This window comes from Dysgonomonas sp. GY75, assembly GCF_015234155.1.
Lineage (GTDB): Bacteria > Bacteroidota > Bacteroidia > Bacteroidales > Dysgonomonadaceae > Dysgonomonas > Dysgonomonas gadei.
Window position 1 is genome coordinate 1 of sequence record NZ_JADCLQ010000044.1, and the last position, 115,343, is coordinate 115,343.

Annotated in this window: 85 protein-coding genes, 2 tRNA genes, 1 rRNA gene and 1 pseudogene (1 of these 89 running past the window's edge); 20 read left to right on the top strand and 69 right to left on the bottom strand. The window is 39.9% G+C overall.

Features of this window, described 5'->3' with window-relative positions:
* Position 1: 1 nt before the first annotated feature.
* The 32 genes and pseudogenes from IR083_RS16645 to mutY form a co-directional block, all read right to left on the bottom strand.
* Positions 2 to 75: transfer RNA gene (locus tag IR083_RS16645), tRNA-Ile, on the bottom strand.
* Between the two features lie 200 nt (positions 76 to 275).
* A 16S ribosomal RNA gene (locus IR083_RS16650) occupies positions 276 to 1,802 on the bottom strand.
* Positions 1,803 to 2,157: 355 nt separating this feature from the next.
* Entirely contained in the window at positions 2,158 to 3,099 is a 942-nt protein-coding gene (locus IR083_RS16655; RefSeq protein WP_006801628.1) for a phospholipase A, read from the bottom strand.
* A 12-nt stretch (positions 3,100 to 3,111) separates the two neighbouring features.
* Positions 3,112 to 3,591 carry a YkgJ family cysteine cluster protein gene (locus IR083_RS16660; RefSeq protein WP_044216926.1) on the bottom strand — a complete coding sequence of 160 codons (480 nt, stop codon included), beginning with the start codon at positions 3,589 to 3,591 and terminating at the stop codon, positions 3,112 to 3,114.
* Positions 3,578 to 4,642, bottom strand: coding sequence for an asparaginase (locus tag IR083_RS16665; protein ID WP_006801630.1), 1,065 nt, complete (start codon positions 4,640 to 4,642; stop codon positions 3,578 to 3,580). Before IR083_RS16665 ends, IR083_RS16660 begins: the two co-directional genes overlap by 14 nt.
* Positions 4,643 to 4,708: 66 nt before the next feature.
* Positions 4,709 to 5,359, bottom strand: coding sequence for a TatD family hydrolase (locus IR083_RS16670; RefSeq protein WP_006801631.1), 651 nt, complete (start codon positions 5,357 to 5,359; stop codon positions 4,709 to 4,711).
* 80 nt (positions 5,360 to 5,439) lie between these two features.
* The gene (gene folE, locus IR083_RS16675) at positions 5,440 to 6,003 is read right to left on the bottom strand and encodes a GTP cyclohydrolase I FolE (RefSeq protein WP_006801632.1); all 564 of its coding nucleotides are present in this window, start codon (positions 6,001 to 6,003) and stop codon (positions 5,440 to 5,442) included.
* A gap of 36 nt (positions 6,004 to 6,039) precedes the next feature.
* Positions 6,040 to 6,543 (bottom strand): SPOR domain-containing protein, encoded by a 504-nt coding sequence (locus tag IR083_RS16680; RefSeq protein WP_006801633.1) that lies wholly within the window; start codon positions 6,541 to 6,543, stop codon positions 6,040 to 6,042.
* A 131-nt stretch (positions 6,544 to 6,674) separates the two neighbouring features.
* Positions 6,675 to 7,421 (bottom strand): triose-phosphate isomerase, encoded by a 747-nt coding sequence (gene tpiA / locus IR083_RS16685; protein ID WP_194225180.1) that lies wholly within the window; start codon positions 7,419 to 7,421, stop codon positions 6,675 to 6,677.
* A gap of 35 nt (positions 7,422 to 7,456) precedes the next feature.
* Positions 7,457 to 8,785: a BT_3928 family protein gene (locus IR083_RS16690; protein ID WP_194225181.1), complete on the bottom strand. Its 1,329-nt coding sequence runs from the start codon at positions 8,783 to 8,785 to the stop codon at positions 7,457 to 7,459.
* 6 nt (positions 8,786 to 8,791) lie between these two features.
* Entirely contained in the window at positions 8,792 to 9,343 is a 552-nt protein-coding gene (locus tag IR083_RS16695; protein WP_044216929.1) for a DUF1599 domain-containing protein, read from the bottom strand.
* 296 nt (positions 9,344 to 9,639) lie between these two features.
* On the bottom strand, positions 9,640 to 11,157 hold the full coding sequence (locus tag IR083_RS16700; RefSeq protein ID WP_242052463.1) for a glycosyltransferase family 39 protein: 1,518 nt from the start codon (positions 11,155 to 11,157) through the stop codon (positions 9,640 to 9,642).
* Entirely contained in the window at positions 11,130 to 11,714 is a 585-nt protein-coding gene (locus tag IR083_RS16705) for a hypothetical protein (RefSeq protein WP_006801638.1), read from the bottom strand. Before IR083_RS16705 ends, IR083_RS16700 begins: the two co-directional genes overlap by 28 nt.
* Before the next feature lie 124 nt (positions 11,715 to 11,838).
* Complete coding sequence (locus tag IR083_RS16710) at positions 11,839 to 12,297, bottom strand: single-stranded DNA-binding protein (RefSeq protein ID WP_006801639.1); 459 nt, start codon at positions 12,295 to 12,297, stop codon at positions 11,839 to 11,841.
* Positions 12,298 to 12,369: 72 nt separating this feature from the next.
* Positions 12,370 to 12,897, bottom strand: coding sequence for a mechanosensitive ion channel domain-containing protein (locus IR083_RS16715; RefSeq protein WP_044216938.1), 528 nt, complete (start codon positions 12,895 to 12,897; stop codon positions 12,370 to 12,372).
* A gap of 65 nt (positions 12,898 to 12,962) precedes the next feature.
* Positions 12,963 to 13,778, bottom strand: a complete 816-nt coding sequence (locus IR083_RS16720) for a hypothetical protein (protein ID WP_006801641.1) — start codon at positions 13,776 to 13,778, stop codon at positions 12,963 to 12,965.
* 27 nt (positions 13,779 to 13,805) lie between these two features.
* A complete protein-coding gene (locus IR083_RS16725) occupies positions 13,806 to 15,071 on the bottom strand; it encodes a hypothetical protein (protein WP_194225183.1) in 1,266 nt (421 codons plus the stop codon).
* A 4-nt stretch (positions 15,072 to 15,075) separates the two neighbouring features.
* Positions 15,076 to 15,624, bottom strand: coding sequence for an RNA polymerase sigma factor (locus tag IR083_RS16730; RefSeq protein ID WP_006801643.1), 549 nt, complete (start codon positions 15,622 to 15,624; stop codon positions 15,076 to 15,078).
* Positions 15,625 to 15,754: 130 nt separating this feature from the next.
* Positions 15,755 to 16,174, bottom strand: coding sequence for an ExbD/TolR family protein (locus tag IR083_RS16735; RefSeq protein ID WP_006801644.1), 420 nt, complete (start codon positions 16,172 to 16,174; stop codon positions 15,755 to 15,757).
* 35 nt (positions 16,175 to 16,209) lie between these two features.
* On the bottom strand, positions 16,210 to 16,917 hold the full coding sequence (locus IR083_RS16740; RefSeq protein ID WP_006801645.1) for a MotA/TolQ/ExbB proton channel family protein: 708 nt from the start codon (positions 16,915 to 16,917) through the stop codon (positions 16,210 to 16,212).
* 184 nt (positions 16,918 to 17,101) lie between these two features.
* Positions 17,102 to 18,526 (bottom strand): NADH-quinone oxidoreductase subunit N, encoded by a 1,425-nt coding sequence (locus IR083_RS16745; protein ID WP_194225184.1) that lies wholly within the window; start codon positions 18,524 to 18,526, stop codon positions 17,102 to 17,104.
* 42 nt (positions 18,527 to 18,568) lie between these two features.
* Entirely contained in the window at positions 18,569 to 20,053 is a 1,485-nt protein-coding gene (locus tag IR083_RS16750) for a NuoM family protein (protein WP_194225185.1), read from the bottom strand.
* A 23-nt stretch (positions 20,054 to 20,076) separates the two neighbouring features.
* Positions 20,077 to 22,020, bottom strand: coding sequence for an NADH-quinone oxidoreductase subunit L (gene nuoL / locus IR083_RS16755; protein ID WP_194225186.1), 1,944 nt, complete (start codon positions 22,018 to 22,020; stop codon positions 20,077 to 20,079).
* 112 nt (positions 22,021 to 22,132) lie between these two features.
* On the bottom strand, positions 22,133 to 22,477 hold the full coding sequence (gene nuoK, locus IR083_RS16760) for an NADH-quinone oxidoreductase subunit NuoK (RefSeq protein WP_006801649.1): 345 nt from the start codon (positions 22,475 to 22,477) through the stop codon (positions 22,133 to 22,135).
* 9 nt (positions 22,478 to 22,486) lie between these two features.
* On the bottom strand, positions 22,487 to 22,990 hold the full coding sequence (locus tag IR083_RS16765; protein WP_194225187.1) for an NADH-quinone oxidoreductase subunit J: 504 nt from the start codon (positions 22,988 to 22,990) through the stop codon (positions 22,487 to 22,489).
* A 261-nt stretch (positions 22,991 to 23,251) separates the two neighbouring features.
* Positions 23,252 to 23,725, bottom strand: a pseudogene (locus IR083_RS16770) (4Fe-4S binding protein); the annotation flags it as partial.
* Between the two features lie 81 nt (positions 23,726 to 23,806).
* Positions 23,807 to 24,907, bottom strand: coding sequence for an NADH-quinone oxidoreductase subunit NuoH (nuoH, locus tag IR083_RS16775; RefSeq protein WP_194225189.1), 1,101 nt, complete (start codon positions 24,905 to 24,907; stop codon positions 23,807 to 23,809).
* A 122-nt stretch (positions 24,908 to 25,029) separates the two neighbouring features.
* Entirely contained in the window at positions 25,030 to 26,658 is a 1,629-nt protein-coding gene (locus tag IR083_RS16780; RefSeq protein WP_194225190.1) for an NADH-quinone oxidoreductase subunit D, read from the bottom strand.
* A 75-nt stretch (positions 26,659 to 26,733) separates the two neighbouring features.
* Entirely contained in the window at positions 26,734 to 27,306 is a 573-nt protein-coding gene (locus IR083_RS16785) for an NADH-quinone oxidoreductase subunit B (RefSeq protein WP_044216933.1), read from the bottom strand.
* Positions 27,297 to 27,650: an NADH-quinone oxidoreductase subunit A gene (locus tag IR083_RS16790; protein WP_006801655.1), complete on the bottom strand. Its 354-nt coding sequence runs from the start codon at positions 27,648 to 27,650 to the stop codon at positions 27,297 to 27,299. The genes IR083_RS16785 and IR083_RS16790 overlap by 10 nt, the downstream gene beginning before the upstream one ends.
* A gap of 202 nt (positions 27,651 to 27,852) precedes the next feature.
* Positions 27,853 to 28,779 (bottom strand): glycosyltransferase family 2 protein, encoded by a 927-nt coding sequence (locus IR083_RS16795; protein WP_006801656.1) that lies wholly within the window; start codon positions 28,777 to 28,779, stop codon positions 27,853 to 27,855.
* Positions 28,780 to 28,852: 73 nt separating this feature from the next.
* Positions 28,853 to 29,914, bottom strand: coding sequence for an A/G-specific adenine glycosylase (gene mutY / locus IR083_RS16800; protein ID WP_006801657.1), 1,062 nt, complete (start codon positions 29,912 to 29,914; stop codon positions 28,853 to 28,855).
* 128 nt (positions 29,915 to 30,042) lie between these two features.
* On the opposite strand from mutY, the gene IR083_RS16805 reads away from it, so the two are divergent.
* From IR083_RS16805 to IR083_RS16820, 4 genes are all read left to right on the top strand, one after another.
* The gene (locus IR083_RS16805) at positions 30,043 to 30,348 is read left to right on the top strand and encodes an HU family DNA-binding protein (protein WP_317174757.1); all 306 of its coding nucleotides are present in this window, start codon (positions 30,043 to 30,045) and stop codon (positions 30,346 to 30,348) included.
* Positions 30,349 to 30,660: 312 nt separating this feature from the next.
* Entirely contained in the window at positions 30,661 to 32,235 is a 1,575-nt protein-coding gene (locus IR083_RS16810) for a ribonuclease E/G (protein ID WP_006801659.1), read from the top strand.
* Positions 32,236 to 32,430: 195 nt separating this feature from the next.
* Positions 32,431 to 33,255, top strand: a complete 825-nt coding sequence (locus tag IR083_RS16815) for a patatin-like phospholipase family protein (protein ID WP_006801660.1) — start codon at positions 32,431 to 32,433, stop codon at positions 33,253 to 33,255.
* Between the two features lie 94 nt (positions 33,256 to 33,349).
* Complete coding sequence (locus IR083_RS16820; protein ID WP_194225192.1) at positions 33,350 to 34,738, top strand: Gfo/Idh/MocA family protein; 1,389 nt, start codon at positions 33,350 to 33,352, stop codon at positions 34,736 to 34,738.
* 138 nt (positions 34,739 to 34,876) lie between these two features.
* On the opposite strand, the gene IR083_RS16825 is transcribed toward IR083_RS16820, so the two are convergent.
* Positions 34,877 to 36,100, bottom strand: coding sequence for an isocitrate dehydrogenase (NADP(+)) (locus tag IR083_RS16825; RefSeq protein ID WP_194225193.1), 1,224 nt, complete (start codon positions 36,098 to 36,100; stop codon positions 34,877 to 34,879).
* A 27-nt stretch (positions 36,101 to 36,127) separates the two neighbouring features.
* Positions 36,128 to 37,012, bottom strand: coding sequence for an alpha/beta hydrolase (locus IR083_RS16830; protein WP_006801663.1), 885 nt, complete (start codon positions 37,010 to 37,012; stop codon positions 36,128 to 36,130).
* Between the two features lie 975 nt (positions 37,013 to 37,987).
* On the opposite strand from IR083_RS16830, the gene IR083_RS16835 reads away from it, so the two are divergent.
* Positions 37,988 to 38,671: a response regulator transcription factor gene (locus tag IR083_RS16835; protein ID WP_194225194.1), complete on the top strand. Its 684-nt coding sequence runs from the start codon at positions 37,988 to 37,990 to the stop codon at positions 38,669 to 38,671.
* Positions 38,672 to 38,680: 9 nt separating this feature from the next.
* Entirely contained in the window at positions 38,681 to 40,024 is a 1,344-nt protein-coding gene (locus IR083_RS16840) for a sensor histidine kinase (protein WP_194225195.1), read from the top strand.
* Between the two features lie 192 nt (positions 40,025 to 40,216).
* Here the strand turns inward: IR083_RS16840 and IR083_RS16845 are convergent, their stop codons facing one another.
* Positions 40,217 to 42,052, bottom strand: a complete 1,836-nt coding sequence (locus IR083_RS16845; protein WP_006801005.1) for a DEAD/DEAH box helicase — start codon at positions 42,050 to 42,052, stop codon at positions 40,217 to 40,219.
* Positions 42,053 to 42,311: 259 nt separating this feature from the next.
* Here IR083_RS16845 and IR083_RS24675 point away from each other — a divergent pair, with 259 nt between their 5' ends.
* Entirely contained in the window at positions 42,312 to 43,334 is a 1,023-nt protein-coding gene (locus IR083_RS24675) for an FKBP-type peptidyl-prolyl cis-trans isomerase (protein ID WP_194225196.1), read from the top strand.
* An 89-nt stretch (positions 43,335 to 43,423) separates the two neighbouring features.
* On the opposite strand, the gene IR083_RS16855 is transcribed toward IR083_RS24675, so the two are convergent.
* Complete coding sequence (locus IR083_RS16855; RefSeq protein ID WP_194225197.1) at positions 43,424 to 45,919, bottom strand: sugar-binding domain-containing protein; 2,496 nt, start codon at positions 45,917 to 45,919, stop codon at positions 43,424 to 43,426.
* Positions 45,920 to 46,549: 630 nt separating this feature from the next.
* Positions 46,550 to 50,608, bottom strand: a complete 4,059-nt coding sequence (locus IR083_RS16860) for a two-component regulator propeller domain-containing protein (protein ID WP_194225198.1) — start codon at positions 50,606 to 50,608, stop codon at positions 46,550 to 46,552.
* A gap of 340 nt (positions 50,609 to 50,948) precedes the next feature.
* On the opposite strand from IR083_RS16860, the gene IR083_RS16865 reads away from it, so the two are divergent.
* The 4 genes from IR083_RS16865 (at position 50,949) to IR083_RS16880 (ending at position 58,789) form a co-directional block, all read left to right on the top strand.
* Positions 50,949 to 52,415: a hypothetical protein gene (locus IR083_RS16865; RefSeq protein ID WP_194225199.1), complete on the top strand. Its 1,467-nt coding sequence runs from the start codon at positions 50,949 to 50,951 to the stop codon at positions 52,413 to 52,415.
* 35 nt (positions 52,416 to 52,450) lie between these two features.
* Positions 52,451 to 55,489: a SusC/RagA family TonB-linked outer membrane protein gene (locus tag IR083_RS16870; protein WP_194225200.1), complete on the top strand. Its 3,039-nt coding sequence runs from the start codon at positions 52,451 to 52,453 to the stop codon at positions 55,487 to 55,489.
* Between the two features lie 13 nt (positions 55,490 to 55,502).
* The gene (locus tag IR083_RS16875) at positions 55,503 to 57,080 is read left to right on the top strand and encodes a RagB/SusD family nutrient uptake outer membrane protein (protein WP_194225201.1); all 1,578 of its coding nucleotides are present in this window, start codon (positions 55,503 to 55,505) and stop codon (positions 57,078 to 57,080) included.
* Between the two features lie 95 nt (positions 57,081 to 57,175).
* Positions 57,176 to 58,789, top strand: coding sequence for a glycoside hydrolase (locus IR083_RS16880; RefSeq protein ID WP_194225202.1), 1,614 nt, complete (start codon positions 57,176 to 57,178; stop codon positions 58,787 to 58,789).
* A gap of 110 nt (positions 58,790 to 58,899) precedes the next feature.
* Here IR083_RS16880 and IR083_RS16885 read toward each other — a convergent pair whose 3' ends face one another.
* The 10 genes from IR083_RS16885 to dxs all read right to left on the bottom strand — a co-directional run bounded on the left by IR083_RS16885 (position 58,900) and on the right by dxs (position 70,894).
* Positions 58,900 to 59,205, bottom strand: coding sequence for a hypothetical protein (locus IR083_RS16885; protein WP_006800997.1), 306 nt, complete (start codon positions 59,203 to 59,205; stop codon positions 58,900 to 58,902).
* Positions 59,206 to 59,532: 327 nt separating this feature from the next.
* Positions 59,533 to 59,606: transfer RNA gene (locus IR083_RS16890), tRNA-Ile, on the bottom strand.
* 115 nt (positions 59,607 to 59,721) lie between these two features.
* Complete coding sequence (locus tag IR083_RS16895) at positions 59,722 to 60,429, bottom strand: CDP-alcohol phosphatidyltransferase family protein (RefSeq protein ID WP_006800996.1); 708 nt, start codon at positions 60,427 to 60,429, stop codon at positions 59,722 to 59,724.
* Between the two features lie 4 nt (positions 60,430 to 60,433).
* Complete coding sequence (locus tag IR083_RS16900) at positions 60,434 to 61,096, bottom strand: phosphatidylserine decarboxylase family protein (protein ID WP_006800995.1); 663 nt, start codon at positions 61,094 to 61,096, stop codon at positions 60,434 to 60,436.
* Between the two features lie 153 nt (positions 61,097 to 61,249).
* Positions 61,250 to 62,188 (bottom strand): ribose-phosphate pyrophosphokinase, encoded by a 939-nt coding sequence (locus IR083_RS16905; RefSeq protein WP_006800994.1) that lies wholly within the window; start codon positions 62,186 to 62,188, stop codon positions 61,250 to 61,252.
* A gap of 264 nt (positions 62,189 to 62,452) precedes the next feature.
* Positions 62,453 to 64,147, bottom strand: coding sequence for an alpha-amylase family glycosyl hydrolase (locus IR083_RS16910; protein ID WP_194225203.1), 1,695 nt, complete (start codon positions 64,145 to 64,147; stop codon positions 62,453 to 62,455).
* A 770-nt stretch (positions 64,148 to 64,917) separates the two neighbouring features.
* Complete coding sequence (locus tag IR083_RS16915; protein ID WP_194225204.1) at positions 64,918 to 66,000, bottom strand: CapA family protein; 1,083 nt, start codon at positions 65,998 to 66,000, stop codon at positions 64,918 to 64,920.
* Between the two features lie 17 nt (positions 66,001 to 66,017).
* Positions 66,018 to 67,475 (bottom strand): TrkH family potassium uptake protein, encoded by a 1,458-nt coding sequence (locus IR083_RS16920; protein ID WP_006800991.1) that lies wholly within the window; start codon positions 67,473 to 67,475, stop codon positions 66,018 to 66,020.
* A gap of 10 nt (positions 67,476 to 67,485) precedes the next feature.
* Positions 67,486 to 68,823 (bottom strand): Trk system potassium transporter TrkA, encoded by a 1,338-nt coding sequence (gene trkA, locus IR083_RS16925; protein WP_006800990.1) that lies wholly within the window; start codon positions 68,821 to 68,823, stop codon positions 67,486 to 67,488.
* A gap of 127 nt (positions 68,824 to 68,950) precedes the next feature.
* Positions 68,951 to 70,894 carry a 1-deoxy-D-xylulose-5-phosphate synthase gene (gene dxs / locus IR083_RS16930; RefSeq protein ID WP_006800989.1) on the bottom strand — a complete coding sequence of 648 codons (1,944 nt, stop codon included), beginning with the start codon at positions 70,892 to 70,894 and terminating at the stop codon, positions 68,951 to 68,953.
* A gap of 399 nt (positions 70,895 to 71,293) precedes the next feature.
* Between dxs and IR083_RS16935 the strand changes: the two genes are divergently transcribed.
* From IR083_RS16935 to IR083_RS16960, 6 genes are all read left to right on the top strand, one after another.
* On the top strand, positions 71,294 to 73,702 hold the full coding sequence (locus tag IR083_RS16935; RefSeq protein ID WP_199343244.1) for a TonB-dependent receptor: 2,409 nt from the start codon (positions 71,294 to 71,296) through the stop codon (positions 73,700 to 73,702).
* A 228-nt stretch (positions 73,703 to 73,930) separates the two neighbouring features.
* Positions 73,931 to 75,049 carry a PepSY-associated TM helix domain-containing protein gene (locus IR083_RS16940; RefSeq protein ID WP_194225205.1) on the top strand — a complete coding sequence of 373 codons (1,119 nt, stop codon included), beginning with the start codon at positions 73,931 to 73,933 and terminating at the stop codon, positions 75,047 to 75,049.
* Positions 75,050 to 75,131: 82 nt separating this feature from the next.
* The gene (locus IR083_RS16945) at positions 75,132 to 77,990 is read left to right on the top strand and encodes a glycoside hydrolase family 2 protein (protein ID WP_194225206.1); all 2,859 of its coding nucleotides are present in this window, start codon (positions 75,132 to 75,134) and stop codon (positions 77,988 to 77,990) included.
* 507 nt (positions 77,991 to 78,497) lie between these two features.
* Complete coding sequence (locus IR083_RS16950; protein ID WP_194225207.1) at positions 78,498 to 80,810, top strand: TonB-dependent receptor; 2,313 nt, start codon at positions 78,498 to 78,500, stop codon at positions 80,808 to 80,810.
* A 5-nt stretch (positions 80,811 to 80,815) separates the two neighbouring features.
* Positions 80,816 to 81,637, top strand: coding sequence for a DUF4249 domain-containing protein (locus IR083_RS16955; RefSeq protein ID WP_194225208.1), 822 nt, complete (start codon positions 80,816 to 80,818; stop codon positions 81,635 to 81,637).
* Between the two features lie 134 nt (positions 81,638 to 81,771).
* The gene (locus IR083_RS16960) at positions 81,772 to 82,005 is read left to right on the top strand and encodes a DUF4834 family protein (protein ID WP_006800983.1); all 234 of its coding nucleotides are present in this window, start codon (positions 81,772 to 81,774) and stop codon (positions 82,003 to 82,005) included.
* 3 nt (positions 82,006 to 82,008) lie between these two features.
* On the opposite strand, the gene IR083_RS16965 is transcribed toward IR083_RS16960, so the two are convergent.
* The 17 genes from IR083_RS16965 to IR083_RS17045 form a co-directional block, all read right to left on the bottom strand.
* Positions 82,009 to 82,794 (bottom strand): polysaccharide deacetylase family protein, encoded by a 786-nt coding sequence (locus tag IR083_RS16965; RefSeq protein ID WP_194225209.1) that lies wholly within the window; start codon positions 82,792 to 82,794, stop codon positions 82,009 to 82,011.
* On the bottom strand, positions 82,791 to 83,729 hold the full coding sequence (locus tag IR083_RS16970; protein ID WP_194225210.1) for a glycosyltransferase family 2 protein: 939 nt from the start codon (positions 83,727 to 83,729) through the stop codon (positions 82,791 to 82,793). Before IR083_RS16970 ends, IR083_RS16965 begins: the two co-directional genes overlap by 4 nt.
* A gap of 156 nt (positions 83,730 to 83,885) precedes the next feature.
* Entirely contained in the window at positions 83,886 to 85,238 is a 1,353-nt protein-coding gene (locus IR083_RS16975) for a DUF4026 domain-containing protein (RefSeq protein ID WP_006800980.1), read from the bottom strand.
* A gap of 170 nt (positions 85,239 to 85,408) precedes the next feature.
* Positions 85,409 to 86,398 (bottom strand): tryptophan--tRNA ligase, encoded by a 990-nt coding sequence (trpS, locus tag IR083_RS16980; protein ID WP_194225211.1) that lies wholly within the window; start codon positions 86,396 to 86,398, stop codon positions 85,409 to 85,411.
* 551 nt (positions 86,399 to 86,949) lie between these two features.
* On the bottom strand, positions 86,950 to 90,048 hold the full coding sequence (locus IR083_RS16985) for an efflux RND transporter permease subunit (RefSeq protein WP_194225212.1): 3,099 nt from the start codon (positions 90,046 to 90,048) through the stop codon (positions 86,950 to 86,952).
* Between the two features lie 3 nt (positions 90,049 to 90,051).
* Positions 90,052 to 91,140 carry an efflux RND transporter periplasmic adaptor subunit gene (locus tag IR083_RS16990; protein WP_194225213.1) on the bottom strand — a complete coding sequence of 363 codons (1,089 nt, stop codon included), beginning with the start codon at positions 91,138 to 91,140 and terminating at the stop codon, positions 90,052 to 90,054.
* Positions 91,141 to 91,144: 4 nt separating this feature from the next.
* On the bottom strand, positions 91,145 to 92,437 hold the full coding sequence (locus IR083_RS16995) for a TolC family protein (RefSeq protein ID WP_242052464.1): 1,293 nt from the start codon (positions 92,435 to 92,437) through the stop codon (positions 91,145 to 91,147).
* Positions 92,438 to 92,550: 113 nt separating this feature from the next.
* Positions 92,551 to 93,240 (bottom strand): ComF family protein, encoded by a 690-nt coding sequence (locus IR083_RS17000; protein ID WP_006800975.1) that lies wholly within the window; start codon positions 93,238 to 93,240, stop codon positions 92,551 to 92,553.
* Positions 93,221 to 93,706 carry a regulatory protein RecX gene (locus IR083_RS17005; RefSeq protein WP_006800974.1) on the bottom strand — a complete coding sequence of 162 codons (486 nt, stop codon included), beginning with the start codon at positions 93,704 to 93,706 and terminating at the stop codon, positions 93,221 to 93,223. The genes IR083_RS17000 and IR083_RS17005 overlap by 20 nt, the downstream gene beginning before the upstream one ends.
* An 8-nt stretch (positions 93,707 to 93,714) precedes the next feature.
* Positions 93,715 to 94,569, bottom strand: a complete 855-nt coding sequence (prmC, locus tag IR083_RS17010) for a peptide chain release factor N(5)-glutamine methyltransferase (RefSeq protein WP_242052465.1) — start codon at positions 94,567 to 94,569, stop codon at positions 93,715 to 93,717.
* Positions 94,544 to 95,770, bottom strand: coding sequence for a GTPase HflX (hflX, locus tag IR083_RS17015; RefSeq protein ID WP_006800972.1), 1,227 nt, complete (start codon positions 95,768 to 95,770; stop codon positions 94,544 to 94,546). Before hflX ends, prmC begins: the two co-directional genes overlap by 26 nt.
* 23 nt (positions 95,771 to 95,793) lie before the next feature.
* Complete coding sequence (locus tag IR083_RS17020; protein ID WP_194225215.1) at positions 95,794 to 97,821, bottom strand: glycoside hydrolase domain-containing protein; 2,028 nt, start codon at positions 97,819 to 97,821, stop codon at positions 95,794 to 95,796.
* 185 nt (positions 97,822 to 98,006) lie between these two features.
* Positions 98,007 to 98,366, bottom strand: coding sequence for a 50S ribosomal protein L19 (gene rplS, locus IR083_RS17025; protein ID WP_006800970.1), 360 nt, complete (start codon positions 98,364 to 98,366; stop codon positions 98,007 to 98,009).
* Between the two features lie 157 nt (positions 98,367 to 98,523).
* Positions 98,524 to 99,240, bottom strand: coding sequence for a hypothetical protein (locus IR083_RS17030; protein ID WP_194225216.1), 717 nt, complete (start codon positions 99,238 to 99,240; stop codon positions 98,524 to 98,526).
* Positions 99,241 to 99,245: 5 nt separating this feature from the next.
* The gene (locus tag IR083_RS17035; RefSeq protein ID WP_242052466.1) at positions 99,246 to 99,923 is read right to left on the bottom strand and encodes a M15 family metallopeptidase; all 678 of its coding nucleotides are present in this window, start codon (positions 99,921 to 99,923) and stop codon (positions 99,246 to 99,248) included.
* Positions 99,913 to 100,767, bottom strand: a complete 855-nt coding sequence (locus IR083_RS17040; protein WP_194225218.1) for a hypothetical protein — start codon at positions 100,765 to 100,767, stop codon at positions 99,913 to 99,915. Before IR083_RS17040 ends, IR083_RS17035 begins: the two co-directional genes overlap by 11 nt.
* Positions 100,739 to 103,813 (bottom strand): glycoside hydrolase family 3 N-terminal domain-containing protein, encoded by a 3,075-nt coding sequence (locus tag IR083_RS17045; RefSeq protein ID WP_194225219.1) that lies wholly within the window; start codon positions 103,811 to 103,813, stop codon positions 100,739 to 100,741. Before IR083_RS17045 ends, IR083_RS17040 begins: the two co-directional genes overlap by 29 nt.
* Before the next feature lie 704 nt (positions 103,814 to 104,517).
* Here IR083_RS17045 and hisS point away from each other — a divergent pair.
* From hisS to IR083_RS17060, 3 genes are all read left to right on the top strand, one after another.
* Complete coding sequence (gene hisS, locus IR083_RS17050) at positions 104,518 to 105,882, top strand: histidine--tRNA ligase (RefSeq protein WP_044216633.1); 1,365 nt, start codon at positions 104,518 to 104,520, stop codon at positions 105,880 to 105,882.
* Positions 105,883 to 106,198: 316 nt separating this feature from the next.
* Entirely contained in the window at positions 106,199 to 107,062 is an 864-nt protein-coding gene (locus IR083_RS17055; protein WP_006800963.1) for a helix-turn-helix domain-containing protein, read from the top strand.
* Positions 107,063 to 107,332: 270 nt separating this feature from the next.
* A complete protein-coding gene (locus tag IR083_RS17060; RefSeq protein ID WP_194225220.1) occupies positions 107,333 to 108,469 on the top strand; it encodes a fimbrial protein in 1,137 nt (378 codons plus the stop codon).
* Between the two features lie 107 nt (positions 108,470 to 108,576).
* Here the strand turns inward: IR083_RS17060 and IR083_RS17065 are convergent, their stop codons facing one another.
* The 5 genes from IR083_RS17065 to IR083_RS17085 all read right to left on the bottom strand — a co-directional run.
* Positions 108,577 to 109,881, bottom strand: a complete 1,305-nt coding sequence (locus IR083_RS17065) for an APC family permease (protein WP_194225221.1) — start codon at positions 109,879 to 109,881, stop codon at positions 108,577 to 108,579.
* A 19-nt stretch (positions 109,882 to 109,900) separates the two neighbouring features.
* Positions 109,901 to 110,758, bottom strand: coding sequence for a hypothetical protein (locus tag IR083_RS17070; RefSeq protein WP_194225222.1), 858 nt, complete (start codon positions 110,756 to 110,758; stop codon positions 109,901 to 109,903).
* A 2-nt stretch (positions 110,759 to 110,760) separates the two neighbouring features.
* Positions 110,761 to 112,965, bottom strand: a complete 2,205-nt coding sequence (locus IR083_RS17075) for a HEAT repeat domain-containing protein (RefSeq protein ID WP_194225223.1) — start codon at positions 112,963 to 112,965, stop codon at positions 110,761 to 110,763.
* Between the two features lie 78 nt (positions 112,966 to 113,043).
* Positions 113,044 to 114,597, bottom strand: a complete 1,554-nt coding sequence (locus IR083_RS17080) for a DUF6850 family outer membrane beta-barrel protein (RefSeq protein ID WP_006800958.1) — start codon at positions 114,595 to 114,597, stop codon at positions 113,044 to 113,046.
* A 25-nt stretch (positions 114,598 to 114,622) separates the two neighbouring features.
* Positions 114,623 to 115,343: the 3' portion of a DUF4876 domain-containing protein gene (locus IR083_RS17085; protein ID WP_194225224.1), read on the bottom strand. Its footprint extends 530 nt past the window's final position; only the last 721 of its 1,251 coding nucleotides appear in the window; its start codon lies off the right edge, out of view; the stop codon is at positions 114,623 to 114,625.

A 115,343-nucleotide genomic window follows, 5' to 3' on the forward strand; every position in this document is an offset into this window, starting at 1 on the left:
GTAGTCCCAGGCAGAGTTGAACTGCCGACCTCTACATTATCAGTGTAGCGCTCTAACCAACTGAGCTATAGGACTGGCAAATTGCCTGAAACTGATTATACAGCTTCTTGGTTTCTCTTGGTCAGTGAACAGTGAGCAGGTAACAGTTAACAGTATATTTCAACTCTAACCCTGTACGTACTCCCGTAAACTGAGTATATCTTAAAACAACAACATCATTTAAGAGTGTAGTACCTTTCTTAAAAAGGACTACCTTGCTCGAACAGCATCTCCAGAAAGGAGGTGTTCCAGCCGCACCTTCCGGTACGGCTACCTTGTTACGACTTAGCCCCAGTCACCGGTTTTACCCTAGGACGCTCCTTGCGGTTACGCACTTCAGATACCCCCAGCTTCCATGGCTTGACGGGCGGTGTGTACAAGGCCCGGGAACGTATTCACCGCGCCATGGCTGATGCGCGATTACTAGCGAATCCAGCTTCACGGAGTCGAGTTGCAGACTCCGATCCGAACTGGGAGTGGCTTTGGAGATTAGCATCTTGTCACCAAGTAGCTGCCCTTTGTACCACCCATTGTAACACGTGTGTCGCCCCGGACGTAAGGGCCGTGCTGATTTGACGTCATCCACACCTTCCTCGCATCTTACGACGGCAGTCTTGTTAGAGTCCTCAGCTTGACCTGTTAGTAACTAACAATGTGGGTTGCGCTCGTTATGGCACTTAAGCCGACACCTCACGGCACGAGCTGACGACAACCATGCAGCACCTACACAGAAGCCATTGCTGGCTAACATCTTTCAACGTTATTCTTCTGCATTTCAAGCCCGGGTAAGGTTCCTCGCGTATCATCGAATTAAACCACATGTTCCTCCGCTTGTGCGGGCCCCCGTCAATTCCTTTGAGTTTCACCGTTGCCGGCGTACTCCCCAGGTGGATTACTTATCGCTTTCGCTTAGTCACATACGGTATATCGCATACAACTAGTAATCATCGTTTACGGCGTGGACTACCAGGGTATCTAATCCTGTTTGATCCCCACGCTTTCGTGCTTGAGCGTCAGTTATAGCTTAGTAAGCTGCCTACGCAATCGGAGTTCCTCGTTATATCTAAGCATGTCACCGCTACACAACGAATTCCGCCTACTTCATCTATACTCAAGAAACCCAGTTTCAACGGCAGTTTCGACGTTAAGCGTCGAGATTTCACCGCTGACTTAAGTTCCCGCCTGCGCACCCTTTAAACCCAATAAATCCGGATAACGCTCGCATCCTCCGTATTACCGCGGCTGCTGGCACGGAGTTAGCCGATGCTTATTCATACAGTACATGCAATAAGTTACACGTAACTCTTTTTATTCCTGTATAAAAGAAGTTTACAACCCATAAGGCAGTCTTCCTTCACGCGATTTGGCTGGTTCAGGCTCTCGCCCATTGACCAATATTCCTCACTGCTGCCTCCCGTAGGAGTCTGGTCCGTGTCTCAGTTCCAGTGTGGGGGACAAACCTCTCAGTTCCCCTATCCATCGTTGCTTTGGTGAGCCGTTACCTCACCAACTGGCTAATGGAACGCATGCCCATCTATAACCGATAAATCTTTAACAAATATCTCCATGCGGAGCCCCTGTTTTATGCGGTATTAGTCCGAATTTCTCCGGGTTATTCCCCTGTTATAGGTAGGTTGCATACGCGTTACTCACCCGTGCGCCGGTCGCCATCAAAGTATTGCTACCCTATGCTGCCCCTCGACTTGCATGTGTTAGGCCTATCGCTAGCGTTCATCCTGAGCCAGGATCAAACTCTTCTTTGTATATTCTTTTTTTAAACCTTTTGATCCTGTTCAAGCTTTCTTTTTTACTATTGGGTAATAGTAATTGACGGTAGCACCTTTTTTAACTATCTCTAGCTTTTTTCCGGATCTCTAATTTAATAAAAACCCAAATTGTGTACTACACTCTATAATGTTGTTATTTCAGTTCCTTCAAAGATCGCTCTTCCGCCCTACGCAAACACCCTTCTTTAAACGTGCCCTTTAGTGGTAAAGCGGGTGCAAAGATATGTAAAGTTTTAGTATCATTCCAAATATTTTGGCAATAAATTTTTAATAAAAAACAAACAAAAACACAATATGCTATTAATTAATATGTTGCAAAACATATTTTTTTTCAATACATCGTAATAAAAGTCGGTTTAATAACAAATCCCAATCTTATGCGTTGCCTATGATGATTGTAATCCAACATAGATTCACCATAACCATTATAGTATTGAAGGAAGAGATATTGATTATCATCACTAAATAAACGTATCGAAAAATTCAGTTCTATATTCGCATTCAGATTTACTCCCCCTCTTTTTGTCACAACACATCCTATGTTGTATTTTTTCTTAGGGCTTGAATATTCCATGGCCATGAGTCCCCAGCCTGAGTACTTTACAATATCCTTATTATTCGTTCCATCAACAATCGGTATCCAGGCTTTTGTCTGTAAAGTTAAGTGGTCATCTAACGTAAAATAAGTTCCAAAGGATACTTTATTCCAACTACGGGAATCTTCTCCATCCTTCCCGTTCGATTCATGTTCGAACTGAAAAGTCAGCGTTCCTAAAAACCTATTATCGCGCACCAAGGCTTTCCCCACCCCCAATGTCGGATTATAATTCAGATCCCGAAAAGGAAACGAATCCTGAAAAACATCCCAAAAGGCTTTCTGAGTGTAGGTCAGAAAAGCATATGTTTTGAACGGCAAAGTACTATTGGTAATCCTATGCATAACACTTATTTGAAATTTTGCATCCGAATTGTATTTCGTTGGCTTACTAAGCATCTGAGTTCCCACTATAAAATAGTTGTCTTTGTATATTCCAAAAGATGGGTTTGCATCAAACCTATTTATTATACTATCTGCATTACTCAATTGTTTTGATGGCCCAAATACTGAACCTATAATGGCGTCTGTCTGGTGAGAAATAAATGTACCAACACTTGTTGTACTATCTTTCTTATGCTTTGCAACCTTAATAGTATCCTGTAATAAAGTTTCCTGGGAAAAAAGTGATGTCTGCGCCAAAAGCGAGAACATAAATAAGAGACACAAACTCTTCATAAAATGTATTTATTATTTATTAATAAGCCGGCACAGCACTTCATATGCTATCGGACAAGTAGCTGAATTTTTAACAGTTAGCTTGTATATTTGTTCAAATCTCTTCCTGTCTGTATGTGGATATTCTCTACAGGCCTTAGGACGAGCTTCGTATATTGAACAATAATTGTCCGACAAAAGAAATGGACAAGGCATAGACCGGAAGACATAATCTCCATCTTCATCCATTTTCAGGTACTTAGATACGACTTCGGCCGGTTTTATCCGCAAGGCTTTGGCCATACGTTCTATATCCTTATCATAGATAGCAGGCCCTAGAGTCCTGCAACAGTTGGCACATGACAGACAATCTATTTCAGCAGATACATCTTCATGCAATTGCTGAACAATTGTGTCCATCTTCATTAAACGTTTCTTATTCTTCTTATAATATAGTAGAAATGAGGATTCTGCCTTCTCTGCTAATAACTGCAGATTTTCATATTGTTTCATTCATTCTATCTTCAACACGCGTTATCTCTCCAATCAATGGTACCCTCATCCTGATCTGAATATCTTCTTTTACATATTTGTGTCCAACCAGAAACATGAGTTTTGCTATAGCGGTTTCGAATGTAGCATCAAATCCACTTACTACTCCGGCTTTAAGCAATTCTCGTCCTGTTTCGTAGCGATGCATATCAACCATACCTGTATTACATTGAGTGATGTTTACTATTACAACGCCTTTTTTTACAGTTTCGCGTACGAGACGGATAAACCACGGAGATAAAGGGGCATTTCCCGAACCGTAAGTTTCGAGAATAATGGCTTTAATATTTTTCAAACCCAATATTGTCTCTACTGTTTGCCTGTTAATCCCCGGAAACAACTTTAAGGTTGCAATACGAGTATCCAGCTGATAATGAAATATTGTCTTCTTATCATAATCAGGCTGATGGATAACCTTTTTGTCATACCGGATCTGTATTCCCGACTTTCCAAGATTCGGATAATTGTAGGATTTGAATGCATTGAAATTATCTGCATTTACCTTGGTAGTCCGGTTGCCTCTCAACAGATCATTTTGGAAAAAGATACACACTTCGGGAACGATAGGGTTACCCAGAACATCTTTGTCTGCCGCTATCTCAAGAGCTGTAATAAGATTTTCTTTAGCATCAGTCCTCAGCTTGCCAATTGGTAGCTGCGCGCCTGTGAGAACCACGGGCTTTTGCAGGTTTTCAATCATAAAACTCAACGCAGATGCTGTATAAGCCATAGTGTCGGTGCCATGCAAGATTACGAAACCATCATATTTATGATAATTATACTCAATCGTTCGCACTATTTTCTTCCAATGCTCCGGTGTGATTTCCGATGAATCGATAACCGGATCGAATACTATATGGTCTACATGAAAACGGAAACGCTGCAATTCGGGTAAATGACTATTTAAATGAGCAAAATCGAATGGTTCAAGAGAACCTGTAACCGGATTTTCGACCATCCCGATTGTTCCTCCGGTATAAATCAATAGAATATGAGCATTTACGTCTATCATCTCAATCTGTAATCTTTGAATCTGTAAAAATAATGAATTTAATAATACACAATATAATTTTGTCAATTATTTAGAGATAATACTCATATTATCCGCAACAATTTCAACAAATTGATTAAATAAAAGCCCCAAAACCAACGAAATACTCTCATACACCTTACAAATAGAAATTTCGGAAATATCCGTTTCACAAAAAAGAGAATCGATCGGAATATGTCGTATTGCATCTTCGTTAAAGAACTCTCCCACAGAGAATTTAAAACCAAATCGAACAAGCTGTTTCGTTTGATCTGCATTACCTCTATACCCATGAATTATCCAAGGAATATCTGACTTATATTCTTTGTGCAAAGCCATCAATAGATCCCAGGCTTTTACACAGTGAATTATCAATGGCTTATTTACGCTCATCGCTAGCTCGATTTGCTGCCTGAACACATTCTCCTGGATTTTCATATCAGGTCCTTTCAATTTATCCAGCCCAGCTTCTCCAATAGCAAGAATCGACTTATTCCGTACAACTTCATTTAATCGTGTCAATTGTCCCCCGGCATTCTCTGCATCCCAGGGATGTACACCGCATGAGAACCGGATATTATCAGGCGCCAAAATCCCATCTTCAAAATCTCCGGGTGAAGTGTTCAGTATATACTGTACCTTATATCCGTTCATCTCTTCCGGACCTGCTTTATGTGTATGAATATTGTATAGGTACATATCTTTATCTCTAAATTAAAAACGAGGTTACTCCTTTTACCGGAAAACCTCGTATTGATTTATCTTTTGTTCATCTGATTTTATCGGATAAGATTGATAAACTCTTCGCGGGTCTTTGCCTGATTAAATACTCCGGTGAAGTCGGAAGTTGTGGTTGTCGAATTCTGCTTCTCCACGCCCCGCATTTGCATACACATATGCTGAGCCTCTATCACCACCATGACCCCGAGCGGGTTAAGCGTTTTCTGAATACACTCCTTTATCTGGAGAGTCATGCGTTCCTGCACTTGCAAGCGTCGGGCAAAGACATCCACGACACGGGCAATTTTGCTCAGTCCCGTGATATAGCCATTCGGAATATAAGCTACATGCGCTTTTCCCCAAAAGGGCAACATATGATGTTCGCACATGGAATAAAAGTCTATATCTTTAACTATTACCATTTGCCTGTAGTCCTCTTTAAAGAAGGCTTTTCTCAAGATTTCTTCAGGGTCTTCGTGATAACCCTTAGTCAAAAACTGCATGGCCTTTGCAACTCTTACCGGGGTACTTAGCAGCCCCTCTCTATCGGCATTTTCACCCAACAGGCTTATGATTTCTTTGTAATGCTTTGCCAGCAGTTCTATATTTTGTTCTTCTTGCATTGTGAAGATTTTTATCGTCTGATTTAAATTTATAATTTATTGTACCGGCTTTTTCACAACATCGGGTACAACATACATCTCCCGCCCGAAGGCCGGGAATGTTTTTTTCATCTCTTTAAGCACACCATCAGCATCTGCCCTGCTTGTAAAATTACCGACGCGCAAACGCCAGAATGGAGACTGAAAGCTTACGACTGTCTCCAGCTCAGGGAAAGCAGATTTAACTTGTGCTTGTTTCGATTCGGCTTCTCTTTTCGAACGTTGTTGATTATTGCCCGAAAAAACCTGAATCTTAAAGCCCCTTACTTTTGTGAAATTGGCCGTAGGGTCGATGACACCCACTGTTTTTGTAGTATCTATAACAGCAATCTGGCGAACCCCCAGTATATTCTGTACAGCTTCGTCCTGCATCACTTTGATATTTCCTTGTCCCCATTTAGATGAATTCAGTTCATCTATAATCGTTTTATTATCATCCTGTGCTAACGCAAAACCTGAAAACAGGCACAGAACAAGAAAGATATAAATACTTTTTTTCATACTGATTTATTTGAGGTCATTGACCTGTTTACCGTTCGTCCAAGTATAATAATTATATTCGGCTACGGAAGTCCTTTTATTTAAAAGCAATTGCAGGAACTGTCTCCAGCCCTGCAATTTATAGTGCCGGATTAGAATCCTTCAATAACAGGGATAAATTTCTCTACATCGAGAGAAGCACCACCGATAAGTCCGCCGTCGATATCCGGACATGCAAATAATTCTTTTGCATTTCCTCCATTGGCACTACCTCCATAAAGGATAGAAGTGTTATCGGCTACTTCTTTACCATACTTATCTGCGATAATCTGACGGATGTAAGCATGCATTTCCTGAGCCTGAGCTGATGTAGCTGTAAGGCCTGTACCAATAGCCCAAACCGGTTCGTAAGCTATAACGATTTTAGAGAAATCTGCGGCTGAAAGTTCGAATAACGCATCTACAGTTTGTTTTTTAACTACATCGAAATGTACATTTTTCTCTCTTTCATCTTTAGTTTCACCTATACAGAAAATAGGGCTAAGTCCGTTTGCCAAAGCAAGTAGCACTTTTTCTTTCAGGATAGCATCTGTTTCTCCGTAATATGTACGACGTTCAGAGTGTCCAAGAATAACATATTTGGCACCTGTAGACGCTACCATGGCAGCCGATACTTCTCCGGTATAAGCACCTGAGGCCTTATCAGCACAGTTTTGTGCAGCAACTCCCAATTTAGTAGATGATGCAACACTAGCAAGATGAATAAACGGTGTTCCTATAATTACATCACATTTCAATGTCTTACCTGCCAACGCAGCTTCCAGGTCTTTAGCAAAAGCTACTCCTTCCTGTAGGTTCTTATTCATTTTCCAGTTTCCTGCAACAATGTTCTTTCTCATAATTAAAGCGTTTTATTTATATTATTATACTGAATTTATTCTTCGGGTTCCTCCTGAGCTTCCTCCTTTTTCTTTCTCCGCCTGAAAAACAGGAAATCCAGTCCTTTAAGACCAAGCAAAGGCAATGCGAAAGCTACACTTATGCAAAAAAGGTTTTTTTTATCCTGTCTTTCCGTATCTATCAACTGACCATAAGGCAATTCTTCCAGAGGCTTTACCAAATCCTCTTCTGCGGGGACTTCTACATTTGCCCATTTATTGATCACTACTCCGTCTTTCAATAATATCATTCCCGGATTGGAACGCACAATGGTTTTTATCGCCCGTTCGTCCATCGTACAGAATCTGAAGTTTATAACGTTTTCTTTCGACCAGCGCAGTATTTCATCAGTAGTGGACGATGTTACGCAATAGAACTTGTATCCTCCGTAATCTGCATAATTGTTCACATCCTCAAAATTGCTGAGATACCATGTACTCATATCTTCAAGAGACGGCGACAACATCAGGAATACATAGCCGCTGTCGGACAATATATCAGCCGTAATATCATTCTGGGCTATAACTTCAGACTTCTTTGCATCAAAGGAGAGTTCAGTTATCACGAAGTCCTTTATCTTCGATGTCACACCTTCTTTCAGCACTTTGGTTTCCATCCTAACAAAGACCCAGGTACTGTCTTCCCATGGATAATTCTCCTCTGTGAATTCTTTTTCCACTCCGTCTTTGGCATAGACCAGCATAGATACCTCTTCACGGCCCTTACCTTCTTCCACCCCCATCTGTCCGGGTATGGATGCCCCTATTTTGTATGGGCGGAAATCAAATAACGGCTCATATATATAATTACGGAATGTGAATAAACTAATAAAAATAAGTATATACAGAAATGCCAGCCAATAAGTTTTACCTGTAAAGAAATTACTAATCCGTTCACAATATCTGAATACAATAATGGAACATATCAGCAATACTATATTCTTATAAAACGTTTGCCAGTTGGTAATAACCAGTGCGTCTCCGAAACAACCGCAATCTTCCACAGGGTCGGCAATGGCCAGATAAAGCGTAAGGATGGTCATAAAAACCATAACCACTAATGTAAGCCGGGAGTTCCAACGGCGGTAAAGCCCAAACAACATACAAGCTCCCATTGCAAATTCGACTATACTCTGTAAGGCCGAAAGAGGAAAGGAAAAGAAAGTAAGAGAGGTAAGATTAAACGCTGCAAAATAGTCGTCTATCTTATATGCCGTTCCATAGGGATCTACAGCTTTTACAAATCCGGAAAAAATAAAGGTTACACCAAGAATAACTCTGGAAACCTCTGTTAATATCTTTATCCCAATATCCTTCTTACTCATTAGCAGTTAGTTTTCGTTATCGGGAAATTCAAGTTTAATAAGCCCGAACAACGAATAATTAATCATATCCATATAGTTGGCATCGACACCTTCCGATACAATTGTCTGACCTTTATTCTCTTCTATTTGCTTTGTCCTGTATATTTTAGTCAGAATAAGATCTGTGTAAGAACTGATGCGCATAGCCCGCCAGGCCTCGTCATAATCATGGTTCTTTGCATACATCAACTCTTTGGTCTGCGTCATATGCTTATCATATAACGCCAGAACCTGTTCTTCGTTCAAATCCACACTGTCTGAGAATCCGAGTTCGAGTTGAATAAGCCCTATAATACCATAGTTTACAATACCAATAAACTCAGGAGCGATACCTTCATCTATAAGGCTTACACCTTTTTCTTCAATGCTCCTTATACGTTTCGCCTTGATAAGAATCTGGTCTGTAACCGACTGAGGGCGAAGGATTCGCCACGATGCTCCATAATCTTTCAGCTTTTTAGCAAAAAGGTTGCGACATATCGCAATCACCTGCTCAAACTGCGCCTTGGTATCTGCCATGTTAATATCTCTATTTTTCAGGGGACAAAGGTATGAAAAAATGTTTAATCTATGCTTTGCTTCATTTGCCATTTAATTTTTATGAATATCTACGATATAAAAAGTAACATTTTTTCAGTTAATAGTCAACAAATATCAGTTAATAACTCGTATCTTGTGTCTTGTCTACTCGTATCTTATATAACTTTCAACTTAATACTTAAAACTTACTACTTATCCCAACACTTCAAAGAACTATCAGCTAAAGGCTATTGGCTCTAATTACATAGATAAATGTTTCCCAACATTATGGCATTCTATGGTGTTACCTTTTTCATATGATACAAGCGGATATCTGTAGCATGCAAACTGTCAATAACGGCATAACGATTATCTAACGATTGTCTGTATTGCCTGAAATCGTCCTGTATGGCTTCTCTATCCTGATGCACAAGAATAAATTCTTCTGTAACAAAGTCTTCCGGTCTTATTTTTTGAAAGCGGAATGGATGAAAATCCTCTTTCCCCTCACCTGTCAATAAGACAAAACATTCATTATCCGGAGCTATCATCTGCAATCGGGGCATAACATGATAGGAAAAATCATTAACAACAAGAGATTTTTTTTCCTGACCGCCATCCTTTACAAATTGTCGGATTTCCTGATACGCCGATTCGGTACGGTTATAATAATCCACACCGGAATAGAGCCTTACTCCCCCGGTAAAAAACAGAAGAAGTAGGAAAACAGATGAGAGTCGCTTGCATACAGGAAACTCCATAGCCTTTGCCAAGACAAAAGCAAGACTTAAAACGAAAAGGCCAAATGAACAGGTCATATAACGTGTCACCAATATGGGCAGGTATGCAACGGAGATAATAAATCCTATCGCTATAGGTATAAGAAATGTAATAAAGGAGAAGATAGTGAGCAATGACATTCTATCTTTCTTCGTATTACCGGACAGTAACACTTTGATTGTTAAGATCAACTGTATCGCCATCAGAATTATTAATCCGGTCATCATTTGCCCTTTTGTAAAATTAGTAAATGGCAGCCAGATTTCCTTTGGTGAATAGAAATAGTAAATATGCAGGAATATATCGTTCAGGGTCAGCGGCTTTATCCAGTAATCAGATGAAACATTATCAACTTGTTCCCACAACTGAATAAGCCAAGGAAGATAGGCTATAAAAAAGGCTACTCCACAAAGAATCAGATAAGTCAATTTCTTTTTTGTCCGTATCAGGAAGAAGAAAAACAGTATATATATGCCAAAAACGCTTAATAGTCCATAGTTGTGGAGATATGCTGCGCAAAGGCCTGTTACAAGAAACAGCGTCCAATACTTCTTCTCCCCTTTGTCGAAAGCGTGATAAGCAGATAATGCACAAGCCAAGACAAAAAACATTGTCCACGAATACATCCTTATTTCCGTTGCCAGATACTGGGTAACCGGAAATATAATAATCAGCAGCATAAAGAAAATAGCCGTTTTATCCCCGAATAAACGCCGTATAGGAAAACAGCCTAAGAGAAGAACCGCAATAATGCCTAGTGTAGAGAATACTCTGAAAGAGAAGAGAGAATCTCCGAAAAAAGAAGTGAAAAATTTTAAACACCAGTAATATAACGGAGGGTGTACATCTGATGCCGTTATATTTATAATATCAGTATATGATGCCTTCACCATGAAAATGGAATATACATCGTCGTACAAAAGGCTTGTATTCTCAATGTCGAGGTATATAAATAAAGAAACCCCGAGAGTAAGCAGACATGTATATATCAGCACTTGGGGAATCTTCATGGTGTTACTCTTGTGTTCTTCCATTCGAGAGATTCTATCAGGGCGACAATATCTTCCCGCAGAAATCCTACTACCGGAGCAATAGAGTCGGCATTGACCTGTTGATTGAAATATAATGAGCCTCTCAGAAAATTAGAGGCATTATCAGTCAGATAAAATTGGATCGGACTTGCTACCGAGCCTTTTACATCATAAATTATTCCCGATGTATGGTGCAATGAGTCTGTAAAGAGGGATTGTTGTATACCATTCGCCTTCAATGCCTGGCTATATGCCAACTGATAGCTATCCTCCAATGCACCGGAAAGTTTTCTCTTATCGACCGGAAAATATGTACAGTATAGAATCGCATCATATTCAGGATAAGAGATATTAAACCAAAAGCCGGATTCATCGTTTTTTCTCACTTCTTCTATACGGGCATTTGCCGGATACCGGAAAGAGAATGCAGCATGTTCGAATCTCACCACTCCGGACTCCACCTTATCTATTCGCGGATACCCCACAGGCTTCGGCGTATATTCGTTGCAAGAAATGAATATACAACAGATGATTAAGAATAACGTTGCTTGCTTCCCCATATATGCGCTATGTAAAAATAGTCTTTGCCCTAAAATAAAAACAGATTAAAGCAAACAGTCTCCTATTTGTATTAACCTGTCTAATATATTCGATAAATCTCATTCTATGAGATCATGATCTTCTCTAAAATGGCAAATCATCCTCCTCTGATATATTATTCGTAGAATTATATGAATTCGGTGATTGATAAGATTCGTTTGCAGGCTGGGAATACGGCATATTTTCAGTACCCTCTCCTCCTTCTCTCCTACGGCTGCCCAGTAGCTCGAGATTATCTGCATATATCTCATTTACATACCGTTTCATTCCATTGGCATCGTCATATGTGCGTGATCGTATTTTACCTTCAACATACACCTGAGTCCCTTTTTTCACAAACTGTTCTGCTACTTTAGCCAAACCTCTCCAACAAACTATATTATGCCATTCGGTACGGTCGGGGATCTGCGTCCCGTTAGCAGCAGTATATCCTCTCTCGGTAGTGGCCAATGTAAAATTAGCAACTACGCTCCCATTATCAAAATATTTCACATCAGGATCTTTCCCTACATTCCCTATCAATATTACTTTGTTCACTGACATATCCAACTATCTATTTCGTTTATAATATCACAAATATAGGAAAAAAATCCACTTAACATATTCTGCTACATTTTATCTTTCCATTTTTCCGACAGAAACTATTTTTTGCAAAAAGAGTGAGTTTGGTATGATTATAAGCTCATTATCTTTAGTCCTGAGGTGGGTATGAAATGTCAGAATATTCTCTATTATGGCATCTATAGGAGTATCTTTATCCAGAATATGGATCTCGTCCCCAATCTTGAATGGCGTAGTAAAAAATATTATAATTCCGGCTGTGATATTACTTAGGATAGACCATTGAGCAAACATGGCAACACCTATCACTGCAAATATAGAGGACAGGGCCACGAGCATATTCTGTGGCTGTACACCCCAGATAATAGCAAGAGTAACCAAACAAGTGAAGTTGATAAGTATATTTATTACTTGTATAATATGCAATGTCCGGGGTTCTGACTTCAAAGTAAGAGAACCGTATTTTCTTATTATTTTACCTACTATATATTTTGAAGAAGGAGTTAATAAAATTATAATCGCCGAAGCTATTATCTGCGGCAAATGATCTGTTATTATGGTTAAGATATCTTTTTCCAACATTTCTTTATACATAAAAGAGACGTAGTCCACGGGCTACGTCTCTTATTGCTATTCTTGATTATATATTATTTTTTGAACTGAATGTAGTATGCATTACTACCCGATAACTGCCAGTTACCAATATAAACCACTTCTGCCGGTTGCCCCGAAGAAGTATACTTCTGGTATCTGAATTTTACCGGTACATTTACATAGTCGGTAGTCACACCGCTAAAGTTTGGTGAAAAGCTACTTCTGAGGTAAGACAAATTCCCTATGGCAGAAAAAGAATCGGTTATATTATTATCACCTGTTCCTTTATCTGTTATACCGAATCTTACGTCAATAATAATTTTATTATCTTTAGTCGGATCAATTTCACCTTCCGAATCTTTCTGGTTAGTTGCATCATAATAAAAGAAAGCTTTAACTTCATCTCTTTCTTTCTTAGTCAGGCTGTAGCCGATCAGCCAGTTATCTCCAATGGTATTTGCCGGAGACCATGCTGCAATACTTACACTTGTAGGAACAATGGTATCGTTTCTGCTAACTAAGTTACTATTTTCATACGGTTTATTTAATCTCAAAGATTCCTGAGCTATAGCATTTCCATTATTCAGTATATTCACATACTCTGCATCATAATATCCTTGTGCCGAAGAAGATGATATCTTATAACCTATAAAATAGCATTTATTTACTTCAGTTAAATTAGTAATATTATCATGCATTATATATCCGTTTGATGTAACGGCAAATTTCCGTCCATAATCGTCCTTCGTAATATAAGCGAAATCCTTCTCAATAGTAAATGAACTGTCCCCATCTCCCAAGCATGATGACATCAGCAACACCACGGAGAACACACTACAAAAAATTTTCAGTAAAGATGTTTTTTTCATGTTTATTTTTTAATTGTATTATTTTTTTTAAAAATCAAATTTAATTCCCAGATTCAGGTCTAACTGGGTCTTTCTGTCAGAATATATAGTTCTGTACTTATTTCTGGCATCGAAGTAATATGCCCCTCCTATCGTCCCATAAAGATACATTTTTTTATACAAAGGGTAGGAAATACCCAGAGATGATCTTACCGAGAACTGAGGATTTGATTGTTTCACAGACTCTCTTATATAATATGGCTCAGAATAAAAGACATGTCCTGCTAGGTCTTTATCTTCAATATCCAGCATGGAGAAGCCCATATTGCTTACATATCTTCCATTTATATCTTTCTGTACCATTCCACCCAGTGCAAAATAGAATTTAGTCTTACCTAATTCAAAGAACGTATAATTCAGAGATAATGGTATACCCAGATAGTTAAAATACTGCGATTCACTTATATTGAACACGCTACTTGATTTTATCTTCGATGACAAGTGTGTATAAACCAACCCCGTTTCGAATGATAATTTTGGTGCTATCTGTTTGCTGATTGTTACTCCAAACGAAATAGGCTGCTTATGTTCAAGTTCAAACTCACTATTTTCCTTATTCAGAGCTGACCTGAAAGTCGAAGATCTTACCTTACGAGAGAACAGGATATCCCCGCCTCTTTCATTTACATTGTCAGCAAACAACCCTGCATCAACAGTAATTCCAAGAGAGAGTCCTTTCGACGGTGATTCCGCTTCCGGCAATATAACTCTCGTTTGTGCCAACATTGGCGCAGCTTTTACTTCTTTTTTCTCTTCCTTAACTTCTTCTTTCACTAAAGGTTCAGATACCACTTCTGGTTCTGGTTCAGGTTCCGTTGTTGCTACAGCTTCTACCGGTTCAACTATAGCCCGTGCCTTGGCCAGTAGTGGCGGCACAACTTTTGGAACCTCAATCACAGTATCCACATCCTGCGTTTCAACAGGAGTCTTAACTCCTTCTGTTACAACAACATTAGTATCTTCCATTATTGGTTTATCATCTGTTGGAATAGATAATATACCAATTGCAATTGCTGCTGCTACACCTACAGCAATAGCGACGGTCTTTATAGTAGATGCTTTTGAGGTCGAAGAAGCTGCATTGGCTGTCGAAGAATTTGCAGATGAAGATGAAGATGATGCATCAGGCGCTTGTACAGGCTGATTAGACAAAAGCTGATCCAGCCCACCCCAAATGGATGCAGGCACTTCCGGCTCAAAGTTTCCTAACTTTGAGGAGAATAGATCCTTTATTTTGTCTTTATCTTCTATCATCTTGTTATGATCTCTCTTTAATATATTGTTTCACCCTCTCCTGTAAGATATTTCGGGCTCTTACATATTGAGAACGTGAAGTACCTTCACTAATACCCATCATTTCTGCTATTTCCTTGTGTGAATAATCTTCTATCGCATACAAGTTGAAAACTGTAGAATAACCACGCGGCAGGTCTTGTACCATTTTCAGTAATTCACCCTCCGATATTTTATACATTTGCTCGTCTTCAGTAGAATCGTCCACTACATCGGGAAGATTCTGAACATCATCGGAAGTCTGAATTATTGATTTTTTCTTTCTTAAGTTTTCTAAAGCAAGGTTTATAAATATGCGCTTGAGCCAACCTTCGAAAGAGCCTCTATCTTGAAATGAATCAATATTGGCAAATACTTTCATGAATCCGTCCTGCAATAAATCCTGAGCAGCGTCTTGATCAGAACTATAGCGTAAGCAAATACTATACATCTTACGGGCATACACCTCGTATAGCATTTTTTGAGCTTCACGCTTTTGTTCCTTACAGCCTGCTATAATTTGCAGTTCATTCATATTGGTCAAGCTTCATTTTAGAGATGCATTTTTTGTAGAAATGTTGCATCATCTAGTATAAATTTCATCTATTATTATCTTTTTTTAGTAATAGTGAAACTTATGATTTTGTCTTTTTTTTAGAAATTAATTATTCAGGTTTTTGGGTAAACAGCACCATTTTCACTTGCAATTTATTCCCGATATCAATCACATCAACAACGTTCTGCAGACTCAATGACTTATCTGCTTGTAATAGAACATTTACTTCGACATTATTGTTCTTTTCTTTTTCCTTTGTAATAGCTGCCATCAAGGCCGGCTCAATCTCCTCTTTCGTAACTTCCTTATCATTAACATAATATCTCAAATCCTGAGTTATTATCAAGTTAATATTCTTCTTGGTTACAACCTGCTCCGAAGTTGCGGCATTCGGCAAAAGCACTCTGATAGCCGCCGGAGTAACCATAGTGGATATTATAAGAAAAAACAACAACAGGAAGAACATTATATCGTTCAACGAAGAGGTATAAACCTCCGCAGCCCTTGATTTTCTCCGTTCTATTTTCATGTTTTCTCTCTTTTTTAAGAATAAGCTTTATAAAATCAGGCCTCAACACTACCTCTTTTATAAGCTCTGATTGCCTTCAATACTTCGTTAGATTCTTTATCGATGTTGACTACCACTTTGTCGATACGTCCGTTCAGTACATAATAACCCGCATATGCTATAATCCCTACGAGCAACCCGGCTCCGGAACATATCATTTTCTGATAAAGTCCCGTAGAAATCGTATCTATAGCGAGATCGTTTGTCTTTGCTATATCATAGAAGATCTTTATAACCCCGAAAATTGTACCCAGAAACCCGAGCATAGGTGCAATAGAAGCTGTGATTCCAAGCCAGTTCATCTGGTTTTCCAATATACTTATTTGCTGGCGGGCTTCGACTTCCATCGACTCTTGTATTTCTTTATCATCACGATCAAAGTCTTTAAGTCCGGCGGCAATCACTTTAGCTGAAGCATAAGGACGTTCTACGCAAAATTTCAAAGCTTTATCGACTTTTCCTTCGTGTATCAACTCCACAACCCGGGATAGCCAGACCGAATCTTTTTTACCAAGACGATTTACTACCAGCCACTTATTTATAATGACATATATAGCTAAAAGCGACAAAAGAAAGATGGGCAATAGTATCCATCCACCTTTCATCACAAGGCTTAAATAACTCTCTTCGGGAGCAACCTGGGCTGTTTGCTCCGCCATTTCTACAACGGGGGTAGCCGCCTGAAGTAAAACAAATAAATTCATAAATGATATTTGTTGTAAGGTCTCAGACCTATTTATTATTTCGTTAACTTAAAATACGACAATCAGTTAGACTGAATATCATATCATTAAACACTCTCTTTCTTATATGTTTTTATTGTACAAAATTCGACAGAAGCCCAAAGATACAGTCTTCTGTCGAATTTTATTTATAAATTAATAATATTTAATATATGCCAAAACTAACTTTATCTATATATTGATAGAAACAGCTTACCATACCGATTACAAATATTCCGGCCATCGATACGACCAATGATATCTTTAAATATCCGTCTGTATTAACAGCCTCAATAGGAGAATTGTTCTTATTGATAAACATTGCTTTTACTACCAGTAAATAGTAATATAGCGATATAACTGTATTCAGGAATGCAAGGAAAACAAGTAACACATGTCCCTGCTGCATAGCTGTCATAAATACGAACAACTTACTGAAGAAACCGGCTGTCGGAGGAATACCTCCCAACGAGAACATGGCAATCATCATAGCCAACGCCAGTTTTGGATTGGTATAATATAATCCGTTGTAGTCATTCATACTCACTTTACCTGTCTTATCCTCTATCGCAGAAATAACTCCGAAAGCTGCCAGATTGGAGAATACATACACAAAGATGTAGAACATTGTTGCAGCCATACCTTCGGCTGTTCCCGTAAATACACTTAACATAATATAACCGGCCTGCGATATGGAAGAGAATGCAAGGAAGCGTTTCATATTCTTCTGACGAAGAGCAAACAGGTTACCAATTGTAATAGTAAGCAGGATTATGATCCATATTATGTTTTGCCAAACGTCTGCAAGTACTGGAAACACTTTGAACAGGATAGTCATCAGAGCAAACACTGCGGCCCCCTTCGATATGGTAGATAAATAAAGGGTCACATTGGTAGGCGCGCCCTGATATGTGTCCGGTGCCCAAAGATGGAACGGAACAAGAGATATTTTAAAGAATATTCCAGCCAGAATAAATACCATTGCCATTATTACCATCGGCGTAGAATATATATTTGTTGCGATATCTGCATAATATAGCGTTCCGCAGGCTCCATATAAGAATGATAACCCGAAAACCATCATACCTGATGAGAAGATAGCATTAAATATATATTTGGCTCCGGCTTCTGCCGATTCTTGTCTGTATTTATCAAACGCAACCAAAGCCGCGATAGGCAAGGATGCTGTTTCGAGGCCAATATAGAACAACAGGAAGTTTCCGGAAGAAATCATGAGATTCATACCGATCAGGGTAAGTATAGTCAGCATGAAGAATTCTCCACGCTTGATTATCGAATCAGGTCTGTTGAGCCATGAATTTGCTTGTAAGAAAATGAGGAATACACCTATATTCAGTATATTCTTTATTGTAAGATAAGCCGGACCGGTAACATACATGCCTGCAAAGGATGCTCCACTATCTTTAAAAAAGAAACATAGGACGGTATGTGCCAGAAACAAAGTACAGGCCACGGGGAAGAAATATTTCTTTGCGTTGTCCGAAGCAAACAAATCATAAATAATAAGTAAGAGAAATACCACAACAAGTGATAGCTCGTGCTTCATCAACAAATAATTACTCAAATCCATTTTTATATCTTATAATTTCAATGTTTACAATCTATTTCTTACTTATTTTATATATCCCAGACTTGAAGTAATCAAATCGGAAATCCATCCCGGGAACAATCCCATACCTGCAACACAGATTATCAATCCTACTGTTGCTATTTTTTCATGCCATACAGCATCAGTCAATTCTAAATGATGCGGATCCTGAACCGGACCATATAATATTTTACCAACCACTTTCAGAATATAAACAGCTGTTACCACAATTGAAGATATTGCTGCAATGGTAAAGATTCGATGGAACAAATCGTTGTGCTCAAATGCACCTACAAAAATTGTCATCTCAGCAACGAAACCACTCAATCCCGGTAGTCCCAAAGATGCCAAACCGGCAATCACATAACATACGCTCAGGAATGGCATAATCTTCATCAGCCCTCCCATCTGGCGTATATCGCGAGTATGTGTACGTCCGTATATCATACCAATCAGGGCAAAGAAAAGAGCTGTCATCAGACCATGTGAAAGCATCTGCATCACAGCACCCGTCATGGCGGTCTGGTTCATCATCAATATAGCAAACAATACCAATCCACAGTGGCTCACTGAAGAATAAGCATTGATATATTTCAAGTCTGTTTGAGCAATAGCTCCTAATGCTCCGTAGATAACACTGATACCTGTAAGTATAATGAATATCCAGGATAGTTCGTCAGCAGCTTCCGGCATCAGACGCATAGCGATACGGAAACAACCGTATCCTCCCAGCTTCATCAATACTCCTGCATGAAGCATAGATACAGCTGTCGGTGCAGATGCATGACCATCAGGCGACCACGTATGGAATGGAAACAAAGCTCCAAGAACTCCAAAACCTAAGAATGTAAGAGGGAATGCCCAGTATTGGACTGAAACAGGAATCGAATTATTTGCAGCTATTTCCAGTATATTGAATGTATAATCTCCTGTAACGGAAGAATGGAAGTATATACCAAGAATACCTACGAAGAGGAATGCCGAACCTCCCATCAACATGAGGGTAAGTTTCATTGCCGAATATTCTTTACGCCCCGTACCCCAAAGCCCGATCAACAAGTACATCGGTATCAGGGCTATCTCGTAAAAGAAGAACATGGTAAACATATCCAAAGAGATGAAGAAGCCATATACACCGATAGACAAGAGAGTCAGCCACATAAAGAAGTCTTTTGGCAACGGGTTCATATTCCATGAAGCAAAAGTCCCTGTAAATATAATGACAGCGGTAAGCAGTATCATCAGCACAGAAATACCATCAACCCCGATAGCGTAATGTATATTCATGCTTGCTGCCTGAAACCAAACTGCATCGAATGTGAACAGCATTTCCGCTGCATTTCCTGCTGCACGTTCCTGATAGAACATAAACAGGAGAACCAAAGCTAAAATAACTTCTATAACTGCACCTACTACTCCCACGGTGCGTACTTGTTTGATGTTGCGGCAAGGTATAAACGCAAGCAACATCACAACAGGAACCAGAACAAATAATGAAAGAATATTCATATTCTTATATTTTTAACTATATCTTATTTACAAATAAAAGCAATTAACCATCCGCCAAAACCGACTACAAGTATCAACGCTCCCAGCAGATACGCAAATGCATATTGTTGGATATATCCCGACTGGAAGTCTTTGATTGTGCTGGACGCTGCCTGTGTTACATAAGCCAGTGAATCCATAAAGCCGTCTACAAACTTCTTATCGAACCATGCTATCGTTGCAGAGATACGTTTGAAAATAATATTACGCGTTACATATAGCCACAATTCGTCGAAATAGAACTTATTGTACGCCCATTTGTAGAATGTGCTGATACTTGCTGTAATTCTATCAGGTATATCATTTTTCTTATAATACATCCGCACCGCAATACCCATTCCAATAAATGAGATAATGATACTTGTTATCGCTACCTGCCAATCGATATGAATATCATATGATGCACCGTCAGACGTAACAAAATGTCCGAATGGAATATACCCTGCACCAAATGCAAATATGGCTAATATAATAAGAGGTATAAACATCATAGGGCCTGCTTCGTGAGGCTTGTGATGATAGTGCTTATCACTTTCGTAGAAGAAGATGCGTAGGAAAAGACGTGTCATGTAGAATGCCGTCAATCCCGCAGCAAAACTCAATATAAAGTATATTGCTTTGTTATGTTCGAAAGCCGAAGCCAGTATTTCATCCTTACTATAGAATCCGGAGAAGAACGGTACGCCGGCAATTGCAAACAATGCGATTGCAAATGTAATACACGTAATCGGCATATATTTTTTCAGACCGCCCATATCTCCCATCTCATTACTGTGTACCGCATGGATAATAGCTCCTGCTCCAAGGAACAACAGAGCTTTGAAGAATGCATGAGTAAACAAATGGAACATACCAGCCATATAACCCAGTCCTTCATGTTCTCCAAATTTGGAAACCCCTAAAGAGGTAAGCATGAATGCAATCTGAGATATAGTTGAGAATGCCAGTACACGTTTAATATCGGTTTGGGTACATGCCACTACCGCAGCAAACAATGCCGTGATCGCTCCTACCCACGCTATAACAGTCAAAATTTCAGGCGCTCCGAAGTGATATATAGGGAATAAGCGCGCTACAAGGAATACTCCGGCTACCACCATCGTTGCCGCATGGATAAGCGCAGACGCAGGGGTCGGGCCTTCCATCGCATCGGGCAACCAAATGTGAAACGGCATCATCGCCGATTTTCCGGCACCTCCCATGAATATAAGAAGCATTGCCCACGATAGAACAGACATGCCAAGGAATGACATCCCGGCTGTAGACGACACACAGATATCTGCATTCGATGCTGTCAATGTAGCAAAGTCGAATGTACCTGTGAAATATGATAGTAACAGAATACCTACAAGGAAGAAGAAGTCGGCAAAACGAGTAACAATAAATGCTTTCTTTGAAGCAGCTACTGCCGACGGTTTTACATAATAGAAACTGATGAGCAGGAATGAAGATACCCCCACTAGTTCCCAGAAGATATACATCTGGAATATATTGGTTGCCACAACAAGCCCGAGCATTGCGAAACTAAACAGGGATAGAAAAGCGTAATAACGTTGAAATCCTTTTTCACCCTTCATATAGCCTAAGCTATAAACATGTACCATCAGAGATACGGTAGTAATCACTACGAGCATCATCACCGAAATAGGATCGAGGTACATTCCTAAGTCGATATGCAATGTATCCGTAAATCTTAACCACTGGAAGTGGAATACATTTATAGCCTGATAAACGCCATCGGCACCTTTTCCAACTTCGAAGAAATACTGATAGGCTGTAGTATAAGCCAACACTGCCATTACAGCAAGGGAAAGGCTCCCCAGTGTTCCGGCAATTACAGGCTTCATATATTTTCCGCCCAGCCCCAAAATGAGGAACATTACGACAGGAAGTACAAGTATCAGTATAGAATAATTAAATGCGTCCATATCTTATAAGTAAAAGAAAGTATTTAATGCAATATTATTTAATTGTAACCGACTATTGTTGTTATAGATATAAAAAGTTACAAATAGGTCTGAGACCTTATCTTTTCCTTGCTTAGTTTTTCATTTTAGTAATATTCTCATCTATATATATACTCTTCACATGGCGGTATATATTAATAATGATGGCGATGGCTATCGCTGTTTCGGCGGCGGCTATTCCTATTGCAAACAGGGTAAAGAAAAACCCTTCGAGCTGTCCCGGATACAGATAACGGTTGAATACCACAAAATTCAGGTCGGCGGCATTGAGCATCAACTCTACAGAAACCAGAACCATCAACATGTTTTTACGCGAAAGGAAACCATATACTCCGGCAAAGAACATAATCGTACTTACCGCCAGATATGCCTCGATAGGCACCGGTCCTGATAGAAAACTTGTTATAAAATCACCCATAATGTCTATTTATCTTTTTCTGGCAATCATTATACCACCAATAATACAAGCTAACAATAACACGCTTATAGCCTCGAACGGCAATAAGTATTGGTATTTATCCGTACCCATCATCGCCATACCTATATCCTGCATCTGCAATTCGCTCTGCGTAACATAAGTATAGAATTTATTCACATTGTAGAATATAATGTGACCACAAATACCAAGTCCGGCCAAAGCCGTAACAGCTGCGACAAACATCCTGCCCGGTTTTTCGAATTTTACATCCACACCCGGTTCATGGGTGAGCAGGATAGCAAAGATAAATAGTACCATCACCCCTCCTGCATAGACTGCAATCTGTACTGCCATCAGGAAATGGTAATCGAGAAGTAAATACAAACCTGCTGTTCCTAAAAGGACAAATAACAGGAATGTCGCCGAGCGGATAATCTTTTGTGTCGTAACCGCCATGATGGTGGAAAACACAATGATTGTCGCTATAATGTAAAATATAATCTGTTCTGCCATAATCTGTTGATTATCGTATATTATTTATTCTTTATCTTCTTTTGGCTCAATATCTCCATCTGTTTTCGATGCAGGTACTGTCTTGGTTGTCACATCCTTTTTCACATCCAGTTCGGGATGGCTTCCATCGGTCGTTTTTATATCCTGTGCAGGTATAGGCTCAAGCGGTGTTTGAGGAACATTTTCCGGTGCAGTACTCTTTCCATGCACAGCTTCTTCAGCTTTAGCTACAGGAGCTGAGACTACAGCAGGAGCCGGTTTTTCCTTTTTCTTTTCACGAAGCTTAGACCCCTCATGGTTTAATTGCTGTATAAGCTTGCTACGAGTGAAAAGCGAATTTTCAAACGTATTCGCAAAAACAATTGCATCCGACGGACAAGTTATCACGCACAGATTACAGAATGTACACATTCCTAAATCATAGATGTAACGATCTATGATTTTTTTCTTTTTCCCGTCTTCTGTTTCTATACTCTTCGATATAACCTGTATTGTTCCGTTCGGACAATTCATCTGACAGATACCACAAGCGGTACAGGCATGTTCGTTGTTTTCATCGTGCGGCATAATCAGCTCGCCACGGAAACGGTCAGGGATTACTAGGGTTGCACGGTTTTCAGGGTATTGCTCTGTGATCTTTTTTGTCCACAGCTCACCCCACGTCACTCTCATCCCCGTGAGCAATGACTTGATACCTCCAAATAAACCTGAAAAATATTCTGATACTGAACTCATTGTCGTATTTTCTATAAATTAAGGCCTCAGACCTTTTTATTATTTTTATATCTGCAACAGTATATAAATACTATCTTTTACTCATTTAAAAGTCCAACCCAATAAAACCATAGCTACCATCAATAATATGTTTACCATATTGATCGGTAATAAATATTTCCATTCCAGATTCAATAGCTGGTCGATACGCAAACGCGGGAATGTCCATCTTACCCACAAACTAAGGAAAACAAGGAATCCTGCTTTCATAAAGAACCACACGAATGAAGGAATATAGTTCATTATCTGGTTAAAGTCATCCCAACCTTCAATTTGTACAGGCATCCATCCTCCTAAGAATACTGTAGCGGCGATACCAGCAACGATAAACATATTCAGATACTCTGCCAGATAGAAAAACCCGAATTGCAATCCTGAATATTCCGTATGATAACCTGCCGTTAACTCCGATTCGGCTTCCGGTAAGTCGAAAGGTCCACGGTTAGTCTCGGCATGTCCTGAAATCAGATAGATAATAAATGCAATAAATGCGGGCACGTGTCCTGCTATTATATTCCATTGGTGAAGATATGTCTGTCCCTGTATTATCTGGGAAAAACTCATTGTACCCGAAAGTACAACCATTGTCATCAAAGCAAATCCTGCTGAAAGCTCGTAGCTAATAAATTGCGCACCGCTTCGCATGGCTCCAATCATCGAATATTTGTTGTTACTGGACCATCCTGCCAATAGTACACCGATGATACCCAATGATGAAACGGCAATTACATAGAATGCTCCGATATTGAAATCCACGATTTGAAGTCCCTGCCCAAATGGTAATGCACCGAATGTAAGCATGGAAGCCACAATCATAAAGAAAGGCGCTGTAAAAAACAGGAACCTGTCAGATTGCTTAACATGAATAATTTCTTTCAGCAATATCTTAACCATGTCGGCCACACTCTGAACGAGTCCGTACTTACCTACACGGTTGGGACCTAAACGAGCCTGAAAAAATGCCGTAATTTTACGTTCTACATAGATTAATATCAAGGCCAGTACTGCATAAAGAGTAAGTAAGACAACACCTATCAGTACAAATTCTATTGTCAGAGCTGCCCATGTAGGCAAATTGGCGTGTAGCCATGTATCAAGCCATGTGGTCAATTGAGAGGGCTCTAACGAAAATTTTAACAGCATATGTTTTTATATTGATAAAATGAATAAGCAAAAAAGCATTTAATGCAACATTATTTAATCGCAACCTACTATTGCTGTTGCAAATACAAAAGCAACAAATAGGCCTGAGACCTTAATCTGTATTAACGGTCGATATCAGGAATCACATAGTCCATAGAACCACCGATACCGATAAAGTCTGAAATTTTTTCATCTTCACAAATCAAAGGCATCACCGACACGGCAGCCATCGACGGAGAACGGAACTTCAGACGGTATGGAACCTTATCACCACGGCTTTCGATGAATACACCGAATTCTCCACGGCCGGCTTCCACTCTCTGGTAAAATTCTCCTTCAGGCAATTTGATGATAGCTTTTGTTTTAGCTAAGAATTCGCCATCAGGTATATTGTCTACCAATTGTTCTATAATTTTCAGAGACTCTTCTATTTCATCCAGACGGTTCAGGTATCTGGCGAAAGCGTCTCCTTCTTCGCGTATAATTTCTGTAAATTCTACTTTGTCGTAAAGCGCATAAGGTACATGCTTACGGATGTCAGAAGCAAAACCCGATCCACGTCCGGCAGGCCCTGTAACCGCATAAGAGATAGCATCTTCTTTGGAAAGAAGGCCAATTCCTTTCATACGTCCCAGTGCAATAACATTTCCTGTAAACAATCGGTCGTATTCTTTCAGGCGCTTACGCATAAGCGGAATAAACGCTTTTACATCTTTCTGGAATTCAGGGTATATATCGAACATAACACCACCGATAACGTTGTAATTGATAATCAAACGCCCACCTGATGTTTGTTCAAATATTTTAAGAATTTCCTCGCGTTCGCGCATACCATATATAAAGGCAGTGGTAGAACCTAAGTCCATACACATGGTCGCCCATGCTACAAGATGAGAATCTATACGATTCAACTCATCCATAATGGTACGGATATATTGCGCTCTTTCCGGAACTTCTATTCCTGCGGCTTTCTCCACGCACATACATAGGCCGTGACGGTTGATATTTGCGGAAAGATAGTCCAGACGGTCTGTCAGGTGCAGTATTTGCGGATAAGTCATGTTCTCACACATCTTTTCTATCCCGCGATGAATGTATCCGCTATGAACGTCTATCTTCTTCACCATCTCACCTTCCAATGCAACACGGAAGTGCATTACCCCATGAGTAGAAGGGTGTTGTGGTCCTATATTTATTATATAATCGGTCTCTTCGAATACCCTTACAGTTTCCTCCTTCAATCCATTCGGAGTTTCCATAATCCGGGGAGCGACATCAACGATATCTTTACTCTCTACCGAAACTGGATTCAATACTGGGTTTGCATCATAATCTTTTTTCAATGGAAAACCATTCCAATCGGAATTGAGAAAGAAACGGCGCATATCCGGATTATTGATAAAACGGATACCGAACATTGCATATACCTCACGTTCGTTATAATGGGCAGTTTCCCATATATCTGTAACAGTATAAAGCAAAGGATTTTCTCTATCGGCTGTACCTGTTTTCATTACAACCTCTTTGGATAAATCTTTTGATGAAGCCAAAAGATAGTTTACTCCGAGCTTTTCTCCCCAGTCCATTCCGGTCAGCATAGCCAGATAGTCGAAAGGATACTCTGCATGATAACGAAGAGCTTTTGCCAAATGGCGTAATTTGTCCGGTTCCACAGTAACCGTAAGCCTTCCGGCTTCTTCGATCACCGCTTCGGGTACGGCTTCCAATATTACTTTCCTGATGTTTTCCATCGATATATTATAGTTGCGAATTACATGTTCGTTTTATATGGGGAATAACCATCCCCTGGTGTAACCAGAAAGGGGTTACTTATTCTTTTTATCCACTTTGAACAAAAAGCGTTCTACCTTTATTTTACGTTGCAGCTGCATCAAGCCATAGAATAGCGCTTCCGGACGAGGAGGACATCCCGGCACATATACATCTACCGGCATTATTTCATCTATCCCTTTCACTACATGGTATGAATCTACAAACGGACCGCCGGAAATAGCACAACTACCCATGGCCACAACATATTTCGGTTCTGCCATCTGATCGTATACACGCTTCAGTAGCGGAGCCATTTTATGCACAATTGTGCCTGCTACTACCATCGTATCGGCCTGACGGGGACTATTACGTGTAACCTCCATCCCAAAACGGGCAAGGTCGTAACGGGCAGCAGCCGAAGCCATAAACTCAATACCACAACAACTGGTAGCAAATGCCAGAGGCCAGACAGAATTGGAGCGTCCCCAGTTAATAAGATCGTCCAACTTTCCAACAACAACGGGAACTCCGTTTTCATTCAGTTCCTTTATATAATCTTCAAGATACTCATTATCCTTAAACTCATCGTTAGGAATACCTTTTATATATATTTTCTTTATTTCCATTGCAATGCTCCTTTCCTCCATGCATAGGCCAGTCCAAGGCCTAAGATTAATACGAAAAACAATATGCTATATAATCCGGGCAGCCCTAAATTCCGTACAACAGTCGCCCACGGAAATAAGAAGATCGCCTCCACATCGAACATCAGATACAGGATCGCATAAAGGTAATACCCTACCTTAAACTGCATCCATGAAGTACCGTGAGTAGGAACCCCACATTCATATGGTTCTCCTTTTTGTGCGTTAAATGATTTCGGTGATAACAACAATGCCATGCCGAGCCCGGCACACACAAGCATAATTCCTGTTAAAAGAACAACTAAAAAAAGAGCAGAAGAACTCATATTTTCATTTTAAGATTAAAACTTTTCTATCAATTGTCAATCACTTCCGATGGTATTCGTGACACTTTGCTAAAAGCGCAAAAAGCGCACCAAATGAGAGTCTGCGGACAATCGGCGCAAAATTACAGTTTTATTTTTTAAACACAAAAATTTATATGCCAAATTATTCAAATTTGACAACCAAAGATTGCAAAATAACCTTTTATGCTTTTTCCTTTACTATGTAAATAGGTCGTTTTTTGGTTTCCAGATAAGTTTTGGAAAGATACTGCCCCAAAATTCCAAGGCAAAACAATTGAATACCTCCGATAAAGAAGATCACACACATAGTGGACGGGTAACCCTGCACATCATCCCCAAACACCAGCGTTTTGAAAATAATAACACAGATCATCACAAATGCGATGAGACAAAACAAGATACCAAAGAGGGAAGCGATAAGCAAAGGCCGGGTAGAGAAAGCAATTATCCCTTCCAGCGAATACAGAAACAACCCGATAAACGACCATTTGGTTTCACCGGCAACACGCTCTATGTTTTCAAAAGCTATCCATTTGGTTTTGAATCCGACCCAACCAAATATACCTTTCGAAAAACGGTTATACTCACTCATCTCCAGAATGGCGTCTACCATCTGCCGTGTCATCAGACGGAAATCACGCGCACCGTCAACAACTTCCGTATCTGAGATTTTATTTATCAGTTTGTAAAACTGTTTGGCAAAAAATGAGCGCATGACAGGCTCACCCTTTCTGTCGACACGCCTTGTCGCCACACAGTCGAATTCTTCCGTTTTAAGACTCTCATACATCTCCTTCAAAAGAGATGGCGGATCTTGCAAGTCAGCATCTATCAATGAAATATAGTTACCTGTAGCCGCTTTCAGTCCGGCATATATACCGGCCTCTTTTCCGAAGTTACGGGAGAAAGATACAAAATGTACCCTATCATCTGACTCCTTCAATTCTTTTACCAACTCCAATGTCTTGTCCCTAGAACCATCATTGATGAAAATAAATTCAAATTCCTGTTCCGGCATTTCGTCTGTCAGTTTCACTAATTCTTTATATAGGAAAGGGAGTGCTTGTTCTTCATTATAGCAAGGAACAATTAAAGATATCTTATCCATGTTTCGATATTTGTTTATGTTTCGTACAAAGTTAGAGCGTTTTGCGGCTTATGCAAATACCAGACCCGAATAGTTACATTTTTTCTAAATATTTATGAACCAGGCGAGACACAGGATATTCGTCCACATCACTAGCTCTCACCTCTATATATCCATCTACAGCTGACACCTTTCGAACCTCCACCTGATAAAATACTGCATGTATAGCCTGATGAGAAAGAATGTGCTTCATTTGCGTTATATATTTAATATGAAGCCCATCTCCATTTTCGAATATACGCCTGAAACTATCTGTCCTGTGCAACTCCTCTATAGACATAGCTTCTGCGGTTTCTATCAATGGCAATTCATACAAGCCCTGCCAGATATCTTTGGCCGTACGTTTATGCAAAAGCATATATCCATCGCCGTACCTGACATCAAAATAATTGAAAAAACGGGCGCGCACTTTTTGCTTCCCGGCTTTAACCGGATATACATTCACCTTGTCCTGAGCATAGGCAAGACACATTACCGAAGCCGGACAACTGTTACAATCAGGCGACACAGGCACACACTGCAATGCTCCAAATTCCATGATAGCCTGATTGTGCAAACCCGCCCTTTTATCATCTAGAAGTTCCTGAGCAAGCTGAGAAAACAACTTCTTACCCTTTGTGCTATCTATAGGCTCTTCTACTGCAAATATACGCGACAGCACCCTGAATACATTACCGTCAACTACAGCATGCGGCTGATCATAGGCAAAAGATACGATTGCGGCAGCCGTATACTCTCCCACCCCTTTCATACTCAAAACATCAGTATAGTCTTGTGGAAAAACTCCCTGATATTTCTCCAAAACTATTTTTGCGGCCGCATGAAGATTACGCGCACGGCTATAGTATCCCAAGCCCTGCCAAAGTTTCAAAACCTCATCCTCTTCGGCCTGTGCCAATAAATCTACAGAAGGAAATCTTTTTACAAACCGGGTGAAATACGCATACCCCTGATCTACACGAGTTTGCTGCAATATGATTTCTGAAATCCAAATAATATAAGGGTCTGTGGTATCACGCCAGGGCAGGTCTCGCTTATTCCGATTATACCACCTTATTAATATAGAACTCAATCTTAAATCTTTTTCTTTACTCATTTACAATTATTTACCATAAGCAAAAATCATCTGTCGCCGAAAGTTAATTTCTGCATTATTTAGAAAAAATGGTTATTATTTGTTTCAAAGGTAAATAAAAAGCTATATATTTGCAGTCCAAAAAATTAATTGTTTTGAATCTAAAAAAAAATAAGAAAATGACAAAAGCTGACATCGTTAACGAGATTGCGAAAAATACAGGCATAGACAAAGCGACTGTATTGAAAACAGTTGAATCATTCATGGACGTAGTCAAAGACTCCCTGAGCAAGAATGAAAATGTTTATTTAAGAGGTTTCGGTAGTTTCATCGTGAAGACAAGAGCTCAAAAAACAGCTCGTAACATTTCTAAAAACACGACTATCATTATACCAGCACATTCAATTCCGGCATTCAAACCGGCTAAAACTTTCGTAATCCAGGTAAGAAAGTAATTGAGACGCACATAATTATTAATTACTAAATATATAAATAACATGCCAAGCGGAAAGAAAAGAAAAAGACATAAAATGTCTACGCATAAGCGCAAAAAAAGACTGAGAAAGAATAGGCACAAAAAGAAAAAATAAGCCTTAGTTCTTTCTTTAACAGAAATATACAGGAACAAACTTACAAATTGTTGAATTTTAAGTTTGTTCTTTGTGTATTATATGAAACCCGCTTCTCGGATATAAAGAAGCAACCCTATTTTCAGGTTTAAATACTGAATATATTTAAATCTAATTTTCAACTTCTAAATTATAGTTATGAATAGCGAACTAGTAGTCGATGTTCAGCCCAATGAGGTCTCGATAGCAGTACTTGAAGACAAAAAGCTTGTCGAACTGCAAAAAGAAGGAAGAGACGCTTCATACGCGGTAGGGAACATCTATGCCGGCAAAGTGAAAAAGCTTATGCCCGGACTAAACGCTGCTTTTGTAGACATTGGATACAAAAAGGACGCTTTTCTTCACTATTTAGATCTTGGTGCTCAATTCAAATCTGTTGATAAGTTCTACAAACAGGCACTAGTTGATAAGAAAAAATTCCCGAACATCTCCAAAATGAAACTGGAGAATGATATCGACAAGGATGGCTCTATCAGCGACATACTGAAACCCGGACAGGAAATCCTGGTACAAATAGCCAAAGAACCTATATCGACAAAAGGCCCCCGCCTTACATCGGAATTGTCCCTGGCCGGACGTTTCCTTGTTGTTATACCTTTCAACGATAAAGTCTCCGTATCGCAAAAAATAAAGTCGAAGGAAGAACGAGCCCGACTACGCCAGCTGATACAGAGTATAAAGCCTAAAAACTTCGGCGTAATAGTAAGAACTGTAGCCGAAGGCAAAAAAGTAGCCGACCTGGATACTGAACTGAAAACACTGGTCAAGCGATGGGATGACAATCTTCCCAAAATACAAAAAAGCAAATTGCCGACCCTCGTCTTTGAAGAAACAGGACGTATCGTTGCACTTTTGCGCGACGTATTTAATTCGAGCTTTCAGGAAATTCATGTAAATGATCCCGACACATGTAATCAGATAAAAGATTATATTTCATTCATTGCGCCTGAGAAGAAGAACATTGTAAAACAGTACGATGGTGATCTCACCATATTCGATAACTTCGGCGTTACAAAACAAATAAAAGCTCTTTTCGGAAAAACAGTAACGTTCCGCAATGGAGCATATCTGATTATAGAACACACGGAAGCATTACACGTAATAGACGTAAACAGCGGTAACAGGTCTAAGAATCCGGAAGCCGGACAAGAAAATAACGCCTGGGAAGTGAATTCCGCGGCAGCAGAAGAAATAACCAGACAGCTAAGATTGCGAGACATGGGGGGCATAATCGTAATCGACTTTATAGATATGACTGAAGGCGAGCACCGCAGTCAACTGATAACAAGAATGCAGGAATTAATGGCAAACGACCGCGCCAAGCACAATATTTTGCCTTTGAGCAAATTTGGATTGATGCAAATCACAAGGCAGCGCGTTCGTCCTGAAATGGAAATCACCACAACCGAGATTTGTCCCAACTGTTTCGGAAAAGGAGAGATAAGGCCATCCATATTATTCACAGACACCTTGCGTATGAAAATCAGTTATCTTGTGAAAGATCTGAAAGTGAAGAAATTTACCTTGCACGTACATCCATACGTTGCAGCGTTTATCAATCAAGGTCTTGTTTCCCTCAAATGGCAGTGGAAATGGAGATACAGTAGGGGAATAAACATATTACCAAACCAGAATCTGGCTCTTCTCGAATATCATTTTTATGATGAAAACAAGGAAGAAATAGATATGAAACAAGAGTTTGAAGTAAAATAATTATTACCTAAAATACATAAGCCCCGCTTTGATACATCAAAGCAGGGGCTTTTTTATTATATAAGAACCTTAAGCCGGATTGAACGGTCTTATTATTAAGATCACCTTCACTTTTCAATTTATTGCTCCAACAGTTTCATAAGTAAAAGGATTATAACTAAATTTGCTCTGAACTAAATCTGTGTCACACAATAAATGAGCTCCGAAAAGAATATATATAAGCTGGGAATAGCTCTGAGTGGAGGAGGTGCAAAAGGTTTTGCCCATCTTGGTGTACTACAGGCACTCAATGAAAGAGGACTTTATCCTGAAATTATATCGGGTACCAGCGCAGGGGCTTTTGCCGGAGTACTATATGCTGACGGACATACACCCGAAGAGATAATATCTTTCTTTAAGAAAAAGGTTTTTCGCGAGTTTGCGGAATTTGCAATACCTCACGGAGGTTTTTTCAAAAGTCAGGGCTTCCAGTCTTTTCTGAAAAAACATTTAAAATCAAAAAACTTCGAAGATCTGAAAATCCCCTTGCATGTGGTGGCTACAGACATAGAGCATGGTGAAAGTATGGTGTTTACCTCCGGCCCGTTAATACCGGCAGTAATAGCCTCATGCTCCGTCCCTATTATATTCAGGCCCGTGGAGATCAACAAACATTATTATGTAGACGGAGGGCTATTCAAGAACTTCCCGGTTTCGACAATACGCCGCGAATGCACAAAGATAATAGGGGTAAATGTAAGTCCGATTACCAAGTCCGAATTCCGCAGCTCGATAAAGTACATTGCAGAGCGCTCGTTCCATTACATGTCCGGTTCGAATACGCTGCTCGATCGTAATCTATGCGATTATCTGATAGAATCGGTGGCACTCTCCCGCTATTCAATGTTCGACCTCGACCATGTGGAAGAAATATATCAGGCCGGTTATGAATTGACTATGGCATTCTTTAAAGATAATGAAGATGCACTACTAAAGGATTTTCCCTACCTTTCGGTACAACCGACAGAAAGATATCTATAATATTAAGATACTAAATACTTTTTTTGTAACAACCGTCTATCCATAAGACACAGGTACTTTAAGACACTATATTGACCTATAAATATTCTATCCCATGAAAAAAAATCTTTCATTATTTTTACTTTGTCTCGTGTTTATCAGTTGCGGACAGCAAAAAGTGACTGAACGGTCATCTTTCATAAAAACAGAAGTACCTACCCGTCCTGCCGGACAAAGCGATGTCCTGGAATTGAAAACTGATCCGTTACCGACTGTCCGCATCGCGTTCATCGGTCTGGGAATGCGCGGCCCGGGAGCTGTAGACCGTATGACACACATAAAGGGTGTGGAAATTATCGCTCTCTGCGATGTGGAACAAAAAAATACGGAAAAAGTGAATAAGATGCTCGTGGAAAAGGGATTACCGAAAGCGCAGGAATTCTACGGCGACACCTCCATCTGGCGCAAGGTTACAGCTTTGCCGAATGTAGATCTAATATATATCGCTACTGATTGGAAATCGCATGCGACCATAGGTGTACAGGGTATGAAAGATGGAAAACATGTGGCCATAGAAGTACCTGCAGCTATGACAATGGATGAAATATGGGCATTAATAAATACTTCGGAACAAACCCGGAAACATTGTATGCAACTTGAGAATTGTGTATACGACTTCTTCGAATTGACTACTCTCAACATGGTTCAGCAAGGACTACTAGGAGAGATTGTCCATGGCGAAGGAGCATATATACACGGGTTACAGCCATTCTGGGACCAATATTGGGAAAACTGGCGTATGGACTATAACAGAAAACACAGAGGCGACCTATACCCTACTCACGGGCTAGGTCCGGTATGTCAGGCGATGAATATACATCGTGGCGACAAGATGAATTATCTTGTGTCTGTAGATGCCAAACAAATATCGAGTATTAATTATATAAAAGAGAAAACCGGCGAAGATGTAAAAGATTTTCGCAACGGGGAGCATACTTCTACCCTTATCTCTACCGAAAAAGGTAAATCTATCCTTATCGAGCACAATGTGAATTCGCCACGTCCTTACAGCCGTATGTACCAGCTTACAGGGACAAAGGGTTTTGCCAATAAATATCCGGCACAAGGTTATGCACTCGACGGAGGAGCAATAGACCCTGCTGTGGCTGCCAACCATGAAAACCTCAATGCACACAGTTTTGTACCGGATGATGTACGTAAAGCTCTGATGGAGAGATACAAACATCCTATAGTTAAAGATATAGAAGCCAAAGCCAAAGAAGTAGGCGGACATGGAGGAATGGATTTCGTAATGGATTACCGCCTGATATATTGCCTGCAAAAGGGATTGCCTCTGGACATGGATGTGTATGACCTTGCCGAGTGGTGCAGTCTGATACCTTTGACCGAAATATCTCTTGATAATAGTTCGGCCCCGGTCGAAATACCAGACTTTACACGGGGAAGCTGGAATAAGTTGCAGGCACTTAAATTCGCGGAATAAGAAAGAGTATGATAGGCTGATATCATTTATCCTTTAGCAAAAAGGTTATTATCCTGTCCGACAGATCTTTTCTATCAAATAAAAAAACCACTTGCAGAACTGATTGCAAGTGGTTTTATTCTCTATTTTATCGAATGATTACGCCAGCTTGATCTGTAATTCCCGGCTGATTGCATCCAGAAAATCTTCTGTATTCAGATAATTTGAACGCTCCATTTTATCTCCATATACAAGCAAAGCCAGGTCTTTTGTCATTTTACCCTGTTCTACTACCTCTACACAGGTTTCTTCCAATTTATTGGAAAAGTCTATCAATGGTTGATTTCCATCCAGTTTACCGCGATGTGCCAAACCTCTTGTCCATGCAAAGATAGAAGCTATTGGATTCGTCGATGTCTCTTTACCTTGCTGATGCTGACGATAGTGGCGTGTTACCGTTCCATGAGCAGCTTCCGCTTCCATTATCTGCCCGTCAGGGGTAAGCAGCACTGAAGTCATCAGGCCAAGAGAACCGAAGCCCTGCGCCACTGTATCAGACTGTACATCACCATCATAGTTCTTACAAGCCCAGACAAAACCTCCGTTCCATTTCAGGGCAGAAGCCACCATATCGTCAATCAGGCGATGTTCGTAAGTAATACCGACTTTCACATATTCAGCCTTATATTCGTTATCATAGACTTCCTGAAATATATCTTTGAAGCGACCGTCATAAGCCTTCAATATTGTATTTTTTGTGGATAGGTACAACGGATATTTCTTCTGTAAAGCCAGCCTGAAACAAGAGTGGGCAAACCCGTATATAGACTCATCCGTATTGTACATACCCATAGCCACTCCATCACCACTGTAGTTATAGACAGTGTATGACTGGGGTTCACCCTCCTCAGGGGTAAAGGTAAGGGTTAATGTACCTTTTCCTTTTGTAACAAAATCGGTGGCTTTATATTGATCGGCATTTGCGTGACGTCCGATAATAATCGGTTGTGTCCATGTATTCACTAAACGCGGGATATTGCTGATAATAATCGGTTCGCGGAAAACTGTACCCCCTATTATATTGCGGATAGTACCATTGGGAGATTTCCACATTTTTTTCAGATCAAATTCTTCTACACGTGCCTCATCCGGAGTAATAGTGGCACATTTTACGGCCACTTTGTATTTTTTTGTGGCCTCGGCACTGTCTATTGTTACCTGATCGTCTGTTGCATCACGGTTCTGAATACTCAGGTCATAATATTTCAGGTCTATTTCTACATAAGGGAGAATTAGTTTATCCTTAATATATTGCCAGATGATACGGGTCATTTCATCGCCGTCCATCTCTACAATGGGATTCGCTACTTTTATTTTTTGCATCTTATTTATACTGGTTTTTATTAAATATTATTGTTTGTTTTGTATATCTTTCAGCCACATAGCCAACAAGTCGAGCATTTGTGTATGATATTTGAAATTCTCTCTCATACCCCAGCCATGCCCGCCTTCGGGGAATATATACATTGTTGCCGGCACATCATTATGTTTCAGAGCGTCGTAATATAATATGCTATTAGCCGGCGGGACCGCCTTGTCGTCATCACTCAATAACAATATTGCAGGCGGAGTGTTCACATTTACCTGCTTTTCGTTCGAAAAAGTATGCACATCGGTAACAGAAGGCTTATCTCCTAACAGATTTAACTTGGAACCTCCATGCGTAGCCACTTCCATTGTGATAACGGGATAGAAAAGGATTGAAAAGTCAGGCCTTGTGCTTGTACCCTCTATCGCATAATGGGTGGAGGCTGTCGCAGCCAGATGTCCGCCTGCAGAAAAACCCGCAATACCTATTTTATTGACACCGATACCAAGTTCACCAGCATGTTCACGCATATAACGGATTGCCTGTTGTGCATCATCCAGTGGTATTTCTTTATGTTTATTTGGCATTCGGTATTTTAATATAGCGGCAGTTATTCCCTGACCGCTCAACCATTGCGCAAACTGCACACCCTCATGCTCAATAGCCAGTCCGGCATATCCTCCTCCGGGACATATCACAACAGCTAATCCTGCGCTTTTTTCTTTGTCGGGCTGGTAGATCGAAAGTTCAGGAGAAGATACATTTATAACCCAGCCTCCATCTCTCTCATATTTCTCTGCTTCTGTTATTTCATTACTTGTCGGAGGATTTGCACTCCATAACTTAACGGTCTTTTGAGCATTCATATTTACACATGTAAATAGCAGCAAAGTACTTGCTACTAATAATCGACGGGTGTTTATCATTTTGATCAAATTTTAAAAATCAGATTTTTCAAAGATAGATATTTTAAGGTTTAAATCAAAAATGTAATAAGCAGAACGAATGATAATATCTCTTGAAAAATTTATCTATGTATGTAGCTGTTAGCCTTTAGCTGATAGCTTGTAGCTCTTTGAAGTATTGGTATAAGTAATAAGTTTTAAGTACTAAGTTGAAAGTTATATGAGATACGAGTAGACAAACACAAATTGTTTACTGCTATCTGTTTACTGTTTACTGAAAAAGGTGTAACCTTTGTTACCTTTTATTTTTAACCACAGAGTAAACGGAGTAGCACGGAGTCTTTAGAAGAAAAAGTGACAATAAAAATTGTGTAAAAAGTCGTCAGGTTTGTCAGGTTTTGTACATAAGCTATCGGCTAACAGCTATCAGCTAATAGCTAAAAATGCGTTACCTTTGTTACCTTTTAACAAGTAGTAAGTTGAAAGTTATATGAGATACGAGTAGACAAGAAACAAGTTGTTAACTGACGACTATTCACTGGTGAGAGTCTTCGCTCTGCTCAGCAAGCTAATTATTAATTATTCATTCTTAATTGTTTTCCGTGTTACCTTCGTTACTTTTCACCCATACACTGTTAACGAATATAAAAACGACAAGTAAAAAATAGAAAAAAACTGTCAGATGTGTCAGGTTTTAACGAAATATAGTTAATAAATATAAGTATTACAATGAATTATAAATTGGACTTTGCGACTTAGCGTCTTTGCATGAGAATACTGTTGACTGATGACTGTTCACTGATAACTGACAAGCCAATTATTAATTTTTCATTCTTAATTATTAATTATTTTCAGTGTTACCTTTGCCTCCTTTTTTACTATTGAACAATAAGCATAACTAATTGACTGCACAGAAGAACAATTGAACGTTTTAATTCAATATAAGATTTGCATTAATTGAAAATGGTTACTTTTATAATTCTAAAACTATGTGTTATGGAGATTTTATTAATAGAGGACAATCACCGCATCAGTGAATTTGTAGTGAAAGGTCTGGAAGAAACCGGATATTCTGTTGTTCTAGCCGAAAACGGAGTAGATGCACGCAGCCTGATCAGCGAGAAAGAGTGGAGCCTGATTTTGCTGGACATTATGTTACCGGATATAGATGGTATCGAATTATTACAATATACGCGTTATAAAAAGATCAACACCCCCATACTTGTCATCAGTGCCTTAGGTGACGCAGAGGACAAAATCAGGGCGCTGGACTGTGGAGCAGATGATTACCTGACCAAACCGTTTCTCCTCAGGGAACTGATAGCTCATATCAACGCATTGACCCGTAGGGCAGGATTAAAGTATGATGTTGCATCCGATGTACTGGAATGTGACGATCTTAAGCTATTTAAAGACAGGCACCGGGTAGAAAGAGGAGGTGAAGAGATTAAACTTACAATGCAGGAATTCAAATTATTGAAATTACTGATGGAAAATAAGGATAAAGTATTATCCCGCGCCCAATTGCTGGATACCGTATGGGGTGTAAACTACGATACGAATACGAATGTGGTGGATGTATACATTTCGTACCTGCGGAATAAGATAGATGCGAATGGACATGTAAAGCTTATCAAAACAGTAAAGGGACGGGGGTATATGATAGAAACTTATGATTAGAGGTATCACATGAAAGTAAAAAATCGCCTGAGCCTGTATTGTTCGCTTATCTTTGGTATAATCTTCGCTATTATATCCCTGCTTATATACGGTTTGTTCTACAACAACACAAAAAAGTCCATTTATAGTAATCTTGAAAAAACGGCTCATATATCGGCTTTGTTCTACCTTGAGGAGGACGAATTAAACGACAGAGAGTTTGCAAAGATTAAGGCACAGTTTGAAGAAATGGTAACCGACTCATATTATCAGGTATATGACATGCACAATAATATAGCATATGGCGTCGGTGTATCCGATATCCCTGTTTCTATTCTGGATAAGATACGGCTCAACAGGCATTTGTCTTTCACTATAGACGAATATCTTTGCTATGGCATATTCTATGAAGATAATCAGGGAGACTTTGTCGTTATCGCCAAAGTGCCCGAAAGCGGACTTACCGAACAGGTGAATCTATTGTTGTGGATATTGATCGCATCCTTTGTTATCGGACTTTTAGCTATTGTCCTCCTCAGCCGCTGGGTATCGCGCATCGCATACCGTCCGTTTAGTGATGTGATAAGCCAGGTGAAAAACATATCTACAAAAAACCTGAATGTCCGTATACAATCGCCTGATACGAAAGATGAATTGCAGAACCTCACAGAAACATTCAACGATTTACTGGCAAAGATATCCGAGACTGTTATCATCCAAAAAAATTTTGTAAGGTATGTCTCCCACGAATTTAAGACTCCATTAGCTTCCATGATGGGTAATGTCGATTTGTTTTCTATAAAAGACCGCAGCCCTGAAGAATACCGGCAACTGTCAGGAAAGCTTATCGAGCAGATAGTACAGATGGAAGAGATACTGGACACTCTCATTATCATCTCCGACCTGAAGAAGGATGAAAAGGAAGCCTCTTGTATGCGAATAGACGAACTGATCTGGGAGATTATAAGCAAGATGAAAAGCCTGTATCCCAGTTCTAAGATTCTGGTCAATATGGATATACAGCCGGAAGATGAGCAATTGATGTCTATTGATAAGGACAGGACCCAATTACTGATTGCTTTATTCAATCTGGTGGAGAACGCGGTGAAGTATTCTTCTAAAGAAAATGTCACCATACATATGTACAAGAAATCTGACAGACTATGCTTATCCATTGCCGACAAGGGTATTGGTATTCCATCGGACCAACTGGCAGATATCAGTAGACCTTTTTATCGGGCTGATAATACGAACGAGGTGCAAGGTAGCGGTATCGGACTGTCGATAGCCTTACGCATACTAGACAAAAACGGGATTGAATATAAGATAGAATCAGAGATCGATACAGGGACTACAGTCTCACTCTTATTCTAGTTTCAGTGCTTATCTATTTTTATATGGAATCAATGCTTCGATATAAGAAAAGAATGGTCGAGTTTCTATTACAGACAGTATTAAGGGATAAGACTATCAAATAAGAAATCGCTATATAAAGAAACGTCAGCCACTTATCCTGTATCGATAAGACAACTGACGTATATATATAAATGTTAACTTAGTCTCCTATCAGGAAAACTTCGGTTTGCGTCCACCTTTTCGATGTCCTTTGTCCGACGGTTTTGACGATTTGAAATCCGAGTTTCTTTTCGATCCCTTATCAGGACGCGAAGATCCACTGTTTCCTCGATAGCCGCCACCTCTTTCGAAACGGGAAGCCCCGGAATTCCCCCGGTCTCCACCTCCGCCACCTTGGGCAACTTCTACAGATATGCGACGACCGTTTTGTTCCTGACGGCTCATTGCGCTTATCACTTTCTGAGCATCCTTTTCCGGTACCTCAAAGAAAGAGAAATTTTGCATGATGTCGATACGTCCGATATTCACCTTCTCAGGAACGAAATCGTTTACCAATCCCATAAGTGTTGCCGGATTTACACTGTCTGTACGACCGATATTAATGAAAAGACGAGAGTATCCCTTTTCCGCACCGCGGCTACCTCCCGAAGAACGATCAGAACGTTCACGGTCTTTACGCCGAGGATATGACTTGTCGTCTCCTTTGGAGAAGCGGTCGGAAGGAGTCTCTATCTCATCCGCATCGCGATAATAGTCGATCAAGCGGTTAAATTCAAGAGCCACAACACGTTTTATAATATCTTCTTTTTCCAGCCAGTCGAGTTTCCTGTACACAGATGGGAGAAGGTTCGATATTTCATCTTCGTTCACCTTTACTTTCTCTATTCTGTCAACAAGACTGAACAATTGCTTTTCGCAAATGGCTTCTCCCGAAGGAATTACTCCCTGCTCGAATTTCTTATTGATGATTTTCTCAATTTCCCGGATTTTACCCTTCTCTTTTACATGGACAATAGAGATTGATGTCCCCGTTTTACCAGCACGGCCAGTACGTCCGCTACGGTGGGTATATGATTCTATATCGTCAGGCAATCCGTAATTGATAACATGCGTAAGACTGTCAACGTCCAGTCCGCGGGCAGCTACATCGGTCGCAACCAGTAACTGAATATTATGAATGCGGAATTTCTGCATCACATAGTCGCGCTGTGCCTGAGATAGATCACCATGCAGGGAGTCGGCATTGTATCCATCCTGTATCAGTTTGTCGGCAATCTCCTGTGTTTCGCGGCGGGTACGGCAGAAAATGATACCGTATATATTCGGATAATAGTCGGCTATACGTTTTAGCGCCAGATATTTATCCTTTGCATGTACCATATAATATACATGCTTTACGTTGTTCGAGCCTTCATTCTTACGGCCAATCGTAATCTCTTTAGGGCTTTGCATGTATTTTTTGGTAATCTTAGCAATCTCCTTTGGCATTGTTGCCGAGAAAAGGAGCATTACTCTTTCGTCAGGCACTTTAGATAGTATTTCATCGATACTTTCCGTAAAGCCCATATTCAGCATTTCATCTGCCTCATCTAGCACAACATATTTTATGTTCTTCAAATCTACCGTTTTACGGTTGATAAGATCTATCAGACGCCCCGGAGTAGCAACGATAATTTGTACTCCCCTTTTCAGAGATTTAATCTGGCTCTCGATGCTTGACCCTCCATATACAGGAAGTACTCTCAGATTATCAATATACTTTGAATAATCTGCCAGATCACCTGCTATCTGTAAGCACAGCTCACGGGTAGGACACAGTATCAATGCCTGAGGTACGTTTTCTTTTACTTCGATTTTTTGTAGGACAGGTAACCCAAAAGCCGCTGTTTTGCCGGTTCCTGTTTGCGCCAATGCAATTATGTCGCTTGTTTCGCCCAGCAGGTATGGAATCACTTCTTCTTGCACGGGCATGGGATTCTCGTAACCCATTTCTTCGATCGCTTTGCGGATATTCGCTGCAACCCCTAATTCTTCAAATGTTTTCATTAAAAATTATAAATATTCTTATGTGGTAATTAACCCTTCAACAGGCCTACTCCCACCCCAAAGAATATTCGACATAAGAGAGTCAGCCGTTAAGGACGCGCAAAGGTAGTGATTAGTTTTCAAGTTTTTACAAGATTTCACAATAAGTTTATTGAAGTTACGATATAGACGGATAAAAAATACTACTTTTGCATCTCGATATAATATACACATTCTCAGAAACTATAAACATAGAACATCAACAAATAAAATTAGTCATATGAAGAAATTATTACTATTCTCTTTGGTTGCATGCGCAGTATTAAGTCCGAAAGGTCTGCTTGCGCAGAAAAAAACAACCCCTAAGAAAATCGTGGCGGTAGAGCCTGTTCTCAGCACTCAGGCTGATACCATATCTTATGCCCTCGGTGTAAACATGGTACAAAGCGGGTTGAAACCTTATCTGTCACAAATGGGAGTTATAGCAGATACCGCTGCGGTGAGAGCTGACTATACATCCAAAATAGAAAAAGAGGCTGATGCCGCAAAGCAAAGTAAACTGAAGGCGGAAATGGCCTCCAAGTTAGATTCCCTGACGAAAGCCAATGCAGCCAATTTAGAAGAGTTTTTGGTCGGTTTTGCGCAAACGATAAAACAAGATAAAAGTAAATCGGCATTCAATTCAGGGGTGGCTATCGGCAGCCAGCTTTCGACTATGACCGATAATTTCTCGAAAGAAATACTAGGCGGACCCGGCAAACTGAATATCGACGCCTTTGTTTCAGCTTTTTCCAATAGCCTGAAAGATGAAAAACTACTCATAGAAGGATCAGAAGGTATTATACAGGATGCCGCTCAAAAAGCACAGGAGGTAAACGAAGCAAAGAAAGCGGAGGAAATGAAATCCGAATATGCCAGCCAGATTGCCGAAGGTGATAAATTTATGGCAGAAAATAAGACTGCGAGCGGAGTGGTGACATTGCCTAGCGGCTTACAGTATAAGATAATAACTGAAGGAACAGGAGCTAAACCAACAGCAGCAGATCGCGTGACAGTTCACTATAAAGGTACATTGCTCGACGGAACTGTATTCGACAGCAGTATTGAAAGAGGAGAACCTGCTACATTTGGCGTAGGACAAGTAATTAAGGGATGGACAGAAGCTTTGATGTTGATGCCTGTAGGCTCAAAATGGATGTTGTATATCCCTTACGATTTAGCTTATGGAGCGAGAGAACAAGGTTCTATAAAGCCTTTCTCCAACCTTATCTTCGAAGTGGAATTGATCGATATTCCTAAATAAGCTAGTAATAAGATGTACGATAGAAAATGGCGTCGGTAATTGAATTACCGACGCCATTTTTACTATAAACAGATTGATTATATATTGTCTTATTTAAGCCGGATTGTCTCTTCCACTGACTTCAGCCAAGGCGAGGTGAACTGGACTTTAATTTCTCCCTGCTCGCCTGTTGTCTGTATATAAGCGAGTATATGACCATGGAAGACACGGTGTCTGTTATCCGTATAATCACTCATATCTTCGTTATTGCTGGCTTCCAGTCCGAGCAGTTTCGCAGGGCCGATTATACGGCAGGTAACTTCATTATCAGACAACATCACAGGCACACCATTCTCGTCCACTACCTGTACAACGATCTGAGCAAGGCCTTTGTCTTTACAGATTTCTTTCTCCGATTGTACGATAGTCAATGCATACGGCTGTCCGGAAGATTGTATGGCATAACGTGCTGTTTCATTACCATTTTTATCCATTCCTATAACCTCCAGTTTACCTGCCTGATAAGGGATATCCCAGTAGATAATACCTGTATTATCGTCATAATCTTTTGTCTGGCCTACTTCTTTTCCATTCAGTTCCAGTCTGGCTTTCGCCGCATTGGTATAGCTTACTACACGGATAGATTGTCCTTCCTGATAGTTCCAGATAGGCCATGCATCCATCGATGGGGTTTTCTCTTCGTAGTTACCGTCATTTTCAGCATCCAGCTGAGACCATACATCTTTCATCTGGCTTTTGCTACCTTTGCCCGGTGTAGGATAAGTTCCCAGATAAGCCATCGGTTTATCCGACCAAAGCGATTGACGGAAATAGCCTCTTGGTTTAATAAAGCCTCCGAAATCAAGCAGTCCCGAATAAAAGCCTCTTGATGGCCAGCGTCCCGATTCTCCCAGATAATCTATACCCGTCCACAAGAATTGTCCGAAGATATATTCATTATCCCTTGCTGCTTTCCACGCACTTAGTTCATGCCGGTTTTCACTGCCGTAGATTACCCTCTCAGGATATGCCTGGTGATCTTTTGCATACATCCCTTCAGTATAGTTGTATCCTGCGATATCCAATGCTCCGGGATATGCAGTCTGATTAGACATGGCTACTCCGGCCAATCCGGCTGTTGTAGGACGTGATGTATCATATTTCTTAACTACTGCCACCAGTCGTTTGGCTATATCACCCAAGCGCATGGCATCAGGCGCGTCTTTCTTATATCCTCCAAACATTGCCTGAGTAAAGCCTGTTGCTGCTCCACCATCCAATACCGGATGAGAATAAGGATCGTTCGGATAATCTACTTCATTGCCGATACTCCATGCGAATACGGATATATGATTACGGTCGCGGAGGACAACATCGGCTAAGTCTTTTTCTCCCCATTCTCCAAAATAATCGAAATTACCTTGAAATCCGGGAGTTCCCACATTCCAGCCTTCGAGCCATTTGCGTTTAGGGAATTCCCATTCGTCATAGGCTTCATTGAGTACCAATAGTCCTAGTTCATCGCACAAGCTATATAGATCCGGTGCCTGAGGATTGTGGCTGGTACGGATAGCATTCACCCCTATCTCTTTCAGTGTAAGCAATCTGCGTTTCCACACATCTTTTGGCACAGCCGAGCCTAATACGCCCGCATCGTGGTGGATACATACGCCTTTTACCTTCATCCAGTCTCCATTCAGGGCAAATCCTTTATTCGGATCGAATGTATAGTTGCGGATACCTGTGGTAGTAGTGGTTTGGTCTATAACTTTACCATCTTTGAGTACCGTCGTCTTTAATTGGTATAGATTCGGGTTATTCAAGTCCCATAACTGAGGATTGTTTACTTTCAGGTCTGCCGACACCTTATTGTTTCCGGCTGTCATTTGCAGCTTCTTCGAATCTTTTGCAACAACCTTACCGTCTGCCGACAACAACTGGTTTGTGATAGTCAGATTCGCATCTTTCACTGTAGAATTATCTATTTCCACAGACACAGATACAACGGCTTGTTTCTTAGTCACTGATTTAGGATATGCAAATACACCCCATTGTGCAATATGCAGAGGATTGGCATATACCATCCATACATTACGATAGATACCCGAACCGGTGTACCAGCGTGAGTCTGCCGACTGGCTATGGTCTGCACGAACAGCTATTACATTATCTTCCCCATATTTAATGTAGGGAGTGGCATCGTACATAAAAGAGACATAACCATTCGGACGTTTGCCTAACGACTGTCCATTGATGAACACTTCGCTGCGATTGTACACTCCTTCGAAGTACAAGTATACTTTTTCCCCTTGTTTCGATTGGGGTACGTTGATTGTCTTGCGATACCAGCCTATACCTCCGGGCAAGTAACCCGTGGCACTGGCAAGTGTAGGACTGAGCTGACCTTTCACACTCCAGTCATGGGGTAAGTCGACAGTTTTCCATCTTTTGTCATCCAACGACGGAGTCTGGCCGTCTTTGACATCATTTAAAGTAAATTTCCAGTTGGAGTTAATCTTCTCCGGTTCACCGAAACTTACCTGACCAGCTAGCGATAACGTCAGCAGGCATAGAACGGCACTCGAAAGTAATCTTGATAATTTCATGATATATTAAATTTGTTAATTTCTGCGTTAACAAAAATACAATATATGACAGAATGCAATGGGGTATAGATAGGGCAAAATAGGATAGTAAATGAGTCATATATTATAAATCCGGTTGTTCGGATAAGAAATAGACGAAAAGCAAATACAGAAAACAATGAAAAATTAATAATTGGCTTTACAGTTAACAGTAAGCAGTCATCAGTTAACAACTTGTTTCTTGTCTACTCGTATCTCATATAACTTTCAACTTACTACTTGTTAAAAAGTAACAAAGGTAACGCATTTTTAGCTGATAGCCGATAGCTTATGTACAAAACCTGACAAACCTGACGACTTTTTACACAATTTTTATTGTCACTTTTTCTTCTAAAAACTCCGTGCTACTCCGTTTACTCTGTGGTTAAAAATAAAAGGTAACAAAGGTTACACCTTTTTCAGTAAACAGTAAACAGATAGCAGTAAACAATTTGTGTTTGTCTACTCGTATCTCATATAACTTTCAACTTAGTACTTAAAACTTATTACTTATACCAATACTTCAAAGAACAACAAGCTATCAGCTAAAGGCTAACAGCTACATACATAGATAAACTTTCCGCGAAAAGATAAAACTTTCTTTACCCCCGATTACTTTCTGTTCATTATCTGTTTTATATACTCGGAGGGTACCAATCCAAATTCTTCTTTAAAGCATTGACGGAAATAAGTAACACTATTCATCCCTACCATATAGGATATTTCGGAGATAGTATATTTCCCTGTGAGAAGAAGTTGTTCTGCATTTCGTATTCTTACTTTTCTTATAAATTCGTTCGCAGACATGCCCGTCAGGGCTTTTACTTTTCGGTATAGCGTGGAATGGCTCATGTTCATTTTGTCCGCTATAAACGCAACATCTACATTGTCCGAATCCAGATTCTGCTCAATAATGGACGTTACTTTTTCTATAAACTCATTATCTATTTTGCTTATAGAGTCTATTATGATGGCATTCTTGTTTGCTGTATTATTATTTATCAATTCTGCGACCTTTCGTCTGGCTTCCAACAGATTGGTTACACGGCTATGCAGCAGGCTGGCACTGAACGGTTTTGTTATATACGACTCTACTCCAATATTATATCCTTCCGTCCGGTCCTGAATAGAATCCTTGGCAGTAAGCAGTATGATTGGTATATGACTTGTACGCACATCTTCCTTTAATATTCTGCTTAGTTCGAATCCATCCATTTCAGGCATCATGATATCGCTGATAATAATATCCGGAATATGAGTATATGCCTCTTTTAAGCCTTTCTTCCCGTTCGACGCAGTATATACTTTGTATTGCTCTGATAAGGAGTTATGGATATAATCCCTGATATCGTCATTGTCTTCGATAACCAGAATCACCTGCTTGGTATCTGTCGGCTCTGATTTTACAATCTCTCCGTTTTCTTCTATGACATCTTTGGTCGTTTTGTCCATATGTAAAGCATCCGGATAAGTATTATCCGTTACTATCCTGAAACGGAAAGACGTCCCTTCACCGGGTTTGCTTTCGACAGATATTTCTCCCTGATGTATGAAAGCAAGATTATGCACAAGAGCCAAACCGATACCTGTACCCGATACTTGCTGTTCCCTTTCGGCCTGATAATACCTGTCAAATATTTTAGGGATTGATTCCGGAGGAATACCCCTGCCTGTGTCTCTGACCTCTATTTCGGTATAGTTTACACCACTATTCTCTACGGATCTCAATATAAGGGAGATGCTACCTTTTTGGGTATATTTGAATGCGTTGGACAACAGGTTCTCCAGGATAGTCGTTATCACATCGGAATCGAAGAAAACATCTACATTTAGCGTTTCTATACTGATATTGAAAGAGATCCGTTTGTTCGTATTGAGTTCTTTATACTTCAGCCCCACTTCATGTACCAATTGAGAAATATCGCTTTTGTAGACACTTAGCCTTTTATTTTGGGTTTCTGTTTTTCGGAATTCCAGTATCTGGTTTATAAGGCTCAACAGCCGTGTAGCACTTCTGTATATGGCTGATATTTTGGATGAGTGCTTTTCCGGCAAGCCCGGATCACCATGCAGGTCTTCCAGAGGACCTAGTATGAGAGTCAGAGGAGTACGCAGTTCATGAGTTATATTTGTAAAAAAACGAAGTCTTTCATTATTTAATTCCTGTTCTTGAAGATGGTTTTTCTTTTCCAGAGTGAGAGAATTTTCCAGATCAAGTTTACGTTTATAGAAACGGAGAATAAGAATTACTATACAAAATATCGTTATAATATACAGCGCTTTAGCCCACCATGTAAGCCACAATGGCGGATTGATATTAATTGTCAGAGAGGTAATATTCTCCGACCATTCCTGATTCTTAACCCGCGATTTGATTAACAGTTCGTATGTACCGGGAGGGATGTTGCGGAACGTTACGGAGTTTTCTCCCTGTGTATTATACCACAAATCCTCCAACCCTTTGAGCATATAAGTATAGTCTACCAGATGATTGAGAGAATAATCCAATACATTGAATGATATATTGAATGTATTTTGATTATAGTTTAATTCGATCTCGGATGTAACAGGTATATCCGTATCATTATCCGATATTTTCAACTGGTCGCTATATATCTTGAAACTGGTAATGGCTGTAGGAGGTAAATCTATTTGGGTAGGCACAGCCTCAGGTTTGAAATAACAAACTCCGTTTTGTGAACCGAAGAAAATTGTTCCTTTAGAATCTTTTGTTACCGAACCACTCATAAAATCACCGAGGGGAACCCCATTGTAATGATTGTAATTGTCAAATTTATTATTACTATGTATAAAACGGCTGATTCCGCCATTGGTACTAATCCATATGTTACCATCCTTGTCTTCGGTTATGGCGCGTATATGGCTGTTTATCAGCCCGTCCTTTTCGTCAAAAACGGTATATTCATCCATTTTATCGGGAGATTTAAAATAGACAAGTCCTTCTCCCGTTGCTACCCACATCTGCCCTTTTGCGTCTTTATATATATGATCTACAGTATTGGACGGAAAGCCCCGGTCAGTCTTCAGAGTTTTGATGACTTTCAGATTCTTGTCAAGAATAGCCAGCCCTTCACCGAAAAAGCCGATCCATATTTGCCCTTTGTTGTCTCTCGATATGGCACGTACGAGATTATTGGGCAGTTCGGAATTTTCGGTGGAGAACAATTGCCGTTTTTGTGTGACTATATTATATTGATACAATCCATACGTGCACCCGATCCACATATTCTTTTCATTGTCTTCATAAAAACACCTGACATCTGTATTCTTTCCATCTATCATAAATTCAGAAACAGCCTTGCTTTGCGAATCAAATATATTCACACCTCCCCGGAAGGTGCCGAACCATAAGTTATTTTTAGAATCCCTGATCGCGGCTAATATAGCATCATCAGTTATTTTATTAGTCTTTTTATCAAAAATATGGGTTCTTTCCCCGTTTTCGAAAACATTGATTCCCCCGCCATCGGTACCTATCCATACACGGTCTTTCTCGTCAGTGCATATCCCCCATGCTATCGGGTTATTTAAAGAATTATTCAGGGTTTGTATAGGTGAGTATGACCATGTATCGAAAAAAGGTGAATAATGGCTGATGAAGTTTATCCCTCCTCCATATGTGGCAAACCAGGAATTGTTGAAAGAGTCCTGATAAATACACCGGATCGTCGGATTCGAGAATCCTTTGCTATCGTCCCGGTAAGTTATATTGCTGAAAGAAACATGCTGAGGTGTCAGGAACATGCTTTGCCTTATATCGAGGATACTTACTCCTCCTTTTTCTGTTCCTACCCATAATTTTCCGTCGCTGAGCTGATTAATGGTATATATGTAATTCGAAATCAGGGATGCCTTATTCTGAGGGTCGTGGCTGAATACAATAAACGATTCTTTCTCCGTATTAAAAAGGGCCAGTCCATTGTTCGTCCCAATCCATACATTATCATTCTTATCTACATAGATAGTCTTTACTTCATCGCCGGGCAAACTTTCCTTATCATCCGGATTATGTCTGAAATTCCTTATCTTCTTGTCTTTCAATGATAGTATGCTCAGCCCGGACGATACATGTCCGATATATAAAAATCCTTTATTGTCTTCATTTACAGACCAGACATTATCATTGACCATCCCGGGAACCGTAGACTGATTATAGTGTTCGAACGTCTTATTCTTTTTGTTAAAATATTCGACACCTCTGTAATATGTCGACAACCATAGGTTCCCGTCTTTAGAATTTGTTATATCGGTAATATCGTTTGTTATAATTCCCGATGGATTGGCAGCGTCATGTCTATAATGTGTAAATATTTCAGTATTAGAATCAAACGCATTCAGTCCTTCCCGTTGTGTTGCGATCCAGACTATATCATCATATTTGTCGGCATACACTTTATTCAGTTCGTTCCCGCTTATACTGTTACTTCCTTCAATGTTATTTTTCTTATAAACTTTACATCTATTTCCATCAAACCTATTCAATCCGGATTCGGTTGCAAACCATAAAAACCCCCTCTTGTCCTGTGTAATGCTCACAATATAATTGCTTGAAACACCATGTTCTATCCCCAGCGTTTTTATCGTATAAAGCTGAGCATAAGATGATAAAAATGACGAAAGAATAAGAAATAGTAATAAAAACGATCTCATACGGTTTATCAGACTTTGACTATTGATATCCAAATGTAATAATAATCTGATAATATAGATACCCTAATTAAGCATTGACCGATTTAGCATTCATTAATGATTAGTTTGCGTTCACGTCTGTAGTCGATCAATATATACATTTGCTGCGGGAATGTGGTGCTGGTACAATTAGAACAACCACTAACTGCGGTTTTAATTGTATTCTTCAATAAATAAGCTATAGAAAATATTTAATACAACGTATTTTATTTGTAACTGACTATTGATATTGCAGATACAGAAATAACAAATAGGTCTGAGACCTTAAATTAAAAAATTTCATAAACTAAAATCTGATTTCATGAAAACAAAAAAGTGTATTAGCTTGCTGTTGATCCTTCTATTTCTATTGAATGGATGTAGCGATGATGATGGCTATTCCGATGTAGATGGGTTACCTCCTACAATTGTTATGGGCTCTTCGAATATAAAGACAGAACCCGGCAGAGAAATTACAATCAAAGCAAAAGTAGAAGATAAAGACGGGCTTCGCTCCATCAATCTGAAAAATACGGCATTCAATCTGGATAAAACTATAGACCTTACATTAGACAGTATTGTATATTCTTTCGACCTGAACTATAAATACAAGATAGTAAAAGGCCTGGAAGGAGACAATTTCCAATTGGATGTTACCGCTACCGACCGGGGCGGACGCACCACTACAGAAACTGTACTGGTTACCATGGACGGGGATTTCACAAATCCGGTATTTACTGTATCTCCGGATGCAGCCATAACTGTTCTATTGAAAACAGAAACACGATTGAACGTTAAGTTTACAGCAGAAGATGATAAGGCATTGGATCTGGTAACAATAAACATACCTGAAATCAATTATTCGAGAGAAATCACAACCTTCACAAATTCAGGCAAGACTCTTGAATTTAATGACCCTATAACATTACCTTCGGCTGTAGCCACATATAACCTGACATTAAAAGCTGTTGACAAAGCAGGGCTGGAAACCAGCAAGACCAGTGTGATCACTGTATCGGAAATGCCGGACTTCCCTAAGATGTACCTTGCGGATGTAGCAACCGTAGCCGAGTTGAACAGTGACGTTTTTGGCGTGCCTATGCGTATAGAGCGTACTGCTGCTTATGAATATAAAGCCAATTACTATTGCCAGAAAGCAGGTACTGAGATTTTCTTCTTACCACAAAAAAGCGATTTTACCCCGATTTGTTTCGGTATCGATCCTGCCGATAACACCAAATTGACTGATGACCCTGACATTGCAGAACCTATCGTGTTAACTCAGGCGAATGTATATTATGAAATTACATTTAATGTAAAAACCGCTATTTACAAAGTCAAGACATATGCAATTGCTGATGCGATTGATCCTGTTCCTCATAAATTCGGTTCTATCAGTCTGGATACTTGGGGTGATGGCGGAAGCTGGCTTCAGGAGTTCTATTTTGGCTATATGACTTCCAACCCGAGAGAAGTAAGCCGGTTTACGCAAGATGCAACCAATCCGCACCTCTATTACCTGGCTAATCCATTGTCTTTGGAAGCAGGACAGAAAATGAATTTTGTTTTCCACAACTGGCACTCTGATGGATGGTGGAACTATTGCTCATGGCGAGTGGATAATTCGGACGAACCGGAAATATTCAATTATTATGGCGACTATAAGAACCCTGCATGGACCAAGCCTAACGGTGCTGACAACTGGGCGAAACCGACAGTAAAACAAACAGGTTCTTATAAATTATACTTTGACGCTCATCTGGGAAGAGCTAAACTTGTCCGCGAGTAAACATAAACAGAAGTAAAAAATATAAATAAATACTTATGAAAAAATATCTGATAATTCTATTATTAACCTTGCCTCTGTGTCTTATGGCACAGACCAGAGTTACACTTACCGGAAAAGTTTCGGCTGCCGACAATGAGCCTCTTATTGGCGTCACTGTAATGGAAAAAGGCACAACCAATGGAACAATGACAGACATAGATGGTAATTATACGTTGTTGAATGTTCCGGAAAATGCTACGATTGTATACTCCATGATCGGCCTTATAACCAAGGAAGTAAAGATGGACAAAGGCGGAGTTATAAATGTTGTGATGGAAGATAATACTAAGATGCTCGACGATGTAGTGGTGATTGGTTATGGCGTGGTGAAGAAAAGCGACCTGACCAGCTCAATAACTACCGTAAAAGGAGAAGCATTAAAGAACATGACATCAGGAAATGCCCTATATTCCATGCAGGGTAAAGCCAATGGTGTGCAGATCACCGGTTCTGGAGGCCCGGGAGACAATCCGCGCGTGATAATCCGTGGTGTGACCACAATAAACGGTTCCGATCCGCTGTATGTAGTGGATGGAGTACCTATGGCAGACGGAACGAACATAAATTTCCTGAATCAGAACGATATAGAAAGTATAGAAGTATTAAAGGACGCATCAGCTGCTGCAATCTATGGTACAAGGGGTTCTAATGGGGTAATTTTGGTGACTACTAAGAAAGGATCGGAAGGCAAAGTAAAATTCCAGGTGAGCGCATCTTTAGGGATGCAAACCCTGAGCAAACCCGATATGGCAAATGCTGCTACTTACGAGAAGGTATTTAAAGAACGTTACGAAAACGACAAAGCTAAAGGCGGAGGTAATGCACCTTGGGATGTTGCCGGTATCGGATCATTCTCTGATACGGATTGGTGGGATCAGACTGTTAACGATGTAGCATATACTCAATCATACAACTTTAGCTTTCAGGGAGGAACAGATAAATTTGTTTACAGTGGTAGCTTTGGATACTTCCGTCAGAATTCTCAATTCGATGTTGGTTACTGGGAACGTATTACAGGTAGATTCAATACCGAGTATAAATTCAACAGCATTGTAAAAGCCGGAATAGATTTTGCTCCCCGTTACGAAAACTGGGATGACACTCCTAACCTGTTCGATGCCATTATGCGCATGGACCCTACAACACCTGTATATAGAGCTAAAGAAGACTGGACTGCAAACGAATACAATAACTATGCCCGTTCTTATCACAATCAGGTTTGGAATCCGGCAGGAAGCATTGCCCGTCAAAATAAACACAGTAATGAATACGGACTAATGATGAACCCATATCTGAGCATCGAACCGATAAAAGGGTTGGTAGCCCGTACACAATTCAGTGTAAATGCACGCTTCAGAATGACCGACAATTATACTCCTAAATTTTACATTGATAATCTTGAGCAGAGTGAACAGAGCAAAATTGAACGCAACTCAAATCATTGGGTAGATTGGACATGGACAAATACATTGAACTATATGCGTACATTCAATGAAAAACATAATCTGAACCTGATGGGCGGTTTCACTATGGAAAAATTTGCACAATATTGGTTGACCGGATCAAGAGAGGCAGTGCCAAGCAATCACCAAGATCTTCAATATGTAAATGCAGGAACATTAAATCCTCAAGCATCCGGAACCGATGTATATACCTCCTTTCTATCTTATTTAGGACGTGTAATGTATAACTACGATAACCGCTACTATCTCACAGCTTCGATTCGGTCCGACGGTTCTTCCTTATTTCCGAAAGGAAGCAAGTATGCTACATTCCCTGCCGCATCTGTTGCATGGAGAGTTTCGGAAGAAGGCTTTATGAAAAACCAGAATATAGTGTCAAATCTGAAAGTCCGTGCAGGATGGGGACAAGTGGGAAATACCAAAATAGATCCAAATTCTTACCTGAACCTGATTGGTACATCCGACTATGTTTTCAATTCGGACCGCTATGTAGGGACTAGTATTAGTTCTGTAGGTAATACGACTTTGAAGTGGGAAAAAGTAGAAGACTACAACCTGGGAATAGACGCAGGCTTTTTAGATAACCGTCTGGATATTACAGCTGATATTTTCCTCAAAAAATCCAAAGATATGTTGATTAAACAACAAAATCTGATGGTTACAGGTTTTCCTATGTGGAATGCAGAAATGTGGTCTAATATTGGTAGTATGGAAGCCAAAGGTTGGGAATTATCTGTGAATTGGAAAGACCAGATGAGAGACTTTAATTATGAAGTTGGAGTAAACCTTTCCAGTGTAAAAAATATCGCTAAAGGTTTCGGTCTTACTACAGAATACTTAAGGGGAGGGTTCTTTAATGAATACATTATAAAGAACGAAGTAGGAGGTGAGATCAGCCGCTTTTACGGCTATGTAGCAGATGGCATTTTCCAGAATTGGACAGAGATCAATAGCCATACCAGCAACACAGGAGAATTGCTTCAGCCGGATGCTGTTCCGGGAGACATCCGCTTCAAAGATTTGAATAACGACGGAGTATTCGACGAAAAAGATAAAACATATATAGGCAGCGCTTTCCCTGATCTGATGGTTGGTTTGAACATCCGTTTGGGATATAAAAACTTTGATCTGGTATCTAATTTCTACGGTACTATCGGGAACGATATATACAATAGTGCCAAGGGTGGTTTTTATGCCGGAACAGAAGGGCAGAATGTATTTGCAGACGCATACGATAAGGCATGGAGAGGTGAAGGTACAAGCAACTATTACCCACGTCTTTCCTATACTGACGCTAACCTGAATTACCGCAGGGTTTCTTCATTCTTCGTTGAAGATGGATCATATTTCCGTTGCAAATTATTGCAGATAGGTTATACCCTGCCAACAAAAATGACAAAAGGATTAGGTATACGCCTTTCAGCATCGGCCCAAAACCTGTTTACCATCACCAGCTACTCAGGAATGGACCCTGAGCGTGCGGCTTTGGGAAGCGCATTGGAAGCCGGTATTGACAATCTGGGTTATCCTAACCCTCGCACATTCCTATTCGGTCTTAATATTAACTTTTAATCAGTAGCAAACAATGAAAAATATATTAAAAATATTTATTGGCGGGGCTCTAATACTTTCATTGGGAAGTTGTTCCGACTTTCTCGACAGGCCTGTATTAGGACAGGAGAATCTTGATACTTACTTCCAAACTGAAGAAGAGTGTCTAAAGCAGGTGGCAGGATGCTACCAGGCTATATTCTTCGATGACTGGTGGCAGATTCAGGCTCCTTATGTAGGATTCGATATGTGTACCGACGACCTTTGGTTGGGTAATACAACCCAGTCGCAGAGTGACTGGCTTAGAATGGGTCATTACGGAAACCCTAAATTTGACGGGCCTATATCAAATTTCTGGCAATACCGCTATAAAGGTATATTAAGATGTAATATTGTAATAAACAGGGTTGCAGATGCTCCGATTAAAAATGAGACTCTCCGCACAAGAATGATAGCTGAAGCTAAATTTCTTCGCGCATTCTTCTATTTCGATTTAGTAAAGAATTATGGAGGAGTACCTGTAGTGCTGGATATGCTGATGCCTGAAGAGGTACACGGAATCCAGCGTAAAAGCATTGATGAAACATATGCTCAGATAGAGCAGGACCTGAAAGATGCTGTAGCCGGATTACCTAAGAGAAGCGAGTATAGTTCATCAGACCTTGGCAGGGCTACAAAAGGTGCTGCTATGGGATATCTGGGTAAAGCTTATCTATATCAGGGCAAATACAGTGAAGCCGAAAGCCTGTTGGGTGAATTGATAGATACACAGGAATATGATTTATGTACCAACTTTAAGGATGTATGGTCTATAGATCATAACAATAGCGTAGAATCACTTTTCGAAGTACAATTCAATTCCGACATCAGCTACAACTTAGGAGGCAGGCTGCCTGTGTTTACCGGCTCTCGTGACGATTCGGGATGGTCCTGGGGCTTACCGACCAGTAATCTGGAAAAAGCATTCTTAGATGCGGGAGATACAGAACGTCTTCGCTGGACTATTGTAAAGAATGGGGATGATGTTGCCGGAGACGATTCAGATGAAGGCAAAGACTATCTGATAACTCCGTCTAAACATAAATCGGCACGTATAAACAGGAAATATTATATTCCTCACGCTCAGCGTACTACCCCATATGATGCTAATCATAACAATCTGAATCACAGATTGCTTCGTTTTGCTGATGTATTATTGATGTATGCTGAAGCAGCAAATGAAGAAGGACATGATGAAAACGCGCGTAAAGCATTGAAAAGAGTACGCGACCGTGTAGAATTACCGGAAGTAACATCATCGGGTACTGCCCTTAGAGATGCGATAAGACTGGAAAGACGCCTGGAATTAGCCCTTGAAAACCATCGCTTATACGATCTTCGCCGTTGGACAGACGACAACGGTAAAAAGGCTATCTGCAATGTCTTCGGTCAAAACGGAACATTTGTCAGATACAACTTGTATGAATCCACTGATGAATATGAATTGTCAAATCAGACTGAAAATAGCAACAAAGGGATAACATTCCAGGAAAACAGGGATTTATTATTCCCTATTCCTAATACTGAAGTTCTTTTGTCGGAAGGAAGTATTGCGCAAAACCCTAATTTCTGATTTATATATCAGACAAAAATAGTGTGCTCTTAATTCTTTATAATTTCAAATAAAGAGCACACTATTATATCTTTAATTTATTAATTAATGACATCATGAAGATTATAAAGCTGTTTTTATTTATGTGTCTGTTTCTATCATGCATTTCATGTAATGATGATCCCACCCCAACCATTGCGCCGGATACCGGAGCAGGTGAAGAAACAGAAGAAGGCAATGAAAATGTCTCCATATCGCTCAGTACAACATATCAGACCATCGAAAGTTTTGCGGCCTCCGATTGCTGGGCACCTAACTATATCGGCACTTACTGGACTGAGACCGAGAAAGAGGATATTGCTAAGTTATTATTCTCTAATAATATTACAGGCGGCAAGCCGGATGGTATCGGACTGTCCGGATGGCGTTTCAATCTGGGAGGAGGTACTGCACAACAAGGTGCAGCCAGTGGAATAGAAGAAGTTACCAGACGGGCAGAATCTTTCATGAACCCGACTGATGGAACGTTAGACTGGACAAAGCAAGCCGGACAACAATACTTCCTCGAAAAAGCAAAGAGCTATGGTTGCGAACAGTTTGTAATGTTCAGTAATACTCCTCCGGTATATCTTACCCGTAATGGAAAAGGCTTTTCTGCATCGGGAGCATATTCCAATCTGAAAGATGATGCTTATGACGACTTTGCCAATTATATTGTTTCTGCAATAGATTATTTCAAGACCAATAAGGGAATCGACTTTGATTATATAAGTCCGGTAAACGAGCCTCAATACAACTGGGAAAGCGGACAGGAAGGTTCAGGCTGGCAAAACAGTGAAATTAAGAAACTTTCTGTAGAACTTAATAATGCCATAGAGAACAAAGGGCTTAATACAAAGATATTATTGGCAGAAGCTGCCGCCTGGAATTATTTATATGAAACCGATAATGATAACGGAAGAAAGAATGTGATATATAATTTGTTCGACAATGCATCATCAAGCTATGTAGGAGATTTGAAGCATGTAGCTCCTATTGTTGCCGGTCATAGCTATTGGACCGATGGTAACTGGGAAAACCTTGTAAATGTAAGAACCACCGTTGGAACGAAAGCCAGTGCCGCCGGACTGAAAGTTTACCAGACTGAATGGAGCATGCTTGGCGACGGATACAGCAGCAGTGAGTTTGTTGGTTTCGACAATGCTTCATATATGGATATAGCCTTGTATATGTCGAAGGTTATACATTGCGACCTTGTATATGCCAATGTTTCCTCATGGTCTTATTGGACAAGTATCGACCTGGAGCGCTGGAGCCATAAGAATAGATTCTTATTGATAAAGGTAACTCCTGCCGGAGGCGATTATGGCGATATTACCCAAAGCGGGACTCATGCTGCAACCAAAACATTATGGGTGCTTGGTAACTATAGCTTGTTTATACGTCCTGACTATAAACGTGTAGAGCTGGAAATGAAGAATACATCAAAAGAATTATTCGGAAGCGCATATGTTTCGCCGGATGGAAAGAAAGTGGTGGCAGTGTACACTAATTTATCTGCAAATCGGTATGACGTGAGAGCCAAGCTGGCTAATGCGGAAATAGAATCGATAAAAATATATACTACCAGTCAGACTCAGGATTTGGAGGAAGAAAGTGTTAAAGATACGGGTAATTCTATTTTTGTAACACCGAACTCTGTTCTAACAGTGGTTTATAACTTAAAGTAAATAATAACCAATATAATAAATCTGACTTCATTGGGAATGATTCTATATCAGAATATTATTTCCCCAATGAAGTCAGATTATTTTGATACAGACTTTTCCCTTCGATAGAATTATATATTAAAAACAAATTTTCGGATAAACTCGTCTCCTTCCCATTCTTCCTTACATTTTACATGTATACCTAATATTTGCAGCAGGCGTTTTAGTTCATTGCCCATAGAATCTATATAAATCAGGCTGATCTCCTTTATCTTTAACAGCTTCGAAAAGCTACCGGTGTCGCTACTCCTTAGCTTTATACTCTCATAACCGGATACTTTATCGTTTTCCAACCTGAATACATTTACTTGCATATTCTCTTTTATTTCCTTCCCGGGTGTCCCTTTATCTGTTATTATTGCAATAGTCTTAATCATATCCTGTGTAAATTATTAAATCGTGCTTATTATTACAGACGTTTTAGCGTCCGATAATATTTTAAAGTTGTTGCTTTTTTAATAATATTTTCTTTTATCAGGCTCTATTTCTAAATGAATCTAATAAAAGCATAACAATTACTGCTAGTTTTTTAGTGCAACGCAGGGATTTTGAAAGACGGTTAGCGAGAGATAATGAATTGTTTGATAGAGTCAGGAAAGGGTTTGTAGTATGGTTTACCTCGCCCCTTGAAAACCTAGTAAATTCAGCAAAATTCAGGCAATAAAAAAGACTTACATTTTACTGCAAGTCTTTCATTTTCTATGTGGTCCCACCTGGGCTTGAACCAGGGACCCCCTGATTATGAGTCAGATGCTCTAACCAACTGAGCTATAGGACCTGATTTTCGGCGGTTATCCCGAAATCGGTTGCAATATTACTGCTTTTTACTGAAACCAGCAAACTTTTGAGCAAAAAATGCGATGAAAAATACATCTAAAATAAATACCACAGCCTTATTCCGCTTGTTTCCGGCTGTTAATGATTGACATAGCTATATATAGCAATATCCCTCCGGCAATCCCCAATATTCCAATATAAGCGACCAAAGCGATCATAAACACGATCAGAAAGTACCGATATTCGTTTCCTTTAAACTTTATGCTTTTTACTTTCAGAGAAAACATAGGAATCTCGGAGACCATCAGTGATGAGAAAACCAATATAGCTGCCAAAACGGTATACATCAACAAAGGTGTGATCATTGGAGCATCGTGAGTGAGTCCATAACAAAAACTTACCCAGAACATGGCATTCGCGGGTGTATTCAGACCTATAAAAGAGTCTGACTGGCGTTTGTCTATATTAAACTTAGCTAACCTCAACCCGGAAAAGACAGCCAGTAAAAAAGCCATATATGGCAGATATTCTATAATAACCGGATTTTGAGAAATGCGAATAGTATTCTCCGATAAGAAGTGAAATACAGCCATGCTTGGCGCCACACCGAAGCTAACCATATCGGCCAGTGAATCCAACTCCTTTCCCATAGGAGAGTATGCTTTCAGTAAGCGGGCCGAGAAACCGTCACAGAAGTCAAAGAAAGCAGCTACTATAACCCATACAACAACCCATGTATATTCTCCCTGAAAGGCCATCACTGTGGCAATACAACCGGAAAATAAATTAAAGGAAGTAAATACATTAGGGATATGTCTTTTCATTTTGTTATTTGAATTTAGCGATAACAGTTTGGTTACCTGTTACCTTCTGGTCCATTTCTACTAATATCTCGGTCCCTAAAGGAAGGTATACATCCACCCTGGAACCTAATTTAATGAAACCTAGATGCTCATCAATATGGGCGATTTCTCCTACTTGCGCATATGTAACAATACGGCGGGCCATGGCTCCTGCAACCTGGCGCAAAAGTATCTGGTGGCGGCCGTCCTCGGTTTCCATAACAACGGTCGAACGTTCATTTTCCGTACTCGATTTTGGCAGATAAGCAGCCATAAAGCGGCCGTCATGATGCTTAGACATCAGTACTTTTCCATTTATCGGATACCAATTCGCATGAACATTGAACGGTGACATAAAAATGGAAACAATTATTCGCTTATCTTTAAAATACTCACCTTCGTATACTTCTTCTATAGCTACAATTTTCCCATCTGCCGAAGCAACAATAATATCATCCGTATTTCCGGTGAATCGCCGATATGGACTTCTATAAAAGTTTAACACAATAAGGAAGAGAACGAGAGATACCCCTCCCACAAGATAAGATAGAACGGAATGATGAAAAAAATACCACAAAGCTCCATTTAGCAGAACCAATATGATAAGGTATGTTGTTAAAACGCCGCGTCCTTCGTGATGAACTTTCATTATTGTATTTTGTAAAACAATTTTATTGTAAGTTGCAAAAGTATCTTTATTTGATGATATATACAAATTTGCTATCCGAATTTTAGGGCAAACAAAAAGAGAGATTAGCTAATCTCCCTTTCTTTTAAGATTTATTAATCAGCCTTAAAGTAATTATAACACATATAAGGAACTGATAGATTCGTTCGACAGTACACGTCGTATAGCATTAGCAAAGACATCGGCTACCGATAAAATAACAACTTTTTCGCACTTCTTAGAATAAGGAATACTATCGGTAAATACCATTTCGGTAAGCCCTGACTGATCCACACGTTCCGAAGCAGGGTCAGACATCACCGCATGACTGGCAATAGCACGTACCGAGCGTGCTCCGCTGGCCATCATAATATCCGCAGCTTTGGTTATTGTTCCTGCAGTATCCACAATATCGTCCACAAGCAAGACATCCATGCCTGCAACATCTCCTATGATCTGCATTTCTGATATTTCATTCGCTTTTTTGCGCAGTTTGTAGCAAATAACCATAGGCATGCCGAAATATTTGGCATATGAACTGGCACGCTTAGTACCTCCTACATCGGGAGTCGCAATAACAAGGTTTTCGCGATCCAATGTTTTGATGTAGTCTACAAATATTGCCGAGGCATATAAATGGTCGACCGGAACATTGAAAAATCCCTGGATCTGATCAGCATGTAAATCCATAGTTATCAGTCGGCTTATACCTGATGCAGCAAGCATGTCTGCAATAAGTTTGGCTCCTATAGATACACGGGGCTTGTCTTTACGATCCTGTCTGGCCCACCCAAAATAAGGGATGACTGCGATAATAGAATGTGCAGATGCTCTTTTGGCTGCATCTATCATCAATAAAAGTTCCATAAGATTATCCGAAGACGGAAATGTAGATTGTACAAGAAATACCTGACAACCCCTGATCGACTCCTCATAAGAGACAGAAAATTCGCCGTCAGCGAAGCGCTCGATGTTCATTTTACCAAGAGGACATCCTAAACTTGTACAGATTTTTTCAGCTAAATAACGGGATTTTGTTCCCGAAAAAATTTTGAAAGGTACACTACTTTCCATTGTTTCGTTAATCTTTTAATAAATATAGGTTATTGTTTTTGTAATAAGCCGTAAAATTAGCAAAAACAAATCACTCTAACGAGTAGTAACTGCTTAAATTTTACCGAAATTATATCTTATAAAACCTTTATACTTCTCCCTCTTCCTTTTCCCGCCACTTTTAGGCACTTATTCTTTTGGGTAATCATTAATCCGATAAGAAAAATACAAAAATCTATCTCAAACCAGAGTTCAGAAAGATATTCATACAGTCTTAACAGCGGTCTATTGTCCGACAGAAAATTTGATTATCATGCCCGAGCAGGCCTCCACATTAATATACAGGGCTTTATCCCAGCGCGAACTTAGTGGAATATTCTTCTTTGAAAATAATTCCTTTGCACTCTTTATTCTCTGCGGTTCAATACCCATATAGCCGAATGCTTCTGACGGAATATGCACTGATATTTCCGATGCATACGGCGCAAAATTAGCAACCACCAGTATAAATTCTTTTTTACATGAGCGAAGAAACGCATATTGTTTTGTGGAATCAAATTCCGGATTTTCATAATTATGATACATCAGGTCGAAGAATTTACCCGAACTGATACTTTCTTCTTCTCTCGCTATTTGTATTAGCTGGAGATAGAATTTGCGCAATTTCACTTGCCCCTGTGTCAGATTTCCGTTGCCAAAGGAACCGTTATTCCTCCATTTCCGCACAGAATCTACCGACCAGTAATCGAAAATGGTAGTTCGCCCGTCGAGCCCGCTGAAACCTTCTTTGTCCATACCGCGCTCACCCAACTCCTGCCCAAAATATATCATCACCGGATTGGTGTACATAGTAGCTGCCGTAATCATACCCGGTATAGCTTTGAATGCATCTCCGGCAAAAAAATCGGATGCTATACGCTGTTCGTCGTGGTTTTCAAGGAAATTTAGCATCTTTGGTTGTAAGTCCCCGATACGTTGCCAGCAAAAAGTAATTTCAGAGGCCGGCTTATATCCGCAGATAACATCGCGAAGGGTGTCATACAGATCGACTTTGTCATACAGATAGTCGAATAAACCCCAGTGCACATAATTCTGATATTGCGCAGGATTATACACCTCTGCAATAAAAATCAGTGATTTGTTTTTTGCCTTGACTTTAGGAATAACCCAGTTCCAGAACTCTACCGGTACCATCTCTGCCATATCGCAGCGAAATCCGTCAACTCCTTTCGACGTCCAGTACAGTAGTATATCCTGCATCTTTAGCCATGTATCAGGAACAGGCATAAAACAATTGGTTTTACCATGATTATAATCCACACCGTAATTGAGTTTTACGGTTTCATACCAATCATTGATTCCGGGTTTATTTGTAAAACAATCATTTCCTGTCGCTTTTGCCGGATATTCCACGTAAGCGCCATCTCCCTGCTGGACAGGAAACTGCAATTCCAGTTTTTGATTTGGTATATAATAAAAATTATTATCAGGGTCGAATGCAATTGTGGGATTATCATTCTCTCCGAAATCTTTTACTTTCGGGGGTTTGGCATCCGAGTGATATTGGCGTGCAACATGATTTGGCACAAAATCTATTATCACTTTCATACCGTTCTTGTGAGTTCTGTCTACCAACTCTTCAAATTCAGCTATTCTGTCTTCAACCACATCGGCCAGATCGGGTGACACATCATAATAGTCGCGTATTGCATAAGGAGACCCTGCATTACCTTTTATTACGTCCGGATTATCTTTAGATATGCCATGTGCAGAATAATCTGTTTTGGAAGCATGCTCCAATATCCCTGTGTACCATATATGGGTAAATCCCATTTTTTTTATCTCTTTCAGTGCCTTGTTGTCGAAGGCGGAAAATTTGCCTGCTCCGTTTTCTTCCAGCGTACCGTTTTCTTTGTTTATGTCTTTATTATTTCCGAATAGTCTGGGAAGTACCTGGTAAATAAATAGTTTTTCCTTCATTTTTGTGTATTTTGAGATACAAATATCCGAATTTTTTATCCAATAATATCATGTTCAGAGCAAATTGCCATTGTAAACGCACGAAAATTGGCAGCAATAACCACCATCAAAATTTACATTTATTAACTACATAGTATTAAAACCTGACACATCTGACAACTTTTTCTTTGTTTCACCTTGTCGTTTTCACTTTCGTTAACTACATATAGTTAAAAGGTAACACGGAAAACAATTAAGAATTAAGAATGAATAATTAATAATTAGCTTGTCTTACAGAGCAAAGCGAAGCATCTCGTCAGTAAACAGTTAGCAACTTGTATCTCGCGTCTTGTCGACTCGTATCTCATATAACTTTCAACTTACTACTTGTTAAAAGGTAATAAAGGTAACGCATTTTTAGTTATTAGCTGATAGCTGTTAGCCGATAGCTTATGTACAAAACCTGACAAACCTGACAAACCTGACGACTTTTTACACAATTTTTATTGTCACTTTTTCTTCTAAAAACTCCGTGCTACTCCGTTTACTCTGTGGTTAAAAAATAAAAGGTAACAAAGGTTACACCTTTTTCAGTAAACAGTAAACAGATAGCAGTAAACAATTTGTGTTTGTCTACTCGTATCTCATATAACTTTCAACTTAGTACTTAAAACTTATTACTTATACCAATACTTCAAAGAGCTACAAGCTAACAGCTAAAGACTATCAGCTTACCTATATAGATAAACTTTTTCAAAATGATTAAGATTCAGCTCAGTATATCGTAAATCCTAGTCCTTCTTCCATAGGCTTTCAATTGCATCCTTCGCATTGGTCGCAAAAGCCTTCATCTTAAGAAATGACACCTCTCCGAGTTTCTCTCGCCCCAGCTCATTATCAAAAGAGGCTACGGGGAGCAGTTCGAAAAAGGATGGAGTATCCTTGTCTTTCATCAATTTATTGACCCATACAAGAGAGTACGAACAGGAGTTTATTCTGACAGGATCATTCCCATCTTTGCTTATATCTATCTTTACCATCATGCCACCTGTTGTATTTACAGGTTTCATGGCAGAGATAAGATTCCCCATCGAATACACGACAACATTCTTTATCTCATCGCCTTCTTTTTGTATATCTATAGGTTGCACCACATGTGGATGGCCACCGATAACGAGGCGTACCCCATTACTGATAAGAAAATCGGCAAGTTCTTTTTGCTCTTTATTGTGTTTCAGTACATATTCGATACCCCAATGCATGTTAGCTATAATGATATCCGCTTTCATTATCTTAGCCTGTTCAATATCCTTCAGTATCTGTTTTTTATCGATATAATTGACAATATTGGGTTTTGTTACAGTATATCCGTTTGTATCATAGGTATAGTTTAACATAGCGATACGGATACCGTTCTTAATCATCATCAGGGGGTAGTATAAGTCCCGTTTTTCTTCATTGACGAAAACCCCTGTATGCTTTACCTTTATCGAATCCAGTATTGTAATGGTACGCTCCAAACCCTTTTTCCCTTTATCCAGAATATGATTGTTCGACAAGAGAAATATATCGAATCCGGCATCTTTCAATGCGTACGCATACTCGTCGGGAGAGCCAAACCGGGGATAACCCGTATATCTTTCACCGGGTAACGTGGTTTCCAGATTGACAACCGCGATATCTGCATGTTTGATCTCATCTGTTACATACCGGAAATATGGAGAATAGTCATAGCCTTCACCTGTCTTCGCCACATCGAGTTGCCCTTTATGCTGCATGGCATCTCCGGCAAAGAGGAAGCTGACTTTTTGTTCTTGCGCAATAGCGGTGCAGGCAAAGAATATTACGGCAAGAAAAGTGCAGTGTTTTTTCATTTATATAGAATCGGTTATTATCTTCTCCAGAAAGCAGGCATAAATAAAGAAAGTACCGTAAACAATTCCAGACGACCTGTTAGCATCAGAAAGCAAAGATACCATTTCGAAGCCGTAGGCACATCTGAAAAATGCCCGTTATGGCCTATCTCAGCCAATCCGCCACCGACATTCCCTATACAGGAAATAGCAGCCCCCAGTGAATTCTCGAATTCCATACCTGACAAAGACAGGAGCAGGCAACTGATGATGAGTATCCCCAGATAAAGGAATATAAAGGCCAGTACTTTTGTGACAATATCGATGGATATCACCCGGTCGTTGAGACGGATGGGGAGTATAGCATTCGGGTGTACCTGCCGTTTAAATTCATTGATGGAGTTCTTGAAAAGGATAATGATACGCACTATCTTGATACCGCCCGCAGTGGAACCGGCACATGCCCCGAAAAGCATAAAGATGACTACCACAAACTGATAGAATGCTCCCCAATTCATGAAGTTCTCCGTAGAAAAACAGGTAGTTGTAAGTATAGAAACGACCTGAAACAGAGATGTGCGGAATGTTCTTTCCACACCTTCTATCTTTCCCGAAGAATATAGTCCGACAGCGATTATGGATACAAAGATAAGAATGATCAGAACATACCATTTAAACTCCTCATTCCTGAGGAGTTTTTTCGGATCGCCTTTCATAAAGAAGTAAATGAGAGGGAAGTTAATACCGCCTATAAACATAAATATGGTAATAACATACTCTATGTAAGCAGAATTCCAGTAAGCGATACTATCCTGTTTAGTAGAAAATCCGGCAGTAGAGATAGTAGTGAAAGCATGGCAGACAGAGTCAAATATATTCATCGGGCCCAACCACAGCAATAGGACAAGTATACCTGTAAGGAATATATAGACCATCCAGAGCCGCTTGGCTATCTGAGAGATACGCGGGCGAAAACGGTCATACCCGATCCCCGTAACCTCAGCATCGTACAACACAGAAGCATTGCCTCCCATGGGCAAAATAGTGGCAACGAAGACCACAATACCCAGCCCTCCCATCCATTGGGTTATACTCCTCCAAAAAAGCAGGCCTTTGGGCATGCTCTCTATATCGGTAAGTATCGTCGCACCCGTTGCCGTAAAACCGGATATTGTTTCAAAATAAGCATTGCTGATGCTCGGTATTGCTCCACTAAAGTAGAATGGTAGCATACCAAAGGCTGAAAGGACGATCCACGACATGGCTACCATCAGAAAACTCTCACGTTTTCCTATCGGTTTAACATAGTCTTCGGTCCCGGATAAGCGAAGGAATACGCCTGCAAAGAAAGTTATCGTAGAACTTATCAAAATCGCATCGCCTGCTATTTCATGCGAATAGTACGAAACAACAGTTGCCGCCATCATAAACAGAGACTCTATGATGAGTAAGAAACCTATAGTTTTTAATACAAAACGATAATTGAAATTGCTCATTAGATATTGATTAATGGAATAGCTTTTCTGCTTCGCGCAACGAATCTTCGAGACAGAAAACCACTACATGGTCGTAAGGCTCGATCATGGTCTCCCCGTCAATCATCATTGGTTCTCCATTGCGAATCAGTCCTCCCAAAGTCACATTCTTGGGCAATATAATTTTTTTTACTTCTTTCTTGGTTATCCGTGAATTTGGCCGGGCTATTATTTCAGCGACATCGGCATTGGCTACAGTCAAAGATTTCACATTGGATACGTCTGCGCTGAGCAAGAAACGGTAAATATTGCTCACGGTAATAAGCTTCTTGTTGATAATACTGCCGATATCCAGATTTTCAGCCATCGAGATATAATCCATGTTCTCTATCTCTGCCACTGTTTTTCTCACGCCAAAACGTTTTGCTGCCATACAAGCCAGAATATTGGCTTCTGAATTTCCTGTAACAGCAATAAAGGCATCTATATCTTTTATACCTTCCTGTAAAAGGAATTCGGCATTACGTCCGTCGTTATGGTAGACGGTTACATTCTTCGGCAGTTTTTCCAGCAGCTGATAGGATTTTTCCTTATCTGATTCCAGTAGCTTTATATTAGTGGAGTCGGGTAAATATTGACAGGTACGGATAGCGATGCGGCTACCGCCCATTATCATCACGTTTTTTACATCAAAAGTAGCTTTACCCGCGATTTTAGGCAAATCGCCTATATTGTCTTTTGTGACGGTGAAAAAGACAATGTCACCGGACAGCACCTGGTCACTGCCTTTGGGTATGATGGTTATATTTTTTCGCTTGATGGCTACGATATGAAATATCTTATCTTCCTGTCCCAATTCATACAGATGCTTGTTTACAAGTTCGGAATTATCCCGGACTTTAATTCCGGCCAGAATAATATTGCCATCGCAGAGCTCTATCCACTGGCGCACCCACGGGCGCTTCAGAGCTGAAACGATTTCTTTGGCAGCCAGCATTTCGGGATAGACCATCGAATTCACCCCCAGTTTACCAAAGAACTCTTTATTTTTGGGTAAAAGATATTCATAATTATCTATCCGGGCGAACGTTTTCTTTGCCCCCATATTCGAGGCCAACATGCACGCTGTGATATTGACAGACTCATCGGGTGTAACCGCTATGAACAGATCGGCTTCTTCAACATCCACTTCTGTGAGGTCTTTTAGTGATGTGCACGATCCGGCCATAGTCATCATTTCCAAATTTGTATTTGAGAAATTGAGCTTATCTTTATCGGTATCCATCAGTACAATATCCTGATTTTCTACCGATAATAGTTTTGCCAAATGTGTGCCCACTGCTCCTGCTCCTGCGATTACAATTCTCATAGACATATTATCTATTTAAAGTCTCAGACCTGTTTGACCCGCCTTCGCGTTGTCAATTGTTAATTGTTACTTTTTTATTTATAACAACAAGAGTTAGTTATAATAAAATTGCATTAAATACTTTCTCTTATTTATATATATCCACATGTTGCTGAGGTACGACATTATACCGGATTAATGTTTCGTGCATACGTTTTGCCAATCCCGGAGCGTCTATTTCACAAAGCTTGTTCAACTCTTTTATTGAACCATGAGTTACAAACTCATCAGGCAAACCTACACGCGTAACATTTATATTATGATAATTATTCTCCGAAAAATATTCAAGCACAGCGCTGCCCAAGCCTCCGTTTTCGACGCCATTCTCTATAGTCATAACATTCTCATAGTTCTCGGCTACTTCTTTCAGTAATGCTTTATCTATTGGTTTCAGGAATATCATATCGTAATGGGCAATGGAATATCCCTCACCTTCTATCACAGCTATAGCTTCTCTGGCTGCATTCCCGATAGGTCCTATTGTGAGTACTGCGAGATCTTTACCGTTTTTCAGTTTTCGACCTTTACCTATTTCCAGTTTCTCCATTTTGCATTCCCAATCGCATAATACGCCCTGCCCTCTCGGGTAACGGATGACGAATGGCCCATCATAACCATAAGCTGCCGTAAACATCAAATGGCGAAGATAATGCTCATTGTATGGCGAGGCAATCACAAGATTCGGAATACAACGCATATATGCAAGATCGAATGCCCCGTGATGAGTAGGTCCGTCCTCTCCTACCAGCCCGGCTCTGTCGAGACACATTACCATATGCAGATTTTGCAAGGCAACATCATGTATCACCTGATCATAAGCCCGCTGCATAAATGATGAGTATATATTACAAAATGGCAGAAGACCTTCTTTTGCCAGTCCGGCGGAATAAGTTACGGCATGGGCTTCGGCAATGCCGACATCGAAAGCCCTGTCGGGAAACTCCTTCATCATATACGTCATGGAGCAACCTGTTGGCATAGCCGGTGTAATACCTACTATTTTTTCATCCTGCTGCGCCAGTTCTACAAGTGTATGGCCGAATACATCCTGAAATAGTTGCGGCTGGTCTTTCGATTTTACAACAATCCGCTCTCCGGTTTCTTTATCGAACTTCCCGGGAGCATGCCATACGGTAGCGGATACTTCCGCTGGTTTGAAGCCCTTTCCTTTTACAGTGTGTATGTGCAACATTTTAGGGCCTTTCAAATCTTTAATGTTCTGTAAAATACGTACCAAACCACGTAAGTCATGTCCGTCCACGGGGCCAAAATAACGGATATTAAATCCCTCGAACAGATTATGCTGTTTAGTCAACAAGGATTTCAGACTATTATTAAAACGGAGGATAAAGTTCTTGCCTTTTTCCGTAATGAGGTTCCCTTTCTTAAATTTCTGATAAACATCATTCCTCACACGGTTATAAGCCGGAGAGGTTGTCATCTTTACCAGATAATCCCGTATTCCGCCGACATTATCGTCGATAGCCATATCATTATCGTTAAGGATAATAAGTATATCGTTAGGCTGGGAATTTGCATTATTCAATGCCTCGAAAGCCAATCCTCCGGTCATGGAACCATCACCGATAACTGCTACCACGTGCCTGTCCTCCTTTTTCAGGGCCGAAGCCACAGCCATACCTAATGCCGCTGAAATGGAATTGGACGCGTGTCCGGCTATAAAAGCATCGTATTCGCTTTCTTTCGGATTGGGAAATCCGGCTAAGCCTCCAAACTGACGGTTAGTATGAAATCTATCTTTTCTCCCTGTGAGTATTTTATGGCTGTAAGCCTGATGTCCGACATCCCAAACGATACGGTCGTACGGGGTGTTATATACATAGTGGAGGGCTACGGTTAACTCTACTGTACCCAGACTGGAACCGAAGTGCCCCGGATTATTACTTAGTTGGTCGATAATAAAATTCCTCAAATCGGAGCAAAGAGTTTCCAACTCTTCGATGCTCAGGTTTTTCATGTCGGAGGGGTAATTTATCTTCTCTAGTATTGATATATCGTTTTGTTCACTCATAATAGTTTTCTTCAAATATAGAACCACCCTTTTATGGGTATAATAAACAGGCAAATATATAAAACAAATAGCATTTATATATTAAGTTGCATGCAATTTAACCTGTTGAGGCAGACACTTTTTACATACCGGAAGAAAAGTATTGCTTCAGACAGAGCATTTTAAAGATAAATCTCCGATAAGCAAATTATTTGTTAATTAAATTAACACGATCAACCATTCAATCTTTACAAATAGATAAACCCTACGGAAAATAATACATCCATCAATCCCTATTTATTGTGATAATTATATAAAATTATCATTATTTTTTGCGATTGCCAGCCTAAGCAATAATCAGGACCTTTGCCCTCGATTACATTTATCTATTCACACATATACAAAATATATAATAAACTTATGAGGAAAATTATTTTTCTAAGCCTATTACTTATTCTCAATATATCTTTTGTTGTTGCACAGACGATAAAGGGAAGAGTACTTGATGATAATGGACAACCTTTAGCTTCGGCTACTGTTGTTATTAAAGAATTGCAAAAAGGAGTTTCCACTGATAATGAAGGAAAATTCAGGTTCGTACGCCTGCCTAAAAGAGAACTTACTGTAGAGGTGAGTTTTGTAGGTTATAACAATAATGAAAAAAAGGTAAATCTTTCTGATGATCAGGAAATACATCTTCAATTTAATATGGTACCAAATACCAATCTGAATGAAGTGGAAGTATTCGGTGAACGATATAAACAACCTGAAAAGCTGGATGCGATTACACGTATGCCTCTTCGCCCAAGCGAGCAAATACAAAGTATATCGGTTATTTCGGATAAAGTGATAGCCGAACAGGGTGCGTTGACCGTGACCGAGGCAATACGAAATGTTCCGGGTGTTATTCTTTTCGGCTCATACGGAGGAGTGAAAGAAAGTTTTTCCAGCAGAGGTTTTCGAGGCATTCCGGTTTTGAAAAACGGGGTCAGAACAGATTCTCAGTTTCAGACGGCATCAATCCTTACCGACATGCAAGGTGTAGAAAGCATTCAGATGATAAAAGGCTCTGCAGCGATTACACAAGGGGTGATTACCGATATAGGAAATGCAGGAGGTGTAATCAATGTTGTAACAAAGACTCCTAAGTTTATAAATGGAGGAGAAGTTGGTGTGCGTGCAGGTAGTTGGGGACAGTTCCGACCTACATTCGACGTACAGTCTGTACTGGACAAAGGAAAGACTGTTGCTTTTAGATTGAATGGCGCTTATGAGCGTTCGGATAATTATCGCCCGATCGTTTCCTTGAACAAGGTGTATATCAATCCATCATTGGAATGGAGACCTGATGAAAAAACCACAGTAACTCTCGAGATGGATTATATGAATGATGACAGAACTCCGGTTTCGAGTGCAATAAATCTCGCCGACGGCGGTACAGAAGCGATGTACGAGATACCTCACGATAAGTTCCTTGGTACCAAAGCAGATAATATAAACACAAAAACACTTACATATGCAGCTCGTATAACACGCCAGATTGCGGATAAAGTGAGCGTTAGGGCTGCTTATTTCGGATCTTCTTACAAATTTGACAATCTGAACACCTCGATAGGTACAAAAGCGATTAAGAATGATTATAATGTGAGGGGTAGATCATTGACAAGAAGCATGAGAGATGACAAGAATTCAACATTCCAACTCGACTTGGTCGGTAAAGACATCTATACAGGAAGTGTGAAACATACATTCCAGCTAGGGTTCGACTACAGAACAGCGGATGTATCCACCACCAGCTTTTCGTCTTATTCGTTAGGAAATATAGATATCGTAAATTCTCCTTCTATACCGAATGACGTAAGTCAGGACTCCATCATAAAATATATAAAACCAAATTCGCCTGTTGATACATACTATTCTACATATGGCATTATGGCGCAGGAGGTAATGACTATAAACGATTATGTAAAAGCAATTTTGGGACTTCGTTACAGTTCTATCTCTACGAATAATACGGGTGGTGGTGTAACTACAGAAGATGCATGGAACCCGATGGTAGGAGTAATGGTAACCCCTATAAAGAATATGAATGTATTCGGGTCGTACACTACAAGTACAAACCTCAGAAATGCAGCAAATATACTGGAAGACAGGGTAACCCTTGCAGGCCCTGCTAAAACAAAACAATGGGAATTCGGTATTAAATCGGACTGGCTGAATGAAAGATTGCGCTTCAACTTTACATATTTCGACATACTTACCGACAATCTCACCAACTCGGAATACGTATATAATGAAGAAACAGGAACTCAGGAAACAACAGGCTACTATTACAAAGCAGGGGACCTGAAGAGAAATGGGATAGAAGTGGAATTAAGCGGACGTATACTTACCAATTTGCAGGTAATGCTGGGATACTCATATACGAATGCCAAATACAAGAATAGTCCTTCATACGAAGAAGGGTCTGCACCTATAAATGCAGCTAAACATACGGCAAACGGATGGGTATACTACACTTTGGACAGAAGTCCGCTGAAAGGTTTATCTATTGGCCTCGGCGCCTACTATGTAGGCAAGCGTCCTGTGGATGACTTCTCGCTGAAACCAAATGGACATGAAGGCACACTTACCGGGACAAAACCTTTCGATATGCCAGCCTACACAACTGTAAATGCTCAGCTAGCTTATACTTACGGCAAGGTGACTACCCGTGTGTTCTTCAACAATATATTTGATGAGGTAGGATATAATTCATATTTCCGCGGAGGTTTTATCAACCAGATTGACCCGCGTAATTTTGCAGCAACAGTATCATACCGCTTCTAAAACGAATCACTATTTATGATTACGGAACAATAAGAAAATCATTATTTATTGGGATTGCAGGTTGTTACAATTAGTCCGAAATTTGCAGAGATGATAGTTGATTTAATCTGCTTCAATTCTCAAAAAGATATAGATTAAAGAATTACTTAACTTTGATGATAGTTGTTCCGATGAATTGTTTGATAGTCAATCCATCGGAACTTTTTTTTAGAATACAGAAATACATTTATGCGTAAATTTCTCAAACAGCTACACAAGTGGCTTTCGATTCCGGTGGGAATCATCATCACAATAGTTTGTCTTACCGGAGCAATACTTGTATTTCAGGATGAAATACTTCAACTTTCGAATCCTTCTCATTATTTTGTAAAAGAGGTAAAAGGTAATCCTATACCATTGGATGAACTGATACCAATGGTAAATGCTCAACTGGACAGCAATACTGTGGCCAGTGTACAGATACCGGACAATCCGGAGCGTACCTATACAATGACCCTCAAAGAAGGCTTCCGCATATCGGCGTTTGTAAACCAATATACAGGTGAAGTAACCGGAATGTATAAATTCAGGGAAAGCCCGTTCTTTACCATTATGTCGCTTCACCGTTGGTTATTGGACGGCGGACGCACATGGGGAAAATATACAGTAGGTATTTCTACTTTGATATTCGTATTTATTCTTATCAGCGGTTTTATAGTATGGATGCCCCGGCGACTAAATAAGAGCCGTTTCAAAATTCAGTTTCGTAAAGGAGGGAAGCGTCTATGGTACGATCTGCACAATGTGCTGGGAGCGTATGCCTGTCTGGTGTTACTGATATGTGCCCTTACAGGAATGGTGTGGTCTTTCGAGTGGTACAGAAACGGAGTATTTAAGTTGTTTGGAGTGGAAGCACCTCAGGAACATGGACACGGAGGAGGTAGCCGCGGAGGAAGAGGTAAGGAAGGTAAAAAAGAAGAACTAAATGTAGCAAACTGGCAAACAGTATTCAATAGATTAAAAGCAGCCAATCCGGATTATGAATACATCCGAGTACAGGACAAATCAGCAACAGTACATCTGAAGTCATCCGTCACATCGCGTGCCACTGATAAGTATGACTTTGATAAAAACACCGGAGAGATAACAAAAATCACTCTGTTTAAAGATCAGGAAGGAACAACCAAAGTGTGGGCATGGGTATATAGCCTGCATGTAGGGAATTACTGGGGCATCTGGTCGAAAATATTCACTTGTTTCTTTTCTCTTGTGGGCGCAAGTCTACCCATTACAGGCTATTACATCTTCTTTGTAAAGAGAAGGGAAAGGGCAAAAGTAAGGGCGAGAAAAGAAACACGCAAAAGTTAATTAACGTTTGAACGTTATCTCACGGGTAAAAAACAGTATCTTTGTCTGACCTATTTAATCAAAAACAATAAAGTCAGAACCCATGATCAACGAACAACAAAAATTGTATCTGAAAGGCACGGTGATACTACTTCTGTTTATGGTATCATCTGCGAATTTCAAAGCACAACAGTTAACTAACTTATGGACGGGACTCCGCCAACATCAGCCTCAATCGGAATTACCGAAGGGCAATGCTTCATTTCAGGAAGCAAAAAGAATTGCAAAAGAGAACTTACCTACTAAGTTAATCCCAACCCAAGAGGGAGAATGGATTATTACTCAGGGCTGGGAAATGGCCGACGGAGCAACGCCAATTGAATCCGGAAAGTCAATCTTCGATCCGCAACTGAATACGGCAACATGGTACAACGCCACTGTTCCCGGCACAGTACTTACCACATTGGTAAATCAGGGAGTTTATCCCGATCCGTTTTTCGGATTGAATAATATGAATATCCCCGATTCGCTGAGTCGCACCGATTGGTGGTACAGATGCAAATTTACTATTCCGCAAGATATTGCTGACAGGCAGTTGCGACTCCTCTTCAATGGTATAAATTACCGGGCAGAGGTATATCTGAACGGGAAAAGGCTGGGCAGTATAAAAGGAGCTTTCATTCGTGGCGAATTTGATGTAACAAATATCGTAAACCCTAATTCGGAAAATATACTAGCCGTTCACATTCTTCCTCCCAATAATCCGGGAATACCTCACGAGCAATCGATGATTGCCGGACAAGGTTTGAACGGAGGAGTACTCAGCACAGACGGGCCAACGTTCATATCTTCTATCGGCTGGGACTGGATTCCGGGTATTCGCGACCGTAATACGGGTATCTGGCAGGATGTAAGGCTCAGGTCGAGTGGTGATGTATTGATCGGTGATCCGTTGGTGACAACGGATATTCTCCTACCTGATACTACTCAGGCAAAAATAACTATCCGTACCAATATCCGTAATATAAGTTCAAAAACAATAAACGGCACGCTCTCTGCCGATATAGAAAACATCAATATCAGCATCCCTTATTCGCTGAAAGCTAATGAGGAAAAAGTATTGGTTTTCAGTCCGGAGGAGTATAAGGAACTGAATATAAAGAATCCCCGCCTGTGGTGGCCGAATGGCTACGGCAACCCGGAATTATATGATATGAAACTAACTGCCCGGACAAATAGTAGTACCTCGGACACCAAGAAAGTACGTTTCGGCATCCGTGAGATGTCATATGAACTGATGGTGAGTGATAATGACCAAAATAAAAGAGTGCTTTATACGCCAAACTCAACAATAAATAAAGGAAATCCTATATTCGATTATGAAAAAAGGGCTTTCTTCACCAAAGATAATCAACTGCCTACAATTACCAAAGGCGCAGACGTATCCGGATTGGAAACATTGTCAGCGGACGATCCTATCGGACCTTTCCTTGCAATCAGGGTAAACGGAGTGAGGATATTCTGTCGTGGCGGCAACTGGGGAATGGACGACGGCATGAAACGGGTATCCCGGGAGCGTATAGAACCATATGTACGTTTGCATCGTGATGCCAATTTCAATATTATCCGCAACTGGACAGGAGAATCGACCGAAGAAGTATTTTATAGCCTTTGTGATGAATACGGCATGCTGGTTTGGAACGACTTCTGGATTACCACAGACGATACTGTGGAGCCAAGCGACTTCGACCTGTTTGTTAAGAATGCTGCGGATGTAGTACGCCGTTACCGCAATCATCCGTCTATAGCTATCTGGTGTCCGCGCAATGAGGGCTTTGCACCGGAGGGAATGAGCGAAACACTTACAAAAATGGTAGCGAAAGAAGACCCTACGCGCCATTATCACGGTCAATCCCGTTTCCTGAATATGGGGACAAGCGGTCCGTGGGGATACTTTAAAGACCCGTCACTCTATTATACCCAAAACGCAAAAGGCTTCAATACCGAGATGGGTAGTTATGCCATCCCTACTGCGAATACCATCCGCAAATTCATAGCCCCGGAAGACCAATGGCCTATAAATGATGTGTGGGCATACCACGACCTGCATCACACATCCCAGAATTTCGGAGACTTTATGAATGCAGTAAACCGTTATGGGAAACCTGAAAGTATGGAGGATTTTGTCCGCAAATCACAATTTATAACATACGATGCATGGCGCAATATGCTCGAAGCGTGGAACAGTAAGATATGGAATAATACGACAGGCCTTATACTATGGATGAGCCATCCGGCATGGCCGAGCATGATCTGGCAAACATATACTTACGATTATGAAACACCGGGCTCCTATTTTGGGGCAAAGAAGGCTTGCGAACCGGTACATATACAGATGAACCTGCCTGATAACGATGTAATGATTATCAATACAACATTGCATGACTATAAATCAGTGACAGCTGGTATCAGGTATATAAGCCTGCAAGGGAAAGAGTTGTATAAGAAAGATGTAAAACTAGACGCTAAAGCAAACTCATCCGCTAAGTGTTTTGCTCCTGAAAATGTGAATAATTTGCCTAGGTTATATCTGGCTCGTTTAGAGTTGAAAGATGTAAAAGGAAAAACGATGTCGACAAATGACTATTGGATAACTGACGGCAATAATGACTCATACAAGGACATGAACACGCTGTCTTCTGTAGAGGTAATTGTGAAAGCCATAAACTCTAATGGCAAAACATTGATAGAGATATCAAATCCATCGAAAGTATTGGCCGCCGCCCTGAAACTGAATGCAGTAGATAAAAACACAAATGAGATACTGCTTCCGGCCTATTTCTCTGATGGCTATATCAATTTATTACCCGGAGAGAAGAGAACCGTAGAATTGACATTGCCTCAGCATTTAACGGGTAACTATAAGGTTATAGCCGAAGGGTATAATGCCAGAAGCAAGTAAAGTATAAAGATTTTTATACAGAAAGATTTGCAACCGCATTTGTGTCATACAAATGCGGTTATTTTTTATAACCGGATCGCGATCAGTACAATTAATACAAGCTTAGCAAAGAAAACTTTATGTTAAAAAAGACAATCATTTTCATCTACATTTATCGATACAGAAAAACAATTAGGGTAAACATATGAAAATTATTAGGTCGAAACGGGAGGGTTCCGGCAGGAAAGAGGAGAAAGAAACGGAGAAAATAATTATTTTCTGTTACTTGTGCCACCTTTTTTTAACAGTCTTATATCTCCCGGTTACATTTGTATCAAGGATTAATTACATCTCTTAAAAATGCTAGAATTTTCGCCTAATATTTTACATTGTAGTTCCTTTTTTATCACTATTTTAACAAATAAACAATTATCTTTGTCTAAAACCTGAAAAAGGAAACACTAAATAAAACGGCAGTTTTTCCGTTGAGATTGAGTATGGCTTATTGTTAGCCCTAAAAGATAGAATATGAGATTTCTCTTTATTGCGCTTCTGCTAACTCTTACTTCGATAGCTTTAGCCCAAAACAGATATACAGTAAAAGGCCGGATAAATAATGCCGATAGCGGAGAAACTCTTGTCGGTGTCTCTGTTGGGATAAAGGAATTACCACAACAAGGCAGCTTCGGCGATGAGTCCGGAAGTTACTCTCTTACACTTCCACAAGGAGAATATAACCTGATCTTTAAACTTATCGGCTATAACACCAAACAGATTAAGATCAAGTTGAACGAGAGCAAGACTCTTAATGTAGATTTGGAGCCGGAAGTAGTTTCACTTGGTGAAGTGGAAATTTCGGCCCAAAGGACCAATGAGAATGTAAAGAGTGTTCAATCGGGAGTGGATAAACTGGAGATAGAGATGGTTAATAAGATACCTGTCCTATTGGGAGAACGCGACATATTGAAAACTATACAGTTACTACCCGGGGTAATGAGTGCCGGAGAAGGCAATACGGGCTTCTATGTACGCGGTGGCAGTAACGACCAAAATCTGATAATGCTGGATAATGCCACGGTGTATAATCCATCGCACCTTTTCGGCTTCTTTTCCACGTTTAACTCCAGTGCAGTAGATAATATGACAATTTACAAAGGCTCTATGCCTGCGCAATACGGAGGTAGATTATCCTCCACACTGGATGTAAGCATGAAAGATGGAGACCTGAAAGGTTACCATGCCAATGGAGGTATAGGCCTAATTTCTTCAAATCTGACCTTCGAAGGCCCTATCCAAAAAGAACGGTCGTCTTTCATCGTTTCGGCACGACGTACCTATGCAGATGCTTTGGCCCGGGCAATCGGAGTGGAACAAGTAAAAGACTCTAAACTATACTTTTACGATCTAAATGCTAAATTGAGTTACGTGTTATCGGATAGGAATAAACTTACCTTAACCGCGTATTTGGGGAAGGATAAATTAGGATTGGATAAAGTGGCTATGATAGATTGGGGAAATACAATAGCCAGTCTGAAATGGAATCATATATTCAATGCAAAAGCAGCCTCGGCTACAACCTTATCGTATACCGACTATACCTATAATGTAAGTGTAGACCTCACTACAGGCCTGAATGTAGCTTCACATATCAAAGACTTTAACCTGAACCAGGAATTCAGTTTTTATCCGAACGATAAGAATGCAATAAAGGCTGGTTTTACATCTATATTCCATCAGGTCGTACCGGGGGATCTGAGCAGTAAAGATCCATCACAATTACAGATATCCCCATACGAACACCGTAAGTCGTGGGAGAACGCCATCTTTGCCTCGAACAGTATGAAACTGCATGATAAGATGGAGTTGAGCTACGGCCTGCGCGTGTCGTCTTTCAGCGTATTAGGCGGAGGAGACTATTATGAATTCGAGAATCATACTATTACAGATACTATATCTACAAAGAACGGCCAGTTTCTTAAAACATATTGGAATATAGAATCTCGGTTGTCCGCTGCTTATCAGCTAAACGACGTATCCTCTATCAAAGCGGCATATACACGCACAACCCAGCATTTACACTTGCTTTCTACGTCAAATCTTTCCAGTCCTACCGACAGATGGATTGCGAATACCAACTATATAAAACCGGAAATAGCCAATCAGGTTTCGATCGGTTATTTCCGTAATTTCTCAAATAACATGTTTGAATTTAGTGCTGAACTCTATTACAAAGACCTTCGGAACCAGATAGACTATAAGGATGGAGCAGATGTCCGGGCAAAAGAGATAATAGAGACTGAATTGCTATTTGGAAAAGGACGGACATATGGCCTGGAACTATTCCTCAAGAAAAGATTTGGAAGGTTTAATGGTTGGGTTGGCTATACACTTGCCCGCAGTGAGAAGAAAATAAACGGCATTAATGACGGGAAATGGTATGTCGCCAATCAGGATCGGACACATGATATATCGGTAGTAGGCATCTATGATCTCAATAAGAAGTGGACATTGTCTGCGACATGGGTTTTTGCAACAGGTAATCCAATGACATACCCATCAGGAAAATACATTGTGGACGGCCATGCAATATATTACTATGAAGGCCGGAATAGTTATAGGGCTCCAGCATTTCACCGGCTCGATCTTGGGGCAATATGCACACTGAAGAAAACAAAGAAGTATACATCAGAACTTGCCTTTAGTGTATATAACGCATATGGGCGAAAAAATCCCTATATGTTTGGTTTCAGGCAAAATGAAGACGAGCGGATGGTCTCAGAATCATATATGATCTATCTATTCAGCGTTATCCCTTCCATATCGTGGAATTTCAAATTTTGAACAATATGAAAAATATATATAAACTCATATTAGCCATATCCGCTCTTGCCCTATTGACAGCCTGTGAGAAGATTGTGGATTTGGATTTACGCACTGCAACACCCAGACTAGTGATAAATGCCGCTATTACAGAAGGCTCGCCGTGTACGGTATACCTGACCAAATCGCAGGCGTTCAAAGATAATAGCGCTTTCAAAACGGTTGCGGATGCGGAGATTATATTAACCGATGAAGATGGGAATACTGAAATATTGAGGGAAGCTCAAAATATGTCCGGATTGTATCTCTCCAACATGTTAGGGGCAGTAAATAAAAGGTATCACATACAAGTGACAGCAGAAGGAAACACGCATGAAGCCAGTGTAGTAATACCCAATTCTGTACCCATTGAAGAAGCCTATATCTATGAGATCAAGGCCGGAAAAGATTCCTGGTACTCGCCGTCTTTCGTCTTTCACGACCCTGTAGATGAAACGAACTATTATTATACAATCCTCTATGTAAACGGCAATGCCATGAAAAGCATATATCTGGATGACGATGAATTCAGAAACGGATTGAAAGTTCACCGCATACTATACTTCGACAAAGACGACAACAATGATAATGATCTGAAAACAGGAGATCAAATCAGGATAGAGATGCAAACTCTTGATAAAGGCATGTACACATTCTATAAATCATTGTTCTCTGTTGCTGCCGATGGAGGAACTAATCCGATAACCAATTTCACGGGAGATGTATTAGGCTGTTTTAAAGGATATAATACAAGCTTTGCTGATTTTATCGTAAGTCCCGATGCCATATATTCAGAATCTGATGAATAATCTGTATATTTGCTTATCCAATTAAGTAAAAGATAGTAAATGATACATTATTTCAATCTGGCTACTTATTGTACTTTAATTTAATGAAGCAATAAAAGGGTCTGTGACCTTAATATCTGAAATTCAATTGTAATATGTTTAAGTTTCTCGGCTTTCTATTAATATTAGGCCTATTCGGTTTTCTTGTAATAGGCGTCCTTTTGGGACGTGTCATCCGTTTTTTCGGTCCTGAAGAAAAGACCAGACCCAATAAAAAACGATCAGGCAGCAAGTCTCAAAATTCGAAAACATCGAATATCTCCCAGAAAAAATTTTCAGAGAACGAAGGCGAATATATCAGTTATGAAGAGGTAAAAGATGATGAGTAAGACCTATTTAATACTCTCCACAAAATCCCATGTGCGGGAAAACTCATAACCTTTGCTCTTTCCCCATTCGATAAGCTTTCCAAATCTTTCCACCATCTTCGCATCCGTATTTTTCGTTACATAGAACGGAAAATTATACTTCTCCTTAGGGCCTATATCCATAAATTCCCAGGGATGAAAATAGACATTCAGATATCCGTCTTTTTTCAATGTCCGGTTTGCCAGGCTTGTATAGATACCTAAAGGCAGATTATGAAAAGATATCCAGAATAAAGGAAAACGGAATATCGGAGTCACCGATGCCGGCAGTTGCCATACCCCTTCACGCATAAAGCATGTACGAGGCTCACTTAGTTTGTTATATCTACCGGGCAGATATGTCGGGTTGATTGATGAATTGTACATATACCCGGCCTTGAAGACTTCTTCTTCGGGCACAGGCGCCATGCGTGCCATGCGGTAACCTCGTACAGTCACACCTCCGATTTCTTCCAATATATCTTTCGACATTTTTAGATGCGGAGGTTCGAAGTGGTCATGTACATATCCGTGCGATGCCAGTTCGTGTCCTTCGCTAACTATCCTGCTTACTATATCTTTAGCATGGCTTGCGAAATTGGCTGTAGTATAGAAGGTTGCCTTTACTCCGTGTTTTGCAAGCAAATCGAGTATACGTGTTGTACCTTGTATGGAAACATCCATCTGTTGGTCGAAAGGAATAGGGTCTCCGTATTCGCGGGGCATCTCGAATTCCTCTATATCGAAACTTAATAATATCTTTGAACTCATTTGTTACTAATATTTGTACTTCGTATAATATATGGAGGGAAACCTTTGGTCTGGGAGAATATCCGTCCTATATACAATCCGATAATCCCAAGAATGAATAGTTGCAATCCGCCCAAAAAACCCACTGTAATTATCAAAGACACCCAACCAGCCATTACATGCCCCGTCCATAGGCTGATAATAGCATATGGCACCAGCAATAGGGATAATACGGCTATGCCGAAGCCCAGATATAAAGCAAGGTGGAGAGGCTTTGTACTGAAAGAGAGTATTCCCTGTACAGCAAGGTTACGCATTTTCTTAAAAGTATACTTCGTTTGCCCCGACAGCCGCTTGTCAGGCATATAGTCCATTGCGTATTGCTTAAAACCTATCCAGTGAACGATACCTCTTATAAACAAATCACTACCTTTAATATTGATAAGGACATTTGCCGCCCGCCGGTCCATTAACCGGAAATCGGCAACCCCCTGTTCCAGATGTATATCGGATACAATATTCAGAAATTTATAGAAAAGGCTCGAGCTTCCGCGTTTCTTCTTCGATAGTGTCGGATCATCCATACGTCGTGTATATACGATATCGTAACCCTCTTCCCATTTTTTGATAAAATCGGGTAACATTCGGGGCGGATGCTGCATATCGGCATCCATGGATATGATACAATCGCCTGTGGCATTGTCCAGTCCTGCTTTCAAAGCATTCTGATGCCCGAAATTACGGGAAAATTCAATATAGAAAAGCTGCGGGTCTTCCGCACACATTTTCTCCAGTATAGTTTGGCTTGTGTCATTACTGCCATCATTAACGGCTATAATCTCGTACTGGTAGCCTGTTGTGTCCATACTGTCATGGATTGCTTTTATCACTGTAGGAATATTAGATTCCTCGTTATAACAACAGATTACAATTGAGACTTTTTTATTTAATATCATTTCTATTCTCGATCTTATGTAAAGATAAGGTTGAATTATATTATTTGTTTTCGTGACTCGGCATAATCAAAATAAATTTTGCTTCTGCTCTCGCTACTCAAAACGTTCTTATTTTATATAAAGATAAAGTTATTCGGATTTCGTAATTTCCTTATATCAGTTTTCCAACAGGTAAATCGAATCACTTGTATATGTATTGTCCGGAGAATATATAATCCAGTCGGTAAGCAGGTCGAAAGGATATGTTTTTATATCTCCTTCGTTCAGCCCCGATATCCAATAAGGTTGATTGAGGAGCTTGCCTTCAATTTTTCCATTCTCTATAGATATCACATCATACCACAGATGCTCTTTTTCACTTCCCGAATCGGGATTATCTACAGTCAGCCCCAACTTTACAAGGAAAGTCCATCCGGGTTGTTCCTCTTCTTTTTTCGAACCGAAAATATTTTTGAGGAACGATTTCTTCTCCGGTTGTTTATGTTCCTTCCTGAAGACTTTCTCGAATGCAGAAAAACGCTCTTTAGCCAACGCACTCATTCTATCGGTTTCCTCATTCGTTATATAATAAATAGGATTTTCGGCCAACGTAGGCGCATATATCTCAGGAGAAACCATATTGCCATCTTCCACAGCAAAGAGAATACCCGAAGGCTCGGCATGTACATTATCTACTTCGTCCCGATCCGCCACACTACCGAGTATACCCTTGGGCAGATCTTTCAGTGCTTCCTCCCACCGGAGCCAGCACAGGTTGATTCCCATACCGTCGTAACCGATTGTAAACCGTTCTTTCTCCTTTGCAGGATGCGACAGAAATTTCTTTACTGTCATGTTTATTAATGTATTCATTTGCTCTGCTCCCTGACTGAAATTAAGAATCTCCAGTTCTACAGATGCGCAGCGATGCAACCCATGCGTATGGAACCAATATCTGCGATTACCATTCTCCCCATTCTCGTCATATACACAATGCAATGTATAAAGATAATCGGGAGAAGGAGGTGTCGGTGATTTAGCGGTCATGCTCAGCCATTTGGCAGACAACAACCTGTAAGACATGAAGTCAACTACAAGGCTTGCTTCAGGGACAATAGCATCCATTATTTTCAATTGCAAATGAAATGAAGTCAGAGGCTCCAACTCGAAGTACATGGATGTTTCGAGGTAATGTTCCTGCTCCATTGCGATTTGCAGGGATTCTTCATCTATCGAATTTGCAAAACCGTAGTCGCCAAGGTTTATATTTTTGGCTTCACAGACATATAAGTCCACATTAAACACAGTCTCCTGATATTCAATCTCTGCCGCAAAACTCATAATTGAAAACTCTATATCGACTTCAGCTTTATTAAAAGAAATAAGTTTGAAATCTTTTCGAGAAGAAAGTGATTTTTCTATCTGTGCAGCATCGAACTTAAAGCTTTTGCTACGGGGATAAATACCCATTCCGGAAGCCAGCCCTGTTTCGCCTTCAGCCAGCAAGTCATATTTCTCGTTGTTATCCATATATGAGATTGATCAGATGTGTTTATAAAGATTTGTTTATAATCTACTTAGCATTTTTATATATACAAACGTAATGAAAAAAATCGGTATATTATATAAGGAAATCTTAAATATATACCGATTTCTGTATGCTTAGAGGCACAGAGTATATTGGAGGGAAGTCCCGATAATCAGAACTTATGTATCCCCATTATTTCCCTTACCTCGTTTATCGTTTTGCGTGCGCTCTCACGTGCTTTCTCAGCTCCTTCGGTGGCAACTTTATGCAAATACGCGTCATCGTTCTTAATATCGATAATACGTTCACGTATAGGAGTCGTGACCTTTATGATGTCTTCGGCCAGCTGTTTTTTCAAGTCTCCGTAACGTATCTCGCAAGTATTCCACTTGTCTTCGAAATGCTGAACAACATCTCCTGTAGAAACTACTTTCAATATTGTAAACAGATTTTCTATATATTCCGGCTTTTCGGAGTTCGGAGCTTTAGGGCCTTCATCGGTCAGGGCACGTTTTACTTTTTTCTCTATACTTTTCGGGTCCTCGTCCAGATAGATACAGTTGCCTTCCGATTTCCCCATCTTGCCACTGCCATCCAAACCCGGTATTTTTATCAGTTCCTGTCCGAAGTTATAAGCTACGGGCTCTTTGAAGTATTCCACGCCATAAAGGTTATTGAAACGACGGGCAAACTTACGGGTCATCTCCAGATGCTGTTCCTGGTCCTTACCAACAGGCACTTTATCAGCATTGTGCAGTAATATATCGGCAGCCATGAGGGTTGGATAAGTCAATAGCCCTGCATTTACATTATCCTGATGTTTTCTTGCCTTTTCCTTGAACGAAACGGTTTTGGACAGTTCGCCCAGATACGCGTGCATATTCAAAAGCAAGTACAATTCACACACTTCGGTTACATCGCTCTGTATATATATAGTCGATATTTCGGGGTCTATACCGGCTGCAAGATATTCTGTCAATACACCCTTTACATTGCCGTGCAATATCTTAGGATCGGGATGTGTGGTCAGCGAATGATAATCTGCTATGAAAAAGAAGCATTTGTTTTCATGCTGCATTCTTGTAAAATTTCTCAGTGCACCGAAGTAATTTCCAAGATGCAGATTCCCTGTAGAGCGGATACCGCTTAAAACTGTTTCCATATGTGTTTATATTCTGTTTTTGATATGCAAAGATAGTCAAAATCTGCAAAATGCCGGATATATCTTACTTATTGTATCCGGACCGGTAAGTAGTAAACAGTTAACAGTCATCAGTTATCAGTTAACAACTTGTATCTCGTGTCTTGTCTACTCGTATCTCATATTACTTTCAACTTATTACTCAATACTTACTACTTGTTAAAAGGTAACAAAGGTAACAGTCTTTTTAGCCTTTGTGCCCTTTGTGTATTTGGTGGTTAAAACTATTTACCACAAGGGACACAAAGATTTACACCAAGAACACTATATAAAAGGTAACAAAAGTAACAGGCTTTACATACTTTTTTCATTGCTTCTTTTTTCTCTTTCGAGAACAGGATAGGGCACGATTAGTTACAACTAAAAAAAGGTAACAAAAGTAACACATTATGTCACCTTTTTGTTGTTACCTTTTTCGTCTCAAACCTTATTAAAACACTAAAAAACTTAACACACTATATTTTCAAAGAACTTTATATATAGATAAAGATTCCTGACATTATTCACGTTCATTATTTATCCTTTAGCCGCTTATCTCTCCTGTATGCGAAATAGAACACCTGTGGCAGAACTGTAAAGGATAAAATCATACAAATAAGAATCCCTCCTACTATCATTATTGCCAACGGTCTTTGAATCTCGGAGCCCATACCCTGTGACAAAGCCGCAGGGAATAACCCCATCGAACCCATCAATGCAATCATCAGTACGGGCCTGATACGGCTTTTCACAGCATCGTCGATTGCCAGTCGCAGGTTTCGGGTACGCTGCATACGGGCTTTCATCAGGGTAATCAATAATATACTATCTATAGCCGTAATACCAAACAGAATGATAAATCCTATCCCTGCCGATATACCGAATACCGTGCCGGTAACCCACAAAGAAATAAATCCTCCGATAAAGGCGTAAGGAATGGCGCTTGCTGCGATAAGCGTATCCTTGACCGTCCCAAAGTTAAGGTAGAGCAAGAAAAGGATAAGAAGCAACACCGCAGGAATGATAACCGCCAACCTTGCCGTAGCCCGTTGCTGGCTTTCAAATTCTCCGGCCCAGACCATTTTGTTTTCAGTCTTAAGCGTTACACTTTCACTCACTTTTTTCTGAGCTTCGGCAATGGTAGACCCTAAATCACGGTCACGGATACTGAATCCGATGCCCACATACCGGCTGCTGCCTTCACGGTAGATAAACGTCGGGCCTGTAATAAACAGGATATCGGCTATCTCTTTTAACGGAACATACTTACCATCCATTGTCGGGATCAGAATATTTCCTATTTTATCTTCATTGTCCCTGTACTCTTTCTGAAAACGTATCTGGACATCAAATGTACGCTCGCCCTCATAAAACGTTGTGGCGGCTTTCCCCCCGATAGCCATTTCCACTACGGCCTGCGCATCGGCCATAGATACCGCATAACGGGCCATCCGCGATTCTTCCAGCTTTATCTGTAGCTCAGGTAATCCTACACTCCTGAAAACATTTACATCCTCTACACCCCTCACATTCTTTATAGCAGCGGCAGTCTGGTCGGCCAGACCTTCCATCTGGGAAAGGTCGGAACCGAATATTTTAATCACCAGAGAACTTTTCACTCCGGCCACATATTCTTCTACATTGTCCTGAATCGGCTGGCTGAATGCCAGTATGATACCCGGATATATATCGAGTGAATCCTTGATCTCGGCTAACAGCTCATCCTTTTTGATTTTTCTCTTCCATTCTTTCTCCGGTTTGAGCTGCGCATGGAATTCTATATTAAAAAAACCTGTGGCATCTGTTCCGTCGTTAGGCCGGCCGGTCTGCGACAAGATAAATTCTATTTCATCGAACCGGCGGAGTTTTTGCTTCATTTCTTTGGTGGTCCGCACCGATTCGTCAAGATTTACACTATTTGGCAATGTTGCACGGATATAAATTGCTCCTTCATTCATACTGGGTATAAACTCAGTACCCCAAAAACACATGCGAACGACACAAACAGTTAACAGCAGGCAGAAAGTTATAATTGCGCCTTTGCGGTACCGGGAACTGAACAAATACACTTTATGTAAGGCAGATGTGAAAAACCTGCTGATAAAATTCGTTTTCTCCTCAACCGGTTTATTCAATAATATCTTACACATGACCGGCACATAAGTAAGCGAAAGAATCAGAGAGCCCAATAGAGCATACCCGAGCGTGAAAGCCAATGGAGAGAACATCTTGCCTTCTACTTTCTGAAACGAAAATATAGGAAATAATGCTACTACAAGGATAACCTGTGCAAAAAAGATGTGGGACGCCACACTCCCCGCGCTTTTCTTTATAAGTCCGCTTTTCGATATTTTAGTGAAGCGCTGCCCTAGCTCTTTCGACCGTTTCTCCATCGCTACAAATATGATTTCTACGATGACGAGCGTTCCCTCCAGCAATAAACCAAAATCGAGCGCTCCCATCGAGATCAGGTTAGCAGGTAATCCCTGTATCCGCAACATAATGATAGCAAACAAAAACGATAGAGGAATCACAGTGGCTACAATTACAGTTGTACGCCAGTTGAAAAGAAATACAAATACAACTATGGAAACTAAGATAATCCCTTCCAGCAAATTTCTCATAACTGTATGCACTGTAGAATCCACTAAAGTAGTACGGTCGAGGAAAGGCTCTATCTTCACATTTTCAGGTAATATGCGGTCATTCAACTCGGTAATCTTCTCTTTCAGATGCCCGATCACTTCACTTGGATTTTGCCCTCTGAGCATAATTACAATACCCTGCACCACATCATCTTCGTCGTCCAGACAGACTTGCCCGAGTCTGGGCTTGGAGGAAACATCTACTGTTGCCACCTGCTTCACCCGGATAGGAGTCCCACCCTTTACCTCAATCAGTATATTTTCAATATCTTCCACACTCTCCAGCAAACCGATCCCCCTGACTACATAAGCCTGACTCCCTTTTTGAATAATGTCTCCGCCGACATTGATGTTACTCTTCGACACGGCTTCGTAAACCTCAAGGGGAGATAAATTATAATTATTCAGCTCTGCCGGATTTACCTTTATCTCAAACATCTTTTCTTCCCCGCCAAAACTGGCTATACTGGCTACTCCGGGCACAGAGAGCAACTCCCGCTCCACTACCCACTCGTTTATGGCAGCTACCTCCCGGATAGGCAGGTCGCTTTTTAGCACATACCTGTATATTTCACCCGTTGCACCGGATGGCGGTTCTATCGAAGGGTCTGTCCCCTCCGGCAGATCCAGATCCTGCATCCTGTTGGATGAATACTGCTGGGCAAAGAAATCATCCACCCCGTCTTCGAAAATAACAGTGACTACCGACAACCCGAATAAAGATGTGGAGCGTACATCCGTTTTTCGCGGAATGGTGTTCATTTCCTTCATAATAGGAAGGGTTACGAACTTCTCTACTTCTTCTGCGCTTCTTCCCGGCCATTGCGTAATTATCCGTACGCGGGTGTTTGTTACATCTGGGTACGCTTCTATAGGGGTATGTATATAACAAACGATGCCCGCGACAAATAAAAGTGTAGTTAAGAAAAGTATGAGTATATGATTGCGAAGCGCAAATGCTATGATATTTTCTACAAACTTATGCATGATTTAATTCTCTTTAAGGCCTGAATATATCAGCAGTTGATTTTTCACGACAACATTCTCGCCTTCCGATAATCCGGATGCAATGTATGTCGTCTTGTTATTGTGGCCGCGAAGGCTTACTTCTCTTATCTTAAAACTATCCGGAGATTCTTCCACTACCACAAAGTAACGGTCGTCATCAAAAACCAGAGCATCGGAGGGCACAGACACAAACTGCTCATGCGCCTCATTCTTCAATTTAATTACAACCGACATCTGAGGTTTAAACTTCATTTCTTTATTTGGCATGATAATCCTTGCCTTCAACACTTTCTCTTCCGGGTCAAAAACCTGCGATAATTGATTTATCTTCCCGGAGAATACCTCTCCCGGATAAGAAAGAGTAGTTATAGCTACCTCCATCCCTTCTTTCACAAAAAGGAGGTTGCTGGCATATACATTAGCTGTTATCCATACCGTGCCGAGATCGGCTACCGTAAACAGGGGTTCGCTATCGGTCGACACCGTACTGCCCGAGGATACATTCTTATTTACTATATAGCCGGTCATCGGCGCCTTAATAGAAAAAGTACCATTACCTTTATTTATGCCATGTACGGCGATATCACTCTGGGTTTTGTTGTACGCCGCCTGCGCCTGCTTCAGCCGGGCCTGGGCTTCCAGTAATTCCTTTTCCGACAGCATGTTGTCTTCATACAGCGACTGAGCTGTCTGGAGTTCCCGTTGAGCTATTTTCACATCCGATTCCGAAACAATAGATTCTGACTGTAACGAACTGAGGTCGGAACTTCTTATATCTAACAGAGTCTGCCCCTTCTGGACTTTATCACCCAGTGAAAAATAGGTACGGTCTGCGATTCCATTCACGAGCGATACATAGTTGATCACTTTATCAGGATCATATTCTACCTTTCCGGTTAATACCAGTTCTTCGTTCTGATTATCCAGTCCGGCCTTTACTGTTTTTACGTTTTGTAAAAAGGCCTTATTTATCTTGTCCGGAGTTGTCTCGCTTTCTGTCTTCCCTGAACAAGAAAATAGTAAGACGATACAAAATATCCCCAGTCCTTTCTTAATTTGCTTCTTTATCATAGTTTTATCTTATTTCTGTACCAACGGTATATTGTAGTTCCTCAAACTGTATACTTACTTTTTTCCTAGCTGTAAGCACCGTTTGCTTATTCGCTCTGTATGCATCCATAAAGTCTATATATTCGAGCATATTAATATTTCGGTTCTGCAAGTTCTTTGTGTATGTATCGAGCATATTGTCCAGTTCAGGGAGCAGACTGTCATCGTTTATCTTTTTATAGAAGGCATAAGTATAAACATAGTTGTTGTAGGATGCAGCGACTTCGTGCTGTATAACATTCTGTTGTTGCCGGGCCAGATACAGGCTTTGGTCCCTACTTATACGCGCAGCCCTGATATTCCCCTGATTACGGTTGAAGAAAGGCAGGTCTACACTGACACCAAAACCTATAAAATCCTTCCAGACTCCGCCATACCGGTCATAGTTCGCACTGATTGTCAAATCGGGCACTCTTAACGATTTTTCGTAGGCAAGTGATTTTTCGTGGTATTGTGTTTGCAGCTTGTACAATTTCATATCGGGGCGCGATTCTTCGGCTAATTCCATTAAGCGGGCTAACAAAATAGAATCGGGGCTTTTTTGAGGAATCCCATCCTCTTCTATCTCAAGATTTGTAAACGGATCTACATTCAATAATACTTTAAGTGTTTTTTGCTGTTCGTTCAGGTCAGACAGGACTTCGTTTATTTCATTCTCCAGTTCAAGGAAGGAAGACTGTAGCCGGAGTAATTCGTTTTTAGCAATATTTCCCTGGGACACCTGCTTCTTATGCGATTCGATAAGCCGGGATAATGATTCCCGCTGATTTGTCAATATAGCCAGATACGCTTGCGAATATTGTATTTCGTAAACAGAGTTGCGCAGTTCGACTTTAAGTCCCCGCAATACCTCTTCAAATTCCTGCAATGCTATTTCCTTCGAAACCTTTTCTCTATTAACGAGTTTCCATCTTTTATTTGCCGTTTGAATCAATTGGCTGAGTTCGATACTGAATTCCGTATTCTTTGCAAACGATCCGAACAACGGGGGGATAACTTCACTTTCTCCATTCCGTTGCGACCGGGTAGACCATAAATTTACGTCACTGACAGATAAATTGGGATTGTCCCACAATTTTGCCTGTGCTATAGCGGCATCTGCAATATCGACATCGAAACGGGTTGCGATCAGTTGAAGATTGTTGGACAGGAATAATGACTCAACCTCCCCAACTGTCAATTTTATTGATTTATCCTCTTGGGCAAAAAGGCTTAATCCACTGAAAATAAGCAGCAATAAATATAAATATTTTTTCATTAGGTGGAACTGATATTCTTTGCTGCAAAGATATATCTCAAAGATTAGACGCATCTTTGAGGTATATTAGATATAGGTTACAGGTACATTAGAAATGGATTAGAAAGAAACGGTCAGCCTGCTGTTCCCACAGCATAAATACTGATCCTGCAATCTTTACATTTCAGGACTTCTTTCGCACACGATTCGAGGGTAGAACCTGTAGTAATTACATCATCTACCAGCAAAATATGTTTTCCTTCAAAATTTTCTGTATCAGACAGGCTGAAGATATCCTCTACATTTTTCCATCTGTCGAAGCGGGCATTCTTTGTCTGAGACTTATTATTTACTTTCCGGATAAGAGTTTTATCATCTATCGGAATGCCTGTTATATCCGATATGCCTTTACAAATCTCAAGAGACTGATTGTACCCTCTTTCTTTCTGGCGTCCGGGATGCAGGGGAACGGGAACCAGATAATCTATATCCGCAATGAAAGCACTATCCTTGATATTCTCTCCGCACAACGCTCCGATAAAACGCCCTATTTCCGGATTACGTTTATATTTCAGTTCGTGAATTATACTTTGAATGCTTCCTCCTTTAACAAAGTAAGCGAACGCCGCTATTTGTTGGAATGGTATCCGTCCGGCAAAGAATTGTTCAAGACGGTTATCAGGCTGTAAATGAAAATTCGTTCTGGGTAATAATAGTAAACAATCGGTACATATGTGCTCTTCACCTTCGCTTAATCTTTGATTACAGACTACACAAAGGTCAGGGAAAAAGAGATTAAGAAAATCACGAAATAAATTCCTCATAATCACCTCCGAGCAATTTGTCCACACATCTGATTGCCAAATCCATAGAGAACCCGCGGCCAAGAGCAAAACGGATTAGTTTTGTCTTTCGTTCATATTCTGTCTTTGCTTTTACCGATTTAGCTTTTATAGTCAGGATATGCATCAGCTGTTTTTCGAATTCATCGCCGGACAGGTCTTCCAATATCGGATTGTAAACCGATTCGGGGATATTCCGTTTTCTTAGTTCATAAACGATTTTCGTTTTTCCCCATTTATTGAATTTCAACTTATCATTAATAAAACTCCCTGCAAATCGGGTATCATCAAGATAGCGTTCCTTCTTTAGGCGGTCAAGTATCCGTTTAATGGCTTCGTCCGGTAATTCCCATGCCACAAGCTTCTTACGCACATCGAACTCGCATCGTTCCGCTTTGGAACAATAGGCTGCTACACGATTGAGGGCTTGAGGTTCGGAAAGTTTCATTCGGTTTATTATTTTAGTTCAGCTCTTATCATCCGGTCTTTCTTACTTAAATCCTGGAACAAAGTAACGTCTGTAAAGCCTTTTTCTTCAAGCATTTTTACAGTCTCTGCACCTTTTGCCTGATTGATCTCAAAATAAAGCCTTCCGGCCGGAGTTAATAAATTCAGCGCTATATCTACTATCCGCTCATAGAACAAGAGCGCGTTATTGTCGGGTACAAAGAGAGCTGTGTGGGGTTCATATTCCAGCACATTCTGTTTCATTTGCTCCTTTTCACTTTCCAACACATATGGCGGATTGCTGACAATAATATCATATTTCTTATCTGTGGGATAATCTCCCAGCACATCTACCCTGCCAAACGAAATATCTGTTGAGTTTGCTTTTGAATTAAATACAGCTACATCCAATGCTTTAGACGAAATATCCCATGCTGAAACCGAAGCCCTATCCATATTTTTTGCCAAAGCAATAGCAATGGCTCCGCTGCCTGTACCGATATCTAATAGACTCAATCCCGATCCTTTGTTTTCGTTGAGAATAAGTTCAACTAACTCTTCTGTTTCAGGGCGAGGAATAAGTACATTTTCGTTCACAGAAAAGGGCAATCCGAAAAACTCAGTTTCTCCTATGATATACTGTATAGGCTCGTATTGCTTCAGCCGCTTCAGGATAACATCTATCCGGTTGTGTAATTCGGGTGTAGAAACAGGCGGATCTATAAACACCTGCGGATAAGGTATCTTTGTGATATATTCTATTATAATACGCGTAAATCCCGAAATTTCACTTTCGGGATAATACGCATTTAATGACTCTTTTATGTACGAAACTACCTTACGCATCGTTAGCTTCATCATCATACTTCTGAAAAAGAAAATCATTATACGGATAGCGCTCTATATGAATGGCTTTTACCCGTTCGTAAACTTTCTTTTTCAATTCATCAATATTGATCTTTTGTTTTGCCGAGATAAAGATGCAGTCATCATGCAACTTGTGCATCCACGATTTCTCCAGTTCTTCCAGAGATATATTCTCTTTTGTGGCAGGCGTCAGATCATCCTCATCTTTCGGCGTGTAGGTAAAAGCATCCACCTTGTTAAATACCAGAATAGTAGGTTTCTCTTCCTTGTCTATCTCCAAAAGCGTTTTATTCACCACCTCAATCTGTTCTTCAAAGTTTGGATGGGAAATATCCACTACATGAACCAGCAAATCCGCTTCACGAACCTCGTCCAGTGTAGATTTGAAAGATTCTACCAAATGAGTCGGCAACTTACGGATAAATCCTACCGTATCCGATAACAGAAACGGAAGATTGTCGATAATCACTTTGCGCACTGTTGTATCCAATGTGGCGAACAGTTTATTCTCTGCAAAAACTTCAGACTTACTCAACAGGTTCATTAAGGTAGATTTACCCACATTGGTATATCCCACAAGGGCAACGCGCACCATTTTACCTCTGTTCTTGCGCTGTGACGCCATCTGTTTGTCTATATTCTTCAACTCTTCTTTCAGTAAAGCGATCTTGTTGAGAATGATACGACGGTCGGTTTCCAGCTGGGTTTCCCCTACCCCACGCATCATCACACCTCCGCCTCGCTGACGGTCGAGGTGAGTCCACATACGGGTAAGCCGGGGCAACAGGTATTGATATTGCGCCAGTTCTACCTGAGTCTTTGCATAAGCGGTCTGTGCACGCATGGCAAAAATATCCAGAATAAGGCTGGTACGATCCAGAATCTTCACCTGTAACTCCTTTTCTATATTGCGAATCTGTTTCGGAGACAGTTCATCGTCGAAGATTACGAGGTCTATTTCGTTGTCTTCCATATACTGTTTTATCTCCTGTAGCTTTCCGGTTCCCACAAACGTAACAGGGTTGGAATGCTCCAGTTTCTGAGTGAAGTTTTTTACAGGGATAATGCCTGCTGTTTCGGCGAGGAATGCCAGTTCATCGAGGTATTCATTTACCTGTTCTTCGGTCTGGTATTGTGTAATAAGGCCTACAAGAACGGCCTCTTTATTTTTTGATTCTGATATGATAAAATCTCTCATATAAATTTATTCTGTATTAATTTTTAATACTCCAGTTCCAGTGTACCACCTTTGACAATATCATTGTGGCTGATTCTGAAATCCGGTATAATATTCCCGTTAAATGTTACCTGTCTGATTATATCCGCAGGCGATTTACGATTCTTTACTTTGATGTTCAATTTTTTACCATTATCCAGATGGATAACCACCGACTCATAGAACGGTGATGTGATTTCATACCAAGGCTCCCCTATTACGAGAGGAAAAAGACCGATAGATGAAAATACATACCATGCACTCATTGTTCCATCATCTTCATCCATCTCGGGCATAAAACCTTTAGGTTCAGCCTTGAATGGCTTGCCATAATATGGGACCGGGTATTCGGCATTCCCTCCGTAAAGATGATTCTGGTCTTCTTTTATTATCCGCCGGACTGCTTTCTGAGACTTTGCATATTGCCCTAATCTATTGAAGATATAAGGAGTATGTATCCCGACTTCATTACCCTGATTGAAAAGGTTATTAGCAAAGAAATAATCGAGCTGTTCTTCCAACTTTTCTTTTCCTCCTACACTTTCTATCATTTCGTCCAGATATTGAGGTAGTGCCCAGCGATATTGCCAGCGAGTTCCCTGATAGAGACCGCTATTGCGCATTTTCACATAAGAATCGTCAATATTTTTGAATTCTTTATTCCATGTCTGTATAAATGTATTTTTTGCTTTTTCGTTATAATATTCTGCATCACCAGTCCTTCTCAATATTCCGGCTATCTGAGCCATTGCCCACCAGTCGATGCAACTTTCGAGTGTTTGATCGGGACGATTGGCCGGAAGATTATCCATTTCCTTTTTCATCCCTTCATATGCTTCTTCCAAATGAATATTGGGTATACCTTTCTTGTATGCATCCAATAAGACTGCGATTGTATGTTCGGTACGTACAGTAGGTGTTGATTCAAATTTTGTGGCCCAGTCTTTTTTGCCATAAACATAAAGTTTGCATAAAGAATTTGCAATATCACGCATTGATTTTGTATCCAGTAATGTTATTAAGGGGAATTTTGTACGGTATGTATCCCACATAGACCATGAACTGTAATACGTGAAATCTTCTTTCGGGTATATAGTGCCATCGGTACCTAAAAATCTGTTATCGGAGGAGGTAGTATTAGCCGGACTAAGAAATGTCCTGTAAATAGAAGTATAGAACAAGGTCTTATCCTCAGTACTTCCTCCCTTCACATCCACTCGCGACAAGATATCTTCCCATCTATCGGCAGCCTGCTTCTTTGCTTTATCAAAAGTGAGCTTACCTGCTATGGCATTTTCTTCTTTTGCAGTGGCAATATCTATCGGCGATATGGCTATTCGCAGTTCAACAGGTTTCCCATCTGTGTTCTTAAATAGTAATTCAGTATCATATTCACTTGTTGAGACTGAGCTAAATGTCTTGTTAGTGGTTAAATAAAAATAGAGTTTAAACGCGCCATGATCGCATGTGTTTCCGGCATGAATATAGCCTTCTATCTCGGTATCTGAAATAATCTCATATTTCGCATCCAATACCTTGGTAAAAGAAGCTCCGACATTCAATGTCAGATTTGCCTCTTTGTCTGATGGATAATAAAACCGCTCGAAAGCGACATTGTTAGTTGCTGTGAATTCAGTTTTCACCCCATTATCCAAGACCACGGAATAATAACCGGGCGTAGCAGTTTCTGTCTTCTTATTTATATTCAATGTTTCTTTTTTCAGGGCGGGCCGTACACTTAAGTTTCCTCCCGCTCCACTGCATCCTATTCCCGAAATACGATTGATAGAGAACCCTGATATTTTAGTTACATCATAATCATAACCGACATGTGTCCTCGGGTCGGAATCGGGACAGATACGCACCATACCGTAAGGAACGCATGCGGCAGGATCAACCTGACCATTATCCCCTGCTGTTCCAATAAAAAGGTTTACATATTCACTTTTCTTTTGAGCGAGAGTGAAATTGATATTGGCAACAAATGTAACTAAGAGAATTATAATCAAATAATAAATCTTTCTTATTTTCATAAATCAAGGCCTCTGGAAATGGAATATAAAAGGTTAAAGATAAAAATATTTTAGGACAAGTACAGAATCAGGATCAGGATAGTAACCATAATTAATTTCCGGAATATTGTTCCGAAATAAAAAAAGAGCCTGTTTGTAGACAGACTCTCCTATATCTTTTTCCGTGCAACCGACAGAACAAGAAATTAAGCTTGCTTTGCAACTCTTTTTTCTTTGATTCTGGCTTTTTTACCTGTAAGACCACGTAGGTAATACAACTTAGCACGACGAACTTTACCAACTTTATTTACAGTAATGCTGTCAATAAATGGAGATTCGAGAGGGAAAATTCTTTCTACACCAATGTTATCAGACATTTTGCGAACTGTGAAACGTTTCTTCTCACCATGTCCCGAAATTTTGATAACTACACCGCGATACTGCTGAACACGTTCTTTGTTACCCTCTTTAATGCGGTAAGCAACGGTTACTGTATCCCCGCTTTTAAATTTAGGATGCTCTTTTCCTGTAGCAAATGCTTCTTCAGCGACTTTAATTAAATCCATGATTATATGATGGTTTTCTTGTTAATATACGCAATATACACGAGCCTCTCCCGTCAGAGATTACGCAAAGCGGATGCAAAGATAAATATATTTTGCAAATATGCAAAGGTCTTACTTCCTTTATTTTAGTATAAATGCATCAACATATGGCAGATATCTATTTTAAAGAGGGATCATATATATATACATTAGCAACACCCCTCGGCGATACTTGCCACATGGCCTGATAATAATTATTTGTACTCCCATTATTTGCAACGATATATACAATATCTTTCGGCTCATTGTAATATACCACCATGTTATCAATTTCAGGCTCAAACAGGTGCTCATAAACTTTTTTAGGGAAGACAATATTTTTTCCTTTTATTGTTACCGATATAGACTGGTAGCGTAATTTAGGAGCTGCCCATCTTGAAGTCCCTTTAGCCGGCTTACCGTTTACTGTATAACCTCCATTATTGCCAAGCTTAACAGAAGTATCTTTTGACGTTACATTTGCTACCACTATATGAACCCTTACATTATCATTCTTAAAAAAAATTGTTCCATGAGACGACAGTCTTTCTACCTCTACGATATCATAATCATCTATCCGCATCAGTTTAGTACCCTGTATATACCCCCTTTTAGTATCTCTCGATGGGAGGTAATAATCTACATAACGCCATGGGTCTGCCTCCGGAACTGGAGGAAACATGTAGAACACCGAATCGTTAGGTACAATTGTTGTATTATTCAAGTCTCCCAAACGAGGGCTGAAGTCGATCTTCCCCCTGATGGTATCCTGAGCTACAACAAATTGCGCAGATGCATTATATGCAAAAGCACTCAGGAAAAATAACATGAGTAAAATTGTGTAAGTTTTTTTCATAACCGCTATTCTATTACGTTGTACAATTGCTTAGCTTCCGTCAGCGATACGGCATTGAAATGCCACCACTCGCCCCTGATAGCCAGAAAACCCGCTTGTGTCATTACCTTGCGCAGCAATTTTCTGTTTGCTACCTGCTGCATGGTTAATACCCCCTGCTCTATCAACTCGGCCTCTTTGTTTATTCCGGCAGCACGCCCGAAAAAGTCGAAAGGAGTTCCCATATCCAGCGGTTTGCCATTTTTGTCACAGATAGTCAGGTCTACGGCCATACCATAGTTATGCAATCCTGTGCGAGCGGGATTCGCCACATAAGCAGCATACTTCGTATTTTGTACTACTTTGTACATTTTCTTCTGTACGCTCAATGGGCGGACGGCATCATAAACCAATAGGCTTAAACCGGGATGAAGCGCCTTCAGGTACTTCTGTGCTTTAACCAATTTAGCTGCTGCAACGGGATGCATATACACATTAAACAAGGTATCGTAAAGAATTGTTTTGGTAAAGTTATCTGGTGTCGCATACTTCAGGTCTGCACGGATTGAAGTATCCAATGTGTGAATATTTACAAGTTCCTTTGCCTGTAAATATCTTTCGAGAACAGAAACGCTCCTTTGCCCTTGTGCAGAAAGCCATAACGGGCAAAGGAATAAAAAGAAATATATTATCCTATTCGTCATCCCCCTCTTCGTCATCGTCGAAGTCAAATTCCTCATATTCCCGGCTTAGCACCTCATCTATAACCGCGCATACTTTCTCAAACTCAGATGTATCTTTCAATCTGTCGATAGAGGCATATGCCTCCCGTAAAGCCCGTAACATAACAGTATCGTCTTCATTCGCTCCCATTTCGGGACTTTCTACAAACCAGTGTAATTCTCCTTTAAGATTCTCCTTCACCAGATTATAGAAACTCAGAGCCGCGTCCCGTTCTCTTACCTTTTCCTTTATTTGCGCCGATTCGATCATGTCATGCCCCAGCACATTCTTATAGTTGCTCATAATGGCCAGTGTGATTTTAGAACGCATTACAATTACAAAATGTAAGGCTTCCGTATCATCTTTCAGGCGATAGTAGTAAACAAAACTCATTAGCGCAGCCCGCAACGTAGACCCTTCTACCAAAATAGTTTCATCGACCCTTCTCATCGGGTATCCGACCGACTCTTTCTGAATCTGCTCAACCATAACGGGTATTACATCAAACATTCTGTCAACCAATCCAAGACGGACTTCTTCGAAATTCCCGTTTATATCCAAGGAAAACACCAAACGTACCAAATCCCTGAAAAGTGCATTGTTTCCTTCCTCTATCTTTATAAAGTCATATGTTTCGAATGTCTCACTTTTGCCTGTCGACAACAGTTCTTTTATTATCGTGTCCAATATATTGTCCTCTTCACGGGGTAAGGCGGTTAATAGATCATCAATTCTATTTTCAATAATTAAGTCCCATATTTCTTTATCATCGGTTTCGAAAAAAGGTTTTACCTCATCATTCAGCGTCAGTCTGGTCGTCGTCATCAGTGTCGATATTAGTATTAGTATTTATATTAGTTGATTCTGTCAGTTCAGACAAACCTCCACCTTTTCTTGTTGCCCTGTACATTTCCTCCTGTATGCGTTCGCGGATATTCATGCTCATAAGCTGCTTATGTGTACGCTTGTCGTTTATTCTGTTAGACAAAAATATGAAAATTAAATCATTATCTGGGTCTATCCAGAAGCAAGTTCCTGTGAATCCTGTATGACCATACACACTTGCAGGCGCACTTGCCGATGTAGGGCCGGATTTATTAGTTCGCATTTCCGGTTTATCAAAGCCTAATCCCCGGCGTGAGGTCGCACTTTTCGTTTTGGTGAATAGCTGCCAGGTTTTTTCCGACAAATATTCTTCTCCTCCATATTCTCCTTTATTGAGCCACATCTGATATAACTTAGCCAAGTCATTCGCATTGGAAAACAGTCCTGCATTTCCTGAGACACCTCCCATAAAAGCAGCTCCTTCGTCGTGTACATATCCCTGAATTAACTGCTTACGAAGAAAATCATCCTGTTCGGTAGGTACAATACGGCTCTTATCAAACTTCTTGAGAGGGGTATAAGTCGATGTAACAGATCCCAGTTTGCTAAAGAAATTATCCTGTACAAAAGAATTCAAATCTTCCTTCGACACTTTTTCCACCACTTCTTTCAATAACATAAAATTGAGGCAGCTATACAAATAGGTTTTCCTCGGCCTTAACTTAGAACTAGCTATAGCTGCTATAATCGTATCGTTATAAACCTTATTTACAAACAATCCCTCAGCCAGAGGGACAAATCCTGCTTTTTCGGTTGTGGATACTAAATTTGATTTATATTTATAATCTGTACGCGCCCATGTATTGGAATCGAATAATGCAGAATAAAGGCTCGTGCGGCTCCTGTTAAACAGCTTCCCGTCATAGCTCGATTTATCAATGGCATCCATATAGTACGGGATGAAAGATGTAAGACCCGTCTCATGCAACAAAGCCTGACGAATAGTTATCTGAGACTTATCCGTCCCCTTCAACACAGGTACATAGGTGCTGACTGGCGTACTCAGTTTTATCTTCGATTCGTCATACAGTTTCATAATAGCGGGCACTGTGGCAGTAGCCTTGGTCATAGATGCCAAATCGTAAATATCATCATTTGTCACTTTACGGTTTCCGTTATATTCGAACGAACCGAACGAGCGGTTATATATCACGATACCGTCTTTAGCTATCAATATCTGACAACCGGGGTAGGCCTGCGCCTTTATCCCTTCCTGTACTATTGTATCTATTTTGCTAAACCGCCCGGAAGAGATCCCGGCAGCTTCAGGCATATCATAGCTAAGCCTGGTCTTTTTTATATCGATACCCTTTCCTTCTTTAAACAGTCCTTTTACCGTTACAGGTATTTTACCATCGACCCCATTCCCGCCAAATATCGCCTGAGCAGCATAATCCTGTGCCAAGTCAGAGTTTTCATAGGCAAGGATAACTCCATCGGCAGCTTTGGCAGACGCAGCATAAGAAGACATACGGTAGGGAACAATAAAGAATGCTATAATTGTCTCTTTTCCCTGGCCAACAGACTGAATCGCAGTATTCGCATTCCCCTTGTTATTATAAACAGAAACAATAATCGTATTGAACGGTGCTAATTTATCTTTCAACTTTAATAGCTCGTCACCATTGGCTATACTAAAACAAGTTACATCTGCATATAACTTCAATGTATTGTGAAAAGTATTATCCGCCCGTTCCCCGATCGAAACAGCCGCGATCTTTCGTTTATCCAGTTCTTTCAGGGGTATGATCTTCTGATCATCTTTCAATAACGTAACAGCACTCTTGTGCAACTCCCTGTTGATCCATTCGCCATGGGATGTATTCAGTTGTTGTAACAGTCCGCTTGTATCTATAGGCCTGGTATCTTTGACTCCCAGAATATATTTATAGGCCAGAACCTTTTTACACTTGGCTGCTATCAGGTCCTCGCTGAGAACTCTATCTTCCACGGCTTTTTTTACAGACTCATAATCCTTTACCGGGTTCAGCGGCCCTACTAATATATCATTTCCTGCCTGCAATGCCCTTACACAGTAATTTTCTTCGCCGGAAACCCCTTTCATCTGTAAGCCGTCGGTAAATATAAGTCCGGAAAAACCAAGTTCATCCTGAAGCAAGCCGGTAACTATCGATTCCGACAAAGAACTCGGCTGCTTCTTGTCGTCCAGAGCCGGAATATTCAGGTGGGCGATCATCATTCCCGAAAGGCCATTTTGTATATACTCCCTGAACGGTTTAAATTCTACATCTTCCAACCGATCCTTGTCATGTGTTATCAAAGGCAGCACTTTATGAGAATCGGTTGAGGTATCTCCATGCCCCGGAAAGTGTTTCGCTACTGCCATTACTCCTCCCGCCTCCAATCCTTTAGCATACATCACTCCAAGTTTGGACACATTGGCTGGATCTTCCCCAAACGAACGATTACCTATAACCGGATTTGCCGGATTGCTATTTACATCCAATGCAGGAGCAAAATTTACATGAATCCCCATCAATCTGCACTGGCGGGCAACTTCCAACCCGTAATAGTAAAGCAGGGAATCGTTTTGTATTGCGCCCAGCATCATATTCCGGGGGAAACGGGTTGTATTGGACAAGCGCATGGATAATCCCCATTCTCCATCGAGAGAAATCATAAGAGGGACTTTCGCGCTACCTTGTGCTTGGTTTGTCAGTTCCGCCTGATTGACAGGAGTACCTTTGGAAAAGAGGATACCTCCCACATGTTGGTCATTCACCAATGAAAGCATCCTTCTTTTGTTAGCATCTGTATTATCGCCCGCTACGACAGGCATAAACAATTGCCCTATACGCTCCTCCGTCGACATTTGATTATATACAGAGTCTACCCATCTGTTCATCTTTACAGGGTCGGCTGTTTTGTAGAGTGTCGGGGTCTTTTTTTTATTTTCGGTGACTGGTCCGAATGAGCAAAGAACTGTAAATGATACAGCCAGTGCTGCTATATATTTGATATTCATTCTATTTCTTGTCTAAGGATATTGTGCAGTTGTCTGCTACCTATATGCAAAAATATAACGAATATGTTTTATGGAAAGATTTATCCTGATTAATTAAACATAGATTAACAAGTAGAATATTACCGGACAACGATTGACAAAGAAAAATTCTAAATCTACATTCAATAGTAAAAAAAGTAACACTTGCGTCAGTTATCAGTTAACAATTAGGGCAAACGCACGAAATCGAGGATTTTAGCCACTGATCTCATTCACATTTATTAACCGTATATAGTTAAAACCTGACACATCTGCCAACTTTTTTACTATTTTCATCCTGTCATTTTTTATTTCATTAACTATATATCGTTAAAAGGTAACAAAGGTAACAGTTTTTTAGCCTTTGTGATTCCCTTCGTGTAGTTAGTAGTTGAAAACTCTTTACCACAAGGGGCACAAAGATTTACACAAAGAACACTATATAAAAAGTAACAAAGGTGACAACTTTTACGCATTTTAATTATTGAATTCTTAAACATTAAATTTTTAAATACTAAATCCAACACTTCAAAGAACTTTTGGCTGACAGCGAATGGCTAACAGCTTATTGTATAGATAAACTTCTTTTGAAAAAACAAAATCCCGCTTATCCTGATGCATGACTGATTACTAAAAAAATCCTATCTTTGCAACTTAATAATATAATGCATATCAACAGTAAAACTATGTCACAACCGTCTATCCCGAAAGGAACAAGAGATTTTTCGCCGGAAGAAATGGCAAAACGCAACTATATCTTCAATACCATCCGTGAAGTGTTTAAACTGTATGGTTTCCGTCAGATAGAAACCCCGGCCATGGAGAACCTGTCTACATTACTGGGCAAATATGGAGAAGAGGGCGACAAACTACTGTTTAAGATACTGAACTCAGGCGATTACCTGAAAGATATTTCTGATGAAGAACTGTCGGAAAGAAACGTAAACCGTCTTGCAACCAGACTGAGTGAGAAAGGACTTCGTTACGACCTTACCGTACCCTTTGCCCGCTATGTGGTGATGCACCGCAACGAGATAACTTTTCCTTTCAGGCGTTATCAGATACAGCCTGTATGGCGCGCCGACCGGCCGCAAAAAGGACGCTATCGCGAATTTTTCCAGTGCGATGCCGACATTATCGGTTCAGATTCGCTTATCAATGAAGTGGAGCTGATACAAATTATAGATGAAGTATTCAACCGCTTTGGTATCAGGGTATGCATAAAGCTGAACAACCGCAAAATACTGTCGGGCATAGCCGAAATTATAGGTGAGTCGGATAAGATCACAGATATTACCGTTGCCATAGATAAACTGGACAAAATCGGTCTGCAAAAGGTAAATGAAGAACTGGCTTCGAAGGGTATTCCTCAGAAAGCTATTGAGCAGCTTCAGCCGATTATCTTGCTACAGGGCAGTAATGGGGAAAAGCTCGATACACTAAAAACAGTACTTAAAGACTCTGATACAGGAATAAAGGGTGTTGATGAACTAGGCTTTATTCTCAACAGACTAAAAATTATAGGCATTCGCTCCGAACTGGATTTGGATTTAACCCTTGCCCGCGGATTAAACTATTATACAGGAGCGATCATTGAAGTAAAAGCGCTGGATGTACAAATGGGAAGCATCACAGGCGGAGGACGTTACGATAACCTGACCGGAATATTCGGTTTGCCCGGTGTATCCGGGGTGGGTTTCTCTTTCGGAGCAGACCGTATCTTCGATGTATTGAACCAATTGGATTTGTATCCGAAAGATTCAATCCAGAATACACAGGTACTTTTTGTTAACTTCGGAGAAAAGGAGGAAACTTATATATTACCTCTAATCACCAAAATGCGTCAGGCAAATATATCTACCGAAATTTATCCGGAGCAGTCTAAAATGAAAAAACAAATGTCATACGCTGATTCCAATAAAATCCCTTATGTAGCCATTATCGGGGAAAACGAAATGAACGAAGGTAAAATAACACTTAAAAATATGGTGACCGGAGAGCAAGATTTATTGAGCCTCGAGGAATGTATATTAAGTATATCACGGATATAAGAAAAAGCTGACAATAAAATTATACGATTTAGATAATCATCCGTATTCTTAAATTAAGAATACGGATGATTTTGTTTTTTCTAGTATACATTCTCTTACCAGGATAAAAAGAAATTCTGTATCAAAATTAGAGGAATAAAGGATGGCAGACATTCTAAAACGAAACTCCCTCCAAAAATATATACAACTGATAATCAGAACACAAGCAATCTGCCAGATCACAAATGAGATAAAAATAGCCAAGGAACCTAATCCTGAACCAGAACATTCCATATTTATCGATTGTTAAAGAAATAAATACGTTCAAATTACATATATGACCATACCAACTCCTAATCTAGAAAAAGCCTTGACCGAATATGAGAATACTCAACAAAACTATATTTTACCTTTAGAAAAAGATGATTCATTTAAGGTACATTATATAGATAATGAAAAAGAATTCACAATAGGCATACCCGGCGAAAACAGTATCATCTTTGTGATGAAAGGCAAGATACTGGTTCAGAAAGACGATTCTGAGCATAAGTTATTCGATGACAACAGTATGTTTTTTATATCCAAAGTATTCGGTCCATACAAAAGTGTCACTAAAGAAAGTACCATATATATCGAGTTAAAATCAGACAACCTTCTCCCGTTTATCGACCAGGTTTTACTGAATCAGATAGTGTCACTATATGCCCCCGATCCTATAGAATTAAATAAATTACTCATAAAAAAGACCTTACGTTATTTCTTGTCGGGAATTATCTATTACAGACGAAATAAGATATTCTCAAAATATGTATATGATATCAAGAAAAAAGAGTTTGTCTTCCTGATGCGCACATTATATGACAAGCAGACTCTTGCTGCTTTCTTCTCTCCGGTACTACTTAGCCAGAATCATTTCAGGATAGGTGTACTAACTAATTACACACATAACAGCACGGTAAAAAGCCTGGCTGAGAACTGCTTTATGACTACCAAAACATTTACGAGAAAATTTAAATCCGAATTCGGGACCACCCCTCATAAATGGATTGTACTTCAGAAAGTAAAAGGGCTGGAATATTATCTGGCTCATCAAACCGTATCGATAGATACTATCCTGTCTGAATTCCACTTCTCTAATATGGCAGAGCTTCTTCAGTTTTGCGACAAACATAACTTAAAGGCTAAATTACTAAGCAAATAGACGTTTCTATCTTTGTCCCTTTTAATAGATATTTTGTCCCTTTTTCTTATTATGTGGCATAAGTATTCGCATTACTTTTGTGCTGTAATGTAAGTATAAGCACATTGATTTTTGCGGACAAACTGTAACCCTCTTTACAAATTATAAAAGAGAATATTTTCCGAATCCGTTAAAAAAGGAGCAGAGAAGAACCGGCCATTCATCTCAGGAAAGTCATTGTCTCAAAACTCACAAGGAAAATCAAAAAAGTATCTATTAAACCTATTCAAAATGAATTCAAAAAAACTATTTCTATTTGCAATTATTATTGCACTTCTCTCTGTGTCATGCGATAAAATAGAAGAAAGCGATGCGCCTGTTATAGTAGCAGGACAAAAAGCAAGCATAAGTTTACAAATTTCAGGAACATCACAAACCAAAGCTTCAGGCAATCCTACTCAGGAAGATAAAGTGCTCAAATTAGATGCGTTTGTTTTTAATGCCGACGGGACACTCGAAGCTCTAAAAAGCCTTACAAGCCAAAACAACAGTATAACAAAGCTGGACAACATCGCTGTAACAAGTGGGTCTAAGAAAGTATTCGTCCTGGCTAACTACGCAGGAGATGTATCATCTGTAAAAACTCTTAGCGAACTGCAAAAAATAACATCGGATCTTAAAAATGAAAAAGAAAACGGCCAACTGACAATGTCGACAGATGTGACTGAAATCTCCGTTGTTCCGGGTAAAAATTATTTAGGTTACTCTACAAGTCCGTCCGATGGTACTTCTCTGGAGCCTCATACATTTGTCCTTAGCAGATTAGCTGCAAGAGTAAAAATAGAAGATATGCAATGGCAAAGTTCCGAATATACTTTCGAAGAGCCAACAGCTTTCATCCTGAATGCTGTGCGTAACTCCAATGTTACCAGCCCTTCTCTTTCATCTTTACCTGTTGATTATTATCAGGGATTTTCAGGAAACGGGGACTTATATCCTTCAACAAGCACAATATTATCCGGTGCTGAAAACTTCTTAACTTCAACAGCGTCGAATAATAACACATATTTCTATCTTTACGAAAATCAGCCGGTAGAAAGTAAGATATACCCTACAATGATCGTATTGAGAACTAAAGTTAAACAAAGCAACAAATACATCAATAATGTACCTGGACGTGTCGATGCTAACGGCTACACATACTTCCCTGTAATTATAAACCTGGAAGGAACTAACTCTTCTGTATCAGGTGGAGGTTCTAACAGCCACCAATATGTAAAACGAAACAATACATATAACATCAAGACTGTAGTAAAAGGTTTAGGTACAAGTAATCCATTCAGTTCCGAAGCTCCTTCATCATTGAATGTACAGATTACAGTTGCACCCTGGGCTTTGACTATTTCACAGACCAGAGTATTCGAATAAGATTATTTTTTCAATATCAGAAGGAGGCCCAATACAAATGTATTGGGTCTCCTTTTTTATAACTCATAATCTTACAATCCGACAATACTATTAGGAGGAACTCCCGATTATATTTTATTCGGGCATTTCTTAGGTTTAATAAAATAAGTTGCCAATCCCAATATAACATTTATTAATCCGGCTAAGCTCTCATAAGTGTTATTAAGGAAAGCGAATACAATCATCCAGATAGCCACTATTGCAAATATAATTTGAAAAAAAGGGAAAAATGGACTCTTATAGCCTTCTATAACCTTCCCTCTATTCCGATATCTTAAGATAAACACTCCCACAATAACCAATAAAGAAGAGAAGGTGAGCAATATACCGCAATAAATCATTATTTGATTAAATGTTCCGGTAATAATTAATATAGAACTAATAGTGAACTGCAACCATAACGCTTTTACAGGAATTCCTTTTGAGTTATTTTTAAAATACCGCCATAGATGATGTCTTTCAGATATACTTGCTGTAACTCTGGGGCCAACCCATACCATAGCACTAATACCGGAAATAAGCAAAAGTGAAATTCCGGTGCTGAATATTTTCGCAAATCCGGGTCCTAGCATATATTCACTGGTAATGGTTCCAATATTCAATTTCCCCACTAATTCTGATAAGGGCACATGACTAAGGAAAGTAATCTGTAGCAACGTATATAAGATTGTAACAATTAAAGTTCCTCCAATCAATGCAATAGGTAGAGATCTTTGAGGGGTTTTAAATTCTTCAGTTATATATGCAGCAGCATTCCACCCTGAATAAGAATAAGTAACATATATAAATGAAACAGCAAATGTCGCTGATGTAATTTCATTCACATATGACGATTCAAAACTAATTGCATTATTAGGTTCGGTTGGGACTATTACTCCTACCAGTATAATAACCAGAATTAAGAATACTTTAAAAAAAGTAGTTATATTCTGAAACTTAGAACTTGAATTCAGATTACGACTATGTATTAATGTTATTATTGCAATGAGAGCAATACAGATTATTTGGGGATACCCGGTTTTGACAGGAAAATATTCAGTAAAAGCTAAAGCTGACAATGCTATGGGAGCAGCAAAACCTACAGTTAACGATATCCACCCGGACAAATATCCTATTACGGGATGATATATGCCGGAAAGAAAGGTATACTCACCTCCCGATTTCTTAAAGAAAGTTCCAACCTCGGCATAGCTAAATGCTCCACATAATGCCAATATGCCGCCAAGTATCCATAAGGTAATAATTGAGGCTGTATTTGTTATACTTTCGAGTTGAAACCCGAGACTTGTAAAGGCCCCGGTTCCAATCATATTCGCTACAACTAGCGATATACCAGTGTAAGCACTGATCTTAGTTATCTTTTCTTTGCTCATCAAAAATCAAAACTTCTATTTATTTTGATGATCTATGAAAATCCTGAAGTAATTTGTAAGATTGTACAGTGCTGTCTGCATTCATATATTTATTACGCAATGTCCTATAATTATCCAGAATATGCACACCTTTATAGTAAATAGCCGAATCTACTTCTGCTGTAGGAGTGTGTTCTTTGGGATAAGTATAGACAAAATTCCCCATTTCGGGCATAGAATATGTAGGTATTCTGAATGCGTTTCTTTCCACAAATTTACCAGTGGATTCAGTTTCCAAAAATGCATTAATAAAGAAGTCTACAGCATAATCGGGATAGCCAAAAAGATAGCCGTATCCTCTCCACCTCTCAAATTTATCACTACATTCAATTGTACTGACAACTACATTAGGGTCAGTCCCCGGAACTAATCCAAACTGGCCAAAAAATTCTTCTTTAACCTTCAATAAACTATCCAGCGAACTTTTTCTAACAACACTTAATTGTAAGATTCTGTTTTTCTTTTGAGGGGTTTGATATGGAATAAGCACTAATTGAAGATCAGGAATGCTCGATTTGTTTATAGCTTTCACAATCGCGTACAACCGATCCAGATATTTCCCATGAATAGATCTGTCCAATATTTTAGAACTTGAAACCTTTGTACTATCATTATTCGCTATCGGATAATTGAATGTAACTAACGAGCTCATTGGCTTTAGATCTCCTAACAATGTAAACAAAGCCTCATTGTCAAGACCAATCTGTAAGACTGAATCTATAAAATGTTGTTCGTAAGAATCGAAAACTATATTTGCAGATGGCTTTACTCTTTGTGAACTACATCCTACAAATATGACAATAAGCAATGTCAATAAAGATATTGTGATATATTTCATTTTTATTTAGATTTTAGTCTGTTTATACTTTTAGTTGTTTCATTGATTAAATCGCTGTCTTTTTCAATAGACAAAATTTCGTTTAACTTTTCAATAAGATATCCTTTTCTATATGAATAGTTGAACCATCCCAGCGCTTCTATCGTTACAGAACGGATTGCCTTTTCGTTCGCAGTATCAGCAGCAATTGACAATAACGTATCTATACCATCCGATGCGGGCTGGTTACGGAATCTTGTTATATCAAATATTCTGTTCTTCGCCTTTTCCTCCGTGTTGGTAATCAATGAAAGGCTACTATCCTTACTTTTCTGAACAGATTCTATCTCTTTCAGCGTTTTGTCCAGCATATCACTGCTGTAAAATGGTCTTCCTGCAGCTTGTAATTCTAATTCTGCTTTCAGTTTCTCGAGATTGACCATTCTTAGCCCCGATGAGATTTTAAAGTTTATACGTTTTGAGGTATTATCGTTCAATATAGCCTTCGCAAGAGATGAAATTAGCTTTTCCGATCCGTTCTTTACAATATATTCTGCTGCATAGCGGCGGGTTAGTTCGTAGCTGTCTGACATGGCTGCAGCTAAAACCTCAATGAAATCATCATTATCCATTCTCGACAATAACTGTAAGGCTTCAAGTCTTATAACCATATCCTGAGATTGGAAATAGGTCTGTTTCAACAGATCTGAGATGTTTTTATAATCGTTATCAAAAAGTACACGTAGCGCTATTGTTTTTATATCTGCATCTGCTTCCGATAATGCTTCCTTCCAGTATGCGATATCATTCTTATGAATTGTAAGCGCTTCATTAATATTGATATTCGAATTCAGATTCTTTGTAAAATGATACGTTGGATCTCCGATGATATGCGTTTCAAGAAAATGGACATATTTCCCCCATAATCCGATGCGAATACCACTGTTTAGTAAGCCCAAAAATTCATCAGGCCATTTATCCTGAATAGTATTAACTGTATTTCCTTGTGTAACGATGGTTTTACCACTATTAAATAAATATGCGCCGGCAATGTATTCATCTTCATAGAACGACCCGTTGTAGCAGGCATCAAACATCACAAAACGCGCATTAGGTGTTATTGTGTAAATGTCCCTTACCAGAATATCCAGAGAATCATTCAATATGGAGTCCTGGGCAAGTATGGCCGGATCAAATGCCTCCTCGCACCAAGACCTGGGAACATCTAACGATTTCATATAATACTCAATTGTCTCTTCTTTATCCTTTCCTTTTTTTACAGCACCGGAGATTTTACTTCGTAGATACAGCTTTATGTTTTCTTTAGATGTATTTACATCGCTTCCCTCTTTATATCCGTTTATATACTGATAATCATTCGATCCATGATGATGGAATAGCATTACATCCAAATCAGGGCGTTGGACCTCGTTCAGCCAATAAGCTTTCATTGGCCAATAAGAATCGAACTCCATAAATTTCACAAAATTATTTGCAGCAAATAAATTAGGAAATTGCTCCTTTAACGCAAGTTGTTCTCCCGACCATGCTACTCTCGACTCTGAGTTGTATCCATGTCCTCGTGCTACAGTCAGATTATCGATAATATTACTTTTTTCAGAAGAACGTATATCTACTACTTTTTGCAGATAGGCTCGCAGCTGGCTGTATTTATCCGTTTTACCGTTTTCAAGAGGTTTTATTCGTGCTGAATAAATATTAGAAGAAAGGACTTGTTCCGAGTCTGGCCGAAGTGAGTAATAAAAGTATAAAGATTTTATCGAGTCTTGTTTTAGATAATCGAATTTTAAACCAAAATCATCGTAAAACCTGTCAGAAGGCACGCTTGACTGTTGCCAGTTTCGTTTCTGGTCCATTTTGAATGCTGAGGTTAAATGCTGGGCATCGCGTAGCATCGGAATTGGAATATCCCCAACGAGAACAGTACCCTCCAGTGGTGCTTTTTTATCATTATATAGTTTGATTAATATCTCGCGTATCTCATCAGGCTTGGTCCATGTATGAGATATTATATATGTACCTAATCCATCATTCTCGATGATCTTCTTATATTCGTCTACTTCTTTTTTAGCTTCTGCATAGCTTTTACTATCAATTATTATTGCAAAAGTTGTCTTCGTATTAATTGATGGCTTCACAATGCTTTGCCCGCATACTATGCTGGATAATAGCAAACTAATGGCCAATAACAAATAAGTTTTTTTCATCTCTATTTTAGTTTTTTTGATCTTTATAAATGAAGTAAAGGAAATGAAGTGATTTCTTCATTTCCTTTACTGAATTATTTAGAAATTACATCCTATTGATATTTGTAATCGATTTCGATTACCAAACTCATAAGAAGTAGCTTTCGTATATCTAAACTCAGCCTTAGCAAACAGATTGGCCAGTATATCTTTTTTTATCTTTTGAGAATATGTTAGATTTGCGCCCAAGGAATAAAAGTTGGAATTAAGATAATCTGTATCAGTCTGTTCAAATTGGGTAACAACTATATATTCAGGATGGCTGCCATTGTAACTGTATCCTCCCGACAGATTGTTATTATAACTATAGTCGGCTCCCAATAACACTCTTCTCTTTAATACATCATCTGAAAGAATAAAATTCTTTTTTATTCTGAATTGAGCAATAAGATTTTCGGCATTTTTTTCAGATCGCGGAGTAAGATAGACATCTTCTTTGTTTGTATATTTCACTCCAATTCCGAATTTCCAATTATATTCCAAGTCTCTGTCAATTGTAAAATCATAATCGAGTGATGCTTGTTGAAACTTATACTTTGAGCGTATATCTTTATATATAGTTACATATCCACTCTGATTCTCTGTATTATCATATTGTGTTATAGCTTCAATTCCGTCTATTTTCTTATCTGCATAATTCAGGGTTAAATAGTGAGTGGTTTTATTGAGCCGTTTATTCAATTGCAACTTACCACTCCATATTTTACTCTTGACTGTTGCATTTTCTTCAGGCGATGTAAATGATATTTTTACATCCTCTACTTTATAATTATAATTTGATGAAAATAGCAAATTGAAGAATCCCTGATAATTATACTGAAATCCTCCTCCAATACCATTTCCTTCATAATTTGTCGTACGCCCGGATCCCAGTCCCCTGGTAGCTGTTCCCAATCCATACAAAGCATAGTAGTTCTGATCTACATAGACATTCACATTGGACATATTCGATTCTTCCTTTAATGTTTGGAAATCAAAATTTGCACCTATGTGATGGTTATTATTGATAGAGTATACAATTCCCGGTTTTACCTGTAATATATAGAAGTAGTTTTCGGTGCGAATATCCCGTTGCTTAGCTCCACTAGCAGCATTGTAGCTACCTTCTAACCCCAGGGACAATTTATTCCATATTTTAGGTGTCACCACTTTGAACTGTAAATCGTAGATCTGATTGTTCCACTTACTCATATTGGTATCTGCAACCATATATGGCATATCCCGGTACGGATCAATAATAGAAGCATTAAATTGGGTATCTTTAATATTAGAACGAGTATAGTTAAACTTACCCCAAGCATATACATTTCCCACAAATACAGCTCCTTCAACATCAAACTTGAGATCATTGATTTTCTCTCCTGTTTGTGGACGATGGAAACTACCCGAATGAGAATCGTATGAGAATTTTACCTCCGCGTAATCTATCGGTTTATCCAGTAACAAACCGGCAGCATTATTTGTGTACATCCATTGGCTTCTATCTTTGAATGTTTCAAATGCAGCAGGAGTGTTTATTTTATCTTGTCCATACGCAACCATTGAGAATACAAATAGGATAATTGCCGAAACAAGTTGTTTAATATTCTTCATCTTTTTCTTTTTTAGTCTTCAATCTTTATTTATTGGACAACGTATGATTCCAACTTGGCATCTTTGATCCATAACGTCTGAATTCAGGGACAACTCCTCTATCAAAGTCCTCTGTACTATTATTGAGGTCTTGCAAAATAGGTGTCCCATCTTTATGCTCTCCTATTTTTTTACGAGCCACTCCCTGTGAATTATACGTAGCCCCAACATATGTCATACCTTTGTCTAACGCTGCCGGAACACGTTTAGCTGTAAGCATACTCTCATTATGCCCTGCTTCTACTGCATCTATAACATAGGTTATCGGAATTTTGGCATACAATTTGGTCGCCGTGACAGATAAATCCTTGGTTCGCATAGACAGATCATTTACAGGGTCGTAAACATCCCCCGCAAGAGGTTTAAAAATAACGTATGCTCCTCCAAAGACAGATGTCAAATATTGAGGTAAACTTCCTTTTGTCTCTAATCCGTCATAGAATACATGCGTCATATCTATGGCTGGCTGATCCGGATAATTAGCATTATCCATATTGAACTCAAATTCAGAGGAAAATCCATTTATCGGGGAGTTCGGATTATATTGAGGTAATTGGTGGTTAGCAGCGAACTGAGAAATAACACACGATTCTCCCGGTGCCAGAGGGTAATCTGTCCCATTTCCGGGAAATTTCCATACACGTTCTGCATACACGTATCTATCTCCATCTTCTTCCGGCCATAGGGGAAGTTTTGTTGTAGCTGTA

Coding starts and splice junctions, on each gene's coding strand:
- IR083_RS16725 (WP_194225183.1), bottom strand. CDS start 15,071: ATGATAGAAGATAAAGACAAAATAAAGGATCTATTCTCCTCAAAGTTA.
- IR083_RS16795 (WP_006801656.1), bottom strand. CDS start 28,779: ATGGATAAGATATCTTTAATTGTTCCTTGCTATAATGAAGAACAAGCA.
- IR083_RS16690 (WP_194225181.1), bottom strand. CDS start 8,785: ATGAGTAAGAAGGATATTGGGATAAAGATATTAACAGAGGTTTCCAGA.
- IR083_RS16885 (WP_006800997.1), bottom strand. CDS start 59,205: ATGATTAAGACTATTGCAATAATAACAGATAAAGGGACACCCGGGAAG.
- IR083_RS16955 (WP_194225208.1), top strand. CDS start 80,816: ATGAAAAATATATATAAACTCATATTAGCCATATCCGCTCTTGCCCTA.
- IR083_RS16855 (WP_194225197.1), bottom strand. CDS start 45,919: ATGAAATTATCAAGATTACTTTCGAGTGCCGTTCTATGCCTGCTGACG.
- IR083_RS17075 (WP_194225223.1), bottom strand. CDS start 112,965: ATGAAAAAAACTTATTTGTTATTGGCCATTAGTTTGCTATTATCCAGC.
- IR083_RS16665 (WP_006801630.1), bottom strand. CDS start 4,642: ATGATAGACGTAAATGCTCATATTCTATTGATTTATACCGGAGGAACA.
- IR083_RS16840 (WP_194225195.1), top strand. CDS start 38,681: ATGAAAGTAAAAAATCGCCTGAGCCTGTATTGTTCGCTTATCTTTGGT.
- IR083_RS16705 (WP_006801638.1), bottom strand. CDS start 11,714: ATGGGGAAGCAAGCAACGTTATTCTTAATCATCTGTTGTATATTCATT.
- IR083_RS16845 (WP_006801005.1), bottom strand. CDS start 42,052: ATGAAAACATTTGAAGAATTAGGGGTTGCAGCGAATATCCGCAAAGCG.
- IR083_RS16940 (WP_194225205.1), top strand. CDS start 73,931: ATGCGTAAATTTCTCAAACAGCTACACAAGTGGCTTTCGATTCCGGTG.
- IR083_RS16965 (WP_194225209.1), bottom strand. CDS start 82,794: ATGAGTTCAAAGATATTATTAAGTTTCGATATAGAGGAATTCGAGATG.
- IR083_RS16975 (WP_006800980.1), bottom strand. CDS start 85,238: ATGGATAACAACGAGAAATATGACTTGCTGGCTGAAGGCGAAACAGGG.
- IR083_RS17055 (WP_006800963.1), top strand. CDS start 106,199: ATGACCATACCAACTCCTAATCTAGAAAAAGCCTTGACCGAATATGAG.
- IR083_RS16785 (WP_044216933.1), bottom strand. CDS start 27,306: ATGGAAATAAAGAAAATATATATAAAAGGTATTCCTAACGATGAGTTT.
- trkA (WP_006800990.1), bottom strand. CDS start 68,823: ATGAGAATTGTAATCGCAGGAGCAGGAGCAGTGGGCACACATTTGGCA.
- IR083_RS16670 (WP_006801631.1), bottom strand. CDS start 5,359: ATGTACCTATACAATATTCATACACATAAAGCAGGTCCGGAAGAGATG.
- IR083_RS16660 (WP_044216926.1), bottom strand. CDS start 3,591: ATGAAACAATATGAAAATCTGCAGTTATTAGCAGAGAAGGCAGAATCC.
- IR083_RS16765 (WP_194225187.1), bottom strand. CDS start 22,990: ATGGCAGAACAGATTATATTTTACATTATAGCGACAATCATTGTGTTT.
- IR083_RS16900 (WP_006800995.1), bottom strand. CDS start 61,096: ATGAAAGTTCATCACGAAGGACGCGGCGTTTTAACAACATACCTTATC.
- IR083_RS17060 (WP_194225220.1), top strand. CDS start 107,333: ATGAATTCAAAAAAACTATTTCTATTTGCAATTATTATTGCACTTCTC.
- tpiA (WP_194225180.1), bottom strand. CDS start 7,421: ATGAGAAAGAACATTGTTGCAGGAAACTGGAAAATGAATAAGAACCTA.
- IR083_RS16995 (WP_242052464.1), bottom strand. CDS start 92,437: ATGAAAAAATATTTATATTTATTGCTGCTTATTTTCAGTGGATTAAGC.
- IR083_RS16820 (WP_194225192.1), top strand. CDS start 33,350: ATGAAAAAAAATCTTTCATTATTTTTACTTTGTCTCGTGTTTATCAGT.
- IR083_RS17020 (WP_194225215.1), bottom strand. CDS start 97,821: ATGAAAATAAGAAAGATTTATTATTTGATTATAATTCTCTTAGTTACA.
- IR083_RS16655 (WP_006801628.1), bottom strand. CDS start 3,099: ATGAAGAGTTTGTGTCTCTTATTTATGTTCTCGCTTTTGGCGCAGACA.
- IR083_RS17000 (WP_006800975.1), bottom strand. CDS start 93,240: ATGAGGAATTTATTTCGTGATTTTCTTAATCTCTTTTTCCCTGACCTT.
- prmC (WP_242052465.1), bottom strand. CDS start 94,569: ATGATGATGAAGCTAACGATGCGTAAGGTAGTTTCGTACATAAAAGAG.
- IR083_RS16700 (WP_242052463.1), bottom strand. CDS start 11,157: ATGGAAGAACACAAGAGTAACACCATGAAGATTCCCCAAGTGCTGATA.
- IR083_RS16945 (WP_194225206.1), top strand. CDS start 75,132: ATGATCAACGAACAACAAAAATTGTATCTGAAAGGCACGGTGATACTA.
- IR083_RS16720 (WP_006801641.1), bottom strand. CDS start 13,778: ATGAAAAAAACATCTTTACTGAAAATTTTTTGTAGTGTGTTCTCCGTG.
- IR083_RS16970 (WP_194225210.1), bottom strand. CDS start 83,729: ATGATATTAAATAAAAAAGTCTCAATTGTAATCTGTTGTTATAACGAG.
- trpS (WP_194225211.1), bottom strand. CDS start 86,398: ATGGAAACAGTTTTAAGCGGTATCCGCTCTACAGGGAATCTGCATCTT.
- IR083_RS17030 (WP_194225216.1), bottom strand. CDS start 99,240: ATGAAAAAAACTTACACAATTTTACTCATGTTATTTTTCCTGAGTGCT.
- IR083_RS16735 (WP_006801644.1), bottom strand. CDS start 16,174: ATGAAAATAGAACGGAGAAAATCAAGGGCTGCGGAGGTTTATACCTCT.
- IR083_RS17040 (WP_194225218.1), bottom strand. CDS start 100,767: ATGACGACGACCAGACTGACGCTGAATGATGAGGTAAAACCTTTTTTC.
- IR083_RS16710 (WP_006801639.1), bottom strand. CDS start 12,297: ATGTCAGTGAACAAAGTAATATTGATAGGGAATGTAGGGAAAGATCCT.
- rplS (WP_006800970.1), bottom strand. CDS start 98,366: ATGGATTTAATTAAAGTCGCTGAAGAAGCATTTGCTACAGGAAAAGAG.
- IR083_RS16780 (WP_194225190.1), bottom strand. CDS start 26,658: ATGGAAAACATCAGGAAAGTAATATTGGAAGCCGTACCCGAAGCGGTG.
- IR083_RS16750 (WP_194225185.1), bottom strand. CDS start 20,053: ATGAATATTCTTTCATTATTTGTTCTGGTTCCTGTTGTGATGTTGCTT.
- IR083_RS16730 (WP_006801643.1), bottom strand. CDS start 15,624: ATGAATGAACTGCAAATTATAGCAGGCTGTAAGGAACAAAAGCGTGAA.
- IR083_RS16815 (WP_006801660.1), top strand. CDS start 32,431: ATGAGCTCCGAAAAGAATATATATAAGCTGGGAATAGCTCTGAGTGGA.
- IR083_RS17035 (WP_242052466.1), bottom strand. CDS start 99,923: ATGACGAATAGGATAATATATTTCTTTTTATTCCTTTGCCCGTTATGG.
- IR083_RS16810 (WP_006801659.1), top strand. CDS start 30,661: ATGAATAGCGAACTAGTAGTCGATGTTCAGCCCAATGAGGTCTCGATA.
- mutY (WP_006801657.1), bottom strand. CDS start 29,914: ATGAGTAAAGAAAAAGATTTAAGATTGAGTTCTATATTAATAAGGTGG.
- IR083_RS16875 (WP_194225201.1), top strand. CDS start 55,503: ATGAAAAATATATTAAAAATATTTATTGGCGGGGCTCTAATACTTTCA.
- IR083_RS16920 (WP_006800991.1), bottom strand. CDS start 67,475: ATGAGCAATTTCAATTATCGTTTTGTATTAAAAACTATAGGTTTCTTA.
- nuoH (WP_194225189.1), bottom strand. CDS start 24,907: ATGCTGTTAAAATTTTCGTTAGAGCCCTCTCAATTGACCACATGGCTT.
- IR083_RS17080 (WP_006800958.1), bottom strand. CDS start 114,597: ATGAAGAATATTAAACAACTTGTTTCGGCAATTATCCTATTTGTATTC.
- IR083_RS16870 (WP_194225200.1), top strand. CDS start 52,451: ATGAAAAAATATCTGATAATTCTATTATTAACCTTGCCTCTGTGTCTT.
- IR083_RS16860 (WP_194225198.1), bottom strand. CDS start 50,608: ATGAGATCGTTTTTATTACTATTTCTTATTCTTTCGTCATTTTTATCA.
- IR083_RS16695 (WP_044216929.1), bottom strand. CDS start 9,343: ATGGCAGATACCAAGGCGCAGTTTGAGCAGGTGATTGCGATATGTCGC.
- IR083_RS16960 (WP_006800983.1), top strand. CDS start 81,772: ATGTTTAAGTTTCTCGGCTTTCTATTAATATTAGGCCTATTCGGTTTT.
- dxs (WP_006800989.1), bottom strand. CDS start 70,894: ATGAGTGAACAAAACGATATATCAATACTAGAGAAGATAAATTACCCC.
- IR083_RS16865 (WP_194225199.1), top strand. CDS start 50,949: ATGAAAACAAAAAAGTGTATTAGCTTGCTGTTGATCCTTCTATTTCTA.
- IR083_RS16745 (WP_194225184.1), bottom strand. CDS start 18,526: ATGGATTTGAGTAATTATTTGTTGATGAAGCACGAGCTATCACTTGTT.
- IR083_RS17065 (WP_194225221.1), bottom strand. CDS start 109,881: ATGAGCAAAGAAAAGATAACTAAGATCAGTGCTTACACTGGTATATCG.
- IR083_RS16895 (WP_006800996.1), bottom strand. CDS start 60,429: ATGAAAAGACATATCCCTAATGTATTTACTTCCTTTAATTTATTTTCC.
- IR083_RS17045 (WP_194225219.1), bottom strand. CDS start 103,813: ATGAATATCAAATATATAGCAGCACTGGCTGTATCATTTACAGTTCTT.
- IR083_RS16790 (WP_006801655.1), bottom strand. CDS start 27,650: ATGAGTTCTTCTGCTCTTTTTTTAGTTGTTCTTTTAACAGGAATTATG.
- IR083_RS16905 (WP_006800994.1), bottom strand. CDS start 62,188: ATGGAAAGTAGTGTACCTTTCAAAATTTTTTCGGGAACAAAATCCCGT.
- IR083_RS16985 (WP_194225212.1), bottom strand. CDS start 90,048: ATGCATAAGTTTGTAGAAAATATCATAGCATTTGCGCTTCGCAATCAT.
- IR083_RS16880 (WP_194225202.1), top strand. CDS start 57,176: ATGAAGATTATAAAGCTGTTTTTATTTATGTGTCTGTTTCTATCATGC.
- IR083_RS16935 (WP_199343244.1), top strand. CDS start 71,294: ATGAGGAAAATTATTTTTCTAAGCCTATTACTTATTCTCAATATATCT.
- IR083_RS16990 (WP_194225213.1), bottom strand. CDS start 91,140: ATGATAAAGAAGCAAATTAAGAAAGGACTGGGGATATTTTGTATCGTC.
- IR083_RS16830 (WP_006801663.1), bottom strand. CDS start 37,012: ATGATAAACACCCGTCGATTATTAGTAGCAAGTACTTTGCTGCTATTT.
- IR083_RS16715 (WP_044216938.1), bottom strand. CDS start 12,897: ATGTTGGAAAAAGATATCTTAACCATAATAACAGATCATTTGCCGCAG.
- IR083_RS16740 (WP_006801645.1), bottom strand. CDS start 16,917: ATGAATTTATTTGTTTTACTTCAGGCGGCTACCCCCGTTGTAGAAATG.
- IR083_RS16825 (WP_194225193.1), bottom strand. CDS start 36,100: ATGCAAAAAATAAAAGTAGCGAATCCCATTGTAGAGATGGACGGCGAT.
- nuoL (WP_194225186.1), bottom strand. CDS start 22,020: ATGGACGCATTTAATTATTCTATACTGATACTTGTACTTCCTGTCGTA.
- IR083_RS16950 (WP_194225207.1), top strand. CDS start 78,498: ATGAGATTTCTCTTTATTGCGCTTCTGCTAACTCTTACTTCGATAGCT.
- folE (WP_006801632.1), bottom strand. CDS start 6,003: ATGCAAGAAGAACAAAATATAGAACTGCTGGCAAAGCATTACAAAGAA.
- IR083_RS16910 (WP_194225203.1), bottom strand. CDS start 64,147: ATGAAGGAAAAACTATTTATTTACCAGGTACTTCCCAGACTATTCGGA.
- hisS (WP_044216633.1), top strand. CDS start 104,518: ATGTCACAACCGTCTATCCCGAAAGGAACAAGAGATTTTTCGCCGGAA.
- IR083_RS16915 (WP_194225204.1), bottom strand. CDS start 66,000: ATGAAAAAACACTGCACTTTTCTTGCCGTAATATTCTTTGCCTGCACC.
- IR083_RS16680 (WP_006801633.1), bottom strand. CDS start 6,543: ATGAAAAAAAGTATTTATATCTTTCTTGTTCTGTGCCTGTTTTCAGGT.
- nuoK (WP_006801649.1), bottom strand. CDS start 22,477: ATGGGTGATTTTATAACAAGTTTTCTATCAGGACCGGTGCCTATCGAG.
- IR083_RS16835 (WP_194225194.1), top strand. CDS start 37,988: ATGGAGATTTTATTAATAGAGGACAATCACCGCATCAGTGAATTTGTA.
- IR083_RS17070 (WP_194225222.1), bottom strand. CDS start 110,758: ATGAAATATATCACAATATCTTTATTGACATTGCTTATTGTCATATTT.
- hflX (WP_006800972.1), bottom strand. CDS start 95,770: ATGAGAGATTTTATCATATCAGAATCAAAAAATAAAGAGGCCGTTCTT.
- IR083_RS17005 (WP_006800974.1), bottom strand. CDS start 93,706: ATGAAACTTTCCGAACCTCAAGCCCTCAATCGTGTAGCAGCCTATTGT.
- IR083_RS24675 (WP_194225196.1), top strand. CDS start 42,312: ATGAAGAAATTATTACTATTCTCTTTGGTTGCATGCGCAGTATTAAGT.